At 39.5% G+C, this 115,343-nt stretch carries 105 protein-coding genes, 2 pseudogenes and 1 riboswitch (1 of these 108 cut by a window edge); of the genes and pseudogenes, 45 read left to right on the plus strand and 62 right to left on the minus strand.

The window, feature by feature from the left end; genetic code table 11:
- The 15 genes from OMU_RS12235 to OMU_RS12305 all read left to right on the plus strand — a co-directional run.
- A partial coding sequence (locus OMU_RS12235) for a transposase (protein WP_016180221.1) occupies positions 1–411 on the plus strand: 411 nt, incomplete at its 5' end.
- Between the two features lie 6 nt (positions 412–417).
- Entirely contained in the window at positions 418–1,728 is a 1,311-nt protein-coding gene (locus OMU_RS12240) for a sensor histidine kinase (RefSeq protein WP_016180222.1), read from the plus strand.
- Between the two features lie 100 nt (positions 1,729–1,828).
- Positions 1,829–3,244 carry an ethanolamine ammonia-lyase reactivating factor EutA gene (gene eutA / locus OMU_RS12245; protein WP_034877143.1) on the plus strand — a complete coding sequence of 472 codons (1,416 nt, stop codon included), beginning with the start codon at positions 1,829–1,831 and terminating at the stop codon, positions 3,242–3,244.
- Between the two features lie 16 nt (positions 3,245–3,260).
- Entirely contained in the window at positions 3,261–4,625 is a 1,365-nt protein-coding gene (locus OMU_RS12250) for an ethanolamine ammonia-lyase subunit EutB (RefSeq protein ID WP_016180224.1), read from the plus strand.
- 15 nt (positions 4,626–4,640) lie between these two features.
- Positions 4,641–5,546 carry an ethanolamine ammonia-lyase subunit EutC gene (gene eutC, locus OMU_RS12255; RefSeq protein WP_016180225.1) on the plus strand — a complete coding sequence of 302 codons (906 nt, stop codon included), beginning with the start codon at positions 4,641–4,643 and terminating at the stop codon, positions 5,544–5,546.
- 17 nt (positions 5,547–5,563) lie between these two features.
- Complete coding sequence (gene eutL / locus OMU_RS12260; RefSeq protein ID WP_016180226.1) at positions 5,564–6,217, plus strand: ethanolamine utilization microcompartment protein EutL; 654 nt, start codon at positions 5,564–5,566, stop codon at positions 6,215–6,217.
- Between the two features lie 14 nt (positions 6,218–6,231).
- The gene (locus tag OMU_RS12265) at positions 6,232–6,813 is read left to right on the plus strand and encodes a BMC domain-containing protein (protein ID WP_016180227.1); all 582 of its coding nucleotides are present in this window, start codon (positions 6,232–6,234) and stop codon (positions 6,811–6,813) included.
- On the plus strand, positions 6,804–8,270 hold the full coding sequence (locus OMU_RS12270) for an acetaldehyde dehydrogenase (acetylating) (RefSeq protein WP_016180228.1): 1,467 nt from the start codon (positions 6,804–6,806) through the stop codon (positions 8,268–8,270). Before OMU_RS12265 ends, OMU_RS12270 begins: the two co-directional genes overlap by 10 nt.
- A 42-nt stretch (positions 8,271–8,312) precedes the next feature.
- Positions 8,313–8,600, plus strand: a complete 288-nt coding sequence (locus OMU_RS12275; protein ID WP_016180229.1) for a BMC domain-containing protein — start codon at positions 8,313–8,315, stop codon at positions 8,598–8,600.
- Positions 8,601–8,702: 102 nt separating this feature from the next.
- Positions 8,703–9,329, plus strand: coding sequence for an ethanolamine utilization phosphate acetyltransferase EutD (gene eutD, locus OMU_RS12280; RefSeq protein ID WP_016180230.1), 627 nt, complete (start codon positions 8,703–8,705; stop codon positions 9,327–9,329).
- 13 nt (positions 9,330–9,342) lie between these two features.
- Positions 9,343–10,020 (plus strand): ethanolamine utilization protein, encoded by a 678-nt coding sequence (locus tag OMU_RS12285; protein ID WP_016180231.1) that lies wholly within the window; start codon positions 9,343–9,345, stop codon positions 10,018–10,020.
- Complete coding sequence (locus OMU_RS12290) at positions 9,971–10,267, plus strand: EutN/CcmL family microcompartment protein (RefSeq protein ID WP_016180232.1); 297 nt, start codon at positions 9,971–9,973, stop codon at positions 10,265–10,267. The genes OMU_RS12285 and OMU_RS12290 overlap by 50 nt, the downstream gene beginning before the upstream one ends.
- Positions 10,254–11,345 carry an ethanolamine utilization protein EutH gene (gene eutH, locus OMU_RS12295; protein ID WP_016180233.1) on the plus strand — a complete coding sequence of 364 codons (1,092 nt, stop codon included), beginning with the start codon at positions 10,254–10,256 and terminating at the stop codon, positions 11,343–11,345. The genes OMU_RS12290 and eutH overlap by 14 nt, the downstream gene beginning before the upstream one ends.
- A gap of 3 nt (positions 11,346–11,348) precedes the next feature.
- Positions 11,349–11,792 (plus strand): cupin domain-containing protein, encoded by a 444-nt coding sequence (locus tag OMU_RS12300; RefSeq protein WP_016180234.1) that lies wholly within the window; start codon positions 11,349–11,351, stop codon positions 11,790–11,792.
- 261 nt (positions 11,793–12,053) lie between these two features.
- Positions 12,054–13,070: an AI-2E family transporter gene (locus OMU_RS12305; RefSeq protein WP_016180235.1), complete on the plus strand. Its 1,017-nt coding sequence runs from the start codon at positions 12,054–12,056 to the stop codon at positions 13,068–13,070.
- 26 nt (positions 13,071–13,096) lie between these two features.
- Here OMU_RS12305 and efbA read toward each other — a convergent pair whose 3' ends face one another.
- A complete protein-coding gene (gene efbA, locus OMU_RS12310) occupies positions 13,097–14,800 on the minus strand; it encodes a fibronectin-binding protein EfbA (protein ID WP_016180236.1) in 1,704 nt (567 codons plus the stop codon).
- 81 nt (positions 14,801–14,881) lie between these two features.
- Positions 14,882–16,549 carry a phosphoenolpyruvate carboxykinase (ATP) gene (locus OMU_RS12315; protein WP_016180237.1) on the minus strand — a complete coding sequence of 556 codons (1,668 nt, stop codon included), beginning with the start codon at positions 16,547–16,549 and terminating at the stop codon, positions 14,882–14,884.
- Positions 16,550–16,724: 175 nt separating this feature from the next.
- On the opposite strand from OMU_RS12315, the gene OMU_RS12320 reads away from it, so the two are divergent.
- The 16 genes from OMU_RS12320 to OMU_RS12395 all read left to right on the plus strand — a co-directional run bounded on the left by OMU_RS12320 (position 16,725) and on the right by OMU_RS12395 (position 34,226).
- Complete coding sequence (locus OMU_RS12320; protein WP_016180238.1) at positions 16,725–17,285, plus strand: hypothetical protein; 561 nt, start codon at positions 16,725–16,727, stop codon at positions 17,283–17,285.
- 394 nt (positions 17,286–17,679) lie between these two features.
- Positions 17,680–18,693 carry a tryptophan ABC transporter substrate-binding protein gene (trpX, locus tag OMU_RS12325; protein ID WP_016180239.1) on the plus strand — a complete coding sequence of 338 codons (1,014 nt, stop codon included), beginning with the start codon at positions 17,680–17,682 and terminating at the stop codon, positions 18,691–18,693.
- A 4-nt stretch (positions 18,694–18,697) separates the two neighbouring features.
- On the plus strand, positions 18,698–19,579 hold the full coding sequence (locus OMU_RS12330; protein ID WP_016180240.1) for an ABC transporter permease: 882 nt from the start codon (positions 18,698–18,700) through the stop codon (positions 19,577–19,579).
- Positions 19,580–19,583: 4 nt separating this feature from the next.
- Positions 19,584–20,366, plus strand: a complete 783-nt coding sequence (locus tag OMU_RS12335; protein ID WP_016180241.1) for an ABC transporter ATP-binding protein — start codon at positions 19,584–19,586, stop codon at positions 20,364–20,366.
- A 535-nt stretch (positions 20,367–20,901) separates the two neighbouring features.
- The gene (aroE, locus tag OMU_RS12340) at positions 20,902–21,780 is read left to right on the plus strand and encodes a shikimate dehydrogenase (protein WP_016180242.1); all 879 of its coding nucleotides are present in this window, start codon (positions 20,902–20,904) and stop codon (positions 21,778–21,780) included.
- A 21-nt stretch (positions 21,781–21,801) separates the two neighbouring features.
- Positions 21,802–22,842 (plus strand): 3-deoxy-7-phosphoheptulonate synthase, encoded by a 1,041-nt coding sequence (aroF, locus tag OMU_RS12345; RefSeq protein WP_016180243.1) that lies wholly within the window; start codon positions 21,802–21,804, stop codon positions 22,840–22,842.
- Positions 22,843–22,858: 16 nt separating this feature from the next.
- Entirely contained in the window at positions 22,859–23,917 is a 1,059-nt protein-coding gene (gene aroB, locus OMU_RS12350; protein WP_016180244.1) for a 3-dehydroquinate synthase, read from the plus strand.
- 6 nt (positions 23,918–23,923) lie between these two features.
- On the plus strand, positions 23,924–25,084 hold the full coding sequence (aroC, locus tag OMU_RS12355; RefSeq protein ID WP_016180245.1) for a chorismate synthase: 1,161 nt from the start codon (positions 23,924–23,926) through the stop codon (positions 25,082–25,084).
- Between the two features lie 16 nt (positions 25,085–25,100).
- Positions 25,101–26,174 carry a prephenate dehydrogenase gene (locus OMU_RS12360; protein WP_016180246.1) on the plus strand — a complete coding sequence of 358 codons (1,074 nt, stop codon included), beginning with the start codon at positions 25,101–25,103 and terminating at the stop codon, positions 26,172–26,174.
- Positions 26,175–26,177: 3 nt separating this feature from the next.
- Positions 26,178–27,455: a 3-phosphoshikimate 1-carboxyvinyltransferase gene (gene aroA, locus OMU_RS12365; protein ID WP_016180247.1), complete on the plus strand. Its 1,278-nt coding sequence runs from the start codon at positions 26,178–26,180 to the stop codon at positions 27,453–27,455.
- Positions 27,456–27,553: 98 nt separating this feature from the next.
- Complete coding sequence (locus tag OMU_RS12370) at positions 27,554–28,063, plus strand: shikimate kinase (RefSeq protein WP_016180248.1); 510 nt, start codon at positions 27,554–27,556, stop codon at positions 28,061–28,063.
- Complete coding sequence (gene pheA / locus OMU_RS12375) at positions 28,063–28,911, plus strand: prephenate dehydratase (protein ID WP_016180249.1); 849 nt, start codon at positions 28,063–28,065, stop codon at positions 28,909–28,911. The genes OMU_RS12370 and pheA overlap by 1 nt, the downstream gene beginning before the upstream one ends.
- Positions 28,912–29,008: 97 nt before the next feature.
- On the plus strand, positions 29,009–30,187 hold the full coding sequence (locus OMU_RS12380; protein WP_016180250.1) for an LCP family protein: 1,179 nt from the start codon (positions 29,009–29,011) through the stop codon (positions 30,185–30,187).
- 81 nt (positions 30,188–30,268) lie between these two features.
- Positions 30,269–31,114, plus strand: a complete 846-nt coding sequence (locus OMU_RS12385; protein WP_016180251.1) for a DegV family protein — start codon at positions 30,269–30,271, stop codon at positions 31,112–31,114.
- Positions 31,115–31,488: 374 nt separating this feature from the next.
- Positions 31,489–31,968: a DUF6530 family protein gene (locus OMU_RS12390; protein WP_016180252.1), complete on the plus strand. Its 480-nt coding sequence runs from the start codon at positions 31,489–31,491 to the stop codon at positions 31,966–31,968.
- A 23-nt stretch (positions 31,969–31,991) separates the two neighbouring features.
- Complete coding sequence (locus tag OMU_RS12395; protein ID WP_016180253.1) at positions 31,992–34,226, plus strand: AAA family ATPase; 2,235 nt, start codon at positions 31,992–31,994, stop codon at positions 34,224–34,226.
- 104 nt (positions 34,227–34,330) lie between these two features.
- Here the strand turns inward: OMU_RS12395 and OMU_RS12400 are convergent, their stop codons facing one another.
- Genes OMU_RS12400 through OMU_RS12410 form a run of 3 tightly spaced genes read right to left on the minus strand, consistent with a single transcriptional unit; the run spans position 34,331 to position 36,181 of the window.
- Positions 34,331–34,870, minus strand: coding sequence for a TIGR01440 family protein (locus OMU_RS12400; RefSeq protein WP_016180254.1), 540 nt, complete (start codon positions 34,868–34,870; stop codon positions 34,331–34,333).
- Between the two features lie 22 nt (positions 34,871–34,892).
- Positions 34,893–35,387 (minus strand): ECF transporter S component, encoded by a 495-nt coding sequence (locus OMU_RS12405; protein WP_016180255.1) that lies wholly within the window; start codon positions 35,385–35,387, stop codon positions 34,893–34,895.
- Positions 35,384–36,181: a bifunctional hydroxymethylpyrimidine kinase/phosphomethylpyrimidine kinase gene (locus OMU_RS12410; protein WP_016180256.1), complete on the minus strand. Its 798-nt coding sequence runs from the start codon at positions 36,179–36,181 to the stop codon at positions 35,384–35,386. The genes OMU_RS12405 and OMU_RS12410 overlap by 4 nt, the downstream gene beginning before the upstream one ends.
- 192 nt (positions 36,182–36,373) lie before the next feature.
- Between OMU_RS12410 and OMU_RS12415 the strand changes: the two genes are divergently transcribed.
- The 4 genes from OMU_RS12415 (at position 36,374) to OMU_RS12430 (ending at position 38,879) form a co-directional block, all read left to right on the plus strand.
- Complete coding sequence (locus tag OMU_RS12415) at positions 36,374–36,997, plus strand: NAD(P)H-binding protein (protein ID WP_034877137.1); 624 nt, start codon at positions 36,374–36,376, stop codon at positions 36,995–36,997.
- Between the two features lie 160 nt (positions 36,998–37,157).
- On the plus strand, positions 37,158–37,775 hold the full coding sequence (locus OMU_RS12420) for a hypothetical protein (RefSeq protein WP_016180258.1): 618 nt from the start codon (positions 37,158–37,160) through the stop codon (positions 37,773–37,775).
- A gap of 117 nt (positions 37,776–37,892) precedes the next feature.
- Entirely contained in the window at positions 37,893–38,555 is a 663-nt protein-coding gene (locus tag OMU_RS12425; RefSeq protein WP_016180259.1) for an HAD family hydrolase, read from the plus strand.
- A 126-nt stretch (positions 38,556–38,681) separates the two neighbouring features.
- Complete coding sequence (locus OMU_RS12430; RefSeq protein WP_016180260.1) at positions 38,682–38,879, plus strand: hypothetical protein; 198 nt, start codon at positions 38,682–38,684, stop codon at positions 38,877–38,879.
- A gap of 423 nt (positions 38,880–39,302) precedes the next feature.
- On the opposite strand, the pseudogene OMU_RS23735 reads toward OMU_RS12430, so the two are convergent.
- Both OMU_RS23735 and OMU_RS24030 read right to left on the minus strand, forming a co-directional pair.
- Positions 39,303–39,863 (minus strand): annotated as a pseudogene (locus OMU_RS23735) (ankyrin repeat domain-containing protein); the annotation flags it as partial.
- Between the two features lie 12 nt (positions 39,864–39,875).
- Positions 39,876–40,079, minus strand: coding sequence for a lipoprotein (locus tag OMU_RS24030; protein ID WP_016180262.1), 204 nt, complete (start codon positions 40,077–40,079; stop codon positions 39,876–39,878).
- A gap of 292 nt (positions 40,080–40,371) precedes the next feature.
- Between OMU_RS24030 and OMU_RS12450 the strand changes: the two genes are divergently transcribed.
- Positions 40,372–42,471 (plus strand): LTA synthase family protein, encoded by a 2,100-nt coding sequence (locus tag OMU_RS12450; protein WP_016180263.1) that lies wholly within the window; start codon positions 40,372–40,374, stop codon positions 42,469–42,471.
- Positions 42,472–42,509: 38 nt separating this feature from the next.
- On the opposite strand, the gene OMU_RS12455 is transcribed toward OMU_RS12450, so the two are convergent.
- The 7 genes from OMU_RS12455 to pbp4 form a co-directional block, all read right to left on the minus strand.
- Entirely contained in the window at positions 42,510–44,396 is a 1,887-nt protein-coding gene (locus OMU_RS12455; protein ID WP_016180264.1) for an endonuclease MutS2, read from the minus strand.
- Positions 44,397–44,855: 459 nt separating this feature from the next.
- The gene (gene asnB, locus OMU_RS12460; RefSeq protein WP_016180265.1) at positions 44,856–46,736 is read right to left on the minus strand and encodes an asparagine synthase (glutamine-hydrolyzing); all 1,881 of its coding nucleotides are present in this window, start codon (positions 46,734–46,736) and stop codon (positions 44,856–44,858) included.
- Between the two features lie 337 nt (positions 46,737–47,073).
- Positions 47,074–48,105: a hypothetical protein gene (locus OMU_RS12465; RefSeq protein ID WP_016180266.1), complete on the minus strand. Its 1,032-nt coding sequence runs from the start codon at positions 48,103–48,105 to the stop codon at positions 47,074–47,076.
- The gene (locus OMU_RS12470; protein WP_016180267.1) at positions 48,106–48,954 is read right to left on the minus strand and encodes a hypothetical protein; all 849 of its coding nucleotides are present in this window, start codon (positions 48,952–48,954) and stop codon (positions 48,106–48,108) included.
- Between the two features lie 221 nt (positions 48,955–49,175).
- Positions 49,176–50,213: a DUF1002 domain-containing protein gene (locus tag OMU_RS12475; protein WP_016180268.1), complete on the minus strand. Its 1,038-nt coding sequence runs from the start codon at positions 50,211–50,213 to the stop codon at positions 49,176–49,178.
- A 201-nt stretch (positions 50,214–50,414) separates the two neighbouring features.
- Positions 50,415–50,597, minus strand: coding sequence for a hypothetical protein (locus OMU_RS12480; protein ID WP_016180269.1), 183 nt, complete (start codon positions 50,595–50,597; stop codon positions 50,415–50,417).
- 55 nt (positions 50,598–50,652) lie between these two features.
- Positions 50,653–52,680 (minus strand): penicillin-binding protein PBP4(5), encoded by a 2,028-nt coding sequence (gene pbp4, locus OMU_RS12485; protein WP_016180270.1) that lies wholly within the window; start codon positions 52,678–52,680, stop codon positions 50,653–50,655.
- Positions 52,681–52,745: 65 nt separating this feature from the next.
- Here pbp4 and OMU_RS12490 point away from each other — a divergent pair, with 65 nt between their 5' ends.
- Positions 52,746–53,288: a guanylate kinase gene (locus OMU_RS12490; protein ID WP_016180271.1), complete on the plus strand. Its 543-nt coding sequence runs from the start codon at positions 52,746–52,748 to the stop codon at positions 53,286–53,288.
- On the opposite strand, the gene OMU_RS12495 is transcribed toward OMU_RS12490, so the two are convergent.
- From OMU_RS12495 to OMU_RS12520, 6 genes are all read right to left on the minus strand, one after another.
- A complete protein-coding gene (locus OMU_RS12495; protein WP_016180272.1) occupies positions 53,268–53,927 on the minus strand; it encodes a GNAT family N-acetyltransferase in 660 nt (219 codons plus the stop codon). The two genes, OMU_RS12490 and OMU_RS12495, sit on opposite strands and share 21 nt — an antisense overlap.
- The gene (locus OMU_RS12500) at positions 53,927–54,829 is read right to left on the minus strand and encodes a sce7725 family protein (RefSeq protein ID WP_016180273.1); all 903 of its coding nucleotides are present in this window, start codon (positions 54,827–54,829) and stop codon (positions 53,927–53,929) included. The genes OMU_RS12495 and OMU_RS12500 overlap by 1 nt, the downstream gene beginning before the upstream one ends.
- 4 nt (positions 54,830–54,833) lie before the next feature.
- The gene (locus tag OMU_RS12505; RefSeq protein WP_016180274.1) at positions 54,834–55,520 is read right to left on the minus strand and encodes a hypothetical protein; all 687 of its coding nucleotides are present in this window, start codon (positions 55,518–55,520) and stop codon (positions 54,834–54,836) included.
- Positions 55,521–55,594: 74 nt separating this feature from the next.
- Positions 55,595–56,920, minus strand: a complete 1,326-nt coding sequence (locus OMU_RS12510) for a dihydrolipoyl dehydrogenase family protein (RefSeq protein ID WP_016180275.1) — start codon at positions 56,918–56,920, stop codon at positions 55,595–55,597.
- A gap of 73 nt (positions 56,921–56,993) precedes the next feature.
- Complete coding sequence (locus OMU_RS12515) at positions 56,994–57,950, minus strand: ABC transporter ATP-binding protein (RefSeq protein WP_016180276.1); 957 nt, start codon at positions 57,948–57,950, stop codon at positions 56,994–56,996.
- Complete coding sequence (locus OMU_RS12520; RefSeq protein WP_016180277.1) at positions 57,951–59,486, minus strand: ABC transporter permease/substrate-binding protein; 1,536 nt, start codon at positions 59,484–59,486, stop codon at positions 57,951–57,953. It lies immediately after the preceding gene.
- Positions 59,487–59,700: 214 nt separating this feature from the next.
- On the opposite strand from OMU_RS12520, the gene OMU_RS12525 reads away from it, so the two are divergent.
- Positions 59,701–60,267, plus strand: a complete 567-nt coding sequence (locus tag OMU_RS12525) for a hypothetical protein (protein ID WP_016180278.1) — start codon at positions 59,701–59,703, stop codon at positions 60,265–60,267.
- A 40-nt stretch (positions 60,268–60,307) separates the two neighbouring features.
- On the opposite strand, the gene OMU_RS12530 is transcribed toward OMU_RS12525, so the two are convergent.
- The 6 genes from OMU_RS12530 to OMU_RS12555 all read right to left on the minus strand — a co-directional run bounded on the left by OMU_RS12530 (position 60,308) and on the right by OMU_RS12555 (position 63,575).
- Positions 60,308–60,610 carry a YciI family protein gene (locus tag OMU_RS12530; RefSeq protein ID WP_016180279.1) on the minus strand — a complete coding sequence of 101 codons (303 nt, stop codon included), beginning with the start codon at positions 60,608–60,610 and terminating at the stop codon, positions 60,308–60,310.
- 15 nt (positions 60,611–60,625) lie between these two features.
- Entirely contained in the window at positions 60,626–60,925 is a 300-nt protein-coding gene (locus OMU_RS12535; RefSeq protein ID WP_016180280.1) for a YciI family protein, read from the minus strand.
- Positions 60,925–61,842 (minus strand): helix-turn-helix transcriptional regulator, encoded by a 918-nt coding sequence (locus OMU_RS12540; RefSeq protein ID WP_016180281.1) that lies wholly within the window; start codon positions 61,840–61,842, stop codon positions 60,925–60,927. The genes OMU_RS12535 and OMU_RS12540 overlap by 1 nt, the downstream gene beginning before the upstream one ends.
- A gap of 108 nt (positions 61,843–61,950) precedes the next feature.
- A complete protein-coding gene (locus tag OMU_RS12545; RefSeq protein WP_016180282.1) occupies positions 61,951–62,166 on the minus strand; it encodes a hypothetical protein in 216 nt (71 codons plus the stop codon).
- 71 nt (positions 62,167–62,237) lie between these two features.
- Positions 62,238–62,579 carry a metal-sulfur cluster assembly factor gene (locus tag OMU_RS12550; RefSeq protein WP_016180283.1) on the minus strand — a complete coding sequence of 114 codons (342 nt, stop codon included), beginning with the start codon at positions 62,577–62,579 and terminating at the stop codon, positions 62,238–62,240.
- Positions 62,580–62,675: 96 nt separating this feature from the next.
- Positions 62,676–63,575: a YitT family protein gene (locus OMU_RS12555; protein ID WP_048721417.1), complete on the minus strand. Its 900-nt coding sequence runs from the start codon at positions 63,573–63,575 to the stop codon at positions 62,676–62,678.
- A 213-nt stretch (positions 63,576–63,788) separates the two neighbouring features.
- On the opposite strand from OMU_RS12555, the gene OMU_RS12560 reads away from it, so the two are divergent.
- Positions 63,789–64,280: a YajQ family cyclic di-GMP-binding protein gene (locus tag OMU_RS12560; RefSeq protein ID WP_016180285.1), complete on the plus strand. Its 492-nt coding sequence runs from the start codon at positions 63,789–63,791 to the stop codon at positions 64,278–64,280.
- A gap of 243 nt (positions 64,281–64,523) precedes the next feature.
- On the opposite strand, the gene OMU_RS12565 is transcribed toward OMU_RS12560, so the two are convergent.
- Entirely contained in the window at positions 64,524–66,866 is a 2,343-nt protein-coding gene (locus OMU_RS12565; protein WP_016180286.1) for a helicase C-terminal domain-containing protein, read from the minus strand.
- Positions 66,867–67,231: 365 nt separating this feature from the next.
- Between OMU_RS12565 and OMU_RS12570 the strand changes: the two genes are divergently transcribed.
- The 5 genes and pseudogenes from OMU_RS12570 (at position 67,232) to rpsT (ending at position 72,270) form a co-directional block, all read left to right on the plus strand.
- On the plus strand, positions 67,232–67,858 hold the full coding sequence (locus tag OMU_RS12570; protein WP_016180287.1) for an MBL fold metallo-hydrolase: 627 nt from the start codon (positions 67,232–67,234) through the stop codon (positions 67,856–67,858).
- Between the two features lie 23 nt (positions 67,859–67,881).
- Positions 67,882–68,586, plus strand: coding sequence for a histidine phosphatase family protein (locus OMU_RS12575; RefSeq protein ID WP_016180288.1), 705 nt, complete (start codon positions 67,882–67,884; stop codon positions 68,584–68,586).
- A 126-nt stretch (positions 68,587–68,712) separates the two neighbouring features.
- Positions 68,713–69,546, plus strand: a complete 834-nt coding sequence (locus tag OMU_RS12580; protein WP_016180289.1) for an undecaprenyl-diphosphate phosphatase — start codon at positions 68,713–68,715, stop codon at positions 69,544–69,546.
- Positions 69,547–69,918: 372 nt separating this feature from the next.
- Positions 69,919–71,803: pseudogene (locus OMU_RS12585) on the plus strand (heavy metal translocating P-type ATPase).
- Between the two features lie 212 nt (positions 71,804–72,015).
- Entirely contained in the window at positions 72,016–72,270 is a 255-nt protein-coding gene (gene rpsT / locus OMU_RS12590) for a 30S ribosomal protein S20 (RefSeq protein WP_016180291.1), read from the plus strand.
- A gap of 267 nt (positions 72,271–72,537) precedes the next feature.
- Here rpsT and nifJ read toward each other — a convergent pair whose 3' ends face one another.
- The 24 genes from nifJ to OMU_RS12710 all read right to left on the minus strand — a co-directional run bounded on the left by nifJ (position 72,538) and on the right by OMU_RS12710 (position 99,082).
- Positions 72,538–76,071: a pyruvate:ferredoxin (flavodoxin) oxidoreductase gene (gene nifJ, locus OMU_RS12595; protein WP_016180292.1), complete on the minus strand. Its 3,534-nt coding sequence runs from the start codon at positions 76,069–76,071 to the stop codon at positions 72,538–72,540.
- A gap of 11 nt (positions 76,072–76,082) precedes the next feature.
- The gene (gene gltA / locus OMU_RS12600) at positions 76,083–77,492 is read right to left on the minus strand and encodes an NADPH-dependent glutamate synthase (protein ID WP_016180293.1); all 1,410 of its coding nucleotides are present in this window, start codon (positions 77,490–77,492) and stop codon (positions 76,083–76,085) included.
- Positions 77,485–78,321: a sulfide/dihydroorotate dehydrogenase-like FAD/NAD-binding protein gene (locus OMU_RS12605; RefSeq protein ID WP_034877130.1), complete on the minus strand. Its 837-nt coding sequence runs from the start codon at positions 78,319–78,321 to the stop codon at positions 77,485–77,487. Before OMU_RS12605 ends, gltA begins: the two co-directional genes overlap by 8 nt.
- Before the next feature lie 30 nt (positions 78,322–78,351).
- A complete protein-coding gene (locus tag OMU_RS12610; RefSeq protein ID WP_016180295.1) occupies positions 78,352–78,801 on the minus strand; it encodes a flavodoxin in 450 nt (149 codons plus the stop codon).
- A gap of 376 nt (positions 78,802–79,177) precedes the next feature.
- The gene (gene holA / locus OMU_RS12615) at positions 79,178–80,206 is read right to left on the minus strand and encodes a DNA polymerase III subunit delta (RefSeq protein WP_016180296.1); all 1,029 of its coding nucleotides are present in this window, start codon (positions 80,204–80,206) and stop codon (positions 79,178–79,180) included.
- 81 nt (positions 80,207–80,287) lie between these two features.
- Positions 80,288–82,465, minus strand: a complete 2,178-nt coding sequence (locus OMU_RS12620; RefSeq protein WP_016180297.1) for a DNA internalization-related competence protein ComEC/Rec2 — start codon at positions 82,463–82,465, stop codon at positions 80,288–80,290.
- 47 nt (positions 82,466–82,512) lie between these two features.
- The gene (locus OMU_RS12625) at positions 82,513–83,004 is read right to left on the minus strand and encodes a ComE operon protein 2 (RefSeq protein WP_016180299.1); all 492 of its coding nucleotides are present in this window, start codon (positions 83,002–83,004) and stop codon (positions 82,513–82,515) included.
- 27 nt (positions 83,005–83,031) lie between these two features.
- Positions 83,032–83,637: a helix-hairpin-helix domain-containing protein gene (locus OMU_RS12630; protein WP_016180300.1), complete on the minus strand. Its 606-nt coding sequence runs from the start codon at positions 83,635–83,637 to the stop codon at positions 83,032–83,034.
- 108 nt (positions 83,638–83,745) lie between these two features.
- A complete protein-coding gene (locus OMU_RS12635) occupies positions 83,746–84,798 on the minus strand; it encodes a SepM family pheromone-processing serine protease (protein WP_016180301.1) in 1,053 nt (350 codons plus the stop codon).
- A complete protein-coding gene (gene coaD / locus OMU_RS12640) occupies positions 84,779–85,273 on the minus strand; it encodes a pantetheine-phosphate adenylyltransferase (protein WP_016180302.1) in 495 nt (164 codons plus the stop codon). The genes OMU_RS12635 and coaD overlap by 20 nt, the downstream gene beginning before the upstream one ends.
- A 1-nt stretch (position 85,274) precedes the next feature.
- Positions 85,275–85,829: a 16S rRNA (guanine(966)-N(2))-methyltransferase RsmD gene (gene rsmD / locus OMU_RS12645; protein ID WP_016180303.1), complete on the minus strand. Its 555-nt coding sequence runs from the start codon at positions 85,827–85,829 to the stop codon at positions 85,275–85,277.
- Positions 85,830–85,952: 123 nt separating this feature from the next.
- Entirely contained in the window at positions 85,953–86,300 is a 348-nt protein-coding gene (locus OMU_RS12650) for a YlbG family protein (RefSeq protein ID WP_164872461.1), read from the minus strand.
- Positions 86,287–86,712, minus strand: a complete 426-nt coding sequence (locus OMU_RS12655; RefSeq protein ID WP_016180305.1) for a YlbF/YmcA family competence regulator — start codon at positions 86,710–86,712, stop codon at positions 86,287–86,289. Before OMU_RS12655 ends, OMU_RS12650 begins: the two co-directional genes overlap by 14 nt.
- Before the next feature lies 1 nt (position 86,713).
- A complete protein-coding gene (locus tag OMU_RS12660) occupies positions 86,714–87,820 on the minus strand; it encodes a CAP-associated domain-containing protein (RefSeq protein WP_016180306.1) in 1,107 nt (368 codons plus the stop codon).
- A gap of 26 nt (positions 87,821–87,846) precedes the next feature.
- Positions 87,847–91,269 carry a pyruvate carboxylase gene (locus OMU_RS12665; RefSeq protein ID WP_016180307.1) on the minus strand — a complete coding sequence of 1,141 codons (3,423 nt, stop codon included), beginning with the start codon at positions 91,267–91,269 and terminating at the stop codon, positions 87,847–87,849.
- A 5-nt stretch (positions 91,270–91,274) separates the two neighbouring features.
- Complete coding sequence (locus OMU_RS12670) at positions 91,275–92,465, minus strand: FtsW/RodA/SpoVE family cell cycle protein (protein ID WP_016180308.1); 1,191 nt, start codon at positions 92,463–92,465, stop codon at positions 91,275–91,277.
- A 3-nt stretch (positions 92,466–92,468) separates the two neighbouring features.
- Positions 92,469–92,771: an Fpa/YlaN family protein gene (locus tag OMU_RS12675; protein ID WP_016180309.1), complete on the minus strand. Its 303-nt coding sequence runs from the start codon at positions 92,769–92,771 to the stop codon at positions 92,469–92,471.
- 427 nt (positions 92,772–93,198) lie between these two features.
- A complete protein-coding gene (locus OMU_RS12680; RefSeq protein WP_016180310.1) occupies positions 93,199–93,876 on the minus strand; it encodes a DUF2922 family protein in 678 nt (225 codons plus the stop codon).
- A gap of 63 nt (positions 93,877–93,939) precedes the next feature.
- Positions 93,940–94,323, minus strand: coding sequence for a hypothetical protein (locus tag OMU_RS12685; protein ID WP_016180311.1), 384 nt, complete (start codon positions 94,321–94,323; stop codon positions 93,940–93,942).
- Positions 94,324–94,654: 331 nt separating this feature from the next.
- Positions 94,655–96,496, minus strand: coding sequence for a translational GTPase TypA (gene typA / locus OMU_RS12690; RefSeq protein ID WP_016180312.1), 1,842 nt, complete (start codon positions 96,494–96,496; stop codon positions 94,655–94,657).
- A 112-nt stretch (positions 96,497–96,608) separates the two neighbouring features.
- A complete protein-coding gene (locus OMU_RS12695) occupies positions 96,609–97,373 on the minus strand; it encodes an inositol monophosphatase family protein (protein WP_016180313.1) in 765 nt (254 codons plus the stop codon).
- A 10-nt stretch (positions 97,374–97,383) separates the two neighbouring features.
- On the minus strand, positions 97,384–97,653 hold the full coding sequence (locus tag OMU_RS12700) for a UPF0223 family protein (RefSeq protein WP_016180314.1): 270 nt from the start codon (positions 97,651–97,653) through the stop codon (positions 97,384–97,386).
- Positions 97,654–97,731: 78 nt separating this feature from the next.
- Positions 97,732–97,929 carry an LbetaH domain-containing protein gene (locus OMU_RS12705; RefSeq protein WP_016180315.1) on the minus strand — a complete coding sequence of 66 codons (198 nt, stop codon included), beginning with the start codon at positions 97,927–97,929 and terminating at the stop codon, positions 97,732–97,734.
- Positions 97,930–98,221: 292 nt separating this feature from the next.
- Positions 98,222–99,082, minus strand: a complete 861-nt coding sequence (locus OMU_RS12710; protein WP_016180316.1) for an Rgg/GadR/MutR family transcriptional regulator — start codon at positions 99,080–99,082, stop codon at positions 98,222–98,224.
- A 274-nt stretch (positions 99,083–99,356) separates the two neighbouring features.
- Between OMU_RS12710 and OMU_RS12715 the strand changes: the two genes are divergently transcribed.
- A complete protein-coding gene (locus tag OMU_RS12715; protein WP_016180317.1) occupies positions 99,357–99,992 on the plus strand; it encodes a GPP34 family phosphoprotein in 636 nt (211 codons plus the stop codon).
- Between the two features lie 170 nt (positions 99,993–100,162).
- Here OMU_RS12715 and lpdA read toward each other — a convergent pair whose 3' ends face one another.
- The 11 genes from lpdA to purH all read right to left on the minus strand — a co-directional run.
- The gene (gene lpdA, locus OMU_RS12720; protein ID WP_016180318.1) at positions 100,163–101,569 is read right to left on the minus strand and encodes a dihydrolipoyl dehydrogenase; all 1,407 of its coding nucleotides are present in this window, start codon (positions 101,567–101,569) and stop codon (positions 100,163–100,165) included.
- Between the two features lie 7 nt (positions 101,570–101,576).
- Positions 101,577–103,235: a dihydrolipoyllysine-residue acetyltransferase gene (locus OMU_RS12725; RefSeq protein ID WP_016180319.1), complete on the minus strand. Its 1,659-nt coding sequence runs from the start codon at positions 103,233–103,235 to the stop codon at positions 101,577–101,579.
- 77 nt (positions 103,236–103,312) lie between these two features.
- A complete protein-coding gene (locus OMU_RS12730; RefSeq protein WP_016180320.1) occupies positions 103,313–104,290 on the minus strand; it encodes an alpha-ketoacid dehydrogenase subunit beta in 978 nt (325 codons plus the stop codon).
- A 2-nt stretch (positions 104,291–104,292) separates the two neighbouring features.
- Complete coding sequence (gene pdhA / locus OMU_RS12735; RefSeq protein WP_016180321.1) at positions 104,293–105,402, minus strand: pyruvate dehydrogenase (acetyl-transferring) E1 component subunit alpha; 1,110 nt, start codon at positions 105,400–105,402, stop codon at positions 104,293–104,295.
- A 391-nt stretch (positions 105,403–105,793) separates the two neighbouring features.
- On the minus strand, positions 105,794–108,400 hold the full coding sequence (gene mgtA / locus OMU_RS12740; protein WP_016180322.1) for a magnesium-translocating P-type ATPase: 2,607 nt from the start codon (positions 108,398–108,400) through the stop codon (positions 105,794–105,796).
- 172 nt (positions 108,401–108,572) lie between these two features.
- Positions 108,573–108,738: riboswitch (M-box (ykoK) riboswitch) on the minus strand.
- A 24-nt stretch (positions 108,739–108,762) separates the two neighbouring features.
- Positions 108,763–109,506 carry a nitroreductase family protein gene (locus OMU_RS12745; protein WP_016180323.1) on the minus strand — a complete coding sequence of 248 codons (744 nt, stop codon included), beginning with the start codon at positions 109,504–109,506 and terminating at the stop codon, positions 108,763–108,765.
- Positions 109,507–110,928, minus strand: coding sequence for an aminotransferase-like domain-containing protein (locus OMU_RS12750; protein WP_016180324.1), 1,422 nt, complete (start codon positions 110,926–110,928; stop codon positions 109,507–109,509).
- A 241-nt stretch (positions 110,929–111,169) separates the two neighbouring features.
- Complete coding sequence (gene guaC, locus OMU_RS12755; protein ID WP_016180325.1) at positions 111,170–112,147, minus strand: GMP reductase; 978 nt, start codon at positions 112,145–112,147, stop codon at positions 111,170–111,172.
- A gap of 235 nt (positions 112,148–112,382) precedes the next feature.
- Complete coding sequence (locus OMU_RS12760; protein ID WP_016180326.1) at positions 112,383–112,811, minus strand: DUF3788 family protein; 429 nt, start codon at positions 112,809–112,811, stop codon at positions 112,383–112,385.
- Between the two features lie 212 nt (positions 112,812–113,023).
- On the minus strand, positions 113,024–114,274 hold the full coding sequence (purD, locus tag OMU_RS12765) for a phosphoribosylamine--glycine ligase (RefSeq protein WP_016180327.1): 1,251 nt from the start codon (positions 114,272–114,274) through the stop codon (positions 113,024–113,026).
- 15 nt (positions 114,275–114,289) lie between these two features.
- Positions 114,290–115,343 carry the 3' portion of a bifunctional phosphoribosylaminoimidazolecarboxamide formyltransferase/IMP cyclohydrolase gene (purH, locus tag OMU_RS12770; protein WP_016180328.1) on the minus strand. The gene runs 479 nt beyond the window's last position, so only the last 1,054 of its 1,533 coding nucleotides appear in the window; its start codon lies beyond the right edge, outside the window; the stop codon is at positions 114,290–114,292.

Consider the following 115,343-nt stretch of genomic DNA (forward strand, 5'->3'; position numbering starts at 1 on the left):
AATCCAAAAGAATGTGTGAACTGTCCTCTGCTAAACCAATGTACCAAAAGTAAAAATCATCAACGAGTCATCACGAGACATGTTTGGGGAGATCTGATGGATGAAGTGGAACATCTTCGCCTAACGGATCTGAATAAATCAATTTACAAAAAACGGAAACAAACGATTGAACGAATATTTGCGGATGCAAAAGAAAAGCATGGGATGCGTTGGACCAAGTATCGAGGCTTGGAAAAAGTCGCGACGCATACGATGCTAGTGTTTGCTGCAATGAATTTAAAGAAATTAGCCACCTGGCTATGGAAAGGCAAGGAGCCTTTATTTTTTTGTTCAAAATTTCGAAAGAAATCAGATAAAAAGACGTCTCAAACTCAAATTACGAGTTCGAGACGTCTTTTGTCTACAGTCTGAATCGATGTGTTCATCGATGTTTATAACGAAATGAAAAAAGAAGCATTGGTGATTTATCACAAGCGGCCAAAGACTCAAAAATCCTTATACAAACGCGATATTGTCGGCGAAGATGCCTTATTAAAAAATGAACCGGGGGCATTGAGAACCTTAGAAACGGGTCTAAACTCGGTGAAGCTCATGGCCGTCAGCCAGGAAAACATTTTAATTCAGCAATCGGTTTTTCCAATCAAAAATAACGGAAAAACGATCGGCGTGATCATCCTGGAAAAGGGGGTAGCCGAAGACGATATAAAAGAAAGCAATGAACGAATTTCTGATAGGCTTCCGTCATCAGAAACTCTAAGTCACTTAGATCAATCCTTCGTCAATCAGCTGCCTGAGGCGATACTCGTCTATGATAAGTATGGATTTTTAATTTCTAGCAATAAAGAAGCGAAGAACCTTTATCGCAGGTTAGGCTACAAAGATCGAATCAAGAATATGCACTACGATAATTTGACCCTTGATTACACAACCTTTGATTACATCATGTATCAAATCGGCCGGCAAGCTTCCAATCAAACGATTGAAAATGAAACAGCTTATTTGAGCTATTATTTTATCATTAAGAAGATCTGGATTGAAAAGGGCGGAAAATTATTAGTCATTATCCAGGATAATACCGATGTCAAAAGCAAAGAGGCCGAGATCATTTCCAAATCGGTTGTTATTAGAGAAATCCATCATCGTGTAAAGAATAATTTGCAGTCGATCGTCTCTTTATTAAGGATTCAAGAAAGAAGAACTAGCAGTTCAGAAGCCAAAAAAATTCTTCGGGAGAGCGTTTCACGGATTATGGCCATTGCGGCTTCTCACGAATTACTTTCTAAGCAGGTTGAAGATCAAGTTTCGCTGTATCAAACTCTGGAGGCAGTTGTCTTCAATTTTCGTCACATCATCCAAAGTTCGCCAGAGCGAGAAATTGACTTGACTTTAGATATTGACCAGGAGATTCAGGTTCTAAGTGATGAAATGGTCACCATCTCTTTGATTGTGAATGAATTGCTGCAAAATGTGTTCGATCATGCTTTTGACTCCCACCAATCGGGACAAGTAAGGATTATCGGCAAAAAGGAGAAGAGTTTAATCTCCATTACAGTCGAGGACAACGGGAAGGGCTTTGATCCAAAGGCGGATCACGGCGACAGTCTTGGATTAATGATCATCACTAGCTATGTAAAGGATAAATTAAAAGGCCGGATAAAAATTGAATCGGGGAGAAACGGTACAAAAGCCTGTTTCACCTTTGAAAATGACAACATTGACGTTGTTTAAAAATTAAGCAAAGACGCTTAAGAAAGTGAAAAGAAATTTTCTCTTTTTTAAGCGTCTTTTTTATGTTTTGACAGGAGGGTAGGCTTTGGGAAAAGAAAAAATGTTAACCGTTGGCATCGACTTAGGAACATCAACTACGCAGCTAGTCTTGTCGGAGCTAACGATCGAAAATTACGCATCTGCCTTCTCAGTTCCCAGAATTACGATTTCTGAGAAGAAAGTCATTTATCGCAGTGAGATTATTTTTACACCTCTGATAAATCAAAAGGAAATCGATGATGAACCCATCAAACGATTCGTGACCGAACAATACAAACAGGCAGGAATCGAAAAAGGTGATATCCAAATGGGTGCTGTCATTATTACAGGTGAGACGGCGAGAAAGACAAATGCTAGTAAAGTGTTGAAGGCACTCAGCGGTTATGCTGGAGACTTCGTAGTAGCCACTGCAGGACCGGATTTGGAAAGCATTATTGCAGGAAAAGGGGCAGGAACGGAGAAGTTATCGAAGCAATACAAAGGAACCATTGTCAACTTAGATATTGGCGGAGGAACCACAAATTTAGCAGCCTTTAGAGACGGAGATACGTTAGATACAGCTTGCTTTGATATTGGCGGTCGCTTAATCAAAATAGACCCAAAAACACAGATCATCCAATACATTTCACCAAAGCTCAAACAAATCATCAAAGAGCAAAAGCTATTGATAGAAGAAGGTCAACCAGTAGAAAAGCAAGAGTTGAAAAAGGTCGTTGCAGAGTTAGTAACTGTTCTTGAAAACAGCGTGGGAATAGGAGAAAAAAGTGTCTATTATGATTTGCTGATGACTAACCATGGTTTAAAGCTGGATTACGATCTTACCTCTCTAACATTTTCAGGCGGAGTCGCAGATTGTCTTGAAAGTCAGGAAAAGGATTGCTTCAAATATGGAGATATCGGTTTATTGTTAGGCCAGCAATTAAAAGAATCCAGATTATTTTCAGAGCTGGAGATCCTGCCTTCCGAAGAAACGATTCGAGCAACGGTCGTCGGAGCTGGTTCTCATACTGCTGAGGTGAGCGGAAGTACCATTTCCTATACAGAAAAGTTATTGCCATTAAAAAATTTACCGATTCTGAAGCTTTCGAAAAATGATGAAACACAAAACACAGAACAGATGGCGCTTCAAATTAAGGAAAAACTGAATTGGCATCGGTTGGAAGATGATTTGTCGCAAATCGTTCTAGCTATTGAAGGGAAAAAGAACCCCAGTTTTATCGAAATTCAAAGATACGCAACCGGAATTGTTAAAGGATTGAAGCCATTGATTGATGAAAAATTCCCCTTGATTGTACTTGTTAAAGAAGATATGGCTAAAGCTTTAGGGCATAGTCTCTTTGCCCAGCTGCCAAGGAGTTATCCCTTTGTCTGTCTGGATTCAATCTTAGTTGAAAACGGCGATTATATTGATATCGGAAAACCAGTGGCTGGCGGAGCCGTTCTGCCAGTGATTGTTAAAACACTAGTATTTAATTAAAAGGAGTGAAATAGAAATGATTTTGAAAACCATGCTTTTTGGTAAGACTTATCAGTTTCGAAGCGTTAAGGAAGTTCTAGCCAAAGCTAATGAAGAAAAATCCGGCGATAAGCTGGCAGGAGTAGCGGCTGAAAGCTCCGAGGAACGAATTGCTGCTAAAGTAGTTCTCGCGCAATTAACTTTAGAGGATTTATTTAATCATCCAGTTGTTGATTATGATGAAGACGAGGTAACGAGAATTATCGTTGATCAAGTCAACCTTAAGATTTTTGATTCAATTAAACACTGGACCGTGGAGGAGCTTAGGGAATGGATTCTATCTGATAAAACAGGTGACTTTGATATTAAACGAATATCCAGAGGTTTAACAGCTGAAATGATAGCAGCGGTTTGTAAATTAATGTCGAATATGGATTTGATTGTTGGTGCTAAGAAGATCAAAATCCAAAAAACTGCGAACACCACCATCGGAAAAACAGGAACATTTTCTGCTCGTCTGCAGCCGAATCATCCTACTGATAATGTGGATGGAATCATGGCTTCGGTCATGGAGGGATTGTCATACGGTGTCGGTGATGCTGTTATCGGTCTAAATCCCGTAGATGATTCAACTGAAAGTGTCGTGCGTATCCTTAATAAGTTTGAAGAATTCAGAAGTGAATGGGACATTCCGACACAGACCTGTGTGCTCGCCCATGTAACGACGCAAATGGAGGCGATTCGCCAAGGGGCTCCAACAGGACTAGTCTTCCAATCAATTGCAGGTTCAGAAAAGGGCAACACGGCCTTTGGAATTAGCGGCGGTTTAATTCAAGAGGCACGGGATTTAGTCTTACAACAGGGACAAGCAGTAGGGCCAAACGTAATGTATTTTGAAACAGGACAAGGTTCTGAGCTTTCCTCAGAAGCCAACTTTGGGGCAGATCAGGTTACGATGGAAGCTCGCTGCTATGGGTTTGCTAAAAAATATGACCCTTTTATTGTCAACACCGTTGTAGGTTTTATTGGGCCAGAATATCTTTATGACTCCAAACAGGTTATTCGAGCAGGTCTAGAAGATCACTTTATGGGCAAGCTAACAGGCATTTCAATGGGCTGTGATGTCTGCTATACCAATCACATGAAGGCTGATCAAAATGATATGGAAAATCTTACCGTCCTGCTAGCCGCAGCTGGTTGTACGTATATCATGGGAATTCCTCATGGGGATGATGTCATGCTGAATTACCAAACCACCGGCTTCCATGAAACAGCGACGATACGCGAAATGTTCAATTTAAGACCAATCAAGGAGTTTGAAGAATGGTTGGAAAAAATGGGCATTATGGAAAATGGCAAGCTGACTCAACGAGCTGGCGATGCCTCATTATTTCTTAAATAAGAGAGGGTGAAGAAAATGAACGAACAAGATATCAAGAAAATGGTGGAATCAATTTTAACCGATTTAGTGGATCAGCAAGGAAATACGGCAGTAGCAACTAAAAATGTTACGGAAGCAGCCAATGATAAAGTATCCGAAAACGTCGATGAGAATTGTAGTATCGCGGACATTACAGAAGTCGATTTAAAAAAACAACTGTTAGTGACTGAATCAAATGATGCAGATGGCTATTTGAAAATGAAATCCTTTACGCCGGCACGCATCGGCGTCGGTCGTGCGGGACAACGTTATATGACTCAATCCGTCTTGCGCTTTCGAGCAGATCATGCTGCCGCACAAGATGCAGTGTTTTCAGATGTTTCAGAGGAATTAATTAAAGAGTTGAACTTATTTCCGACTCAAACCATTTGCCAAAGTAAAGATGAGTATTTAACCAGACCAGATTATGGTCGAGTTTTCGATGAAACCAATTGCGAACTGATCAAAGACAAATGCCAAAAAGGCGCTAAATTACAAATTGTCGTTGGTGATGGCCTTAGCTCAGCGGCAATAGAAGCCAACGTCAAAGAAATTCTCCCGTCTATTAAACAAGGCTTAAAAATGTATGATCTGGATTTTGACCAAGTACTATTTGTTAAATACTGCCGCGTTCCTGCAATGGATAAAATTGCGGAATTAACCGAAGCAGAGGTTGTTTGCTTGCTTGTTGGAGAGCGGCCTGGTTTGGTAACCGCGGAATCCATGAGTGCCTATATCGCTTATCGTCCGACAGTTGGAATGCCAGAAGCACGCCGAACGGTGATTTCCAATATTCATAAAGGCGGGACTCCTGCTGTTGAAGCGGGTGCTTATATTGCCGAGCTGATCCATAAAATGTTGCAGAAAAAGAAATCCGGAATTGATTTGAAGGAAGCGGAATAGCCGAAGGAGGGAAAGAAATGAGAAATGATCGTTTAGGAGCAAACGTCCTAAGTGTAAAAATGATCGCCAATGCTGACGAGGACTTGGCAAAACAGTTTGACCTGCCAAAAGGAATGAAATCATTGGGCATCATTACTTCTGATTGCGATGATGTGACTTATGTCGCACTGGATGAAGCCACGAAGGCTGCCGAAGTCGAAGTTGTTTATGCTAAAAGTATGTACGGAGGAGCTGGAAATGCTTCAACAAAATTAGCGGGTGAAGTGATCGGGATCCTAGCTGGTCCCAGTCCAGCAGAAGTGAGCAGTGGTTTAGCCATCGCTATTCAAGTCATCGAAAATGAGGCGAGCTTTATCAGTGCCAATGATGATGATAGCATTCCATACTTTGCTCATGTGATTTCACGTTCTGGCCGTTTTCTATCCAAAGAAGCTAATGTCACTGAAGGAGAAGCGATCGCTTACTTGATCGCGCCGCCACTAGAAGCGATGCTAGGTTTAGACGCGGCTCTTAAAGCAGCAGATGTAAAAATGGGCGTCTTTTATGGACCACCATCAGAAACTAATTTCGGTGGCGCCTTGTTATCTGGTACGCAATCAGCATGTAAAGCAGCTTGTAACGCTTTTGCCCAAACCGTTCAAAATGTGGCAGCTGACCCCAAGGATTATTAAGGATGTGATACTAGATGACAGCACTAGGAATGATCGAAGTCCGCGGGTATTTAGGAGCAGTTAGTGTTGCCGATACAGCACTCAAGGCGGCCAATGTAACGTTGAATAACGCGGAAGTCATTCGAGGCGGTATAACGACCATTCAATTAACTGGCGATGTAGCGGCGGTAAATGCAGCGGTAGAGGCGGCGACACAAATGGCAAAAACTTTAAATTGCCTTCTGTCTAGTCATGTAATTGCTCGTTTAGATGAGCAAACTAAAGCTTTGATGAGGGAGCCAGAACAAACAACTTCTCAAACGAATAGTGAAGAAATACCAGAAGAAACGACTCATCAAGAAATGAATGAGAAAGAAACTGCTGAAGCAACCACTATAGAAGCAAAGATTCCCGACCAGCCCATTATCCGCGAAAATGTTGAAGATGAAGGGTTGAAGAAAAAATTAGTAGATAAAAAAGTTTCTGAGTTGCGAACGATCGCCTATAAAATGAATCTCCGATCACTGACGAAAAAGGAAATCAAATTTGCAACAAAAGAAAGCTTAATCAAGGCCATTTTAATGGAATCCGAGGGGAGTGAAAGTGATTGGGATTAATCGACAAAGATTTACAATCGATTCAAGAAGTTAGAAATTTGATCCATGAAGCCAAAAAAGCACAAAAAACACTAGCGGGCTTGTCACAGCAACAAATTGATCGTATCTGTCAGGCTATTTCTGAAGAAACCTATAACCAACGGGAAAAACTAGCGAAAATGGCTAATCAGGAAACTGGTTTTGGCATTTGGCAGGATAAAGTGATCAAAAATAGCTTCGCGTCAAAAACAGTTTATGAATATATTAAGGATCTGAGAACAGTTGGCGTAATTAAAGAAGATGTGGAAAACAGAATTACAGAGATAGCTGTACCAGTAGGCGTGATCGCCGGTTTGATTCCTTCAACCAACCCAACATCAACCGTGATTTATAAAGCCCTGATTGCTCTTAAGGCAGCCAATAGTATTATTTTTTCACCACATCCTAATGCGTTAGGATGCATCACAGAGACAGTCAAAATTATTCAAACAGTTTTAGAAAAAGAAGGAATACCAAAAGCCTGTGTATCCGTTATGACCATGCCTACCATGGAAGGAACTCATGAACTTATGGTCAATAAAGACACAAATTTGATTCTAGCAACCGGCGGAAACGCCATGGTGAAAGCGGCCTATTCTTCAGGCACGCCAGCAATTGGGGTTGGACCAGGAAATGGACCAGCCTATATCGAGCGCAGCGCTGATATCAAGCTAGCAGTCAAACGAATTATGGATTCAAAAACCTTCGACAACGGAACGATTTGTGCCTCCGAACAGTCGATTATTGTGGAGACGGCTAATGAAAAAGAGGTTCGAGCTGAATTAGTCCATCAGGGAGCATATTTTTTATCTGAGGAAGAAGCGGCAAAGCTAGCCAAATTTATTCTACGATCAAATGGAACTATGAATCCACAAATAGTCGGAAAATCTGTTCAACATATCGCCGATCTTTCAGGTTTTACTATTCCGAAGAGCTGCCGCTTAATCGTGGCCAACGAAAAACATGTCGGACCAAAATATCCATATTCCAGAGAGAAATTAGCACCGATCATCGCTTTTTATACAGTTGAAAATTGGCAAGCCGCCTGCGATCTTTCAAAAGAAATTTTGAAGGAAGAAGGCGCTGGACATACGATGGTCATTCACACCGAAAACAGGAAGGTTATTCAAGCTTTTGGCTTAGAAAAGCCCGTCTCGCGTTTATTAGTGAATACGCCAGCAGCGCTAGGCGGTATCGGCGGAACGACCAATCTAGTCCCCGCTCTCACACTAGGCTGCGGTAGCATCGGAGGAAGCTCTACCTCCGATAACATTGGTCCGCAGCATCTATTCAATTTAAGACGGGTTGCTTATGGAACCACAGAGTTAGAAGAGATTCGTAGTAATGAAACGTCGACAAATGAGGAAGCATCCCCAATAACAGCTAACGAAGAATTAATTAATACGTTAGTGTCACAAATTTTAGCACGGTTACAATAATTTGAAAAAATTTTAACAATAAACTTTTAGGAGGAAATAATAATGTCTAGTACAAACGCTTTAGGAATGATCGAAACAAGAGGATTAGTAGGTGCAGTAGAAGCAGCAGATGCTATGGTGAAGGCAGCAAACGTAACATTGATGGGCAAAGAGCAGGTTGGCGGTGGATTGGTGACAGTCATGGTTCGCGGCGATGTAGGTGCGGTAAAAGCAGCCACCGATGCAGGAGCCGCTGCGGCAGAGCGAGTAGGAGAACTACTGTCTGTTCATGTGATTCCACGTCCTCATACCGAAGTTGATGCAATTCTACCAAAAATGATTCAAGAGTAAGTCTCCTAACAAACACATGAATAATTTTACTCAAAAGCGTAGTGCCTTTCACAGCGCTTTTGAGTTCCAGTAAAAAGATTCTTGAATGAAGGAGGCTAAAATGTGAAGCAATATGATGCACTTGTCGATGAAATTGTAAAAAAAATAAAGGAAACACAACAATCGCAAATTCCGGTAGAAGCATCAGGAAGACATGTCCATCTCTCAAGAGCACATGTCGATCAGCTTTTTGGAGAAGGCTATCAGCTTACTGAGGCAAAAAAACTGTCTCAACCTGGGCAGTTTGCTTGCAAAGAGCGAGTGACCATCGCTGGACCAAAAGGAATGTTCCAAAATGTAGTAATTCTAGGACCTGAACGAAACGAATCCCAGGTGGAGGTTTCATTAACCGATGCACGAATTCTAGGAATTGATACACCGATTCGAGAAAGCGGCATGATTGAACAAACACCTGGCATCACCGTGTTAAACGGGGATCAGGTCGTTCAATTAACCAAAGGATTGATTGTTGCCAAAAGACATATCCATATGACACCAGAGGATGCAAAAAAACAACAGGTCTCAAATAAGGAAATCGTCAAGGTCAGAATAAATAGTGAGCGCTCCTTAATTTTTGATGACGTAGTAATTCGGATCAGTCCAGATTTTACTACAGCTATGCATATTGATTATGACGAGGCAAACGCTTGTGGATATCAGAAAGGTATTACGGGAGTGATAGTAAAATAGGAGATTGCCAGTAATGAAGATAAATGAAATCGAAATTATCATTGAAAAAGTAACGCGGGAAGTTCTAAAATCCGTTCGCCTTCCTACAACGGACGTAACTCTTTCAATTGCTTTGCTTCGGCAAATTGGCGAGTACCCAAAAGCAGTCATCGAAGGTTTTTCCACGAAAGTGAACTGGGTACAGACTGATGTTCCTACAGCAAGTGCCCTTCTAGTCAACTCATTATCCTTATCGCAGCTTGCAGCTGTAGCCAATCTTCAGGTGATCGATCCTACAACTGCAGCGATTCTTCAGTTTTTAATAAAGGGAAAACCAGTTTGGGTACTGGCTAGTGAAGTCGATCGCAATAAATTGAAAAATCAAGCAAGATTCGCGTTATTAAAGAAATATGATGCACTAAAAAAAGAAACCGTTCAATTTGGTTTAGACTTTGAATTTTCTATCGATAAAATCGATCAATGGATACACAAGCAAAAAAGCAAGGATAGCCCCTTCAAGCGAGGGAAATACTTAACACAAAAGGATTTAATTGAATTGACTAAAGAAACGAACTCTTTAGTCATTCCTGAAGGCAGCCGGTTGACACCTCTGGCTGAAGATTATGTTCAAGAGATGAATATTCAGATTGGGGGAGAAGCGGATGCTGCTGGGAAAAGTGACAGGAAGTTTATGGGCAACACGGAAAGATGAAAAATTAAATGGCTCTAAATTTATGCTGGTGAAAACTTGGAATATGAACTTAGAACAAGCAGAAGGACTATTAGTTGCTGCAGACAATGCAGGAGCAGGAGTTGGCGACCTCGTATTGATTACGCAGGGAATGGCAGCAAGAATTTCCGCGGAAAATGAAGGAATCCCGATAGATGCCATGATTGTTGGAGTGGTTGATTCGGTGGAGACAAATAATTCAGGGAGTGATGAGAATGAGTATAAATGAAATAATTATGTATATCATGGTTGTCTTCATGATCATTGGTGCGGTCGATCATGTAATCGGTGGGAAGTTAGGATTAGGGGAGCAGTTTGAAGAAGGAATCATGGCGATGGGGTCGCTGGCATTATCAATGGTTGGGATCATCACCTTAGCCCCCATTTTGGCAAATTTATTAAGCCCAATTGTCGTTCCTTTATACAGTATGCTTGGTGCTGATCCATCGATGTTCGCGACAACTATTTTAGCAAATGATATGGGTGGTTTTGCTTTAGCACAACAGATGGCTGTTGATCCGCAAGCGGGTCTTTTTGCAGGAACAATCTTAGGAGCCATGATGGGGCCAACGATCGTGTTCACAATTCCAGTTGCTTTAGGAATCATTGAAAAAGAAGATCAACAATTTTTAGCTACTGGTGTATTAAGCGGTATGGTAACAATTCCAATCGGGTGTTTGGCTGGTGGTCTAGCTGCGGGGATGCCTATTGGAATGATTTTAGTCAATTTGATTCCGATCGTAATTTTTGCTGTATTAATCATGATTGGTCTATGGTTTGCGCCAAAAGGGATGATCAAGGGGTTCACAATTTTTGGAAAAGGCGTGGTAGCGGCAGCGATCTTCGGATTGGTTATTGGAGCTATCCAACAATTGGTCGGTATTACCGTTATCAAAGGAATTACTCCAGTTACAGAAGGAATTGAAGTAGTTGGTGGGATCGCTTTGACTCTATCTGGAGCGTTTTGTTTAGTAGCTGTCATTACCAAAGTCTTTAGTAAACCCTTATTAAAACTGGGAGAAGCCATGGGAATGAACGAAGTGGCGGCCGCAGGTTTAGTCGCTACTTTAGCCAATAGTATCCCGATGTTCCAAATGATGAAAGATATGGATCAAAGAGGAAAAATTATCAATGTGGCATTTGCCGTTTCTGCTGCCTTCGTGCTAGGAGATCATCTTGGGTTTACAGCAGGTGTTGCTAAAGAAATGATTTTTCCAATGATGGTAGGCAAATTAGTGGCTGGCATCACTGCTATTTTTGTAGGGATGTTCATGGCAAATCGCGTGTTAGGTAAGAAGGAGGGGTAAACAATGACAGAAATGAATCAAGAAATGCTCGAAAAATTGATTCGGAAATTAGTAATGGAAAACTTGATGCCAACAAAAAATGTCGATCCAAGCGGCATTTTATCTATTAAATTACCGGAAATTGAAGTAGCGGAAGAGGATCGTTTAGACACAGGTAATCCCGCTGACATCGTTTATACAAAAGATCTAGTATCTCTTCAAGAAAGCCCTCGTTTGGGTTGTGGATTAATGGTAATGAAAGACACTACATTTGATTGGACTTTAGAATACGATGAGGTGGATTATATCATCTCTGGTCAATTAGATGTAGTTATTGATGGCAGGACAATATCTGCTAAAGCTGGCGAAATTATTTTTATCCCTAAAAGCAGCAACATAAAATTTTCAGTGACCGGAGATGCACGGTTCATCTATGTTACCTATCCCGCTGATTGGCAAAGTCAGTAGCATAAGTTATTTTTGAGACTGGTAGAAGTAATTCTACCGGTTTTTTTCATATTTCAAAAAAGACGTTAAGCAGCAGAAAAATGACGATCTAGCTATCAAATTTAATACTATTGAAAAGTATATTAGAAGCTGAAAATGAGGTTTAATGGTATAGTATTTTCAGAAGTTTTTAGAAGATAGCCTATTTAACTTTTTCGACTATCGAATAGAATGATTCTTCTAAAGGCAAATTAAACATCTATACGAATAAGAGGGTCCAATATGTATGAGAAATTTGTAAGCAATACTCGATTACGAAGATTCATAGTCTTAGCACTGGTTATCTTCATTTTATTTTTAGTCAGAGATTTTATGACACCGATCTTGTTAACGTTCATTTTCACGTTGATTTCGGTCAAAATCGTCAAATTTGTTCAACGCTATATTAAAGCTCCGACATTCTTGCTGGCGACCATTCTTTATCTGTTTGAATTGTGGCTTTTATATCTTTTAATCTCAAGATATTCAACCATTTTGATCGATCAAGTCGTCTCGACCTATAATTCAATCGTTCATTTTTATCAGCATAAAGAATTCAATTCTGACGTGGTAACGAACTTCATTTCTAGTTATTTTAAGAATCATAACTGGCAGGATAAGGTTGAAAGCGGTGCTGGAATTATTTTGGAACAATTACAAAATGTTGGTCGCTTAGCCATCGCTTTTATTGTCTCGTTTATATTGAGCTTTTTCTTCATGGTAGAAAAAGAGAAAACGATCCTATTTTCAAAGAATTTTCTGAGTAGTAATTATGCGTGGTTTTTCCAGGATTTGTTTTACTTTGCCAGAGTCTTCGTTGAAACATTCGGTGTCGTCGTAGAGGTTCAATTACTGATTGCGATCGTCAATACAATAATTACCACAGTTGGTCTAGGTCTGATTGGTTTTACGCAATTGCCGACATTAGCGATCATGATTTTCTTCTTAAGCTTAATCCCTGTTGCTGGAGTGATCTTTTCTTGTATTCCGTTAACGCTAATTGCTTATTCAACAGGAGGGATTCAGACCGTCATTTATGTATTAATTTTGATTGTGGTGGTTCATTGTATTGAGGCCTATATTTTGAATCCAAAGTTTATGTCGAGCCGGACAAAGCTACCGATTTTTTATACTTTCGTTATTTTATTAGTCAGTGAAAAATTTTTAGGTGTATGGGGATTGATCGTGGGTATTCCAATTTTCAATTTCTTCTTAGAAATCTTAGGAGTTAAAATCCGTACGAAGTTGACAAAAGACTAATCTAACAAAAAAATGGAACAGCCAAATTAGGCTGTTCCATTTTCTCGTAATTGCTCAACAACTGATTCTTCTGGTGTTACGAACAACGTTTTTTGATTTTCATAAATCACAAATCCAGGCTTAGCACCATTTGGTTTATGAACATGCTTGACTGCGACATAATCAACAGGTACTTGTGCCGATTGCCGGAATTTTGAGAAGTAGGCTGCCAATTCAGCAGCTTCCAGCAACGTTTCTTCACTAGGTGCGTCATCTTTTACTATGACATGCGAGCCAGGGATGTTTTTGGCATGCAGCCAAATATCACTTTTTCGTGCTTGCTTCAAGGTCAGTTGATCATTTTGCAGATTATTTTTCCCGACGAAGATTTCTGTGCCATCACTCGCGACAAAGCGCTCGGGTTTAGAAGGGGCCTGTTTGCGATTTTTCTTGCTGCGTTTCTTCTTTAAGTAGCCGCTGGCAATCAGCTCTTCTTTGATGACTTCAATATCCATCGGTCCAGCGATTTCTAATTGAGCTAAGACAGATTCGAGGTAGGCAATTTCATCTTTAGCTTCAGCAATTTGATCGTAAATCAATTTGACTGCATTTTTCAGCTTTTGATATTTTTGGAAGTACTTCTGTGCATTTTGATTAGGAGTTAATGCGGGATTCAATTTGATCGTTATTGGCGCATTGTCCTCATAGTAATTCTGTAATTCAATGCTTTCCGCTCCCCGTGGTACCTGTGCCATGAAGGTGGTCAGTAATTCACCATCACGACGAAATTCTTCGGCATTTTCGGAATCGCTTAACGTTTTTTCACGTTTAGCCAGTTTTGTCTGATTGCGCTTGATCTCATTTTCAACTTTGCGAATCAAGTCATTTCCTAATTGCTTCACGCGATCTTTTTCGGCTTTTTCCCCATAAAAAGCATCCAGCAAAGCGCTCAAGCTATCGTATGCGGTACTTTCTTCGAAGGTTTCAAAGTCCAACGGTGCAAAGAATTCCTTTTTATTTTTGAGTCCCAATGTCGGTGTAAGTTCGGATTGAACTGTTTCCCAAAAATCAGCCCAAACAACCATTTTTTCATTTGGTCGTTTGCCAATACGATAAGCCAATTCCTCGGCGGTGTCGCGGCCCAATCCTTGGAAATTTTGCTGCAAATATCGTCCATCCAACGTTTCGGCAGTTGAAAGAATCTTGAACACTTGCTCCTTGGTTGCGTGAAATGGATTCAGCTGCTCTTGCTTCGGCGGTTCAATATATTCGCTGCCGGGAAGGATGGAGCGGTAGGTATTCTGTGAATGCCCAATATGCTTGATGGCATCAAGAATTTTTCCTGTTTGCTTATTCAACAGGACAATCGTTGAGTGACGTCCCATAAGCTCAACGATCAGGACGATATTTTGTAAATCACCTAATTCATCACGCTTACTGAAGGTGAAGTGAACCACACGATCATTTTCGACTTGATGAATATCTTCTAAAATCGCGCCTTCTAAATGCTTCCGCAGCATCATTACAAAATTCGGCGGATTGTCTGGATTTGTATAAGCAATTTCAGTTAATTGAATTCGCGCGTAGCTTGGATGAGCTGAAAGCAGCAAGCGCCGATTCTTTCCTTGAGCTCGGATCACTAAAACAACTTCATTTTCATAAGGTTGGTGGATCTTCGATATTCTTCCAGTAACGAGCTGATCCTTTAATTCTCGTACCATCGCATGGGCAAAAACTCCATCAAAGGACATTTTTTATCCCTCATTTCTATTCATAATAGCTCTATTATAAACAAAAAAACGCCAGTGACCAAGCAAGTCACCGGCAAAAACTTAGACAGTAATAGTTTCTTTGTAATTATGAAGCTGATCCAGCAGGTATAAAAGTAATTGCTCCGCTTCATTAGGCAGGCGATCATAGCCGCCTTGATAAGTTTTCCGAGACTGAACAAAGGCTAAACGAGTTTCAAGTCGGGTCATTAAATGAATCAAATAGTGATGACTATTAAAGTCCGGCTCATGCTTTTTGACCGGTAAATAGCTGATCCCATTTAGCGGACCAAAGGGTTTAAATTCAGCGGAGCCATCAATGATTTTTTCAATACTGCCAAGGGTTTCTTCTGGCGTCACTTTCCGTCCTTTAAAGTCACCGGTATTCAAAATATAGCAATCCGTCTTTTTCTTCTGGAACAGGTCTTTGAAATCCTGATAATCTTCCTGTAAGGGATAACAGCGGAACGGATTTGCAAAGGGCTCAATGACTAATTGATCGGCAACTTCACCAACGACATTTTCTGCAGTTGAACGCTTCGTAGCCAATGTCGCCCCAAAAACCGCTGCAAGGGAAGGATCTTCGATTTTGATTACTGGCGGAAGGCTGTCATCCTTCATTATCCAAAACAGTCCGTCGACTTTTTCATCGATATGATCCACTCGATTTGGCGTTGCGTAGCGACTCTTGATGCTACGACCATTTCCATTTCGGATATCTTCAGTCACTAGCACTTTCTTATTTTCTTCATCTAAGGTCACACCAACATTTTGTGCCGTAACAATATATTTGATCTGTTCACTAGACATCGGATAATCCTGTGTTTTGTCAAAATAAGCCGGTTCTAGCGCAGTAGTCGAGCCCCTATCCTTCGAAATGACAAACGCATCGTCATGCAGAACATGAACTTCGCCTTTATTTTTTGGTTTAGCTAAAGTAATCGTTGACTTGCCTGATCCAGACAATCCAAAAGCCGCCATCGTGTATTTTTTATCTTCTAATAGATACTGTTTCATACCGCCATGACAAGCGATAAAACCATTGCGATGAGCAGTTGCCCAAGCAAGTGTCAACGTCGCTTTCTTCAGCTCGCCAAAATAGCGTAGCCCGAGAATTCCTGCACAATTATGTAATGGATCAATCACCACCACACCATCAGGAAAATCAGGATGCTCCCAGTCCGGGTCAGCAAAGATGAAGATATCTCCAGTATAGATTTCGTCCGATTGCTGATAGAAAAGGTGTTTCGCATCGCCAATTTGAAAGTTCAATAAATAGGAGTAGAGGTTCGGGCTATAATCTGCAGGAACCATCAAATGTGATTTGACTGTAAACTCTTCATCTAGACCCACGATGACTTCCCCAGAATAGAACTTCTTCGATCTTGCCTGAAAGACTGCTTCTCGTAAAAGCTCACTATAAAAATCAGCATCAATTCCTTCTTGCCCAATAATTCGACGTGCGGCTGCTGTTCGTCCAACAATCTTGCCATCATTTGTGACTAATACCTTAGCATCAGTAGGCAACTGCAATCGACTGGTGTAGGCAACATCAAGATCAGTGGTGATCGTTCCAGGACTAGACTTTGCCAACGCATAGGCATCCGTTAGGTGACGAATTCGCGTCACATTATTTCCATAAAAAGCTGTCTCGATCACACTGCGAATATTCGAAAAAAGTCGATTCTTTTTATTGATATCCTTGTGCGAAAAATGTTCAATACTGCTCATCTTAAAACCTCCCCGAAATCAATTGTTATTATTATAATAGCATTAAAATAAAACGCTAACAATCCAATATAGAACAGATTTTTTCAACTCCAATACGCAAAAAAAGCCAAAATGATCGCTGGTGGTAGCGCTCTTAAGGTAAAAATAATATAATGATAAGCAAGGAGGCGTTATTATGGAAAGATATTTAGCGATAGTTAAAGAAAAAATCCTTATTTTTTGGCGTAAATTTATTATTGTTGTATCAGAAAATGAACGCCGATCCTTATTAATTGCAGCAAGTCTTGTTGTCTTTGCAATCATTTTTTCAACTTCTGCAGCTTTCGCACAAAAGGTGATTCGACAAGACCAACTAAATGAGCTTGTATTTGATTCTTTAAAATCAGACCATCTCATTCCACTTGAATATCAAAAGGTGGATCAAAAAATAAAAGAGACCAAAGCCATATCCATTATGTTTAGCCAGCCAGACGGAACATCCTTCAACAATGTCATGACGATTCTTGATGATCCCGAACAAAAACCTATGCTAAACCGGCAATTTTATTATTATCCGATCGTCTATGATAGTGAAACGATTGCTGAAAAGTATCAGCTAGATCCGAGACAGGTAACCTTTATTTTCTTCCACAATGGCAAAGAAAAAAATCGCTTTGTGGTGGAGAGTCTAAAGGATTTAAATCATGAGTTCATTCCTGAGTTAAATCGATTGCCGATGTGGAAGCTAAAAAACTAAAATGAGATTTCGAATAAAATAAATGAGCATTTTTTAATAAAAAGAGTTGACACCTGATTTTTTTTCCGCTAAACTAACTTCAACATTAAAAAAGGAGTGACATTCATGAAACACGCAAACTTATCTAATCAATTAAATAGCTGGCAAAACTGGCGTAGATAAGTTGTATTTATGAATTCACTCATAGATACAACGTTTAGACAACTTCTAAATCTTGTATCTATGCTGGATATTTTTTCATGCTTATTCCCGCATAGAGACCATCTATGCGGTTTTTGTTTTTTTCGAGGACAACTACCGTTAAATATTTAGGTAGTTGTCCTTTACTGTTTTCTAAATCAACTAGCAAATCGAAAAATCATACATTAAAAAACAAAAATCGGAGGAATTTATCATGAAAAATAAAGGGATTATTGGATCAATCATTGCATTAGCCGTTGTATTAATCGGAGTTTTTGCATATCAAATGGGGTCACGTCAAACGGGCGCGGCAACAGATAATAAAGAAGAACTGAAAACTGTCGGAATTTTACAATTCATTAGTCATCCATCGTTAGATCAAATCAAAGACGGAGTGATCAAAGGCTTAAAAGATGAAGGCTATGAAGACGGTAAAAATATCAAAATCGAATTTTTAAACGGTCAAGGCGACCAAAGCAAATTAAACAGTATGAGTCAGCAATTATTAGAAAAAAACTCCGATGTATTAATCGGAGTTGCAACACCAGCTGCTAAAGCATTGGCAAACGCGACCAGTGATACACCGATTATTATGTCAGCCATCAGCGATCCGATCGGCGCGGGCCTCGTAACAGACCTTGAGAAGCCAGGTGGAAATATCACTGGAGTCAATAATTTAACACCGGTTGATCAGCAATTAGATATGGCGATGGAAATGTTTCCAGAGGCGAAAACAGTCGGTATGATCTATTCATCTTCAGAAGAAAATTCTAAATCACAAATTGATCGAGCGGAAAAACGCGCAACAAAAGATGGCTTAACCGTGAAGAAATATGCAATCAGCTCAAGTAACGATATCGCTCAAATCACACAGCAAGCTTGTCAAGAAACCGACTATTTATACATTCCACAAGACAACACGATCGCCAGTGCTTTTCAAACGATGATCAATGAATCAGATAAAGCGAAAAAACCAGTATTTGTATCCGTAGACAATATGGTAAAAGAAGGCGGAATTGCAACTGTGGGTCAGAATCAATTTGAGCTAGGTGTGGAATCTGGAAAAATGGCGGCAGATGTCCTAAGCGGCAAATCAAAACCCGCATCGACACCAGTCAACGTGATTGATTATGGGGATATGATTATCAACGAAGACAAAGCGAAAGAATTAGGAATCACGATTCCAGAAAAAATCAAAGAAAAAGCAGAAGTAGTTAAAGGGGAGTAGACAAATGGTTATTTCAGCAATCGGACAAGGATTTCTATGGGGGATTTTAGGATTAGGCATTTTCATGACCTATCGCATCTTAAATTTCCCAGATATGACAACAGAAGGTTCATTTCCGTTAGGCGGTGCAGTCTGTGTAACGGCAATTACAAACGGAGTATCGCCAATTTTTGCGACCCTGTTAGGAATCGTCGCTGGAATGTGCGCAGGTTTTATTACCGGCATGCTGTATACAAAAGGAAAGATCCCAGTCATTCTTGCTGGAATACTCGTTATGTCGGGATTAAACTCGGTGATGCTGTTTATTATGCAAACACCCAATCTTTCTTTATTGAAGCAACCAAAGATCCAAGATTTCTTTACGAATTTAAATCTGCCGGATCATTTTGATATCGTCCTATTAGGGCTAATCGCAATCATAATTATCGTAGGCCTGCTATTGTTTTTCTTCTTTACTGATTTCGGTCAAGCCTACATCGCGACTGGTGATAATGAAAATATGGCACGTTCAATTGGTATCAACACTGATCGCATGAAAGTCATTGGACTAACCTTATCAAATGGCGTGATCGCTTTATCAGGTGCGCTAATTGCCCAAAATGACGGTTATGCCGATATCGGTAAAGGTGTTGGTGTGATTGTTATCGGTTTGGCTTCAATCATCATCGGTGAAGTCTTATATGGAGAAGTAACTTTCATTGAACGGTTAGTTGCGATTGTTTTAGGTAGTATCATCTATCAATTATTAATTTTAGTTATCATTAAAGCTGGTTTAGATACCACCTATTTGAAGATTTTCTCATCAATCATTTTGGCACTATGCTTGATGATTCCGCGCTTAAAAGAAGCCTTGAATTTGAAGACTGGATTAGAGAAGGAGGAGTAATTGTATGAACGCTGTAGAAGTAAAAAATGCCAGCAAAACCATCAGTAATGGCATCAATGATAAACGCAAGATTTTAAATAATGTCAGCTTAACGATCGCTCCTGGGGAATTCGTTACAGTCTTGGGGGGAAATGGTGCAGGAAAGAGTACACTATTTAACAGCATTTCCGGCAGTCTGCAATTGGACAATGGAACAGTTTCGGTGATGGGCAAGGATTTAACTAAGCTTTCTGAAGAACAACGAGCGACCTCGATTGCCCGAGTCTTTCAGGACCCAAAAATGGGGACCGCTCCTCGTTTGACCGTGGCAGAAAACTTAGGTTTAGCAGAAAAACGTGGACAAAAACGCCGTTTGCGGCAACGCCAGCTGAATCAAAAGAAAGAAATGTATCGCGAACTTTGCCAACTGATCGGAAATGGGCTAGAAAATCATCTCGATACACCAACAGGCTTCCTTTCTGGCGGACAGCGTCAAGCGTTAAGTTTATTGATGGCAACAATCACAAAACCAGATTTACTATTACTAGATGAACATACAGCTGCACTTGATCCGAAAACCGCGAAGCAATTAATGCTTTTGACCGATCAACGAATCAAGGAAGAAAATCTCACCTGTTTAATGGTCACCCATAAAATGGAGGATGCATTGCATTACGGCGATCGCGTGATCGTGATGGAAAAAGGGGAGATCATTAAGGATATCAGTGGCAAAGAGAAGAAACGCATGACATTGGCGGATCTATTCCTGCTATTTGAAGAGAGTGACGCAGTAGCTGAAGTAATGTAAAAAGAGTTTTTTTACAGAAAATTAGAATAATGGGTTGACTTATTAGAAAAACAAATCTATACTAAGTTCAATCTTAAATCAGTTTGGAGCGAATTTTATGAATAAGAATAAGAGTACGCACACACAACTGAATAATTATTACTTTAGCTATTTTAGATAGGTTTGTGTTCATGGTTCATGGATGCAAACGACAACAAGTTTGTATCTATGATGGCTAAGGATTTTAAGTTCGACTTAACGCCACATAGATGAAAATCTATAGTGGCTTTTCTTTTGGTATTTTTTTGGGAGACTAGGCTCATTGTAGATTTTCTACAGTGGGCCTTTTTTGTCAGTCCAACTTTTCGCAGAATTTTGAGTTTGATGAAAATTAATAGTATCAAAAATCAATTTTCGAACAAGAAATTTAGTTGGATGATAGGCGTACGAGAATAAGTTCATTTTTCTCGGTTTTAGAAAAATGAACTTCCATAAGTCGAGCTAGCTGCGAGTCAGATCAAGCAACACAAAAAGAAAAATGAAGGAGTGAGGAAAGATGGAAAATGAAATTTCAGGAAAGACACGATTAGCCGGGCTATATGCACTGCCTGCAAGACACAGCTTTTCACCGATCATGCACACAACAGCGTTTCAAGCAACAGGGGTGGATGCAGTTTATCTAAGCTTCGATGTTCAGCCAGGAAGACTCGGCGAAAGTATTCAAGCCATTCGTGATCTTGAAATGTTGGGAGTCAATTTATCGATGCCTCACAAGATGGAAGCTGTCAAACATATGGACGAGCTTAGTCAGGCCGCTCGATTAATTGGAGCGATCAATACCATTGTAAATCAAGATGGGAAGCTGATCGGACACATTACAGACGGAATTGGCTGTATGGAAAGCCTGAAACAAAACAAAATTGACATCATCGGCAAAAGAATGACGATTCTTGGAGCTGGTGGAGCGGCGACTGCCATAATCACCCAAGCGGCGATTGATGGAGTAGCAGCCATTGATGTTTTTAACATCAAAGATGATTTCTATCAAAAAATTGAACCAAAGCTGGCAATGATCGCAGAGGAAACCAACTGTCAAATCCAACTGCACGATTTAGCGGATGAAAAGCAATTAGCTGATGCGTTAGCCACGAGCAGTTTGTTAGTCAACGCAACCAATATTGGTATGGCACCTAACATCGATCAAATGCCAATTCCAGATGAAAAAGTATTAAGAAAAGATTTGCCAGTTTTCGATGTCATCTATCATCCTGGTGAAACAAAACTTTTAAAAGCTGCGAAGGCGACTGGAGCAACTGCTGTTAATGGCTTAGGAATGCTGTTATTCCAAGGAGCTGCCGCCTTTAAATTATGGACAGGCAAGGAAATGCCAGTCGATCAAATCCAACCGTTATTGGAAAACGAAATTAAAAAATAAAAAGTGAAGGAAGTTATTATTATGATCTTAATTATTAAAAAAGGAATTCAAGAATCAGAATTATTCCCAATTTTATCTCGTATCAAAGAAGAAGGGTTAGGCGTACAAATCAATCATGGGAAAGATCGTTTAGTTCTTGGTCTTTTAGGAGATCCAAAGATTATCCAGAATGTACCATTCCAAGCCTACAGTGTAGTTGAACGTGCAGTGGCGATTTCAAATACCTACAAGATCACATCAAGAGAATTCCATCCACAAGATACAGTCGTTGACGTTGACGGAGTAAAAATTGGTGACGGCAGTTTCGTAACGATGGCTGGTCCTTGTTCTGTTGAAGGCGAAGAACAAATTATGGAAACAGCACGGATGGCAAAAGCTGGCGGAGCGAAAATTTTACGCGGCGGTGCTTACAAACCACGGACTTCTCCATACGCTTTCCAAGGATTAGGTGAAGAAGGCTTGAAGATCATGCGTAAAGCCGCTGACGCTCATGACTTGAAGGTGATTACAGAGGTGATGGATGAAGCCCATATCGATGTTGTATGTCAATACGCCGACATTATCCAAATTGGTGCTCGCAACATGCAAAACTTCCGTCTATTAGAAGCAGTTGGTAAAACTGGCAAACCAATTGGCTTGAAGCGTGGGATCTCAGGTACGATCCAAGAATGGTTAAACGCCGCTGAATACATTGCTGTTCAAGGCAATTCAAACATCATCTTCATTGAACGAGGCATTCGAACTTACGAAACAGCTACACGAAACACATTTGATCTAAGTGCTGTGCCATTGATTAAAAAATTGAGTCACTTCCCAATTATCGTTGACCCAAGTCATGGTACAGGTGTTTGGGACTTAGTTGCACCAATGGCTCGCGCCGGAGTAGCAGCTGGAGCTGATGGAATGATCGTGGAGATTCATCCAGACCCATTACACGCTTGGTCTGATGGAGAACAATCACTGAATGAGAAAAATTACCTGCAAATGATGAGTGAAGTTGAAGTTATGGTTGATGCAATGAAAAAAATCAAAGACTTAAACAAAGAAACGTCACTTATCTAATCAGGGGGAAACGTTCATGGAAATTGTTCTACCAGAAAAAACTTACGAAATTATCGTACGACGCCATGCCTTAGATTCCGTCGGTGAATGGATCGCCTCACTTTGGCAAAACAAAAAAATCGCGATTATCAGTGATGAGAATGTTTATCCCATCTACGGTGAAAAAATCTTTCAGCAGTTAACAAACTACGAGGTCTGTCACTATGCCGTACCAGCTGGTGAAAGCAGCAAATCTCTAACCATGGCTAATAATCTTTATGAATTTCTAGCCGATCAACAATTCACCCGCAGCGATGCCATCATCGCTCTGGGTGGCGGGGTAGTTGGAGATTTAGCCAGTTTCGTAGCATCCACTTATATGAGAGGAATTGCTTTTGTTCAGATCCCAACCTCGTTATTGGCGCAAGTCGATTCTAGTATTGGCGGGAAGACAGCAGTCAATTCAAGTAAAGCCAAGAATATGATCGGAACCTTTGCACAGCCGGATGGGGTCATGATCGATCCAGAGACCTTGAACTCTTTACCCGAGTTACGCGTACGTGAAGGTATCGCGGAAATCATTAAATGTGGCGCGATCAGCGACGCTTCACTATGGCAAGACCTTCAGAAACTAACAGGAGTCCAAGATCTGCTGGAGCATAGTGAAGCGATCATTTCAAAGGCGCTAAACGTGAAAAAAACCGTCGTGGAAGAGGACGAATTTGATAATGGTTCCCGACTACTGCTGAACTTTGGACATACTATCGGACACGCGATTGAAAACACTGCCGGCTATGGAAAAATTAGCCACGGTGAAGCGGTCGCGATCGGCATGGTACAAATTTCTCGAGCTGCGGAAACAAAAGGACTTTCACCGAAGGGTATCACAGATGAAATCAAGACGATGAATCAAAAATACGGGTTACCGAATGCTTATCAGCCGTGGGAAGCGGAGAAATTTTATTCCGCAATTACCCATGATAAGAAAGCCCGAGGTGATAGTTTAAACATCATCTTGCTAGATGAAATCGGTCAAGCCCGCATTCAAAAAATCAAATTAACTGAAATCAAGGACTTTTTAATAGAAGGGAAGTAGTCATTTATGCGTTACTTAACAGCTGGAGAATCTCATGGACCAGAATTAACTACAATTATTGAAGGTGTTCCAGCAGGACTAACACTTTCCGTTGAAGCCATCAATCAAGAATTAGCTCGCAGACAAGGCGGGTATGGACGCGGTGGCCGAATGAAGATCGAAAAAGATCAGGTTCGCATCACATCAGGCGTACGACATGGGAAGACATTAGGTTCACCCATCACCATGATCGTAGAAAACCGTGACTGGAAAAATTGGCAGAAAGTCATGTCGGTTGAACCAGTCGAAGAAAAAGCGGAAAAATTACGTCGAGTAGCAAAACCACGTCCAGGACACGCCGATCTCGTTGGGGGCATAAAATACCATCACAGCGACTTACGAAATGTTTTGGAACGATCATCTGCTCGTGAAACAACGATGCGAGTAGCTGTCGGCGCACTGGCGAAACAAATCTTAGCTGCTATAGATATCGAGATCGCCAGCCATGTGGCCATACTAGGTGGCATAGAAGCTACCGTACCAGAAAAAATGAGTGTATCGGAAATTCAATCCAAAACAGCTACTTCTGAAGTAAACATGGTAGACGAAACGGTTGAAGAAGCGGTCAAAGAATTAATCGATCAAACCAAAAAAGCCGGGGATACCATCGGTGGAGTTGTCGAAGTAAGGACCGACAATGTTCCCGCAGGTCTTGGCAGCTATGTCCAATGGGATCGCAAGCTTGATGGCAAGATCGCGCAAATCATGTTAAGCATTAATGCCTTTAAAGGCGTTGAGTTCGGTATTGGATTTGAAGCAGCACACCAACCAGGTTCAAAGGTTATGGATGAGATCGTTTGGAATAACGGCTACAGTCGGACAAGTAATCATCTTGGCGGGTTCGAAGGTGGGATGACCAATGGTGAACAAATCATCGTACGCGGCGTTATGAAGCCGATTCCTACACTATACAAACCATTAATGAGTGTCGATATTGACACCAAAGAACCATATAAAGCCAGCGTTGAACGTTCCGATAGCACAGCTGTTCCCGCGGCATCTGTCGTAGCAGAGCATGTGGTGGCAACCGTTCTTGCAGAAGAAATTTTAGAAAAATTCTCGTCAGATACCATTGATGAGCTGCAACAAGCAGTAGCAGAATACCGTGAAGCTATCAAAAACTTTTAAGAGAGAGGGTACGTCTATGAGAAAGAAAGTGTTCGTCTTAGGACTTGGTTTAATCGGCGCTTCACTTTGCAGAGCAATTAAAAATTCAACGATCGAGTTGTTCGGCTGGGATTATTCACCTGAAACTCGTGAAATCGCTCGTGAAGTTGAACTGGTTGATCACATTGCTTCTATTGAAAGAGCACCTGAGATGGATGTCATCATTTTAGCCGTACCCGTTCTATCTACACTGCACTATCTACATGAGTTGGCACGTTTGCCGCTAAAAGAGTCAGTGATTGTTACTGATACCGGCAGCACCAAAAATGAAGTCATGAAATTGGCGCAGAATCTGCCGTTTACTTTCATCGGCGGACATCCAATGGCAGGCTCACATAAATCAGGCGTCAAGGCAGGGAATCCGAATCTTTTTGAAGAAGCTTACTACATTTTGACACCACCTGAAGGAGCAGATGTTGATCCCTTAATGGAATTACTAGAACCGACGCGGGCAAAATTTGTTGTGATCGAACCTGATTCTCACGATGAGATCGTAGGTGTTTTGAGTCATTTACCACACATCGTGGCATCAGGTTTGGTAAAAATGAGTGATCAACTAACAGAAGAGCATCCACGAGCAACACAGCTCGCAGCTGGAGGTTTTCGTGACATTACGCGAATTGCTTCATCCGATCCGCAAATGTGGACAGATATTTTATTAACCAATCGTGAAATTTTACTAGATTTAATTACCAACTGGCAGGATGAAATGTCCAAAATCCGTGAGAGCTTAGTTCAGGAAGACCAGCCAGCAATCTACGACTTTTTTAGTCAGGCAAAGCATTCTCGCGATCATTTACCAACCAAAGACCACGGGGTCATTCCGGCATTCTACGATCTTTACATCGACATTCCAGATATCGCCGGAGCAATCGCTAAAGTAATGACTATCATAAGTGAAGCCAATATCTCTATTATCAATTTGAAAATCCAAGAAACGCGCGAAGATATTTTCGGCGTTTTAGAGCTTTCTTTTAAAAATCAAGCAGACTTGGAAAAAGGGCAGTTGTTAATTGAAGAAGCAGATTTTCGGTGTCGCAGAAGGAGCTAACAAATGAAATTATTAAAAACAAAAGCAGGTCTCACTGGAGCATTGACTATTCCAGCAGATAAATCAATTTCTCATCGCAGTATTATGTTTGGGGCAATCAGTCATGGAAAAACAATCGTTCATAATTTTTTAAGAGCAGAGGACTGTATGAGTACTATTGCAGTTTTTAAAGCATTAGGTGTAACGATTCATGATGACGGAAAAGATATTTTCATCGAAGGAAAAGGGTTCGAACATTTACAAGAGCCAAATGAAATTTTAGATGCAGGAAATTCCGGCACTACGATGCGTTTGGTTTTAGGAATTTTAGCAGGACAACCATTCACTTCAAAAATTGCAGGGGATGCGTCATTGAACCGGCGGCCAATGGAACGGGTTATGGGACCATTACGATCAATGGGGGGCAACTTGCAAGGGCAAGATGGCAGTGAATTTCCACCAATTGACATACATGGTAGTGAATTATCAGCGATCACCTATGAAATGCCGATTGCGAGCGCACAGGTAAAATCATCGATTCTCTTTGCCGCACTACAAGCAAAAGGGACGACCACTATTATTGAAAAAGAAAAATCACGCAATCATACAGAAGAAATGATCAAACAATTCGGCAGCACTATTTCAGTAGTTGATAAAACCATTACTATAGCCGGTGGACAACAATTAACCGGACAGGAAGTAACCGTTCCAGGAGACATTTCCTCAGCTGCCTTCTATCTCGTAGCGGCAAGTTTATTGCCAGATAGCAATCTGCAATTAAATCATGTAGGAATCAATCCGACCCGTACTGGTATTTTAGATGTTTTAGAAAAGATGGGCGCGAATATCAAACAAGTCGCTTTAGATAAGCAAAATCAAGCAGCGGATTTATTAATCAAGACTGCGCCACTGAAGGCAACAGAAATCAGTGGAGAAATCATTCCACGTTTGATTGATGAATTGCCAATCATTGCCCTAGCAGCAACTCAGGCAGAAGGGACAACCGTTATCCGCGACGCGCAGGAACTAAAGGTCAAGGAAACGAATCGAATTGATGCTACTGCTCAGGAGTTGAATAAATTAGGTGCAAAGATCGAAACGACTGATGATGGATTAATTATTCACGGACCAACACCTTTACATGGCGGAAATGTCGATAGTCATGGTGATCATCGAATCGGAATGATGCTCCAGATTGCCGCATTATTGACAGATGATACCGTTGAATTGAATAATCCAAAAGCGATTAACATTTCTTATCCAAACTTTTTCACAGATTTACAGTCATTGATCGAAGATTAGCAGAGGAAATGTTGGCGGTAAGGTTTATAACTGAATCGAGCATTATCAAAAAAGTTCAGTCCAACTTTTCACAGGAAAACGAAAAAGGAGAATGTTTTATGAAATCAATTGTCTTGATCGGTTTTATGGGAGCCGGAAAAACGACTGTCAGTAAAGAACTTAGTACTGCATTAAACGCTCGTTCAGTAGACATGGATGATATCTTAGTTGAACGGATCGGCCAACCCATCAGTGAATACTTTGAAGAACATGGGGAAGCTTCATTTCGTGAGCACGAAACGAAGCTTTTAAAAGAAGCGCTAAATGAAGAGACAGTCATCGCCACTGGCGGCGGCGTCATTTTACAAAAAGAAAATCAAAAAGTCTTGGCCGATAAATTAGTCGTCTATTTAAAGGCTGACGCGAATGTTCTTATAAAAAGAATTCGCGAGGACAAGGTAAACATCCGTCCCTTGGCCATAAAAAATGATGATGGCGATTTAAAACGACTGTTCTTTTCAAGAGAAAAGCTCTACGAGAAATTGGCTAAAATTACCGTAGACACTTCAGAAAAAACACCTGCGGAGATCGTTAGTGAAATCCTTCAACAAGTCGAGGTTATCTCCTAATGAAAGTTGGCTATTTAGGACCTAGAGGGTCATTTACTTATAGTGCGGCGGCAAATTTTTTCGAGGAAACGGTTTTATCTCCTTATGATTCATTGACTGCATTATTAGAAGAACAAAGAAAAGGAACCTTAGACTATTGTGTGGTTCCAATCGAGAATACAATTGAAGGTTCAGTATTACCCACGCTGGATTTGATCTTTCAGACACTGCCAACAATTCAGGCAGAAATTGTTTTACCGATCCAGCAGCAATTGATGGTGCATCCAGCCCATGCAAATACTTGGCAGGATACAGAATTAATTTGCAGTCACCAACAGGCTTTGGCACAGTCCCAAGTGTTTCTGATGAATCATTTCCCGACGGTCACTATTGAACAAATGGGATCAACTGCACAGGGGGCTCAAAAAGTCGCAGACCATCCAGAAAAACGTTACGCAGCAATTGGTTCAAGAGCAGCCGCGGAACAATTTGGATTAACAATCGTACAGGAAAACATTCAATCCATCAGCGAAAATGAAACACGGTTTTGGGTAATGGGCAATCAACCGTTGAACAGCAGTTTAGAAAAAGGAATTAACAAAGCGACGGTCTTATTTGATCTAGCTGCAGACCATCCAGGGGCACTGTATCAGTGTTTAGCGATATTTGCAGCTGAGAAGCTTAATTTGACGAAGATCGAATCGCGAACTCAAAAAACAAAATTAGGCGAGTACTTCTTTATTATTGATCTTGAAACTCCTGAACAAGAAAAGCTGCAGAAGGTCTTACGCCAATTTGAAGAGGAACATTTTACGGTAACTCTAATTGGTAATTATCCAACATATTTTCCGAATCTTAGAAAATCTTAGTAGTTAAGGTTTTCTAATTTTTTTGGTGAAAAATAAGACAAACTCTAGATGATTTGCTATTTTTATACTAATAGCAATGAAGATGAAGAGGTGCACTATGAGCCGAATGGATAAATATAAAAAAATTCATGAGGAGAGTCAAAAGGAAGAGAAAAAACCTTTTGGCTTTCGTCGTGAGATGAAGAAAGAGAAGCAAACAGAAAAAAGGGATTTTGAAGACATTAATTACGAAAAAGTAGAAGAATCTCATCAAGAGCCAGAAGAAGAATTCTATTATGAGGATCATTATCAAGAATCCAAAAAGAAGCGGCCAAATATTAAGCTTCCGGCTATCAAAAATCTGTTTAAACGAAAACCTAAAAACCCATATGAACAGAAACCTAAGAAAAAGCGCAGCTGGAAAAGAATTTTAGTGATGATTTTAGTCGCACTCTTAGGCTATTCTGTTATAGCCTTTGGTGTTGGGAATATTGCTGCCAAGACTGATTCTTCTATGCCGAAAATGGAGACGCAAGAATTTAATGGTGCAGCATCAGAAAACGGCTCAAAAAATATCCTGCTTTTAGGCAGCGATACTAGGGACAATATCAGTGGACGTTCTGATTCTATGATGGTGCTGCAGGTTGATGGTCGCGGCAAACCTAAGTTAGTTTCCTTCATGCGGGACATGTATGTTAATATCCCTGGTGTTGGTGAAAATAAACTGAACGCGGCTTACGCTTATGGCGGCGCAGATTTGGTGCGACAGACCTTGAAAGAAAACTTTGGAATTGATTGCCGCTATTATGCGATGGTCGATTTCCAAACATTTGAAAAAGGTGTTGATGCTCTTTTTCCAAGAGGCGTACAAATTGATGCTGAAAAGGATATGAGTGCGTATATTGACGAACCCATCACGAAAGGCCCACAACGAATGAATGGACACACTTTGTTGAACTACGCTCGTTTCCGAATGGATGAAGAAGGAGACTTTGGGCGTGTTCGAAGACAACAGCAGGTGATGCAATCTGTCTTCGGTCAATTAAAGAATCCACTAGTCTTATTACGCGGTCCTTATGCAGCTGGAAAGATTTGGGGATACTTATCGACAGACATGCCAAACATGTTTGTATTAGGAAATCTATTCAACTTTGCTAAAGCCGTCGGTGGAATCGAACGCTTGACTTTACCCGTTGATGGTTCATGGTCTTACATTGATACAGCGAATGCCGGTAGCGCATTAGCGGTCGATACTGCTCAAAACGCTCAAGCGGTTCAAGACTTTTTAGGGAAGTAACTGGATTTTTGATTCCCATGAATCTATGAGTGTGCTATATTATAATTATTGTAAATTTTGATTGAAACGAGGAAAACTATTATGAAATTAGCGATCGTGACAGATAGTACCGCCTATCTGAATGAACGCATACGCAATCATAAAGATTTATTTATTATTCCGATTCCGGTCATCATAGATGATCAACCTTTTGAAGAAGGGGTAGATATTGGGTATGAAGAGTTTTATCAGAAATTGAAAACCAGCAAGGATTTCCCGAAAACATCGCAGCCAGTACTTGGCGAAGTATTCGAATTGTATCGCTCAATCAAGGAGCAGGGCTACGATACTGTTATCAGTATTCATTTGTCTGAAGGTATCTCTGGTTTTGTCCGCACATTGACAGCAATCAAAGAAGATATCGATGGACTGCAGGTCATTCCATATGATTCAAAAATCACCAGTGTTCCTATGGGCTATATGGTAGAAAAAGCACTGGAGTTAGGCGATGAAGGAAAATCACTGGATGAAGTATTGGCAGCGATTGATGAGATTCGTGACACTACTAATGCTTACATTATCGTAGACGATCTAGACAACTTGGTTCGCGGAGGACGCTTGACGAACGGCGCAGCGATTATTGGTGGGTTATTAAAAATCAAACCAATCCTTACCTTTGAAGATGGCAAGATTGTTTTAGCAGAAAAAATTCGTTCATTAAAAAAAGCCTTACAACGTACGGAAGAAATCATCGAAGAACGTCGTCAGGAAAATGGTCATGATTTACGAATCTTCGTAATCCATGGAAACAATCCTGAGTTGGCTCAACAAGAATATGAAAAGCTAAGCAAAAAATATCCAGATGCGACAATTGAAATCGGAACATTTGGACCAGTAATCGGCACTCATTTAGGTGATAAAGCTATCGCTCTTGGTGTTGCGAAGTAATTATCCGTTCATTGATTATAACAAGTTTAGAAAAAATCTAACAAAAAGAAAACCGAACCGTCCTATATCTTTCCATTGCGAAGGTGTATGGCAGTCGGTTTTTTTGTAGTATTTTTCGTAGTTCCACGTAGCACAAACGAAAAACTGATATTCCCTTTAAAATCTCAATAGAACCGTTTAGTTTGATGGTACACGCAACGAAGATAAAACTCATTTTTTCGGGTTTAAAAAAATGAATGCATTAGTAGGAGTTAGTTGCAAAAACTTGTTTTATTTCGTATTCTTTTTTCATTAGTAGTTTAGTAATTTACTAAATTACTAGTGCGATTATTAGAAACTTATTCAATGAATGAAACAGACTAGGAGGAAGTTCAATGAAAATCCCTACTAACTTAAAGCATAAACCAGTTTTTCTGGTTGAAAATTATGATAAAATCGACGGACATCATGCCTGGGATAGTGACGCCAAAGGGTTAACGCTAGGCTTAGCACAATGGAACGATCGCGGCCGCGTGGATATTTCTGGAAAAGTTTGGCGTCATACTGGTGAAAAGTGGTCCCGACAATCAGAAGAATTACCCATTACGAGAATTTTGGACTTGGCAATCTTAGTAGCGCAATCAAGTATCTATTTGCAAGATGCTTATCGCTATGAGAAATTTTATGACCCTGAAAATCCTAAGGTAGAAATTATCGGCCTACAAGGAGGACGGATGGAAGTTCAAGTTGACACAGAAAATCCAAAAATAGATGAAGATATCATTTTATTCAACGATACAATGAATAAAGATGGCGATTTGATTGCACAGCGTTATCGCACCTTGAAACGTCTTTTGGATGAACTAGGCTACTAAAACAAAGGAAGAGGTGAGAAAGGATGGATCATTCTTTTGCCGTTACAAATGGACGAAAGTTTACCAAAGTAGAAGAACAGATGATTTGGCGCAAACCGGCTAGTCACAAAACGAGTCAGGAAGAAATAAGAATCGCATCAGAAATCAAAAACAATTGGCTCGATCCTGAAATGAAGATCATGAATGTGCTCCTAGAAGGAGACGCCGGATCTGGCAAAACGCAGCTGGCACGAGCTTTATCAGATGATTTGCAGCTTCCGTATACCAAAGTCACTTGTTTTGCTGATATGGACAAAACGGATGTCTTCGGTGCCTTATTGCCAGTTGTTTCAACAGATAGCGATGAAGATCAAGAATTACTGGAAGCTATATATCAAACGGATTCTTTACAAGAAGTTTTATCAGTAATTGCAACTCACTTTCAAATTGATGCGAACCAAGCAAAGGAACGTTTAAGTAAGTTAATTGAACGAATCGATCAAGCGGATAATACTACAAGTGTTGAGTATAAATTTTATCCCTCAGAAATCGTTCGGGCAATGCAAAAGGGCTATTTGCTGGAAATCCAAGAGCCAACAGTTATTCGTGACGCTTCCGTCTTGGTTGCATTGAATTCGGCTTTGGAGCCAAACGGGTTGTTGAACATACCAACTGGGATCATTCGCCGACATCCAGATTGTGTCGTTATCATCACTACCAATCGCAATTATCAGGGAAACCGCCCGCTAAACGAATCCTTGCGGGATCGGGTGCAGCATGCAGAAAAAATGGACCTGCCTACTATTGAAGTAATGATTGACCGGGCAATGGCTAAAACGAATTTTACTGACTATGATTACCTGGAAATTATGGCTAAAATCATTCGATTATTAGATGAAACAGCTAAAGCCAATGCAATCAAAGGGGTTGCTGGTATGCGTTCCTATTTCTTTTGGGTCAATAGCTTGAAGCAGGGACAAGATCCTTTGGAGAGTATTTTTCCTAAAGTCCTGTATAAGTTGACTACAGATGAGAATGAATTAAAGATATTGCAAGAGGCTTTAGAACAAAGTAGATTACTAACAGAACTTCAACAAGTAAAAAATCAGCAAAAATTAAAGCAAGGCAGAAAAATCAGCCAAGCGGAAGCCGACCAACGAAATATCGTAGAAGAGGCGGAAGAGGCGACTTTAAAAAATGAAGCGATAGAGACTGAAGGCTCTGTAGAAAACGAGGAGGAAGCAAAGCCAGAAGAAGTTGTTTCGGAAAAAGAAAAACAACCGGATTCTATAGAAATTCCTGATGAAGCTACCAGAAATGATACCGAAGCCGAAAGTACTTCCGCTTCACTTGATGAAGAAGAAAAAATCGGCTCTGCTATGTCATTAGATGAAATGGCCGAAATCGATAAAGCGAAGCGAAAAGAACTGAATCGCGAGATCCGTGAGAGCTTGAAGGAAACAATTCATGCAAAAGAAGGAACGATTCTTCATCGACCAACAATTAATGAGATAGCCATCAAAAATGGTCAAGAATTAACGCAGCAGGTGTTACCAGAAGTTGAAAGCTTAAGTCGCGTGATCAATGACCTCCTGACTAAAGAGGTAAGTAATGATTTTTCTAGTGGCAAATACTATGGAGCTCGTTTTAATCCAAGTCATGTGGCCTATGGTGATCTGCGGAATTTTGACAAGAAAAATCCACCAAGTGAAAATCCATCATTGGCATTAGCCGTCCGTGTCGACGAGTCAGGTTCGATGCTGCGAGATGACCGGATTCAAAATGCTAAATTAGCAGCTGTTGCACTAAGTTTATTTGCCGAGAAGACAAATATTCCTTTGATGCTTTATGGCGACTCTGCTGATCTTAGCCAGCGAGAAAAAACATCGATCTACTCCTATAAAGAGTTCGATGACAATTATGATTTCATAGCAGCAAAGCTGTCTACAATGAAGCCGCGTCAAAACAATCGTGATGGTGTACCTTTGCGATTATTAGCAGAAAAATTGAGTCATCAAGCAGCGGATACAAAAGTTTTATTATCCATCAGCGACGGACAACCGAAAGCATTACCGGATTATACTGGAGAAAAAGCTCGGCAAGATATCCAAAACGTGTTAGCTGACTATGAGCGAAAGGGCATTCTCTTTATTGCTTGTGCGATTGGTGAGGATAAGGAACAGCTGCGGGCTTTATATGGTGAAAATAATTTTGTTGATATTTCAGATATTTCTACCTTGCCACAACAATTACTTCAATTAATCGCCCGTTTTATTTAAAGATTAAAAAAGTCAAACACAGAGACACTTATTAATTGGAAGTGTTTCTGTGTTCGACTTTAACTTTTTAACTATTTCTCTAAAAGAAGTTCGTTCAAATCGATTTAGTAAGTCGCGCGTGGTCCGCCAATATATTTTGGACGACTGCGTAGAGCTGTTACGTGAGCGCCACCTAATTCTTTGATAGAAGGACGAACAGGAACCTGAACGTGTTTGACATGCATCCCAATCGAAGTATCACCAATATCAATTCCTGCTTGAGCAACAATATGTTCAACCTCTACTGGATCACTAAATTGTTCAAAGGCTGCTACAGAGCAAGAGCCTCCTGCATGTAACGCTGGTTTAACGGATACGATCTCCCAATCCTTTTTCTCGGCAATCTCTCGCTCGACAACAACAGCACGATTAATGTGTTCACAGCCTTGAACACCCAAATAGATCTTTTTAGGATCAAGGATCGATTTCAATGTTTCGATAACCCATTGACCAACTTCTTGACTTGAATTTTTTCCGATCCTTCCACCGACGATTTCACTAGTCGTACAGCCTAAAACAAAAACGTCACCAGCTTTAAGGTTGGCTTCTGCTAAAACATCGTTGACAATCGTTGATAAATCTTGTTGTAATTTTTCTTTTTCCATTTGAATGACTTCCTTCTATTAACTATTTATATTGAGGGTGACGTAGTACTCTTTGCAACGCGTGATAAAGAGGAATGGTCACCGCGATACCAAAAATATTTTGTACAAGATTACCTGGCAGCGAGGCTAAACCGGCTGGCCAACCAAATAGCAATGCCGTAGCTATTGCATAGCCGATAATCATGAACAAACTGGCAAACAGGAATCCAAAAAATAATCCTTTTCGATTTGGAAATTTATTATACAGATAACCTAGAATGAAACCTTGTAGTCCATGAATCACAATCGAAAAAATTGCCCATTCCGGATATCCAGAAATCAAATCGATCAAGCCTCCGCTTAACGCACCTACTAAAAATCCACCAGTCGGACCAAAAAGCATAGCTGAAGCATAAATGCCCACTTCACACAATGTCACGAATCCCTTAGTCGCAGGAATCGGAATAATGAAAAGAATTGAGAGAGTGACAGTCAGAGCCACCATCATCGCCAATTTTGTCATTTCTTTTGTTTTCATGTCATAACCTCCGATTTTACGCTATCACCGAACCAAACATTTCCCTCTCCGTTTTTTAAAAGTAGTCCATTTTTGATCCCCTGATAAACGTACTCCTTGCTATCTTCAATCGCGTTAACCAAATCTTTGCCTAAAACTAAATTCGCTGCAATAGCTGATGCAAAGGTACAACCTGCGCCATTAATCGTTACGTTGGACAATTTAGGTTTAGAAAAATACTGAAAAGTCTCGCTATTATAAAAAAGGTCCGAAGCTAAATTGCCAGAAAGACGTTGACCACCTTTAATTACAACTGATTGTGCACCAAGATCAATAATTTTTTTCGCAGCTTGCTCCATTTCCGTCGGATTAGAAATTTTCTGCTGACTTAAAAGCTCTGCCTCTTTTAAATTCGGCGTAATTACCGTAGCAAAAGGAAATAGCTCAATCAATTTTTCTCGATAGCTATCATTATATACATGATCAGTTTCTTTGAAGGCCATAACTGGATCTAAAACGATTGGACCATCAAATGAACGCAAAAAGCTTTTGACGATTTCCAGCGACTCTAATTGATGGATTAGCCCAAGCTTTATCCCATCTAATGAAAGGTTATCTTTTATTGTATTCAATTGATCGTTTAAAAGTTCAGTAGGCAAATTAGTGATTGCAAACTGTCCATTTTTAACAACCGCAATACAGGTAATCGCAGTCAAACCAAATAAATGATAGTCCTCAAATGTCTTTAAATCTGATTGCAGACCACCACCGGCTAAAGTATCCGATCCTGCAATAGTCAATATTGTCCTTGTCATAAAAAAACTCCCCAATTAAGACGTATAGATGCAAATTATTTTATAATTCAATCAATGACCTCATTATAAAGTTATACAATAAAAAAGAAACAGCCAATTGGTTGTTTCTTATCTCATCCAATTTCAAGTGCTATTATTTGTACCAGCTAGGGAAATACGTTAGCATAACTAGTGAGGAAGGGGATTATGTATATGAAAATATTTGTTGCCGGAGCTACCGGAAGAGTAGGCGAAGAACTGATCAAAAACTTAGTTGAAAAAGGACACACCGTTTACGCAGGCGCACGTCGTGATGACGCGATTGAAGCGAACGAATCTGTTACCCCGGTTCATTTAGATCTGCATGGCACGATTGATGAAATCGCCAATACATTAACTGATGCAGAAGCAGTTTATTTCGTAGCTGGTTCACGAGGAAAAGATCTATTACAAACAGATTTATTTGGCGCTGTAAAATTGATGCAAGCAGTTGAGAAAAAGGGAATTAAACGGTACATTCATTTAAGTTCGTTATTCGCTTTGCAACCAGATAAATGGAGTGGCGCATTGACTGACTATAATATTTCAAAATTCTTCTCAGACAATTGGTTGATTGATAAAACCAATTTAGAGTACACAATTTTGCAACCCGGCAGTCTAAAAGAAACTCCCGGAAGCGGAAAAATAACTACAAATATCACAGAGAAATCTGAGAATTCCATTGAAAACGTTGCTGCTGTTTTAACAGAATTACTTGAACAAGAGAATACTATTCAACAAGTCATTTTGATGGGGGATGGCGATACGCCAATAAGCGAAGCAGTAAAAGAAATATAAAGAAAATGATCCACTCGACGAGAATCCTAGTCTGAGTGGATTTCTCTTTTCTTAATTCAGTCGAGGCGAAAAATATTAAAGAATTTCTTAGTCTTTCTACTAACTTAATGATAAAATAGAGACTGCCGAACATAGAATTCCGTGATTAAGGAGTCGCCTTATGAATCTTCAACATATCCATGATCTTAGAATCGAAGAGGGGGTTCAAATGATCAGAAAAAGAAAGATTGCGAAATATTATATGAAGCAGCAAGGCTTTACTAAAAAAGAAGCGTACGATACAGCAATTAAGACACAGCCTGAATTTGCTGAAGCGCGTAATCTTTATCTTGCCTTGTTTAATGAAGCAAAACCCATATTCGCTGATCGTAATGAAAGAGAAAAGGCACTCAGAGTGTATCAGGTTTTCAGTATGATCGCTTTGATCTGCTTTGTTATCTGGTTATTTAGCAATGGTTATTTAGACGGTTCTAATGTAACAGATAATTTCCTGTTGATTGCGTTGGTAATCAATGTTGCAACTACAAGTTATTTCGATGAAAAAGTAACGGAACGAATTCATGAAAAAAAAATTAAAAAGCTTTTACGAGACAGATCTGAAGCATCAAGAAAATTGCATAAGGTAGAAGAAATCAAGCGAAATATTTTTCGAGCGGAGCATCGTGGTCTGACGTTAGTAGAAGAACGCAAAGTAGAAGACGAAAAAAATGCCGAGCCGCAATCGAAAATTATTACACTTGAAAAAATAAAGACCCTTCGAGGGAAAATCAAGAAATAGCCGACTACGTGAAGATACTACGTAATTGGCTATTTTTGTGTTTAAATCTTAAATCAATTTGCTTTTTATGAAAAGGTTTGCAATAATTCCCATTAAAGAGATTAAGGAGGCAAATGAATGATTAAGGCGATAATATTTGATATGGATGGTGTGATTGTCGATACTGAGTTTCAAGATTTTCGCATTCAACAGGAGTTCATCAAAAAAGAAAATCCATCGATCAATCAAGTAAAAACCAATTTCGACGAATTGATTGGTCAGTCTTACAATATGCTTTATGAAACGTTAAGAAAATTTATCGGCAGCAACGATTCTTTAAATGAAATTAAGCGTCGTTTTGAAGCATACAATGCCATTGCGTATGAATCAATTAACTACCAACAACTGTTCCGGAAAGAGCTTCTTCCAATTTTAAAATGGGCCAAATCAAAAGGAGTTTTGTTGGCAGTCGCATCATCTTCAACCTATGAACACATCATCGAAGTGTTGAATTCTTGTAACATCAAGAATTATTTTGACGTGATTTATAGCGGCGAATTTGTCGAAGAAAGCAAGCCAAATCCAGCGATTTATTTAAATACATTAGAAAAACTAAATGTCTCAGCAAATCAAGCGATCACCATTGAAGATTCTTATTATGGCATCAGCGCAGCAAAAGCGGCTGGTATTACCACGATCGCCTATAAGGAAATGAGAGCTGCTATTGACCAAAGTGCGGCTGATTATTTAGTTGAAGACATGACGGAAGCCTACGAGATAATTCAGACATTAAATAAATAGGAGAGAGGGAGGCAAATAAAATAGAAATAAACAATCAATTTAATATGATACACCAACTATTAATGACGGTACAAACGAACTTCATTATGGTACCTTGTACTCAAAACAGCTATAGAGGTGATTTTCATGATTGATTTTATTTCTAAAGAAGAATTTTTAAAGGCCGGATTGGATTTTACAGACCTTTTTGAGGAATCGCTATTCGAGTATTATCTAGAATTAGATGGATTAATGTATTACGATCCTAAGACAAAATATATGTACGATAAACAAGGAGTGAAAGCCTTTTATGTTGAACAGGTTTTCACTAGTGTAGAAAGATAGAGTTTTTTAAGACGCTGTAAAAAATGCAGCGTTTTTTTTATTGGATTTTTTTTGCAAATCGTTTTTCTAAATTTTTAGATCATAAAATCAATTTGGTGAGATTATTTTTCATTGATTTTATGGAATGTGAGTTTTTGATTTTATTTGATAAAATAATTAGTTGGAAAATAATAAAATACTTAAACGAACTGAATGAACGGAAAATCGGTATAAATTTTAATAGATAAATTGTAAAAATGTAAATGATAATAATATACCGTGAAAAGCTATGAAGTCATAATTTAGCTTAATTAGTGAATCAATTCAAAAGAAACTTACTATTTAACTTTGTTTAATGTATATTATGTAAACTAAAATAAAAAAATTTAAAGGAGCTGTTGTTTAGACTCCTTTATTCATTAATTATTTGTTTCTCAATTTTATCTAAGTATTTGTTTGCAGTAGCTTAGAAATATTCCCATAGCCTAGTTCATTCGCGTAATCTTTAGCAGTTTTACCATAATTATCGACAATGTTAGGATCTGCGCCATGTTTTAACAGTTCAGCAACAATATCTTGGTAAACCTGTGAACCGTCTCTTAATGCAACGGCTTCAATCAACGCTGTATATCCATAATCATTTTGATGATTGACATTCACATGACCATCATTTAAAAGGATTTTTACATTTTCTAGATGGCCTTTTTCTGCAGCCGGAATTAATGCGTTTCCACCAAAACGATTCGTAATCGTTTGATCTGGCATGCTATTAGACAACATATAAGCTAAAATCTCTGTTCTGCCTTCTGCACCTGCATACAGATATGGACTGTCCTGAATAGTATCCTGTTGATTGACATTTGCGCCTGCCTTAATCAAATTTTTGGCAATTTCCACTTGATTATTATGAACAGCAATCATTAAGGGTGTTTCTGCTTTTTCATTCATTTCGTCAATCGGATACGAGGGAGATTTAAGAATCTCTGTTACTTCATCAAGATTATTAGCTGAAACTGCCTATAGCAAACTTCCTGAAGCATAAGTCAATGTCTTCTCCTCCTTTGTTTTTTGTGTACTGGATAATTTGCTTTCCGAGTTTTTCGAAGAAGTCTTGGGTATCGATTCATCACTTGAAGAGCTACTCGTTTTTTTATTTGATGAACCAAACTGACAGCCCGTTAAAATAAATAAAAAAAGCATCATGATAATGATTTTTTTCACACTATCTCTCCTCCCGTAATTATTTTCTATATTCACAATCTGTGTTTCAGATAACTTCTCTTTCTTTTTTGCACATTATAGCATTCATGAGATAAATCATTCCTATAGAATGCTTCGATAAAAGAATCATTCTAATTCATAAATCATGTTTATTAAGATTTGCTTATGTTCTTTAAGGCAGCAAATATAAATGCTGATGTATCAAGGCATTTTACGGTACTTGGTTTGACCTTCGATTAAAAAACCGATAAACTATTTAAGGAAATGGAAAATAATGATGAGGAGCATGAAAATGTCTCGTTTAAAAAAATATAATGAGTTTATAAATACTAGAGTTGGCTTTTTCAGCCTGCTGATCGGTTTGCTTTGGCTGAAAAATATGTTTGCTTATGTGGTTGATTTTCATTTAAGTATTCAAAACCCGATGCAATTATTTATTTTATTAATCAATCCATTAAGTGTTTCGATGCTGTTAATCAGCATTGGTCTTTTTATTAAACGTTCAAAGGTCGCTTATACGACTTTATTTATCATTTATGGGATTTTGTCAATCTGGCTCTTTTCTAATGCTGTCTATTATCGTGAGTTTACTGATTTTATTACGATCAATACGATGCTTGGTGCGGGTCAAGTTTCGACTGGTTTAGGTGAAAGCGCCGTTCGTCTTTTTCGCTGGTACGATATTTTTTACATCTTAGATTTATTTGCTTTACCTGTTCTGCTTTTTAAGAAGAAAATTATCGTTGAGGAAAAACATCCGCGTTTTCGTAAAGCGGCGGCTCTTTCCGCCCTCTCCTTACTAATATGCAGCGGAAATATTTTTCTGGCTGAAATAGATCGTTCCGGACTTTTGAGTCGGCAATTTTCTCGTGAATATTTAGTTAAATACCTTGGTGTCAATGCTTTTACTGTATATGATAGTTATCAAACCTTTCAAAATAACCAAATCCGAGCAGAAGCAAGTCCAAACGATTTGAAGGAAGTTAAAAGTTATATCAGAGAACATTATGCTGAACCTAATGATTCTATGTTCGGTATTGCTAAAGGGAAAAATGTGGTCTACATTCATTTGGAAAGCTTCCAGCAATTTCTAATTGACTATCAATTAACTGATGAAAATGGTGTCAATCATACGGTGACGCCGTTTCTAAATAGTCTGTATCATGGGGAAAGCACTTATAGTTTCGATAACTTCTTCCATCAAGTGAAGGCTGGGAAAACTTCAGACGCGGAAACCCTGATGGAAAATTCTTTATTTGGATTGAATCAAGGTGCATTATTCACACAATTAGGGGATAAAAATACCTTTGAAGCAGCACCGAATATCTTAAACCAAAAAGCTGGCTATACATCTGCTGTATTCCACGGACATTCTGCGTCTTTTTGGAATCGTGATAAGACCTATAAGCATTTAGGCTTTGATTATTTCTTTGATTCTTCTTATTATGATGTGAATGATGACAATTCCTTCCAATACGGAATGCATGATAAGCCCTTCTTAAGTCAGTCGGTTCAATATTTGGAGCATTTACAGCAACCGTTTTATGCGAAGTTCATAACTGTGTCTAATCATTACCCTTATTCTAGTTTCAAGAATGACGAAGATGGATTCCCTTTGGCAACCACTAAAGACGAAACAATTAATGGTTACTTTGCCACAGCGAATTACTTGGATACCGCTCTCAAAGAATTCTTTGATTATATGAAAGCTAGTGGTCTATATGACAAATCCATTTTTGTTTTATATGGCGATCACTACGGCATCTCAAACACACGTAATAAAGAATTGGCTTCTCTGCTTGGAAAGGATTCAGATAGCTGGACCGATTTTGACAACGCTCAACTGCAACGAGTTCCGTTTATGATTCATGTTCCTGGCACGACAAACGGCGGCATTAATCACACCTACGGCGGACAGGTCGATGCTCTCCCTACTCTGCTGCATTTATTAGGGATTGATTCGAAGAAATATCTGCAGTTGGGACAGGATCTATTTTCAGCTGACCACAAACAGGTTGTCGCGTTTCGCGATGGGGATTTTGTTACACCGCAATATACTTTCTACGGCGGAAAAATGTATGACAATCAAACAGCTCAAGTAGTTGATGAACCAACACCAGAACAGGAAAAAACCTTTATTGAATTGAATCAGGCTGTTGACGAGCAATTGATCACCTCTGATAAAATCACAAACGGCGACTTGCTGAGGTATTATCAAGATAGTGGCTTGAATTCAATTGATCCAAGTTCATATGATTACCACAACCAGAAAGAACGTTTGGAAGAAATCGAACGACAAAAAGGAGCGCAGTCTTCTAGCTTGTATAGTGAGAACAATCAACGATCAACAGTTGGGCTATATAAAACGAAATCCTATCAACAATATGAGTAAAATAAAAATTCCTCCAGTTTTTTGACTGGAGGATTTTTTTAGCTTTGTTTTCTTTTTAGAGCTTCTTTTCTTAATTTGCGTTGAGCTTTCTTCGAACCGCGATCAATATCACGACGCTCCTTACGCGTATGGAAGTCTTCGAATAGATTTTCAAGCTCATAATCTGCTGGGTAAAGTTCACTAGCCCGGAACTCGAGCTTGATTCGACGCTTAGGCACTTCGACAAACTGTTCATTTAAAAAGACTGTTACATTATCCGTAAATGGAACTTCCTGATAAACAAGGGCTGATTCTTGCTGTTCTAACAAGAAAACTTTATCGCCTTTATAATAAGTTATTTCAATAGATTCAGATATCTGCTTTTTAGCTTTCTTTTTAAAGCTTTTCTTCTCAAGACTATAGTTACGATCTGTAAAATAATTCTGTGCTTTAGCGATAATCTGATCAGAGATCGCCATTTTCTTAGCAATCCACAGAGCATTACTTTCTCCCGTTTGTCCGATTAATAAACGATACTTCGGCGTCAAATGCTCAGCATCAAAATCCATAGCTGCGGTAATGAAATCCGGATGTTGTTCAGCAAAACGCTTAATCTCACCGTAATGTGTAGTAGTTATTAGAATATTCCCTTTTTGATAGAACTCTTCCATGATCGCAATCGCTAGGGCAGCGCCCTCATTCGGTTCGGTCCCGCTCCCTAATTCATCTAATAAAATCAGGCTGTTCTTATGCGTTTGTCGGAGAATTTCGGAAATATTTTGCATATGACCAGAAAAAGTACTCAAAGCATTCTCGATACTCTGTGCATCACCGATATCAACAAAGATCTGATCAAAAATGGCGATCTCTGTTCCATCTTTGGCCGGGATTTGTAAGCCAATCATCGTCATCAGCGTCATTAAAGCAACGGTTTTTAAAACGACGGTCTTCCCACCGGCGTTTGGTCCGGTGATGGTTAAGCCGCGATACTCCTCACCGATGGTTAAATCAAGCGGTACAGCTTTTTCAATCAGCGGATGGGTGGCAGATACCAAGTGAATATACCCATCAGTATTTATCTCTGGTGTTATGCCCTTTAACTCACGACTGAACTTTCCCCGAGCAAAAATATGATCAAACTCAGCAATAATTTCAATATTTTGTTGAATTAATGGTAATGCTTCAGCTAGCAAACCCGTCAAAGTTGCAAGAATTTGATAAACTTCTGACTCTTCAACAAGTTTATGATAGGTCAATTGCTCGTTCCAACGACTGACGCTGCTAGGTTCGATATAAGCAGTTGTTCCTTTACTTGAAAGCTCCACGATCGTTCCTTTGACTTGTTTCTTATAGGCGGCCTTAATAGGTACCGTAAAAATATCATTTCGTTTAGTGATGATCGCCTCTTGCATTTTCTCTTTATTTTGACGAATAAATTTCTTCAATAATTCTTGAATTTTATCTTGTGTTTCTGCAATATCTCGCCGTGCACGGCGCAGTTCACGATTGGCATCATCAACAATCCGACCATTACGGATCACCTGGTAAATTTCTGCCTCAATTTCATTGAAATCATTTAACCCTAGAGCATAACGATTCAATGTTGGAGCAATACTTTGGTTCTTCTCGAAAAATTGCTGAATCAAACGTAGACTACGTAAGAAGTCTGCATATTCTAATAATTCTTGAGGGGTTAGGACAAACCCTTTTTCTAGTTGATTGGTGATATGTTCGATGCTTTGCAGCCCCATAAATGGTACATGCAGATTGCTATCAAGTAAGTTTTTGGCTTCGGTTGTTTCTGTCAGCCTTTTTTTAACAACTGAAAGCTTAGAATGTGGCTGTGTCCCTTCTATAAGTTTCTTACCAAAACTGCTAATTGCATAGCTGCTTAGTTGTTGTTTGATTTCATTAAATTGGGTTTTTGTATATGTTTCGTTATTCATGGTCTCTTCCTTTCGATTGAAAAGACACCTATCGAGGCTTTGGGAAACTTAGCAGTAATGTCATTATGAATTTCGTATACATATGATTTTATCAGCTATGGGAGTCGGATAAACAGACACTCAGTTAGCTCACTTATAATGAATTATTTTTCCAAAAAGCGGAAAAATAATCCTATCTTCGTATGCATACGATTCCACTAGTTGCGCTAAAGTGCACGGTGGAAGTCGCAAAAAAAGCTGTGAAGATTCCTCTTCACAGCTTGAATTCGAGTTCATCAGCTTTGATAGGTATCATCTAATTTGGCATGCGAAATAAACCTGTTAAAACAGTCTTTTTTTCGCTATCAAGTTACTCCAAATTAAATAACTACACTCACCAAGACACCTCATAATTTTTGTTAAGTTTCCTTATTCCTAGTCTAACCTGACTGAATATTTTTGTCAAATCCAGTTAAACAATTACGCGATTGTGGCTGGAACTGGTTTTACGCCATCATTGATAAAGTACACTTGGTACCAAGTCAAAAATGTGTAGATTGTCCAGATTTTACGACGACCGTCTGCTGTTCCAGCGAAATTATCGTCTAGTAGTTTCACAATTTTCTCTTGATCAAAGAACTCTTTGACAAAGTCTTGCGTAAAGACATCCCGCACGATTTGATAAAATTTCTCCTCACGCAACCAATCTTTGATCGGCACTGGGAAGCCCAATTTTTCACGATTGTACCATTCCTCTGGCAAATGACGCGCGGCCGCTTGACGGAAGGCAAACTTCGTATTTTCAGCATTGATCAAATATTTGGTTGGTACAATTTCAGAGACCTTCATCATTTCTTTGTCTAGTAGTGGTACCCGAACTTCTAATGAATTAGCCATTGCCAATTTGTCAGCCTTCAAGAGAATATCTTTCGGCATCCATTGGTGCATGTCCAAGTACTGCATTTTTTTGATTTCAGACATATCTTGAACTTTTTCGTAGTGAACATCAACAATGTCTTTGATCGTTGGACTTTGTTGGTATTCAGGCTGTAAATAGTCAACTGCTTCATCTTCTTCAAAGACCTTCGCTTGACCAATAAAGAACTCTTCCGCTGGTGCTAAAGAAGTGTACAAATGCAATGCACCTTTAAAGGTTTTGCCCTTCAACCCTTTAGCGATCGAGTAACGCATGCCTTTCGGTAATTTTTTCAAACCTTCCGCTACAACCTTAACTGCTTTTGATTTCGTGTTCATTCCATAAGCCTGGTACCCAGCGAACAATTCATCAGCGCCTTCACCACTCAACGCCACCCGTACATCACGGCTAGCAAGTTCAGTTAAGAAATACAGCGGCACACATGAAGGGTTAGAATCTGGTTCATCCAAATGGTATTGGATCAACGGGAAGTATTCGAAGGCTTCATCGCCGGTAACGACACGAGAAGTATTGTTTAAATCAATTAAATCAGCCAATTTTTTGGCTTCAATCGATTCGTTATAAGACTTGTCCCCGAAACCAATCGAATAGGAATGTTCTGGGCGTAAGACAGCTGTTACGTAGCTTGAGTCCACACCAGATGACAAGAACGAACCAACTTCAACATCGGCAATTCGATGCGCTTCAACTGATTTCACCACGGTATCATCGATTAAATCAACGGTTTCTTCCAAAGTCATATTGGTTTCTTGCTCTTTCACATCCCAATATTGCTGAATGTCTAATTTGCCATCTTTGTAGATAAAATAATGGCCTTCTTTGATCCGATAAACATTTTTGAAGAAGGTTTCATCCAGTGCTGAATATTGGAAGGTCATATAAGGTTTCAAAGCTTCCTTATTTAGTTCTTTAACAAAGTTTGGATGCTGCAAGAAGCTCTTGATTTCTGAGCCGTACATAAACGTTCCATTCATTATGGTGTAATAAAGCGGCTTAATTCCAAAATGGTCACGAGCGCCAAATAATTCTTGTTTTTTCGTATCCCAGATGACGAAAGCAAACATGCCGCGAATTTTTTGTAATAAGTCAATTCCATATTCTTCATAACCATGTAATAGCACTTCAGTATCTGCATGTGTTGTAAACACATGGCCTTTTGCGATCAAATCTTCGCGAATACTTTGGTAGTTATAAATTTCTCCGTTAAAGGTGATAATTTTTGTACCGTCTTCATTTTTGATTGGCTGTGTACCGCCTTCAAGGTCAATAATACTTAAACGACGGAAACCTAAAGCAGCACCTTCATCAATAAATTGTCCAGCGCTATTAGGTCCGCGGTGAACGATTGTATCCATCATATTTTTAACAATTTGTTCTTTTTGCGTTGTATCTGAACGGTCAATAAATCCTACAATTCCACACACAATCTCTACCCTCTTTCAAACATGGTAAACTGATACTCTTTCATATCAACTTTCAAAGTATATCATAGGATTTACGGACTTTCACGAGTGAACGTGATTTCCTATAAAAAAAGCTCAAAAATTTAATTTTTTTCAAAGGGAAAAGAGCAGGGTTTTAAAATGAGTCAGATTTAGAAAGGATTCGCGAACTCGCCAGCTTTCGCTTATTGCTCAAAAGCTAAATCATGAGGCTGAACATGGATATACCTGCTTATTCATGTAAAAATTTAATCCTTTACACAAGTAAAAAACAACACGCATTTCACCAAAAGAATTTGGAGCAACACGTGTTGTTTCATTATTCAATAATAGTCAATGGTACTAAGAATGGATAACTGCCAAAAAATTCGATCAACGATTTATTTTTACGATCGGTATTTAGCTTCAAACTACTTGACTCATCCTGTAAATTCTGTTCGATTGTCACCGTCTGATTGCCGTCTAACGCGATCAGGTAACTATTTTCATCAATTTTTTTGAAGTCATAGTTTTCGTTATTCATAGTCGTGATAAAGATTCTGTCCAGCACATCAACTGGTGTCTTATGATGAAGATCTACTGTCAGATCTAGTGGCTTGCTATTATCTAAAAGATTGTCATCAAATTCGAATCCTAGCTCTTTCATATGTGCCATGACATCATTCATTTCACGACTGAACATTGAATTTTGTCCGCTAGTGTAAATATGCTTGTTATAGCAATCTCTTAATAACGTCAAAACAGCTTCATCTAAAACAGTGACTTTCATCGTTTCTGGATAAACTTGCATTAGTTTGATCTTTTCATTGCGGAATTTACCGTCAGAGGTCGGCATCATGAAACTAAAGTTGATAACATTCTCATTAGTTAAGCGATACGAAAGATTGAAATGCTTGCTTTCCCAAGTTGAAAAATCATTTGTTGAAAGGTAAAGTCCATAATTTTCTAATGGCTTAATCAACTCAAAGGTAATGTATTCCAATAAAGCGCCCTTTGCGATCGCCGAAATCGAAAACTCTTCCTTCAAATAGATTTTACGGAAGTAATCCAACAATGTCGGAAAATCTGATTCCATTAACACCTTTCGGAATTTTAAATCAGCAATTTCTTTTTCTGCATCATCGATTAAGCGAAGTAAATCCTGATAGTTTTCACTGCGATTATCATAATAATTTAGGGAAGAATCACTAACAGGTTTGTTTTGAGGCGTTGCCTTAAAGGTTTCAACGGATTCCTCGGTCGGCTCATCATCGGGGTGAAGAATTTCTTTCTCGCGAATATTCAAGCCTGGTTCTTCAGACTCGACCAGTGCATCGTAAATCTGATTGATTTTATTTTTTTCTTCAGTCATTTATTCTGCCCCCCTGTTTAAGAAATCCTTGATAAAAATTTCAAGTGCGGCATCCATTTCTTCCAAACCGCCGAACCTTTTTTTAATCAAGCGCAGCTCTTTCAATGCAATTGCTTGTTCTAGCTCGATTCTGGCAATTTTGTTCTCTAACGCAATCTTTTGTGACTCTCCAGATAGCTGATCGCCAACAAAAGGAGTCCATTCGCTTCGCTGTCTTTTTAGTTCCTTTAGCTTGTCATCGATTACTTCGATTTCTTCTTCGATTTTTTTGCGATTCATAAAGCTTTTCGTTTCTTCAAGCTCAGCCTTGAGTTTTTCCTGATGTGCAATCTTGCCATTTATCTCACGAAGCTCTGATTGAGCGGCAATTGTTTTTGCATCAAAATCATCCTGCTGGTTTTGAAGTTGCAATAGTTGTTCTTTATATTCACCATTCATGACCTTTTCCCATTGTTCACGAATCTCAGGCAATATTTTAATAGTTGGTTGTGTAGCATCGACTTGCAGCACCGACCGGTCTCGATAGTAGCTGCCAATCTGATAATTTATCAAAATCGGTGAGACGACATCTCGCATGATCATAAATGGGAACGTCCTCTGAATTTCTTGATCCAATTTGCTTGTCAAAAAATTATCGATTTCATGATTTGCGTTACTGGATTGTTGAATTGAAGCTGGCAATTCATTCCAATAGATCTGGTAAACATCGCCCATACGTTCTTCTTTCATAGCTTCTTCCAACCGTTTGATCTGCCCCATCAACCCACCTAACACATCGGAAGCAGATTCCTTCACTGAATCAAATGATGTTTCAGTTTGAAGTTCTTCCTGTTTCTCTGGAGTCTCCATCTAAGACCCTCCTTCATTTTTAATACTTAACTATATAATAAATATTACCATAATTATTATTGATACTATTCATTGTGAGAGAAAATATCTAAATATTTCCTTTAGAATCAGAAACCACTCCTCTATTTTACCCTAGCCGAGAGATAATGATAAGCATAAACTGTTGACGTACGTAAAAAAAAAGATTGTGTCAGACTTAAAAAATGACACAATCTTTTTAATTAATTTGTTAATCCGCTGAAGAAATCTTTAATTTGCTGCCATAAATTTGCAAAAAATCCTTGATTATCTTCCAATGTACCTTTGAGTGAATCACCAAACTTTCCTAGTTGATCAGAGACTTTATTGACCGTTCCTTTAAAATCATCGCTAATTTTATCTAGTTGTTGAATGGATTCCTTGTCTAATACGCCGTCAGTTGTTTGATACTGTTGTGCAAGAGCTACTAATTTGTTGACATCATCTTTCGTTACATATTGGGAAAGATTATTTTTTTCCAATGCATCATTGACAATTTTTTCAACATCTTCTTTCGTCGCCAACTCATTTTGTTTTTCCTTAAGCTCAGCCAATTCCTTTTTAATATCTACTAACGTCTGGTTCAATTGTGCCTTATAGGCTTCATCAGCCTTTTCTTTTTCGCTGTCCGACAGGTTTTGATTTTGACTTTGCTCATTGGCTTTATTGACAACCGATTGTGAAACATCAGAAGTTGTGTCTAATTCGGTCTGTGCTAATTGAGCTCTTTCAGGATCAACAGTCTCGCCATTTGACTCAAACGCTTTATACACACCTGTCAAAGCACTTTCCCCTGTCACTTTTACCACACTAGCAACTTTAACTGTCGCATCAGTAATACCCGCTGTAACTAAAGGATTTTTATATTGATCTGCGGTAATTTGCGTAATATTTTGCGGAGTTAAGATGTTGACATTGATCCCTTTTCCCTGATCTTCTCGATTCACAACCACTGAACTCAACATGACACTATCATCACCGCTGCCATAGCCTAAATATTTTACTAAATCAGCGCCAGTTGCTTTTTCCATCTTTACGCTGTCTTGATTGATTCCCAATTTATCCATCGTTTCGTTTAATTGTTGCTGATTCAAGCCTGCCCCGGCAACAAATGTTGGTTTTCCCCACCGCTCATTAATTGCTCCATCATTAGCCTCCGCGTGGACTTTAGAACTGCCGATCAATCCAGCACCTATCGAGAGTCCTATACCTGCTAATAAAATATATTTATGAAATTTCATAACAATGCCTCCTGTTTCTTGATAGTTTTATTTTAGCTGATTTACTTCTGTTTACTAACTCAGAACCCTTTTGTTTAAATAATAATTTACCAAACTAAGAATCTCTTAAGCTTTTTATCAGTCTTAAGTTGGAGGTAAACGTGGATTTTCCATGATATAGAAAAAACTTCCCAACAAAAGCTGTTGAGAAGTTTTTGAGAATTACTTTTCTTTCGTCGTAAAATGGATCTTACCTTGATCATCACGTTCCAAGTAAGTTACTTCCTTTAGGTAGCTAAAATGTAGTTCTTTGATGCTGTTATCCTCCAACATCGTCTCGTAACCTTCAAAAATTGCTCGAATGTATTGTTTGTATGCTTGCTTTTTTCGTTGTCGCTTGTTCATAAGACACCGTCCTTCTTGGTTATCTTACCAATCTACGGCTTTTCAGACAAGTATTTTATTGATATGTTTGACTTAAATAGGTCAATAACTCTTTGGATAGATCTGTTGCGGAGGTTCCTTCAGGCTTATTCTCAAGGAACTCAACCACTGAGTAATTCTGTTTCTCGGAATCAAAAGCATATAAGAAACTATTTTCTTGTCCCTTTTCATCTTGCTTTTGTTTGATTTCTGCGGTGCCTGTTTTTGCAGCTAAAGGAATATTTAGCTCAGCCAGGCTGTGGGCCGTTCCATTTTCATCACTGACCACCGCCTGCATATCAGCAGTAATCGTTTCAGCTGAGCTGGCTTTAATAACTTCTTTTTCATTCTTTGTCTCTTTGTCAGCAATCAACTTAGGATAAACCATCGTTCCTTTATTAGGAAAGACGGAATAGGCAGTGATTTGCTGGATTGGATTAAGTAATAATTGTCCTTGTCCATAGCCGGTATCCGCTAATAAGATTTCTGAGTCAAAACTGTCCTTGCTAGAAATTTGTGCTTTATTCATTGCAATCGGTAGATCCAGTTCCTTACCAAAAATAAATTTGTTTAATCCATCTCGGAAAGTTTTTTCACCCATTTTCAATGTCTCTTGCGCCATATAAATATTGTCAGAATAGACTAATGCAGTCCTTAAGTTAACTGGACTAACATCTGAGACACGCGTCACCTGATAGGAACCCCAAGAGCTATCCTTTTGCCATTTCAAACCGTTAATTGCCAGCTCCTCGTTCGGATTCAGTGTACCGGCATCCAAGCCAATCGCAGCAGTAATCGTTTTAAAGGTTGAGCCTGGCGCATACCCATTTGCGAAACGACTCATAAAGGGCTGATTTTTATCATTGCTATAAGCTTCGTACTCAGACTGACTAATACCATTCGTCATTTTATTTGGATCAAAACTTGGTGAACTTGCTGCCACTAATAGCTCACCAGTTTTTGGAGCCATCACCACACTTGAACCAGCTTGTCCGTTCAAACTGTTATAAGCGATTTGCTGAGCGCGACTGTCAATTGTTAATTTGACATTTTCACCATCTTTTTTGTCGATCTTCTGCAAGACCTTTTTCTCATTTCCTTTACTATCAGTAATAGCTAGTGATCCGCCATCTTTACCTCGTAGCTGCTTATCCAGAGCCATTTCTAATCCGCTACGACCAATCAAGCTATCGCTAGCAAGTTCACTGTTTTTCTTCATATCCTCGGCAGTCACTTTGCCTACATATCCAATTAGTTGTGCTGCTGCTTCTTTTAGAGGATACGTACGACCAGTTACTTCTTTGACTTCTAACCCTTCTGGTGTTTCCTTCGGTGCATCTGCGGTAGTTTTTAATGGTACAAAGAAATCATCTTGGACCCATCCCTGTGCTAAAGCGGAATCCACATCTTTAGCAGTAATATCTAAACTTTTAGCAATCGCCTCGATTTTAGCCGTCCGTTCTTCTCCAGAGCCAAGATTTTTGGGAACGATTCCCGATTGGTAAACTGTTCCATTCGTGGCAATACCTTGACCGCTACGATCTAAAATCTCCCCGCGAGTCGCTGGATCAACCGCGTAGTTGACCTTATCCTTTCCAGACATTCCAGGAAAAATCAAATTCGGTTTCCAATTAATCTCTTTTCCAGCATCTGTTAATGTGCCAGAGTATTTTTGGTTACTTATTTTCCCAAAGCCCGTATTCACTGATAACTTGTAGCTAAATCGATAGGTGCCGTCTTTCTTATCTACCGTCAAATCAGTCATTTTGATATTCGACGCACTGATACCAGAGAAGATTGATTGATACTTTTCGGCTACTTGTTTTTTTGAATAGCCGCTCGCCTTCACTGAATCAGCATTTAGATTTTTGGTGATATCTTGATAGTTCTCTTTTTGCAAGCTTTTAACAAAGGCCTTGACGGTTGCCTCTCCTTGTTTTTTTACTTGACTCGCTTGATAAGCGCGAACACCAAAGAAACCAGCCACCAGAAAAATTATAATTCCAACAATAATAATTGGCAGTTGTTTATTAGTTTGTTTTTTTGTACGTGTACTTCTCTCCATACAGGATTCCCTCCCTAGCTTCTTTCGTCCAGTTTCTTTATACTATAAAAAAGGACGTGTTAATTATGAATCATTGTTACCTATTCATCGGACCAAGTGGTTCAGGAAAAACCAGCTTGGCTGAAAAAGCCTTCGCTCCTGAACAAAAAGTTATTTCGTATACGACGCGCCCCCCACGTGAAGGTGAGGAACATGGTCGTGACTACTATTTTGTATCAAAAAAGAAATTCAAGCAAATGGTCAACGATGACCAATTTGCGGAATATGATGTTTATGATGAAGAATTTTACGGCATTGCTAAATCAACTTTGCGAGAAGCCCTAACTGCCGGTAATTGCTATGATCCGATAACCACAACCGGTTTTATCAATCTACATCGGATTTTTGGTGATCAAATGGTTCCTATTTGGATCAATATTTCGCAGGAAACAATGATCGCCCGTCTTGAAAAAAGAGCAACACCTAAAGAATTAGAGCGCCGTTTAGCAATTTTTCAAGAGGATGTAGAAAGTCTTGAACGATTAAAAAAATTTCCCAATCTGATTGTCATCAATGGTGAAGCTACACTAGAGGAAATGCTGCTTCAATTACGTCAAGCTCTGGATTAATTGAAATGCTTTGCGTTCTCCGTGCTCAAATGGGAAACAGATCATTCCACAATAAACAAACCCTAATTTTTTGATCAAATGCAACATTGGCTGATTAGCGGGATAGGTATCGATCCGAATGTCTTCAAAGCCTAAAAGCAAAGCCTGCTGAATGGCTAAATTTAGCAATTTTTCCCCTAATCCCAGTCCACGATAATTTTGACTGACTGCGACATGATGTAATGCTACATAAGGTCCATTACTCTGCCATGTCCCATCAATTGCTTCATAGACAGGATCTTTTTCAGCAATCAGCGCAACCGTTCCGACGATCTCACCTTTAAGAGTCAGCACATAGCTGGCTTTTTTTCGTATATCTTCGCGAATCACCCCTTCGTGAGGCTCGTGACCATTTTGCCACTGGGGTGATCCTTGATCCTTCAAATATTGTTTAGCCTGATTGATAATGGTACCAATCTCTGGAATATCCTCATAGGTGCTCAACCGAAAATCAAAATCCTGTTCCTTCAGATCGCTAGTTTTTGCTTCATTGCCAAAGGTTAAGATCGTTTCCGCATCTTTTTTACCCAGAATGCCTCCTAAGATTTCCCCCGTTTGTTTGGCTTGTCTGACAATAAAATCTTCATCTTCATATCCCATTATTTTTTCCATCCTCTCTGCCAATGATCCCCATGCTCTAAAAAGGCTCCAACCAACTCCAAATGATGTGCCAATGACCATTTCTTGATTGTCCCCAATCCGGGAAATTTTCGTGTTTCTTGGTAGTGTAGTAATTCTTTTAAACCAAGAGTCAGTAATAGCTGATCCTGATTACGAAAATACCATTCAGACAATTTTTCTAATGCTTCGAAAAATTTCCCACTTTGATCCTGCGCGGATTCATTACTATCAGATACAAAATGTTTCACTCTAAGATTAAAGTACGCATCAAAATAGCTAATATGAATGGCAATCGCGCGACTTGGACCACCTTTATCAAAATAATGACTGTCTTCAATTGTGTAATCGCTAAATCCCTTTGAATCAGGTGCTAAATAAAGATGCTCATCGCTATAAAAATCATCTATCTTTTCAGCATAATTAGCAACATTTTTTTTCGCTTGAAAAGCTTCTCTAAGCAAAATTTTATTAGGTACATCTAAAACTCTGAATCTTCCCTGATCTGGGATGACTGTCAGTGCACTGTTTGGGATGGCTAAATCTTTCACTTTACGCGAAGAATGTGCGTTAAATATATAAAGTTCAGCCTCGAAAGGAGCTTCTTTTGCCACGATTTCCGCCATTTTTACGCTGGAATCCGTACTCACTTTCCATTCAAAACGTTTTTCAGTAAAAAGCTTGGCTGTGCCTACTTGAGGATTTGTGATTAAATAGCAAACAAACTTCTTTTGATCAAACAATTCAATCGTCTTTTTTAATGTAGGTGAATCACGAACAGGTTCGATAATCGGCCGAATTTTTTTCGACCAGCGTACTTCTTTAATTAAAGTATTAACCGCAAGTAGGTCAAATTGCTTGCCACGTAAATAGGGATAATACATAGGCTCACTCCAATGGTTCAGTCGGACGACGCCGAACCTGTCTTTGCTGACGTAAAAACTCATAATCTTGCTCTAATGCCCGTAATTCTTCTTCTAAACTTTCGATGCGAGCTGCTTGCACATCTTCAATGAAGCGCTGATAGTAATTATTTTCCTGTAGGCTATCCTTTTCATCCAAGCGTCGCCGCAACTCTTTATAAAGCTGTTCTGTCGAAAAAAAGCTTGTGCCATATGACATGCGCTTCGCTTTTTGGACCTCGCGAAACAGCGAAGCCATGAACCGTTGAGTAAGAGCCGTTTCTTCAACTTGCAAGGCTCTTTTTACTGGTTTCTTTGCAACAAAGAACGTGCCATCAGCAGGAAGTTCATCCGCCTGTGTGTATGGTCGGTAAACTAAGACTCCAATCTCACTTGGAATGTCCTCTAGTACCTTCAAATACAATTCTTCCGTTAAAACAAAATAATTGTAATGCCCAACAAAAGAAAGTTTTGCCTTTGAATAAAAATCAGCTCTTGTCACCTTAAGCTCATAGCAACGCCACTCTGTAGTATTTGGTTTAAAAAAACAAGCTAGTGTATCGACAATTCCTTGATCATCCGGCATTGTGACTTCTTCAACGACGATGCCACCAAGTTCAATACAATAATAATAAAGTGCCTTCTCGATTTCTTGTGTTAATGTTGTTTTCATCTTCTCACCATGGGAACGTATTTTCGTAAACTTTAGCATAATTGTACTAAAAAAAACAGAGGTTGCCCTCTGTTTTAAATAAAATATGAAAGATCACTAGCTGGACTTGGATAGGCGAAGATAAATTTTTCAATTTCTTCATGTGTCATTTTCTTTGTTAAAGCGATCAAGAGATAATTGATGACTTCATCTGCTAATTGACTTAAACAAGTTATAGCAGCGATTTTATCTTCTTCATCATAGACAAACTTGATTTTTGCCCCTTGATCGTTGATTCGCTGATAAGTGTACCAGCTGGACAAATCCATTGTTTGTGAATGGTATTTTTCCGGATGAGCAGTAAGCTCTCTTTCGCTTATCCCTAATCTTGCAAGACGTTGATCTCCAAAAACGATCGTCGGAATCAATGGATATTTGATCGCTTCAGCGGAGTCCGCCATAGCTTTGACAACATAACCTGCTTCAAAACTTGCTACAGGAGTCAGCTTTGGTTGACTCTTCGCTACAACATCTCCGCAAGCAAAAATATTTTTTTGTGTGGTACGTAAATGATCATCAACTTTTATTCCTTTTTTATCATAAGTAACACCGGCTTTTTCTAAATTCAAAGCCTCCATGTTTGGTATTCGACCAGTGGCACCGAAAACTCTGTCAGTGATCAGTTCAAAATCTTCACCCGTGATACGATATTGCGGGTGATTCAATTCAATTGCTTTTGTATTTACATTAAAGTGAAAATGAACGCCCTCTGATTTCATATGCTCTACTAAAGCTGTCACCAGTTCTTGATCAAATTCTTTCAATGGACGATCATTGTGATGAATAATATGAACCTCTGATCCAGCAGCACTAGCAATCACGGCCAATTCGAAAGCAATATACCCTGCACCGATAAAAGCAATTTTTTCAGGTAAGTGTTCTAAAGCTAAAAAATCCGTACTGCTTTGCAGCAAGTCCTGTCCATCAATCGGCAACACGGATGGCCGTTGGCCTGTTGCAATCAAAAATTGATCAGATGCTAAAATTTTATCATTAACGATGATTTGATGAGCATCAATAAAACTGGCCTGACCTGTATAACGATCAATTTCAGCTGCATCTATGCCATCTTTAGTATTTTGCGGAACACTGTCTGTATAGCTTCGCTTAAAGGACATCAAATCTTCCCAAATGATTTTAGGTGTTTGTTCAAAGCCTTTGCCAACCATTGTCTCGATTCGTTTTTGCGCCTCTACTCCGCTCATCAGCATTTTTTTAGGGTCACAACCACGATTAGGGCAAGTACCGCCCCATAGATCCGATTCAATAATTGCTACTTTTCTTCCCTGCTCCTTGAAACCGTAAGCAGCGGAATTTCCAGCAGGACCGCTGCCAATTACAATCACATCATATTTTTCCATTGTTAGTCCTCCATATTCTCATGCCGCATACCATTTTGTTTCACTCAAACTTAAAAGGTGCCGTAATATATTATTAGCCGGCTTCTTGACTTAAATAACGGAACACATCGCTCCGATTAATGATGCCAATTATTTTGCCATTTTGCTTCATTGCAAAAGCATCATGCTCGGCTAATAGATCAAAGACTTCGCTCAAGCTGGTATTAATAGATAATGCTAATAACTCAGAGGCTGCTGTTTCTGATTTTTGATAAAAGCCACCATTATATAAGACTTCTAATGTGTGTGTATACACTTCATCCGTCGTTTCATCAAAGAATTCTTCCACAAATTGATTGGCTGGATGTTTTTGAATCTCTTCAGGTGTATCACACTGAATTAATTTTCCTTCGTGCATGACCGCGATTCGACTGCCGATCTTCATTGCTTCCTTCATATTATGAGTCACGAAGATTACGGTATTACCTAACTTTTGATGCAATTCTAATACAAGGTCTTGAAGACTTGCGCGTGAAATTGGATCAAGTGCGCTAAACGGTTCATCCATTAAGACAATGTCCGGCTCTGATGCCAGCGCACGAATGATTCCGATCCGCTGTTGTTGACCGCCTGAGAGCTCGCTTGGCATCCGATCTCTAAATTGATCAGGATCCATATCGACCTCCCTCAATAGTTGGTCAACACGTTTATTGCGTCGTTCCTTATCCCAGCCGAGCATGTCAGGAATGACTTCAATGTTTTCCTTAACGCTCATGGTAGGAAATAAAGCGATCTGCTGTAAAACATAGCCAATCTGCCAGCGTAGCTTCTGAATATTGTAATCTTTGATTCGTTTTTCTTTAAAGTAGAGATTCCCGTCGGTCGGTTCAATCAAACCATTGATCATTTTTAGCGAAGTCGTTTTTCCACTTCCTGAAGGACCAACTAAGACAAAAATTTCTCCTTTTTTCACTTGGAAGTTCAAATCCTTTAAGACAACATTGCCTTCGAACTCCTTGCTTACATCTTTAAATTCAATAATTGATTCCATTTATTTCTCCTCCCCAATGATTTTTTCTTTCACCAAGAAGTCATGGGCAACTTTAGCCGGCTGTTCCTTTTTCACATTCACTAGATAGTTCATTTCGATCATTTGATCTTCAGTAATCTTGCCTGCCAAACGATTCAAGGCTTTGACAATGTCGGGATGTTTATCAGCAAACTCCTTCTTCATCAATGCAGCACCTTGGTATGGTGGGAAAAGATGAAGATCATCCTCTAAGGTCACCAGATCATATTGCTTGATCTCACTATCCGTTGAGTATGCATCAATCACATCGACGTCACCATTATTGATTGCTTGATAACGCAGTGCAGGTTCCATACTTTGAACCGAACTTAATTTCACGCCATATTTATCTTGAATTCCACGATAACCGTCTTGACGATCAATAAATTCCAAAGTAAAGCCAGCTTTCAATTGATCTTGTTGTCCCTGCAATTGAGAAATTTTAGTGATTCCACGTTTTTCTGCTTCACTTTTCTTCATCGCTAAAGCATACGTGTTTTCATAATCCATGGGTTTTAATAAACGCATATCAAATTGCGAAGCTAGTAATTTGTTTGCTTCTTTGTACGTCTTTTCTGGTGATAAATTATCCGGCGTGCTTTTAGGAACCTTGACTAAGCTTTCTAAAACGGTACCTGTAAATTCAGGATAAATATCGATTTGATCACTTTTCACCGCGCTAAATAAGAAACTGGTTTTTCCGAAGTTGGGCTTTAATTCCACATTGATCGAGGAATCTTCATCCTTGATAACTTCCTTATACATATTGATTAAAATGTCTGGTTCAGAACCTAATTTCCCGGCAATTGTTACTGTCTCACTGCCAATTGGGTTGTTTTGAGCGAAAAAGATTCCGCCAATGCTTAAACAAATAACTCCAAGAGTGATCAGCGTTACTTTCCCGCTTCGATTTTGTAGAAAACGGATCAAGGTACTGAAAATGATGGCTAGTAAAGCGGAGCTGATGGCCCCAATTAACGTCAAGTTTGGATCGTTACGGTCGATTCCCAGCAAAATGAAAGTACCAAGGCCGCCTGCTCCAATCAAGGCTGCCAATGTTGCAGTACCGATGATTAAGACCAAGGCAGTCCGAACTCCGGAAATAATGACTGGCATCGCCATAGGTAATTCAACTCGCATCAATTTTCGCATGTGTGACATTCCGAAAGCATCAGCCGCCTCTTCAATTGATGGATCAATCTCAGCCAATCCAATATAAGTATTTTGAAAAATCGGCAATAATGCATAAACTACTAGGGCGATCAAGGCGGGAACTGTACCAATTCCAACGAAGGGAATCAGCAACCCTAGTAATGCCAATGACGGAATTGTCTGTAAAATACTAGTAATTTGTAAAACGACCTCGGCTAATTTTTTTCGTTGACTCAATAATATCGCCAACGGAATCGCGATCACTATGGCAATCAACAGAGCGCTTAAAGAGATGGCTAAATGCTCAAAGATCGCCGATAGCAGATCGTCTTTTCTTTCACTAAAGGTATTAATTAATTCATTCATAAAATATCCTTTCAAATTTATGACTTGTTCTCATTATAACTTAATCAAAAACGGAGACAAAAAGATCGGCTCGCTCAAAAAGTAGTATAATAATGATTGGAAATTATTCAGGAAATAATAGTTCTGATTAAACGAGAGAATGCCTAAGATTTGGCACAAGGAATGATGTTTAATAACTGTAACTGAATAATTTGAAAAAGAAAGAAGGAGAAAAATGAAATCAATTGATGAATTAAAACAAATTCAGCGTACAACCCAAGAAAAAACTTATTCTTATCTGAATTCTCACCATTATAATTGGTTTAAAGCAATAGATTTGAATTTATTGAATAGCGATGGCTTCACCAATTATTTTTTACGAATCAAACAAAATGAACCAGAAATTTTTGAGGAATTACAGGAAAAAGTACTGAATGCGACAATTACGAGCTTTAAACAAAATTTGTCTGATTCGGATAGTTTTGTTCTGGTGACCGCCTCCTGGGCAAATGGTTTTGTTCCTGAAAATGCTGAAGCAGCGATGCAGGACCTTGATCGTTATTTGAAACAATACACTATTCAAAAAGACCCCTTGATTGGAATCAATCAAATGAATGCAGATCTAAACCAAGTCTTGATGCAGCATCTTCCAAAAGTTCGGCGACAGGATCTGCGCTTGATTTATCGGCTGCTTTTATTAAAAGAAGCTTCGGAAAAAGACGTTCAGACTGAACTTTCGTCATTAAATGATCCTACTAAAATAAGAACTACGGCCGCTCTAAAACTTTTTCGAAGCTTCTAAAGTAAAAAGAAACGACATATGATGGTCGTTTCTTTTTTTCTTACTTTTCTGCCGAAGCTATCATCACATGCCACTGTTTTAGCTCATAGCGATAAAGTCCGCTTTGAATGACTGGGTCCGCGTCTGAAATGGCTTGCGCCTCTGCTAAATTTTCAGCTTCAAACACTACCATGGCTCCATCGATTATCTCCGTTGCCATATCGCCAAATACTCCAGCAGTTAGATAACGTCCCTTCGATAGTTGTTTTAAATAAGCTGCAGAATCTATCGCTACCTTTTCAATGACCGCGTCCTCACTATTTTTGAAGTCAATCCGAACAAATAACATCTTTCCCGATTTCATTTCATTATCCCCTTTCTATAATAAATAGTTATTTTCTTTATTGGCTGCCTGCAATCGGTGGAGCTCGTATGTAGCATAACCGTTAACAATTAAGGGTTCTTTTTGACAGATTGCTTCGGCTTCTTCATAGCTGTTTGCCTTCAGAATAAACATTCCAGCCATTCCTGGGTAACCCTTAAACGCTCCAGCTAGTTCGATTGTGCCTTCTTCATCAAGTTTTCTTAAGTTTTCGATATGCTCAGTAACTCCTGCCTTATTTAAACGGCGATATTCTTTGGTTTTCTTAATCAACATGACATATAGCCATTCCTCCATTAGTTCTCCTCCTTGTTATATTGCTGAGCAATTTTCAATGCTCGTTTTTTAACTTCTTCTCGCGCTTTTAATGGTTCAAGTATCTCTACATAAGGTCCGAATGAAAGTAAACGATGATACGTCCATTCGTTCAGTGGATACCTAACCGTCACTAAATAGCTATCATCCGAACATCGCTTCACTTCATCTTCATGAAACTCATCAAATAAACGATAAGCCATTTCTGGTAAAAATCGAAGCTTGAAAAATACGTATTCAGTATTGCAGTCAGAATGAGCTAAAGAAAAATCTTCAGGTAGTGTTCGGTCAAAATTTTGTTCTAAAACATGTATCCTTTTCATCCGGGACAATCGAAAAATTCGTATATCCTGTTTATCGTGACAATAGCCAATAATATACCAAGCATGGGACTTAAAGCTTAAACGAAGCGGTTCCACTTTTCTTTCAGATCGTTGCAAATCAGAATTGAAATAATCGAAGGCTAGAATATATTTTTGAGTAATCGCTCGACGTAATTCAGAGATCGTGATTTTCTCGTCCTCACTGCTTCCCCAATAACTAAAATCAATTTCTAGCCAGTCATCAGCTGGCGCCTGATTAAAAAGTGCACCGATTTTCGTTAGCACTTGATCCGCCTCAGGGTAATTTGATGCTTGCAAAATCTGTAGACCTTGATAAATCTGGAATTGTTCCTCGGTCGTCAAAAACGATTCATTTAAGCTGTATCCATCCATCAATGAAATACCGCCTCCTGCGCCCTTTTTCGAAATAATAGGAATGTCAGACAAGCTCAGAGTTGTAATATCACGATAAATCGTTCGCCTAGAGACACCAAAGTAATCCGCCAATTCTTTTGCAGTAACTTGTTTTCGATTAACGATGTAAAAAATCATTCGTACTAATCGTTCAATCTGCATAATGCTCCTTCCTTTCGCTTAAAACTATACTAATACTAATGAGACAATAAGCTGTCATATTAAAAATAAAAAAACAGAAAAAACACTTTCAATCATGTTTTTTCTGTTTTATTTCAATCGAATAATCTCGCGCTCAATCAGTGCAAGGGAAAGTTTTAAGGCTTTAACTCGTTCCTTTGACAGCGTAATTTGGGCTTTCACATTTTTACCTGCAGTTTGCTTTTCCTCTAATGAAATGATTGCCTGCTCAATTTTATGCAGTGTTGAAGCTAGCGACTTCTTCGCAGCCAAATAATCGGCCAATTCATAATCTTCCAAGTGCATTCGCCTCCTTAGTTCAATTATAGCAAAAAAAATCTCCTCTCAAGAAAAGAGGAGACAAATTTCTAGATATATTAACGGATGCCTAGTGCAATTCGCGCGTAACGACTCATTTTATCCGTTGTCCACGCTGGGTACCAAACAAGTTTTACTTCTACATTGGTAACTTCAGGAATCTCAGCCAATGCTGATTGGATATTGTCAGTCAGGATATCTGCTAACGGACAGCCCATAGTGGTCAAAGTCATCTTGATGACAGTATTCCCAGTCTGTTCGAAATCTACTTCATAGATTAAGCCAAGGTTAACGATATCGATACCTAACTCAGGGTCAATCACTGACTCTAAAGCAGTCAAAATAGTTTCTTTAATTTCAGCTATTTCTGCATCGGTCCATTTTTGTGTGTTCTCTTCCACCTGCTCCACTCCTTTCGAGTTTCAAGAAGTATTTTACTCTATCTTGATGCTTTTGTAAATGAGAATTGAAGCCTGTTCATTCTCATTTAAGAATTGTTACTTACTATTTTGTGACTTCTTCAATTGAAGTTGTTCATCTTGTGTTAAGAAAGTCCCGACAACCGAATCTGTAGCTACGATATTAGTGAAGGACTGAGGGTCAACATCTGCAACTACCTGCTTCAATGCATATAATTCATAACGGGTAAAAACAATCATAATCATTTCTCGTTCACTAGAACTGAACCCTCCACGTGCTTGAATGACAGTCATTCCTCGTAGAAGTTCAGTATTTAAAGCCGCCCGCATGTCAGCGCTTTTACTTGTTGTAATAAAAGCAGTCATTTTTTGGTGACTAGTATGAACATAATCGACAACCGTACTCATAGTAAAAATCGTAATGATCGTATATAAGGCGCTTTCCCAGGTGAAAAAGAAGCCTGCAACAACCACGATGACACCATTTAAAAGCATCATATAATTTCCGACAGTTCGGCCAGTCGTTTTTGATAAAAGCAATGAAACGATATCCAGTCCGCCTGTTGTAAAACCAAATTTTAACGATAATCCAGCGCCGATTCCCAACAATACACCACCAGTGATCGCATTCATCAATACATTATCCGTGACTTGACCAGTAGGAACAATCGTCGTAAAGAACGACATCGCAATCACATTGGCGAAACTTAAAATCATTGCTGACTTTCCTAATTTAATAAACCCTAAAATGAATACTGGAACATTTAGAAGAAAGATTAAAATCCCAGTATCAATGGATAAACCAACATTTGAGAGCAAATGCTCTACGATTTGGGCAATCCCAGTCATACCCGCAGAAAAAACATTTGCTGGAATTAAGAAATAATTTAGTCCAACAGCACCGGTCAGACCTGTAAATAATATGACAAGGATTTTTTTTGTTAAATCCTTTGATGTATAATTAATAACCTTCTGCATCCATGATTCCCCTTTCATTTAAAACCTCTAATAGAATAACAGGTTCTCTCATCAATAATCAATCTTTTTCCATAATAGATTGGAGAATAATTATGGCTTTCTTAGCAATTTTTGATAAACTATAAGAAATGGATTGGAATGTCCAAATGTAGGATACACGGCATTCGAATCCTTAGGAAAAATAAGCAGCTAAAGCAAACAAGGAGGATGTCTATGGCTAAAGATGCAAGCTTTGATATTGTTTCGGAACTGAATAAAGAGGAAGTCAAAAACGGTGTGCAAATTGCGCTAAAAGAATTAAAGAATCGCTTTGATTTTAAAGGTAGTCTCTTTGACATTAAGCTAGAAGGAAATCAGTTAGTCATAAAGGCTGAAGACGAATACAAAGTGGAGCAAGTCAAGGACGTACTTTTCAGCAAACTAATTAAACGCGGTGTTCCTTTGAAGAACATTCAGTTTTCTGCTTCAGAACACGCGTTAGGCGGAAATGCTCGCCAAGCAGCAGAATTAGTAAATGGAATCGATAGAGAAAGTGCTAAAAAAATCACGACAGCGATCAAAAACAGCAAAATCAAAGTAAAAGCACAAATACAAGAAGACCGACTGCGAGTGACTGGAAAAAGCCGTGATGATCTGCAACAGGTCATTGCATTAGTAAAAGATATCGAACTACCGATTGACGTACAATTCATTAATTACCGTTAAAAACGGTTGTGACAGATGGGGGCAGCTTCACGAAATTTCGACTTATTTTTCAAAGAAACTATTTCTGGAACATACCTCAACATACCGCTTATTCAGAAAAAGGAGCTGTGACAAGTCTTTTGTCACAGCTCCTTTGCCTTATTTGAAGCTAATTGCTGGTTGTTAGGGAATTGTTTGGTATTTCGTTTGCGATATTTTTATCAATGATCAAGATTGAAGAGAATAAATTTATCGCTAGAATATTTATTCCCTTTCTTGCCAAAATTCGCGTGACGCATGTTCTACCTCTGTTGCTCCGTATACTATTTTTCGATCTGACCAGCTAACTGGCAACAGCTTTTGATAGTGTGGATTGGTATAACGCTGATCGAGTAACAAAATGATTCCTTGATCTTCCATTGTTCGAATCACACGACCAGCAGCTTGAATAACCTTGTTCATACCTGGTAACTGGTACGCATAGCTAAATCCTTGATTGCGTTTCTCATCGTAGTATTCTTTGATCAATTCTTGTTCATGGTTGACTTGTGGCAGTCCTACACCGACTACCACGGTTCCAATCAAACGTTCGCCAACTAAGTCAATTCCCTCTGAAAAAATCCCGCCTAACACGCAAAATCCAATCAGCGTTCTCTCAGGCTGATCGACAAATGCGGCCAAAAAATCCTCTCTTTCCGCCTCATTCAACTTTGAACCCTGAATCTGAATCGCATATTCTGGATAAACGTCGTGGAAATAATCTGCCACCTGGTCTAAGTATTGAAAGGATGGAAAGAAAACAAGATAGTTGCCTGTTTTTGTTTTTACCAATCGTTCTATAGACGCGGCAATTTTGGGAATACTTTGAGTGCGCATTTGATAGGTCGTTTGGATACTGGCATCTACCAAGACTAAACGATTTTCATTTGGAAAAGGACTTGGCAAACGATAGGTTAAACTATCCTCACCTCCGCCTAAAACCTCTTGATAATAATCTAGAGGTGAAAAACTAGCAGAAAATAAGATACTGCTACCGACCTTCTCCATTGTTTGCTCTAAAAACCAAGAAGGATCAATACAATACTCTTTTACAATCAAATCATAGCTCTTATGTTCAACGGTTGTTTGATAGTGATCGTCGTAGAATTCGCTCATCCGCGTGAAACGGATAATTTCAAAATAGACTGGCAGCATTTTCTGCTGCGCTGGATGATCGGGGTTTTCTGCCAGCCATTCCTTGATCTGTTCTTGTAATTTAAACAAACTATTGATCAAACTTTCAGGAGCAGCCTGCTGATGGTGATAGGCCTTGCCCTCTAGCGATTGATGGATTAGTTCAAACTCATTATCAACTCTGGTAAATGCTCTGTTCAATTTTTTAAAGGATTTATCTAAGTCTTTTTGCATCTGCGCGATATTTTCCCTAGAAATACTAGCCGAGTACATTTCTTTTGAACGATTGACTAGATTATGAGCTTCATCAACTAACACTAAATTTGTTTTATTCTCTTCTTCAAAGAAACGGCGCAAATAAACCGTTGGATCGAATAGATAATTATAATCACCAATGACCAAGTCACAAAAACGACTAATATCTAATGACAATTCAAAAGGACACAGCTCATGCTTTCGGGCGTATTTTTCAATGACTGGACGTGTATATTGATCATCATTGTTTAACATATCCCAAAGGCCGTCGTTGACCCGATCATAATATCCCTTCGCGAAGGGGCAATGCTCTGGTGTACAGTTGCGTTCTGTTAAAAAACAAATCTTGTCCTTGGCCGTCAATGTGACGCTTTTTACACGAGCGTCTTTTTTCGTGATTTTCGTGACTGTTTCTTCTGCTACCTGACGGGTAATAGTTTTAGCGGTTAGATAAAAAATCCGCTCGCCTAATTCTTCACCCATCGCCTTGAATGTCGGGAAAAGAGTTGACATGGTTTTGCCAGTTCCCGTCGGTGCTTCCACATACAGTTTTTGCTGGGCATGAATCGTTTTATAGACAGCCGCGGCCAACTCTCTTTGACCTGCTCGATAGGTATCGAATGGAAATGCTAGTGACTTTAACGAGTTATTACGTGTTTCTCGCCATTGCATTTGAAAAACTAGCCAGTTCTCATATCGCTCAATCAAGTCATTGAAAAAATCTGTCAGTTCTTCAAAGCTGAAGGTCCGAAGCTGACGCGTGATCTTTTCTTCCGTTGTTTGAAAATAGGTCAAACGCGTACCGATTTCCGTTAATTCTTCTTGCTCACTATAAATATAGGCATAAACCATCGCTTGATAGAAATAGAGATCGATAATTCCCGTCTCAAGCTCTTCAAAGGGGGTTTCCGAAGTTTTAATTTCATCAATAATTATTTTATCATCTTCTAAATAGATACCATCTGCTCGTCCTTCGATTTGAACGGCAGTTTCAGCAATCTCAAGTGGCTTTTTCAACCAAACCTCTTTTTGGTAGCCTTCGCCCGCTTCTTTTTGCAATTGACGATGAATTCGGGCGCCTTCTTGAGGTGTATGATTACTGTTTTTTCCTTCATCAATACTACCGCGACGCAAGATAAATTCAACGAGTTCGCGAATCGCTATTTTTTTGACTACCATACACTTACCTCATTCTTCGTTTCTATTCAATGATTCTCAAAATCATTTTGCTGTTTCACCATAGAAGATTTTCAATCACTCGTCAAGTTTTATTGATACTTCTTTTTTATCAATCGCTTTATATGGATAGAAATGAATATTGGAAGCTCTTGATTTAAATCCATACTCGTCACTCTCATTAAAATGATTCACAAAAAACCTGATTGAAATGTCAAAATCGGTCAGAGGAGCCGCAATTTTTTTACTTTTAAGGTATAATGAAGAAGGAATTCGTGATTCTAAGTTTATTGACACTCATTTTGAGTCAGCAATAGTGAATCGAATCAAGAAATATACTTTTAGTTTTCAGGGGGAAAATAAAAATAATGATTCAAATCGAAGGTTTTGTTACTGGAATCGCGCAAGAAAATTGCTACTTGATTCATAACGAACACAATTTATTGATCGTTGATCCTGGCTCAGAGGGGGATCGCTTGATTCAAGAAGTCAAACGCATTGGAAAAACTCCGCAAGCTATTCTTTTGACGCATACGCATTATGACCATATTGGTGCGGTTGAACAGCTGCGAAATAACTATGAGATACCAGTATATGTGAGTCCACTGGAACAACAATGGCTAGGCGATCCAATCTTAAATCTTTCTGGACTTGGGCGCCATGATAATATGCCCGACCTGATCGTTCAACCAGCGGAATACGAATTTGAAATGAAGGAGTATACAATTGGCGATATGACTTTTCAGGTTGTACCGACACCAGGACATTCGATTGGCAGCGTTAGCTTCATTTTTGATGATTTCGTGGTAGTTGGTGACGCGCTGTTCAAGGGAAGCATCGGACGCACGGATCTTTATACCGGCGATATGCAGCAATTGCTCTACAGTATCAAAACATATCTCTTCACTCTTCCGCGGGAATTGCCAGCTTATCCAGGGCATGGGCCTGCAACGACGATCGGTCATGAGATCGATACGAATCCTTTCTTTAACTAATCAACTTTTTGGAGGTTTTAAATATGGCAGAAACAAATCTTTATATTGTTCGACATGGTAAAACAATGTTCAATACGTTGGCTCGAGTGCAGGGCTGGTGTGACACTCCCCTTACTCAGAGCGGGCGTGACGGCATTCACTATGTTGGTTTGGGCTTGCAAGACACGAAGTTTGAAGAAGCTTATTCCAGCGATTCGGGTCGAGCAATCGAAACCATGCGCATTCTTTTGAGCGAACATCCTGACGGAAAAGATATTCCTTATCACGTTGATCCCCGTATTCGGGAATGGTGCTTTGGTTCTTTAGAAGGTGGTTTTGATGCAGAGATGTGGGGTGTTTTACCACGAGTATTGAACTTCAAGACTGAAGATGAGCTTTTTGCAACTGAAGTAACTTTTGAGGAAATCGCCAATGCCGTTTTCGCTGCTGATACAGCAAACTGGGCAGAGCCTTATGAAAAGCTGCGTGATCGTGTATGGCAAGGTTTTGAAGATATTGCTCAACATCGGGAAAAGCAAGGTGGCGGAAATGTCCTCATCGTTTCTCATGGGTTGACGATTGCTTTCTTATTAAGCTTAATCGATTCAAAGCAGCCGGTTCGTGCAAACCTGCTTAACGGCAGTATCAATCGTTTGCGTTACGAGAATGGAGAATTCTCCATCCGCGCAATCAATGATATCAGTTATATGGAACGCGGAAAAACCATCTCAGATCAAATTGACGAATAGAAATTGGAACTGTCGATATCTTATCGGCAGTTTTTTTCTTATAAAAAGCTTAGCCTTTTTTCGATGGTCTTTTTAAAGGTGAAACGGTATACTAATGATTGTTATTAATTTGAAAGGACGTAAACTATGCTTATTGCCAATATTTTTAAAGCAATTATTCTTGGGATCGTCGAAGGGATTACCGAATGGTTGCCAATTTCTTCCACGGGTCATTTGATTTTAGCAGATGAGTTCATCAAGATGAATATGAGCGCTGCTTTTACTGAAATGTTCAATGTTGTAATTCAGTTAGGCGCTATTTTAGCTGTGGTGGTTTTATATTTCAATAAACTCAACCCCTTCTCATCTAGTAAATCGCATCAGGAAAGAAATGATACTTGGACATTATGGTTCAAAGTAATTATCGCCTGTTTGCCTGCTGCGGTGATTGGATTGCCGCTAGATGATTTTTTAGAGGCCCATTTTCACAAATTCTTACCAGTAGCGATCATGCTGATCGTTTATGGGATCGCCTTTATTGTTGTTGAAAGACACAATAAAACAAAAACACCTAAATGTACCAATTTAAATGATTTTACCTATAAAGCTGCATTGATTGTTGGAGCCTTTCAGCTGCTATCCTTGATTCCCGGAACTTCACGTTCTGGAGCAACGATTTTAGGGGCTATCATTATCGGAAGCTCACGCTTTGTAGCAACGGAATTTTCTTTCTTCTTAGGTATTCCAGTAATGTTTGGTGCTAGTGGATTAAAAATCGTCAAATTCTTGTTGAATGGAAATAGCTTTGGTATTTCAGAAATCGTTGTTTTATTAGTCGGTATGGTGACTGCCTTTGTTGTTTCGATCATTGCTATCAAATTCTTGTTGGATTATATTAAACGAAATGATTTTACCGTTTTTGGCTGGTATCGAATCGTTCTAGGAATCATCTTGATCGGCTATTGGCTGATTGCTATGTAGTATCTAAAATGAATACAAAAAAAGTTCCAGGCTTGAAACATTGAGCTTGGAACTTTTTTTGATTTATTAATTAAACATCGTATTTAATGTGAAATCATTTGCCTATTTCTATTTGCATAGTGATTTCTCAACAAGGTTAATAATACTAATTATAAATTGGAAACAAAAAGAAAATTTTCTTCACATCGTTGATATGATAGCTTTCACTAGCTTAATTACTAATGATAGTCATTCTCAAATCTAATTGATAATTACTTTCGTTCTCAATTAGCGGATTTTATTATCATTTATCTAGGCTGCTGTGTTACTATAATGGTGAGGATAGCTAGTGAATTAATTTCACAGCTTACAAATACGAAAGGAGGAAAAGTGATGAGTAAAAAAGAACGAAATGCTTTTCTCTCTACCCTTTTCTGTTTAGTTTTTTTTAATTATTGGAAAAATGCTGATTGCGCTTTCCCAATCAATCTATCCGCTCTTTTTTGTCTTGGCGATCATTAGCGGTGGTTGGAAACAGACCTATGAAGGACTCAGTGAATTAATTCATGAACGTACGTTGAATGTCGATTTATTAATGGCGTTAGCAGCAATCGGTGCCTGTTTAATTGGAAACTGGTTTGAAGGAGCGATGCTGACCTTTATCTTCTGTTTAAGCGGTGCTTTGGAGGAATACGCTACTAACAAAAGTACTAAGGAAATCACAGCTTTGATGAATGTAGCTCCAAATGAGGCGATAAAAATCGTCGATGAAAAACACATTACGATTCCTGTCGAAGAATTAGCCATTGGTGATTTTGTTTTCGTACCAAAGGGCCAAGCAATCCCGATAGACGGTCGCATGCTATCTTCTTCTTCAATTGACGAGTCAGCAATTTCGGGAGAATCTGTTCCCGTAGAAAAATCCGTAAATGATGATGCCTTCAGCGGAACGATTAATCTAGGTCAGGCTTTTACATTAGAAGTGACCAAAACCAGCGATGATACCTTGTTTGCCCAGATTCTGAAATTAGTTGAAAACGCTCAAAATGAACAAAGTGCTACTGCAACGTTCATTGAAAAAATTGAGAACGTTTATGTGAAGATCGTTCTGATCGCAGTTCCTTTAATGATTCTATTGACTCACTTTGCGCTTGGTTGGAGTTTTACAGAAAGCTTCTATCGCGGAATGGTGCTGTTAGTGGTTGCTTCACCTTGTGCTTTGGTAGCCTCTGCTACTCCGGCGACACTTGCAGCGATCTCCAATGGTGCAAAAAAAGGCATCCTGTTCAAATCCGGAAAAACCCTTGAAAAATTAGCTGAATTGCGAGCAATCTCCTTTGATAAGACGGGAACATTGACCCAAGGAAAACCAAGAGTAACAGATTACAAAACATTTTCTGATGAACCTGTCATCCCACAATTATTTTACTCGATGGAACGACAATCTACTCATCCATTAGCCGTTGCAATTACCAATTTCTTTAAGGATGAAAAAACGCTGGAACTACAGGTGGAAGAAAAGGCCGGTTTCGGGTTACAAACTACCTATCGCGGCGAGACCTGGCAATTAGGAAAACCAATGAAGAATCAGCAGCATCCCCTCGTTGAACAATGGCACAACGAAGGTAAAACAGTCGTTGTTCTTAGTAAAAATGAAGAAATCGTTGCGCTTCTGGCCTTGATGGATTTGCCTAAACCATTTACCTCTGAAGTAATCTCCTACTTTCAGGAACAAGCAGTCGAAACAGTAATGCTTACTGGTGATAATCTTGGAGCAGCGAAATATGTCGCTCAACAGTTAGGCTTAAATGATTATCACGGCGGCTGTCTCCCTGCTGATAAAACCGAGCTTGTAAAGCAGCAGCAAAAAGAATATACCATCAATGCGATGGTTGGCGATGGGATTAATGATGCCCCTGCTCTCGCCACTGCTAGTATAGGAATTGCCATGGGAGAAGGAACAGATGTGGCAATGGAAGTTTCTGACATGGTTTTAATGAAAAATGATTTGACTAAACTGATGTACAGTCATCGTTTAGCGAAGAAAATGAGACGAATCGTTCGGCAGAATATTATCTTCTCTTTATGTGTAATCGTCTTGTTAATTGCTAGTAATTTTCTTCAATTTCTCACCCTTCCTTTAGGAGTCGTGGGACATGAAGGAAGCACCATTTTAGTGATTCTAAATGGACTACGAATGCTGATGCCATTAAAGGAACCTGTCAGCTTGGATGAAACAAGATGCAGCTCTTGCCCGCTTTATAAGGCAGAACATTAGAAAGAAGCAGAATCGATTCCGATTCTGCTTCTTTTGAGCCCTGCACTTTGTAAATCATGACCAGAAACTAACATAAAACAATTTCCTTTATTTTCTGTTAAGGAAAAAAACTTGTCACGATTTTATTGCATTAAAAAGCGGCTTTATGTATAATGAGTAATGTTGAATTGTACGGTATTAACCGTATAAGACTGAATTCGGAGGTGAAATCCATGCCAAACATTGAATCTGCAATCAAACGTGTCCGCACTAGCGAAGCTGCTAACGCTAAAAACTCATCACAAATGAGCGCAATGCGTACTACTGTTAAGAAATTCGAAGAAGCTGTTGCTGCTGGCGCTGAAAATATGAACGACCTTTACAAAGAAGCTGCTAAAGCAATCGATATGGCTGAATCAAAAGGTTTGATCCACAAAAACAAAGCAAACCGTGATAAAGCACGTCTTGCTAAAAAATTAGCTAAATAATAAAAACCGATCGTTTGATCGGTTTTTTTATTTGTTCTTATAAAGATGAGGTTGTGACAGAAGTGGTCAGCTTCAAGAAATAAGAAGGAATTTCCGAAAATTGTTTCTCAAATTTTTGTGAAATTTCGGCTTATTTCCGAATGCTAGTTCTGCTTAGTGAAACTTAGCAGTAACTGTATGCGGAGCTTGCGTAGAAGAAGCTACTTCTGGAACACCGTTTATTCGGAAAAAGGAGCTATGACAAGTCTTTTGTCACAGCTCCATGCTTTATTTATTCGTTAGTTCTTCATAACTTTTCACGCGTTCTTCCATATCTTCAACTGTTTGATTCAACATCTCTGCTACTAACGTTTCATCTTTCTTTATGTTATGCAAAGCAGAGAAGCGAGTCTGACCTTCTAAGAATTCATTCATCTTGCTGAAGTCCGTTTTCTTGAAGTCGATGCGCATTGGATCTTTCCCTTTTTGTGCACGAATAGGGTCATAGCGATAAAGCGGCCAATAGCCTGATTCCACGGCTTTTTTAGATTCTTCGATTGATTTACTCATACCACCGCGGATACCGTGATTGATACAGGGTGTGTATCCGATAACCAATGAAGGTCCGGGATAAGCCTCCGCCTCTTGAATTGCTTTTAAAGCCTGTGTTGGATTGGCCTCGATCGCGATTTGCGCGACATAAACATCGCGATAAGTCATTGCAATCATCCCAAGATCCTTTTTCTTTGTCTTCTTACCGCCGGCAGCGAATTTTGCAATAGCTGCTGATGGTGTTGCTTTCGACATTTGACCACCGGTATTGGCATAAACTTCATTATCCATTACCAAAATGTTCACATCTTCGCCAGAAGCAAGAACATGGTCGATTCCGCTAAAGCCGATATCGTATGCCCAACCGTCTCCGCCAATGATCCATTGACTAGGTTTAGCAAACATTTCTCTGTCAGCTAAAATAGACTGCAACTCAGGATCTGTTTCTTCACTTAATACTGCGCCTAATTTAGCAGCACGTTGCTGACTTCCTTCGCCTTCTAACATATGATCCAGCCAGTCCTGCAGCTGTGCTTTTGTATCTTCAGAACCAAGACCTTTTGCTAAGGCTGAGGTAATTTTATTTGCTACTCGATTTCGTTTAGTTTCATTCGCCATATGCATTCCTAAGCCATATTCAGCATTGTCTTCAAATAGCGAGTTACTCCAAGCCGGACCGCGGCCGTCTTGATTAACTGTATATGGTGTCGCTGGTGCTGAACCGCCCCAGATAGAAGAACAGCCAGTCGTATTTGCGACCATCATCCGATCTCCGAACAACTGAGTCAATAGCTTCACATATGGTGTTTCACCACAGCCTGCGCACGCTCCCGAAAACTCAAGCAACGGCTGTTCGAATTGAGAACCCTTAACCGAGAATTTCTTCGCTGGATTCTCTTTTTGACGCAGAGTCATTGCGAATGCCCAATTCATCGCTTGTTCTTTTTGTTCCTCATATGATCTCATCACTAAAGCCTTTTCTTTAGCAGGACAAATTTCTACGCAAAGGCCGCAACCAGTACAGTCCTCCAAAGAAACTTGGATACGGTATTTTAAGCCGTCTTTTCCGCGCATATCACGGGTAATGAAGCCTTCAGGAGCTGCTGCCATTTCCTCATCATCAGCAAGAAATGGACGAATTGCCGCATGCGGACAGATAAAGGCGCATTCATTACACATTGTACATGCTTCAGGAATCCATTCAGGAACTTCCAAAGCAATTCCGCGTTTTTCATAAGCCGCTGTACCAGATGGCATTACGCCGCCTAGCATGCCGTTTTCGATCAGGTCATTGACAGAAAGCTGATTTCCTTCCTGACGATTGACTGGTTCAAGAATATTGCGGATGTAGGCAGGTTTGGTTTGATCACCGCCGCTAAATAGCGCCTTGCCTTCAACTTCAGCCCATTCATCTGGAATCTCGATCTTCTTCAATTCAGCGACAGTCGCATCAATCGCCTGCCAATTTCGTTCAACGATCGTCCTAGATTTCTTCCCATAGGCTGCATCTACTTCTGCCTTAAGCAGTGGCAAATAGGTCTCGTGATCCATGATATCCGTCAGCTCGAAGAAAGCTGTTGACATCACTTGATTGATCCGTCCGCCTAAGCCCGTTTTTTGAGCGATATCCATCGCGTTGATAATATAGAAATTAATTTTGTGGTCAGCTAAATAGCGTTTGAGGCGATTTGGCAATAATTGCTTGACCTTCTCTTCATCCCAAACAGTATTCAGCAAGAAGGTGCCGCCATCTTTTAAGCCCTTTAATAAATCATATTGATGGATATAAGCGCTATTGTGACAGCCGACAAAATCAGCCGCTTCTACATTGTAAGTCGAAAGGATAGGTTCTTTCCCGAAACGTAAATGAGAATTCGTCAATCCGCCTGACTTCTTCGAATCGTAAGAGAAATAGGCTTGTGCATAATAATCGGTATTGTTCCCGATAATCTTGATTGCTTGCTTATTCGCTCCAACAGTACCATCTGATCCAAGTCCCCAGAATTTCGCTTGGAAGGTGGATTTTGGTGTTAAATCTAGCACTTCGCTCATTGGCAAGGATAGATTTGTTACATCATCAATGATTCCGATGGTAAATCGTTGCTTCAGCTCAGCAGCTGGGAATAGCAAATGATTGAAAACAGCGACGATTTGATCGGGTGTCACATCTTTAGAAGCAATTCCGTAACGACCGCCGATAACGATTGGTCGATTGGTATGACGATAAAGAACACTTTGTACATCCAGCAATAAAGGTTCGCCGTCTGATCCAGGTTCTTTCGTCCGATCTAGAACCGCTACTTTTTCAACCGTTTCTGGTAATTTCTCTAATAAGTTTTCTGCTGGGAATGGACGATATAAATGAATATCCAAAAAGCCAACTTTACGACCGTTAGCATTCAAATAATCAACCGTTTGCTGAATCGTTGGTGAAGCCGATCCCATCGCGATGATCACTTCTGTTGCTTCAGGATCACCGTAATAATTCGTCAGATCATAATTCGTACCACGCAGATTGTTGATCTTGTTCATATACTTTTGCACAATCGCAGGCATTTCATCATAATAGCGATTGACCGTTTCTCTTTGTTGGAAATGAATATCGGGATTTTGAGCTGTACCCGAGACATTTGGACGATTAGGGTTCATTCCTAATCTTCTAAAATTAGCTAAAGCTTCCCAGTTCATCATCGCCTTCAAATCATCGTAGTCAATGACTTCGATTTTTTGGAGCTCATGACTTGTTCTAAATCCATCAAAAAAGTTCATGAAGGGCAGTCTGCCTTCGATACTTGCTAAGTGTGCCACTGCAGATAGATCCATAACTTCTTGGACACTGCCTTCAGCCAGCATACAAAAGCCCGTTTGACGAGCCGCCATTACATCACTGTGATCACCGAAGATACTTAATGCATTGGTAGATACTGCCCGCGCCGCTACATGGAAAACGGTCGGTAATAACTCACCAGCGATTTTAAACATGTTTGGAATCATCAACAGCAAACCTTGCGAAGCTGTATAAGTCGTGGTTAGAACTCCTGTTTTCAAGGAACCATGGACCGTTCCAGCAGCACCGGCTTCTGATTGCATTTCTACTACTTTAACTGTCTCATTGAAAATATTCTTGCGACCCTGTTCTGCCCACTCATCAACGACTTCCGCCATCGTTGAACTAGGAGTGATCGGATAGATTCCTGCAACTTCAGTAAATGCGTAGGATATATGCGCCGCTGCTGTATTTCCATCCATTGTTTTCATAGTTTTCATCATTTGCACCTCGCTTAAACCAATTGCTCCTGCTTTGTCTTTTGAATGTATTGATCAATCTCATTTGCTGCGATTTTTCCAGCACCCATTGCTAAGATAACAGTGGCTGCTCCTGTCACAATATCTCCTCCAGCGAAAACACCTGGGATCGAGGTTGCACAGGTTTCTTCATCAGCATCGATGTATCCCCATTTATTCAGTGAAAGCTCAGGGAACGTATCTAATAAAACCTTATTCGCCCCTTGTCCGATTGCTTCGATAGCAGTATCTGCTTCAATAATGAATTCACTGCCTGGAATGACGATCGGTCGCCGACGGCCAGATTCATCTGGTTCGCCTAACTCCATTTGAACACATTTGACGGCTTGTAATCGTCCATTGCCATCATCTATGTATTCGATTGGATTGCTTAACCAATGGTATTCAATTCCTTCTTCGACTGAATGGTGATACTCTTCCTCACGAGCTGGTAATTCTTCTAACGAGCGTCGATAAACAATGGATACTTTATCTGCACCTAAACGTTTTGCTGACCGTGCTGCATCCATCGCAACATTTCCGCCACCGATAACAACGACATTTTTTGATTTTTGAACAGGGGTATCGTATTCAGGAAATTGATAGCCATGCATCAAATTTACTCGAGTTAAGTATTCACTAGATGAGTAGACTCCGTTTAACGAGGTCCCTTTGATGCCTTGGAATCTTGGAGCGCCGGCTCCAACAGATAGATAACAGGCATCGAACTCATCAATGATCTCGTCCATAGTAATCGTTTTTCCTACGACGACGTTTGTTTCAATTTTTACCCCTTGTGCGACAATTCGCTCGATTTCCTGCTTAACGATTCGTTTTGGCAGCCGGAATTCTGGAATTCCGTATGTCAAAACTCCACCTGGAGCATGTAGCGCTTCATAGACAGTTACATCGTAGCCTAATTTCGCTAAATCACCAGCAGTAGTAAGTCCGGAAGGTCCTGAGCCAATCACTGCCACACGGCCCTTATCACTATTGATTTCTTTGTATTCTAATGGTTGCTCCAAGGCCCAATCTGCAACTAAACGTTCTAGCTTCCCGATGGCCACGGGCTCAAACTTCTTCGAGCGCCCTAATCGACAAACCATTTCACATTGTTTTTCCTGTGGGCAAACGCGCCCGCAGATCGCAGGTAAATTCGTATACCGACCTAGAATTTCGTAAGCCAGCGGCATATTTCCTTCTTCGATTGCTTTGATAAAACCAGGAATATCGATCATTACAGGACATCCCGTAATACAGGGAGCATTTTTACATTGCAAACAACGACTCGCCTCAAGTTGTCCTTCTTCCAAGGTATAGCCCAATGCCACTTCATCAAAGTTTTGATTGCGAATCTCAGGGGCTTGCTCCTTCATTGGCGTTTTTGTATAACTGCGTTTAGCCATTTGAACTCACCTGCTTTTCATATCTTTCGTTAGCCAGTAATTCTTCTGGACGATATTGCTGCATTCGATTGACAAACTCATCCCAATCAACTTCTTCGCCTAAAAATTCCGGCCCGTCAACACAGGCGAATTTAATCGAATTATCAACGGTTACACGACAACCGCCGCACATACCCGTTCCATCAATCATAATTGGATTTAATGAAACATAGATCGGCACCTCGTATTTTTTTGCCGTAAGCGTACAAAACTTCATCATAATACTTGGACCAATCGCCCAGGCCATCGAAATTTTTTCACGTTTGAAAACTTCTTCCATGGCATCCGTAACTAGCCCTTTTTGTCCAACTGAACCATCATCCGTCATCAGAATCAACTCGTCGGAATACTTTCCGCAATCTTCTTGAAGAATCAATAAATCCTTGTTTTTCGCTCCAAGAACTGTAATTACCCGATTGCCGGCTTCCTTTAGCCCTTTTACGATCGGGAATAATGCTGCTATCCCAACACCGCCTCCTACTAAGAGAACGGTACCATAATTCTCAATATCTGTCGCTTTTCCTAAGGGCCCTACAATATCCGTTAAAGCTTCACCAGCCATAACAGTCGCGAGCTGGGCTGTCGATTTGCCGATCACTTGAAAGATTAAGCGTACCCAACCCGCTTCTTTGTCCGTATCAACGACAGTCAGCGGAATACGCTCACCATTTTCGTCGATTCGCAAGATCACAAACTGCCCTGGTTGCGCTTTACTGGCAATTCGTGGTGCATCAACTAAAATTTCAAACTCAGTTGGTGCCAGTTCCTTGCGTTCTAATACTTTAAACAAATCCTCACTCCGTTCTTTCAATGTGATTCCTTATTCCGCTGCTTCAATCAGCGTTTTAACGAAAGCCTTCAATACTTCTTCATCATCATCGTCTGCTTCATTTTCGATTTTCACAGTTTCTGCTGCTTTTTTTGCCCCAGTTTTAGCAAAGGCTTCATCGAATGCAATCGCTGCATGACAGAAATAATCTGGATATAATTCGCTGTCTCCGCTTCCTACAACACCATAAACTTTTCCTGATAGATCTTCCTCTTGTAGTTCTTCGTGGAAGTCTTCCAAATCAAACGGGATCTCGCCATCTCCATCAGTATAGGTAGCTAGGACACAGATATCCGCATCTTCATAAAAATCTGCTTCCGCATCATCAGCGTCAACGCGTTCAACGTCAATACCGTTCGCTTCGAAAGCATCCTCCAGAATTTCAGAGATTCCTTCTGTGTTTCCTGTGTTAGTTGCATAAACGATCTTTGCTAGTGTCATTTTGTTCATCCTTCCTTCTTATCTGATTTTGGATAAATAAAGCCAATAAGATTTGGCTATTATTCCTTAAATAATGAAAGCCCTTTTTTGCATTTTGGAAAGAAACTTCAAAATAAATATTAGAAGTTTGCCACTTTAATCATAACTCAAAACCGTGAATTAATGAACATCTCATTGGGATTTTTATTCGTTATTTTTTTAATAAAACCTGTTTTTCGCTGGTTTTTTGAGTTCTCAAGACTCTAATTGAGAAAGCTTTTCATTTAGCGGTATATTTTTATTATCGACTGCTAAAAATACGCAAAAACCAGCCTGTCAAAATTGACCTGCTGGTTTAATAAATTGGATAATTATAGAATCCAATTGAGAAAAAATTCTAATTTTTGATGCGTTCTGTTGATTTTAAAATAAACAACTGAAAACTCAATTCTTTCTCAGCTTGTCCCGTTTTTACCTCATAATCATTTTCCACCAATTCATCGTACATAGACACGAGTAAATCCAAAGGAAATTTGGCTACCTGCTGCATCGCCAGCTTCACACGATAAGGATGTACACCTAAGGTCTCAGCGATATTGGCCTGCTGATAACCGATTTTTTGCAAAATTTTTGTTTGTAAGAGCAAGCGGATCTGACCAATCAAGATGGCGGTCAATTTGATAGTCTCCTCCCCCTGAAGATGGAGCTCTTCGTAGGTTTGATAGGCTTTTGCTGTATCCCCTTTTAAAATCTGTTCAGTCAGTTCAAAAATATTGTGTTCCAACGTTTTAGGTACCAAATCTTGGACCAATTGAAGGGTGATTGTTCCGCCTTCGCCTGCAAGCAATAGCAGCTTTTCAATTTCGTTCATCGCCTTTGAAAGATCAAAATCAGTTAAGCGCAAGAATAAATCAAAGGCTTCCTTTGAAATCTTTACTTGTTCATTACTAATGTAACGCTGTAAAAAATTGCGCAAATCTCTTTCTTGTAATGGTGCTGCATCAATCACCGTGGTCTTTTTCAAGGCCTTCGTGATTTTTTTGCGGGCATCCAGCTTGGGGTAGGTTGCCCAAAAAACAACGATCGAAGTATCCAGTGGCTGTTTTAAATAATCTACTAAACTATCAGTATCTTGCTCGGGAACATTGCTTTTCTTCTCACCAGTTAAAAAATAAGGCTTCTCGACAAAAATCAAACGATAATCACCAAAAAAAGGTAAAGTTTCAGCCTCGTCAATCACTGCTCCTAAGCCATTTTCTTCCATATCAAAAGACATGAAGTTCAATTCCTCTAAATCATCCTTCTTCATTCGATCTAAAAACGCCTGACGTATTTCCTGAATCAAATAATCTTCCGTCCCGGTTACAAGATAGACCGGTTTCAATGACGCATTTCTGATTTGCTGAAGGGCTTCTTGTGTATTCATGTCATTACTCCTAATTCAAACTATTGTTCTTCATATGACCTTATCGATAAACGAAAGACCTGACTATTTATGCTACCACGATTATTCCAGAAAATCTATTAGGAGTTTGATTTCTCCCCATTTTGTAATAGCGGACCAGTGATAATAAATCATCCCTTGTTGATCTGTTCGAAAAACGCGAATTTTCTGCTTGTTTAATTTTGTTAGGGTCTCTTGAGTCGGATGACCGTAACGGTTCTTTTTACCAGCAGAAATGATCGCGTATTTCGGCCGGACTTTTTCTAACAACTCTTTTCCAGTTGACGTATTGCTGCCATGATGACCAACCTTTAGAAAGTCTGTTTTCAGCTGCGGATAATTTCGAATCAGCGTTTCTTCTCCTGTGGTTTCTAAATCGCCAGTCAATAAGAAACGTTGATGATTTATTGTAAAATAAGTGACCAGTGAATCATCGTTTTCACCTGTGCTCTTTTCAGGTGAAAGTATCTGTACCTTAAGCTTATTACCGACTGTATCTCCCTTTTTCACTAAATGGATCTTAGTGCCCTTGATTGATTGAATAAGCGTCTTCAGCTCTACTTGAGAACCCTTTGCTAAGTAGAGATTTTTTACCTTAACGTTATCTATCACGTTCACCAATTCTCCCATATGATCGGCATCATTATGAGTAATTAATAAATGATCAATTTTTGTACAACCTAAAGATTTCAAAAACGGCAGCAGATTGTAATCCGAAAGGTGCTTTTGTTGACGCCTCTGCCACTTCTTTTGCCTGAATTTTAAGCGGCCCCCTGTATCAATCAAAAAGGTCTCCTGCTTGAAGGGCAGCTTGATAAAGATACTATCTCCCTGACCCACATCCACAAAAGCGACCATACCCTTTGCTGAAAAAGAGACAGAAGCTATTAGCAAGAAGGCAATCCCCAATAACCAATATGTTTTTCGCTGATATTTCAAACGATCAATTAATAAAAGAACAATCAGAATGAGAAATAAGAGGATCGTAAACGTTGGACGACCTATCGTTAGATTTGGAAAAGCTGCTAACGCTAATACTTTTTCAAGTAATCGAAAGAACTGCTCTAGTAAAAAACTTAAAAATTGCGGGATTGGCAAAAAGCAGCCCAAAAAGAGAACGATACACCCTGGTAAGATCAACCATTCGAAAAGAGGAAACAGTAGGATCGTAAATAACCCGCCGATAATTGTCCATTCACTAAAGCTATAGATCATAATCGGCAAGGCAAAAGCAGAAAATAAAACTAGCTGTTGCCATTTTTTTAGTCGCAAATCATTAAGATAGGACAGTATCAACGCAAAATATAAGCTTAGCTGTGCACCAACTGACCAAAATACTAATGGAAAACAAAGGATTAGTAAAAATAGCATAATACTCCACTGATCAAGTTTTGAAAGCTGGATTTCGAGGGTCAAACAAGCAAAAGCAATGAGAAAACTCACAACTGCCCGAATTGTACTAAAACCGCTACCAGTCAAAATGATCAATAGAAGTCCAACTGCACTCAACAAAAGAAGCCGCGTCTCTCTGACCAGCCCAGCTCTCTTCAGAAGTAAATGAACCCCGCCTAAGTAAAACTGGATATGCATCCCTGATAGCGTAAACAAATGCAAGAGTCCTGTTGTCTTGTAGGCAGAGGTATAATCAGCAAATTGAGCATCTTTATAGCCAATTATCAGTGCTTTGATATAACTAGCCAATCGCGTAGAATAACGCCGGTCAATCCTCCAAATCAAGCGTTGCCGCACATCACTGATTGAAAATCGCTGTATTTTTACAGGCTTTATTGCCTTTGCTTGCAAAACTTGAGTAAACCCAAGGCTTTGATAGTATTTTTTTGCATCAAATCCATTTAGATTTCTGGCATTGTCAAAATCTTCGGTATCGCCATTGACTATAGCCATATTAGGCAACGCTTTTCCTTGCCAAATCGCCTTCTCTGCTGGAGACTTCAAGGTATTATAAACGAAATATTTTTTCCCTTGTATTTTTCCTGTCAACTTTAGGAAATTCCCATCAACCTTTATCGAATCCGTTTGAATTTTCAAATACCCATTTGTTATCCTCTGAGGCTCATTCTCTATTTTATTTACATAATAATACGTTCGTAAACTAAGAAAAAAACTGCACAAAAAGACCATCAGCCATAGCCAACGATTTTTCATGCAGATCATTCGAATAATTAAACTACTTAATAGCAACAACAGCAATAAATGAAACTGATAAAACAAACTCGCCACTAAAATAGCGCTCAGAATCGGTAAGATTAAATAATTGCGCAGGGAGTCTATCCTTTTGGTAATGTGGCAGCATCTTCTCCTAATTGCAATTTTGTAAAGTATTTGCTTTCCAAGTGAACCTGATGTGCACTGGCACCAACTTGATTGATTAACTCGATTGCATATGGATCATTGCGATAATCCTTTAAGTAATGAATCTTTTTGATTCCAGCCTGCAGCAAAGCTTTAGTACACGCCAAACATGGAAAGTGTGTCACGTAAACCTCCGCTTGATCCGTCGCGATCCCCAATTTAGCACACTGCAATAACGCGTTCATTTCCGCATGAATCGTTCGTAAACAATGTCCGTCAACAACATAACAGCCTTCATCTATACAGTGGACATCGCCGCTGACTGAACCATTGTACCCTCCGGCAATGATTCGCTTGTCTCGCACAATAGTCGCGCCAACCTCCAAACGAGTACACGTGCTTCTTAATGATAGTAAAACGGCCTGCGCCATAAAATATTGGTCCCAAGGAATTCTTTCTGTTGTCAAATTTGTCGTCCTCTCTTTCGATCTTTCTTATATTGTAATCGAGTCCCTTAAATTTTCAAGCGTCTTTTCGCCAATTCCGGATACTTTGGTCAAATCTTCTACCGTATGAAAACTGCCATTTTCTTCACGGTATTTTATGATGTCCGCAGCACGCTTTTCACCGATTCCTGATAACTGCTGTAATTCAGCTGCGTCAGCTGTGTTGATATTGATTTTTGCTGTTTCTGAGTTTGAGCCTGTCCCACCTCCAGTTGGGCTGACTTCGTTGATTACAGGGACTTCTTCTCCGATTTTTGGCACATAAATAATTTCTTGATCTGCTAATAATTTTGAAAAATTCATTTGGTTTTGATCCGCATCCTCTGTAAATCCACCTGCCAAATCAATCGCATCCATTAAACGCATACCTTGTCTGATGCGATACATGCCAGTCTTTTTGACTGCGCCCTTAACATCAACGTACCACTCCTGACTGCTTGATTCAGTTGTTTTCCCTATGCTGCTTTCCGTTGAAAAGAGTGCTGGATCAACGGTTTCCTCCTCAGGCTCTCTAGTTAAAAAGAAAAAAACAGCAATCATTAAAACCACGGGAACCGCAAACAGATACGGATACTTCTTGAGAAAATCTTTCATAACACCCTCCTTTAAAATAAAATACGCAATTTTTCTAAAAAACGTTTATCAGACAATCTTTTTTAACAAAAAAAGTGCTGGACGCATTGTCCAACACCTTTATAATAGTTATTTCATTTTTTCTAAATAGTCTAACGCATCCTGTACCGTTTTGACCGGTACAATCTTCATATCGGTCTTTAATTCTTTAGCGGCCGCTTTGGCTTCTTCATAATTTGACTTGATACCAGGCTGCGCTTTTTTCATCTCTTTAATAATCTCATCATCTGGTGCAAAGAATACCTTGTTATTGCTGGCAGCGGCACTAGCAACTTTTTTATCGATACCACCGATTCGACCAACTTCACCTTCTGAATTGATCGTTCCGGTTCCAGCGATTTTTTTACCCTGACGTAAATCTTTATCAACGAGTTGTTCATAGATTTCCAATGTAAACATTAAACCAGCTGAAGGGCCGCCAATGTCTCCGGCATCAACTTTCACTTTCTCCTGTGAATCGATCTCTGTGTGGTCAGTCAATGTAATGCCAATTCCCGGTTTTTTATCGGTGGGAAGCTTAATCAATTTTTCTGTAGCTTCCTTTGTTTCCCCATCATGTGTGTAGGTCACCTTCATTTTCTGACCAACTTTTTGCGATTTTACATATTTCATGAAATCTTCGCTGCTGGTAAAGGTTTTTCCATCGGCCTTCGTGACCGTGTCTCCCACACTGATCTTTCCAGAAAAGTTTGAGTTCTTTTCAACACCCAGCACATAAACCCCTTTATACTTCATCTCATAAGGTTTATTTGCTAATTTTAATGCCTGCTCAATCGCAAAATTTTGAGAGGTTTCCATATTAAATTTTTGAATCTGCATATATTCATCATCGCTGGCTCCGCCAGTCAGTTCATCTGCAGAAATAATTTCATGGAATGGTTCGATCTTTGATTTGATTGCAGTAAAAACGGTGGCTCGCCGAATTCCGACAGAAGTTAAACTGAAGGAACCCTTATCTTCATCTTTTTTATCATTAACAGTAATCAATTCTTTCAGGTCGATTGTCTCTCCAGGCTCTTCGATGTAGTAAGGTATCGGTACAATCACACATGCTACTACTACTAAGGCTAAGAAAATAAGGGCTAATCGTTTGACAAGTTTATTATTTTTCACTATTCTCACGCTTCTCTTCCAACGCCTGATAAACTGCCTCAGGCAAATATTCTTTGACATCCCCATTAAATGTCCATACTTCTTTTAAAATTGACGAACTAATATGACTATATTTTGGCTCCGCCAGTAAAAAGACTGTTTCTAGTTCTTGATCAAGATGTCGATTCATCAATGCGATCTCTTTTTCATACTCATAATCCTTTATACTGCGGATTCCTCGCAATAGGAATTTTGCCCCAAGCTTTTCGGCTACAGACACGGTTAATTCGTTCTCTTGAGTGATCACACGCACATTCGGGATGTGTTTGACAGATTCCTTTACGATAGCAAGTTTTTCTTCCGAAGTAAAGTAACTCTTTTTACTTGTATTCACGAAAATGCCGATGATTAACTCATCAAATAATTTCGCACCTCGCTCAATTGTATCCATATGTCCCATTGTCAATGGATCAAAGCTACCGGGAAAAAGCGCGATTCGTTTCATCTTAATCCTCCCAATCATAGATAGTTACAGCAGTAATGCCATAATCATGGCGCTTGCGTTCTTTTAATTGACCAATCTTCTGTGGCAGTATAACATCTTTATCCGTCTCGCAAACAACTATCGCCTGATTTGTTAATAGCTCATTATCCAGCAGCATTTCAATTTGCTTCACAATTTCCTGCTTCGCGTAAGGCGGGTCTAAAAGCACCAGATCAAATCTCAAATCACCATCTGCCAATTGCTTAATGGCTTGATTTGCCGGCATTTTCATTAACTGAAAGGACGCATCACGTTTAGTCATTGAGACATTTTCACGAATAATTTCCATGGCACGATAGTTTTTTTCGACTAGAACCGCTTGTTCCATTCCGCGAGAAACTGCCTCTATTCCAAGCGAACCGCTGCCGGAGAACAGGTCTAATGCAGCACCACCGTCAAAGTAAGGACCAATCATATTAAACATTGCTCCCTTCACCTTATCTGTCGTGGGTCGTGTGTTGTTTCCCGTTAATGTTTTTAACTTCCGACCGCCAAATTCACCTGCAACTACACGCATGATCCCATGCCTCTCTTTCCTGCTAAAATATCTCTACTAATTTAATAAAGCTCAATGGAATAATCATATTATCAAAGAAAAAGATGAAAAATGTTTGAAAAAATCAGACATTTTTCACCTTACTTAGACTGTTTCTGCTAATCGAATCTTTGTATTGGCTTCTACTACATCCAACTCATCATCATCTTTCACTTGATAAGCAGCCTTCGTTCCAATCCGATCTGCAAAATTCATTTCGATATCTGGGCGATAAGACCGTTCCACTTGACGCACAAAATGCAGCGTCTGAAGTTTTTCTTCCACTTCCTCGACTGTCTCTTCATTCACATACAATACCACATATTTCATCTTTCTTGAGACAAAATGAACCAAGCCGTATCGCTTTAAAGTTTTTAATTGCTTCAAGGAATAGACCCAAACAATTATTCCTCGTCTTTTTTGCATTATAAATTCAGTATTATCCATGACAATTCCCCTTACAACTATGATTCCCTGTTTCAAAAAAAGGATTTCCAGCATCAACCTTGATCTCCGCTGAAATCGTCTGTGCGATACGTTGACCAACTTCATCTAATAATTGTTGAAGATCCGTTTCTGCTAAACGAAAGGCTGCCACTTTCTCGTTAAGATCAAGGGCACGTTTACTCAATCGAACGCTTCGCTGCAGTTGGCGGTAGTCAGGTGCATACTCCCCATAGCTTGCAATTTGTTCGAATTTATCTTTCTCTTTTTGAAAAGCCTTTTTGAGCTTTGCAACTTCTGGACTCGTGTTCATCTCTGTTCTTTTTAGCAGATAGTTTTTATAGCTTTGACTCGCTAGTATTTCCTGAATCAGCAATTGATTCTGATCCTCTAGCTGAAAGAAAGCATCATTAATAATCAACTTATTCACTATCCTTTGTTTTTTCTGGTTCCTGTAACAAGACTAGCACACTTTCTTGATTAATTGCAACGCCAAGATCCGCATCAGGTGTACGAAATACTTCATTCAAATGCTCTCGACTAATCCAATTAAACAGATTGAATAAAGGATCGACCATTGGTGAATAGAACAAGCCGCTTTGGTAGTCGATTTTTTCATGTTTAGCTAAATCCTTAAATTCAGCTGCTGATAATTCAAAAGACAAATTACTTAAATGTGCCCCTTGATCAGTCTGCCACTCTTCTAAACGCTCATTAGACAGCACTCTTTTTGGTCTTGTTAAGAAGCTTTTTAAAAGCTTTTTACTATCCTCCATTGATTGATCAGGTGCCGTTAATTTAGGCAATTTATTTAAATTGCGATACTGATTGATTGCTTCAATCGTCCGCGACTGCTTTTGTGCATTCAACACATTCCAATCAAGATTACTTTCTTGTATTCGATTTGCTAGAGGATTCCCACTGTTGATCTGATAAGGCATCAAGCGTAATAGATTTTCTAAGTCTAAGAAGACTGCACCTATCAGTTTTTCATTGTCGCTGTTGAAAAAAAGCATCGCAAACGTGTTGTTTTCAAACGCAATCAATGGACGGAAACGCATGTCATTCTCGCTCAATTCGATCGCCACAGGTTCCTCGTCATAGGTCAGAGCAAAATCTGCCGATAAATTGATTTGATCAGATAGCTGACTGCTAGTCATTCCAAACTTAAATGGTTCAATAGCCGCCTTTTTAGCCATCACTTTGATTGTACTAACTTTACCAGCTTCTACATTCACTTCCAGAATACCACGCTCAAGCTCATAATCCCGAGTCTGAAAGAAAAATCCGCTATCTTCTATCTTTGTCGGACGACCAAATTTTTGTTCAAAGGTATCAATGGGCTGAGAAATATATTGAGCATAGCCTTCTGTTTTGATTGTTTGATGCTTCAACGCCTTATGACGTACCACTTGATTTTTTTGCTCAACCGGTACTTGCTTTTGCGTAGGCGGAAAGAGGACTGGCTGTAAATAGTAACCAATCAAAACGATACATAAAATACTAAGAAAACCAATCACTCTTTTCACACAACAACGCTCCTACTTAATAATGCTTATTTTTCTTTTACTTCAATTAATAAATCGCCGGAAGAAATGCTTTCGCCCTCTTCAACGTATAAATGTGATACCTCGCCTGCAAAACGTGCATCAATGGAAGTCTCCATCTTCATCGCTTCGGTAATCAGCAATGGTTGACCCTTCTCAACATGATCGCCTTTTTTCACTAAGACCTTCAAGACCGATCCGGTCATTGTCGCGCCGATTTGTTCACGATTTGTTGGTTCAACTTTACGTTTCGTTTGGACGGCACTCTTGATTGACGCATCCTTAACAAGAATTTCACGACGTTGACCGTTTAAGTTGAAGAAGAGTGTCCGATTTCCTTCTACATCTGCTTCTCCGATTTCATCTAAACGAATAATCAGTGTTTTCCCTTTTTCAATTTGAACATTGATTGTTTCACCAAGACGCATGCCAGTAAAGAACGTCGGTGTATCTAACAACGTAACATCTGCAAATTGTCCATAGGATTTTTGATAATCCAAGAAGACCTGCGGATACATTAGATAACTTAATACATCTGTCTTACTTGGCTCAAAGCCGATTAACTCTTGTAATTCTTGCTTCACTTTTTCAAAGTTCACAGGTTCAGCAAATTTACCTGGACGTTCTTGCATTGCTGGACGTCCTTGTAAAATGATACGTTGTAGCTTTTCAGGGAAGCCGCCAACCGGCTGACCAAGCTCACCCTGGAAGAAGCTGACAACTGACTCAGGATAACTTAATTCATCTCCATGATCATAGATATCTTCTTCTGTCAGCTCGTTTTGCACCATAAATAATGCCATGTCACCAACCACTTTGGAAGACGGCGTAACTTTTACAATATCACCAAACATCAAATTAACAGTTTGGTACATTTCTTTGATCTCATCCCATTTATCGCCTAAACCGACAGCTTTAGCTTGCTGTTGCAGATTTGAGTATTGTCCACCAGGCATTTCATGATTATAAACTTCTGTTTGAGCAGCCATAATACCATTTTCAAAGCTTGCATAGTAGGGACGAACGTCTTCCCAATAATGATTGATTTGACGAACGTTCTTTAAATTTAACTCAGGCGTACGATCTCCGTATTGCAGAGCGAAATACAAACTGCTCATACTTGGCTGACTGGTTGCTCCGCTCATCGCGCTGGTTGCAACGTCAACAACATCCACTCCCGCCTTAACAGCCGCAGAAAGTGTAATAAGTCCATTTCCAGAAGTATCATGTGTATGCAGATGAATTGGTAAATCAGTTGTTTCTTTCAGCTCACTGATTAAACGGAAGGCAGCCTGTGGTTTCAATAGACCAGCCATATCCTTGATTGCAATCATATGAGCACCGATTGATTCCAATTCCTTCGCCATACCTTTATAGTAGTCAACGTTATACTTCGTACGGTTAGGATCTAGGATATCACCTGTATAACAAATCGCTGCTTCAGCGATTTTGCCCGCATCCCGAACATATTGAATGCTTTTTTCCATTTGCGGAACCCAGTTTAAGCTATCAAAGATACGGAAAACATCTATGCCGTTATGAGCCGCTTCTTTAATAAATTCTTCTAATACATTGTCTGGATAATTAGAATAGCCGACTGCATTTGAGCCACGGAACAGCATTTGCAGCAATGTATTCGGCATTGCTTTACGTAATAATTTCAGACGCTTCCAAGGATCTTCCGTCAAGAAGCGATAAGCAACGTCAAAAGTCGCCCCGCCCCACATCTCGCTTGAGAACAATTCAGGAATACCTTCTCCCGTCGCTTGAGCTACATTTAGAAGGTCATGTGTACGAACTCGCGTAGCTAATAAGCTTTGATGGGCATCTCGGAAAGTTGTATCCGTTAATAAGACAGAATCTTGTTCTTTGACCCATTTAGCAACTGCTTCTGGACCAGATTGATCCAAGATATTTTTCGCAGTAACGATTTCTCTTTTCTCAATTTTTGGCGCCCGTGGTGTTTCAAAATAGCGTTTTTCTTGTTTTTCGATTCCAGGAAACCCGTTAACTGTAATTTCAGAAATATAGCGCATCGTTTTATTTCCACGGTCACGAACGCGTGGAAACTCAAATAATTCAGGCGTATTATCAATAAAGGTCGTCTTCGCGTCACCACTTTGAAAAACAGGATGGCTAATCACATTGTGCATGAAAGGAATATTGGTCTTCACTCCACGAATCCGGAACTCAATTAAACAACGCTGCATTTTTTCGATTGCTTGATCAAAATTCAAGGCATGGGTACATACTTTTACTAATAAAGAATCAAAGTATGGCGTCACTGTTGCTCCAGCATAGGCATTTCCCACGTCTAAACGCACTCCAAAACCACCTGGTGAGCGATACGTATCAATTTTCCCAGTATCCGGCATAAAGCCATTCAAAGGATCTTCAGTCGTCACACGACATTGGATCGCCGCACCAGACATTTGGACATCCTCTTGTTTAGGCAAGCCGATTTCTTTATGCAAGTCTTTCCCTTGTGCGATCAGCAATTGCGAAGTAACGATATCCACTCCGGTAATTAATTCAGTAATCGTATGTTCAACTTGGACCCGCGGATTTACTTCAATAAAGTAGAAGTTATCGCCTTCAACTAAGAACTCAACCGTTCCAGCATTGACATAGCCAACGTGCTTCATTAATTGAACAGCCGCTTGGCAGATTTTTTCTCGCTGTTCGGTGTTCAAGGAGATACATGGTGCTACTTCGACAACCTTTTGATGACGGCGTTGTACCGAACAATCACGTTCAAATAAATGCAAAACATTTCCATGAGTATCCCCTAAAATTTGAACTTCAATATGTTTAGGATTGGCAACATATTTTTCAACGTAGATTTCATCATTCCCAAAAGCCGCTTTCGCTTCGCTTTTGGCACGATCATAGCCTTCACGAGCCTCTTTTTCATCATGAGCCACGCGCATCCCGCGACCACCGCCGCCTAGCGCTGCCTTAATCATGATCGGGTAACCATGTGATTCAGCAAATTCCAAGACGCCTTCAATCGTGTCCACCGGACCATCAGAACCAGGAATTGACGGAATTCCAGCCTCTAACGCAGCCGTTTTTGCTTTGATCTTATCGCCGAAAATATCTAAGTGATGCAACTCAGGTCCAACAAAAACAAGACCTTCTTCGCGACAACGTTTCGCGAACTCCAAGTTTTCTGAAAGGAAACCATAGCCTGGGTGAATGGCATCCACCTTTGCTTCTTTCGCTACTCGGATAATATCCTCAATATCTAGATAGGCATCAATCGGTTTTTTCCCTTTACCAACTAAATATGCCTCATCTGATTTAAAGCGATGGACCGAATATTGATCCTCCTCTGCGAAGATCGCCACCGTTTTAATGTTTAATTCGCTACACGCGCGAAAAACCCGCGTTGCAATTTCTCCTCTATTTGCTACCAATACCTTTTTCATGCACTTCACTCCTGACTTTTTAAGTATTCATACTCGATTGCAAGCTTCGTTCGTTTTTCATCCGCACTGATATTCAATGCAAATGCTACGCCCACTGACAACACGAGTAAGCTATTTCCTCCTTGACTCAAAAACGGGAACGTGATCCCAGTCAAAGGAATAATTCCCAAAATACCACCAAGATTAATAAAAACTTGTAATAACAACAAACTTCCAATTCCAATACAAATCAAAGAATTGAAAGGCTTCTTCGAACGAATTCCAACCAAGTAAATTCGTGCGATCATAAAAATCAAAATTGCTAATATAACAAAAGCGCCGATCAAACCAACTTCTTCTATTACAATAGAGAAGATAAAGTCAGTATGAGCTTCACTTAAAAAACCTTTTTTCTCAATACTATTACCAAGTCCGCGACCAAACCAGCCGCCGTTAAACATCGCATAATAACCATTGACCATTTGATGGCCGGTATCCAACTCGAATTTAAATGGATTTTTGAAGCTTTCAAATCGACTGGCAATGTATTTTAATTTCCCAGGAAGAACCTTATCACCAAAATGAGTTAAAAATTCGATGACTAGAAAACTTCCGGTAATTCCAACACCACCAATAATTAAGCTGTAAACCCAGTTGACTCCACTGGCTAATAACAAAATCAAGGCCAATAAAGTGATGATAGCTGCATTCCCCATATCGGGTTGAATAGCTACTAAAAAGATCATAGCAAAAACTAAGATCAATGGGCGTTTCATATCATTGATGAAATTGTCTTGGATCGTTTCCTGACGCTTCGATAAAATATATGAAAGATACCAAATGACCATGATCTTCAAGTATTCAGCTGGCTGCATAGTGAAGCCCCCGATATCGATCCAGCCTTTGGCCCCATTTCGTTCATCACCAAAAAAAAGAACGACGATTAGTAATATAAAGATCAAATACGTAACAAAAATGATCAGCTGCTGACTTTTCAGCACGTCTGTCTTCATCTTGTACATCAAACTAATCACAACTAAACTTAATACCCAGAAAATCCCTTGGTTCATTACCAGACTTGTCGGGTTCGCATTATTCGTAATCAATAAATAGGAAGTTGAACTATAAACAAAAATCAAACCGATCACAGTCAAAATTAAATAAGGTATCAAAATACTATAGTCTAAAAAATGACGTTTCTTTATCTTCTTAGGCAAGAGTTAAGCCTCCCAGCCGGCATCCGTCATATCTTGACGATTCTCGTACAATTCCGTATATAAACGATTCAGCTCTGCTTCCAATTCACTAAGCATCTTCTGTCCTTCTCCTCGCTTTAATATACCAACCTTTTCAGCAAAGAAGACCTGACGGGAAAAGCCATACATTTGTGTATCAACGACTTCCTCGAAGGCTTTACATTGAGAGATACAAAGGCTATTTGTTTGATTGCGAATCAACAATTTGATTCGGTCAGCATCCTCTTGTAATACTTTAATGGCAAAATCAGAAGAAATATTTTCCATTTTGCTTCCCTCCTATCTTGATTCAACATTATAACATAGAAAAATTTTAAAAAGGAAAAAAATAAGTGAGACTAAGCTTTTTCTAAACTCTTTGTTCGGATTTTGAGTTTTACACAGCCAATCTAATATTACATAAAGATTACAAACTAAAAACTTAAGCGAAAAACGCGAAAAATCAATTCTTTTTTGTTTTCCTCTTGTGAAACAAATAAGTAATATGAAACATAACAGTTTTTTATCATTTTACCCGTTCATATTTTCTTAGTAGGACTAAAAAAATTTCTCAATTATTTCTTTCGGAAGCTTGATTCTCCACGACAAATAGCCCGCTGGTTAGCAGGCTAAAAAATTCTATTTGTATGAAAAGATGCAAGTTATCATCCACCTCATACCAACGTTGGATTTTTTGATGAGCTGGACACAACGATTACTCTCGTTTACGAATTCGCTCGAGTAACCGCTTTCGTTTTTTCTTAGGTTTTGCAGGTGGAGATTCCTTGTTCACCGCAGCGACGATCGCTTCCTGTGGTGCCTCTTCCGTGCGTTTTCCGGTGACAATCAGCTTCGCTGGGACGGATTGATCGTCTGCCTCGATAGTCAATGGTTCGATTCCCGCAGGAAAACACGCATTGATCAGCATGAATGCTTGACTCTCATTCAAATCCCACGAATGGTAGCCACTTGGCAGCTCAATTGTTTGGACGAAGCGATTCGGCTGCGGCCATTCTTCGGTAATGATTAAATCCTCCGGAATCCGAATCGTTTCCGGAACTTCTCGATTATTATCAGGTGTCTTCGACTGTTTTATTGGTTCTTCCATTGTTTGGACAGCTGCTGTTTGGTCCGTTTGAGACTGTGCTGATTTTTTGGCAGCTTTTCCATCATTAAAAATGGTTCTTTCTGTTTTTTTGATAATTTTGGCATGGCGGACTTCTTGAAATAATTCAACGCCATTTTTTTCAAATAGTTTTAGTTTCGTCAATTTTGTTAATGAAGCTTTAATCTCTTCTGCTGATTTGGATAAATCAACATCCTTTATGCGCAGTCGATGGGATTTGCCATCGCTTTTGCCGAATTCTGCTGCTAATGTATAGGTTGTTTGCATATTTTTAGTCCTTTCTAGTTTCTTTCATCTCACTATTTTCTCCATTTTCTCCGCAGGTCCTCGTCATGAGCCGACCAATCCTGCTAAAGGTTCTTTAATAAATTGTGTAAACAAGGTCTTCAGCTTTTCCACAACATAGGTCTTTGCTGGAAACAATTTGATTTCTAATAAGCGCCATTCCTTCTTCTCGAAGTATTCTGTAAAAAACAGATAGTAGCGGCGCAGTGAACGATTCGAACGTGTCCGCATAAAAATGTGACGCACAAGATCGGCTAGTACAAAAGCGAAATCCGCTTCTGTTAATTCTTCTCGTACTTGAAGCGCTATCAAACATTCGAGCGCGCCATCGCCATCATTCGTTTCACGATAATACTGACTAATACGTTTTTCTAAATTCTTACGTGTTAAAGTGAATAGCTGAGACTCACTTAAGCCATAATTTTTCATTGATTTATCTCCTTTTTCAAAATAATACTTGTAACTCCTTTTTTAACCCACTAAATCCGAATCTGGTGACACCCAATCACCAACTTGAAACCGAAAACAATGCTTTTTTGTCCCTGAGCAAAACATAATCCTTTTTTGAAATTCTTTCAATATCAACTTTTTTTGAAAAATATAGAAATAATCCCACTTTAAGATGATTTATTAAGTTTTTGTTTTCAAAACACTTAAACACTAGCGTTTAGAACCTATCTATGACCATTTCGACTCTCTAAAATAACGAGTTTTTAACAAAAAAAGACCACGCTAAAAAGCGCAGCCTTCAATCATTTACTTATTCAACAGCTAATTTACGTTTCTTCGCTGCTTTTTCACGTTCAGATTTGTTTAGAATTTGTTTACGTAGACGAATCGTTTCTGGTGTGATTTCACAGTATTCATCATCATTCAAGAATTCTAAAGATTCTTCCAATGTTAAGATACGTGGCTTTTTAATGACTGACGTTTGGTCCTTCGTTGCTGAACGAACGTTTGTCATTTGTTTAGCTTTCGTGATATTTACGCCTAGGTCTTTATCACGGCTGTTTTCGCCGACGATCATACCTTCATAAATTTCAGTACCAGGTTCAACGAAGACCGTTCCGCGTTCTTCGACACTCATGATTGAGTACATCGTTGCTTTTCCGTTATCTACAGAAACTAATGCACCGTTACGACGTCCGCCGATAACGCCTTGAATCAATGGTAAATATTGATCAAAGGTATGGTTCATAATACCGTAGCCACGAGTCATTGATAAGAATTCTGTTGTAAATCCGATCAAACCGCGAGCTGGAGCCAAGAAAACCAAACGAACTTGACCATTTCCTGAATGAATCATGTCTTGCATTTCTGCTTTACGTTGACCAAGAGCTTCGATTACGCTGCCCATGTATTCTTCTGGAGTATCAATTTGAACTCGTTCAAATGGTTCGCATTTCACACCATCAACAACTCTTTCGATTACCTCTGGACGTGAAACCTGTAATTCATACCCTTCACGACGCATGTTTTCGATCAGGATTGACAAGTGCAATTCACCACGACCTGAAACAGTCCACGCATCTGGTGAATCAGTGTTTTCAACCCGCAATGAAACGTCTGTGTGTAGTTCTGACATCAAACGTTCTTCGATTTTACGAGACGTTACATATTTCCCCTCACGTCCGGCAAACGGTGAATTATTCACTAAGAAAGTCATTTGTAATGTTGGTTCATCAATATGCAAGATTGGTAATGCTTCTTGATGGTCAACAGGTGTCACTGTTTCCCCGACGAAGATATCCTCCATCCCAGAAACAGCAATCAAATCGCCAGCCTTTGCTTCTTGGACTTCTAAACGTTGCAAACCAAAGAAACCAAAGATTTTCGTTACACGGAAATTTTTAATCGAACCGTCAAGCTTCATAACCGAAACTTGGTCGCCAACCTTCATTTTTCCGCGGAAAATACGACCGATACCGATACGGCCTACATAATCATTATAATCTAGTAGAGAAACTTGGAATTGCAATGGCTCATCGCTGTTGTCAACGGGAGCAGGAATTTTTTCAATAATGGTATCGAATACAGGAGCCATTGTTGGTTCTTGTTCTTCAGGATTATCTGATAAGCTAGAAGTTCCGTTGATTGCTGAAGCATAGATTACTGGAAAATCTAATTGATCATCGTCTGCACCTAATTCGATAAATAATTCTAACACTTCATCGACAACTTCTTCAGGACGAGCAGATGGTTTATCGATTTTATTCACCACAACAATTGGTGTCAAATGTTGTTCTAACGCTTTTTTCAATACAAAACGTGTTTGCGGCATTGTGCCTTCATAAGCATCTACAACTAACAATACACCGTCAACCATTTTCATGATACGCTCTACTTCTCCACCAAAATCGGCGTGTCCAGGTGTATCCATGATGTTGATTTTGTAGTCTTTGTAGTTTACAGCTGTATTTTTCGCTAAGATCGTGATTCCACGTTCTTTTTCTAATGCATTTGAATCCATTGCCCGTTCTTGTAAGTTAACGTGGCTATCAAGGGTATCTGATTGTTTAAGCATTTCATCAACTAGTGTTGTTTTACCATGGTCGACGTGGGCGATAATTGCCACGTTGCGGATATCTTCTCTGTAATTCAATTTTAATTGCTCCTTTTCTTGTAACGCGAGACTCACTCGATTGACAATTATAACAGAAAATCATTAAGAGTGTTAGTAAAACATTTTCATTTTTTCAGAAAAAGTCTTTTTCTTAATTTTTCTCTTCATCAAACGCTTGAATTTCCTGCATCGCCGCTTGTGTAGCACCGATAAAGAACTCACGACCTTTGAAGCTTAATGGCTTTTGGTCTGCTCCGCATGTCAGCATTCCCAATAGCTCCATCATGATTTTACCCGCCGCATAATCCCATGGACTCAAAGAACTGACATAGCCGATCTGAGTTCCTTTTAAAATCGCGATAAAATCTAATCCCGCGCATCCTAAGACCCGTACTCCCATGGATTGATTCCCGATTTCCTGTGCATGATAGATATTTTTACGATACAGAGCTAGATTCATGCCAAGCAAACCTTGATTTAAGGATTTGTTCTCTGGCGCAGAAAGCTCTTCATTATTATAGAAGACTTTTCCTACCTTTGGACCGCCCCAAAAAAGCTCATCTCTCATGACATCATAGATAAAGCCTAGCTGTCCGACACCTTCTTCGTAGACCGCGATCATGATACAGAAATTTTCTTGCTGCATCACAAAGTTCAATGTTCCGTCAATCGGATCAATAACGAACACCCGGCCATGGTCGATCGGAGTCTCATCCTGACCATTTTCCTCACCTAAAATTTTTGCTTCTGGATCAAAGGCCTTGATTTTGCTGACGATAAAATCCTGCGTCTCCTTATCAACGTTCGTAACTAGATCAGTACGTCCGCTTTTTTGATCAACCTTTAAGGCATCGCCTAATCCCGCCTTAATTCTTTCTGCTGCTTCATAAATCCAGCTAATGATTTCTTGTTCCATTTTAGTCCTCCTACATCTTAAATCGTTTAGTTGTCGCAGCTTTCGCCTTTTGTAATGTTCGATATAAAGAATAACCACTGACTTCTTGGAATTCGCGCCCGATCCGCTTTTCCTCACCGATACTTTTTATAACTGTTTTGAATTTTTTATATCCAGTCAAAAAAGCTTCTGTCTCAATACCAGATTCATTCGCTGCTTCAACAAGATTCAGAAAATTGATGACTGTCACAATCTCCTCGTGTGTCCAATCCTCATCAATTGGGTAACCATAATTTGCCATTGATTCACACTCCATTCGGAAATAGTTTACCATAGAAAATCAAAAGCTTTTATTTAAAGCTTCTCTGAAACGAATTTCTTATAAAGAGATAACCTTATCTTCTTCTGCAATTTCTCTTAAAACACTCCAAGGATTTACAACCGCAATAACATTTTCTGGAATATTTTTAGTCACGACACTCCCTGAGCCGATGATCGTATTTTTACCAAACGTGACATTCGCACCTATCCAAACATTGTCTTCAATCACGACTTTTTTGGAATAGCTCCCTGTCATTCGTTCTTCTGGATGATCGCATGATATAATCGCATGATTTCCTGCACATGGTCCAAAAAGAACATCATCACCAATGTAAATCTCACCGTCATCTAATAAAATACAATTAAAAAAACGCGAAGAAACGAGCCTGATATGAATGTTTTTATCAAACTTGCAACGAAAATCGGGTTCAAAATAATTTCTCCTGATTTTGAAGCGCTGAAGCCAAGTGAATTATTCATCTTTTAACTCCATTCTTTAAAACATATTTTTGCTGAGATAATTTAACTGATATCCTTATACATCATTATTATGCTTCTTTAACCTTTGCAAGCGTTGACTGATAAAGAATATTTAGTCGATTACCGTAATTCACATAACCGCAATCTTCTACAAAAATGTCGATAATCCGTTCACATTGCCGCTGTCCTTTGGGGTTCTTCTTTTTAACCAGCAGCAAACCATAAACAAACTTCGCGTATAAATCATGGTGAATATACTTCAAATCACGATTCGGCGTTATTTTTTCCATATATTCTGAAAGAATTTTTTCCGCCTGATCCAAATAATTCTCCTCAATCAAATAACGTGTTAGATGAAGCAGAGCATCATAACGCCACTTTCGCATTTCAAAGCTGCCGTCATACTGCTTGACTAAGCGCCTGGTATAAAAATAAGCTTCCTCTGGTTTAAAAAGATCCCCGTTATAGGTAATCAAAAAGAACTCGAACTTCCCCCAGGTTTCGGTTTCCCTCAAATAGTCAGCGATCGGTGCTAAATCAACTGTATAACTAGGCAAGAATATATAATTGTAAAATCGTTTTCCAATAAGTGCAGCAAAAAGAAATCGTTCTTCGTTGGTTTGCCGATACAATTTTTCTTGATTTTCCACGAATTTTTTTAATAAAAAAGAATTTCCGGCATGATAAGCTTGATCAATCTCTTCCTCGATTTTATACAACCAAACATCCATGCTATCGTCAATTTCAAAAACAAACTCATCGAACGTTATATTTAACCGACCTAATAATTGAAGCAAATTAGAAAATCGAATATCTCCATTTTCCCGTTCGTATTTTCGTAAAAATTGCGGCGTCACGATTCCCTCGGAAGTGTTCATAATCGATTGATTTTTCTTTTCTCGAAATTCTTGAAAAAATTTTCCCGTCACTATTTTTCATCCTCCTTTGTCAGATTCGCGTCAATGAATGGATATAAAAAATTCTATTATCTAAATCATTCTCCCTTTTACCGACGCGCTAAAGCAATGAAGTTGACAATTCAGCAGCTCATAAAATTAGTTGAACGAAACTATTGTTTCTACCACCTTAGAATACCATGAAAAAACAACAAGAAAATAAAATTATCGAAAAGATTGTTTCTAAAAAGGCGGATTTTTTCACGAACAGTTATACTTTAGTCAAACGAATAAAGGAGCAAATAAAATGAACAACCTTAGTTTATCTCAACAGTATCTGCTTTTTACCATGAATCGCCAAGGAAAAATCTCTTCACTCAATTACTACGTTGGTATGTGCCTCGTTATGGCAGGTCTTCTGGATCTGCAAAAAGCGAATGTACTCGAATTAAATAATAAGGAAGTAATTCTCCTATCAAATGAGCTGCCTGAAGATTTACAATACCTCGACTGCCTTTTGGAAAAAATCACGGGACTAAAAAAGAAACGCATCGAAGCTATTGCCAATGCGTACGGTACGACATTCTTTGAAAAAGATATCAAACAATTAGTTTCCCAGATCCGTGATTCACTTATTGAAGCCGAAGAAGTGTCAATAAAAAAAGATTCGCATGCACTTGCCTATATCGCTAAAGAAGAAACAGTCGCAAAATTGGTCTTTCGTTTAGAAAACATGAATCCATTGGATCGTGACGGATTAACCTTAGCTATTTTGCTTAAAAAATCGAGCATCTTGAAGAAGTACATTGAAAAAGAAAATCGAAAAATACTTGAGGCAAAAATTAGAGAAGCCAAAAATGAGCCTGTTTCGAAACAAACCAACACAATGATCTCTCAGCTTGATTGGCTAGTGGGGGCAATGGCTACAATAACCATTGTTTAAATGAGGGAAATAAAATCAGCTTAATTATTTTATAGGTCACTTCAGACAATTCTGCTTAACAGTTTTTCCAATAATTCAGTCTAAACTTCAGGAAGAAATATAGTCTTAAATAGGCTATAAAAAAAAGTCAAAATCCTTTTTCTAAAGGATTTTGACTTTTTTTTTAACGTTTAAATGTGGATTGGTAAGCCTAATGCTAATTCTGATGCGTCCATCACGATTTCGCCTAATGATGGATGCGGATGAATCGTCAATGCGATATCTTCTGCATTCATACCAGATTCAATCGCTAAAGCAAGTTCTGAAACCATATCACTTGCTCCAACACCAGCGATTTGACCACCAATGATAACATTGTCTTCCACGGTAGTTACTAAACGAATGAAGCCTTCTGTCTTGCCTAATGACAAGGCACGACCGTTACCAGAGAATGGGAATTTGAAGGCTTTCGCTTCAAGTCCTGCTTCTTTAGCTTCTTTGATTGTCATTCCTACTGTGGCCAATTCTGGATCAGTGAATGCTACAGCAGGCATTGCTTTATAATCAACAGCTACTTTCTTGCCTGAAATGGCCTCAGCCGCAATTTTTGCTTCATAGCTTGCTTTGTGGGCTAAAGCTGCACCAGGAACGATGTCACCGATGGCATAAATACTTGGTACATTTGTGCGACCTTGTTTGTCTACCTTGATCAATCCGCGGTCAGTCATTTCGACACCTGCTTGTTCTAAGCCCATGTCGTTCGTGTTTGGACGACGGCCTACAGTTACCATCACGTAATCTGCGTCGACACTTTCTTCTTTACCATCAACTTCATAACGAACGGTTACGCTATCGCCGTTATCAACCGCTTCGCGAGCCATTGCAGAGGTGACAACTTTAATACCCTTTTCTTTAAAATCTTTCTCAACAAGCTGCACCATGTCTTTTTCGTAGGTCGGTAAAATCTGTGCCGTACCTTCGATAATCGTCACTTCAGCACCTAAATTAGCATAAGCTCCACCTAATTCGGCACCAATTACACCACCACCGATGATGACTAATTTTTCAGGTACTGCTTCTAAAGCCAACCCACCAGTAGAGTCGATCACACGTCCGCCGAATTTGAAGCCTGGAATCTCAATTGGACGAGAACCCGTCGCGACGATCGCATTGTTGAAAGAATAGGTTTGGGCTGAATCTGGATGAATCACACGCAAGTTTTTATCATCAACAAAGAAAGCTTCCCCTTCAATGATTTCTACTTTGTGTTTTTTCAACAAGAATTTAACACCTGACGTAAGCTTATTAACCACGCCATTTTCTTTCCATTCTTGGGTTTTCGCAAAGTCTAGCTTTACATTTTCACTAGTTACACCAAACATGGAGGAATCTAGTGAATCTTGATAATGATGACCAGCAGAAATCAATGCTTTTGAAGGAACACAGCCGACATTTAAACAAACGCCGCCGATGTATTCCCGCTCAATGATCGCTACCTTTTGTCCCATTTCTGCGGCACGGATGGCGGCAACATAGCCGCCAGGTCCAGCACCGATTACAACTGTATCTAATTCAATGGCAAAATCTCCAACTACCATGATTTTATCATCCTTCCATTAATAGTAATTCTGGATCAGCTAATAAACGTTTAATATTGTTCATCGCTTTTTGTGCTGTCGCCCCATCGACGATACGATGATCGAAGCTTAATGAAAGTTTCATTACACGACCAACCGCTAATTCGCCTTCATCGTTCACGATTGGTTGTTGCGCAATCGTTCCAACACCAAGAATGGCAACTTCAGGGTAGTTAATTACTGGAGTGAACCAGCCGCCGCCAACGGAACCGATATTAGAAATCGTGATTGTTCCATTACGCATGTCATCTGCAGCCAATTTTCCATCATGAGCCAAAGCAGCTTTTTCATTGATTTCATCGGCGATTTTGAACATGCCTTTTGTATCAGCATTTTTAACGTTTGGTACATACAAGCCATGATCTGTATCCGTTGCGATACCGATGTTATAGTAATTTTTATACACAATTTCTTGCGCAGCATCATCAATTGATGCATTCAAGACTGGGTATTTTTTGACTGTTGCAGTCAATGCTTTAACCACATATGGCAAGAAGGTTAATTTCGTACCATTGTCCAAAGCCACTTGTTTGAACTTCTTACGATGATCCCAAAGTTTAGACACTTCAACTTCATCATGCAAGGTTACATGTGGTGCCGTATGTTTGCTATTTACCATTGCTTTAGCAATTGCTTTACGTGTTGGTGTCATCTTCTCACGAGTTTCCATTTCGCCCATGTTAGAAGTAAATGGTTGCGCTGGTTTCTCTGCTTTTGCAGCTGGCGCACTTGAAGTTGCTGCTGCCGTATCAGTGGCTTGAGCTTCTGATTTCGCTGGTGCTGCTTGTCCTCCATCTGAAACGAATGTGTCAATATCTTCTTTGGTAATACGTCCGCCTTTACCTGTAGCAGTTACTTGTGTGATGTCGACATCCTTTTCACGTGCATATTGACGAACAGATGGCATCGCCAATACGCGCTTGTCTGGATTGCTTGCTTCAACAACTGAAGAATCCGCTTTTGCTTCTGTTTTTGCTGTCTCTGCTGGTGTAGAGGATTCACTTGAAGATGCGCTAGAATCATTGTGTCCAGGTGCATCGATTTCTACTAAGACATCCCCAACATTTGCTACTGTTCCTTCGTCTACGATGATCTTTTTGATTGTTCCTGTTACAGGTGATGGAATTTCTTCCACTGATTTATCATTTTGTACTTCTAGTAACGTGTCGTCTTCTTCGATCTTGTCCCCAGACTTCACGAACCACTTAACGATTTCGCCTTCTGCAATACCTTCACCAATATCTGGTAATTTGAATTGGTAGACTCCGCCGCCAGCATTGGAACCGTCGCTTTCAGCTTTATCGCTGTCTGCAGTTGGTTCAGCCGCCGGAGCAGCAGGTGTTTGTGATTCAGCAGCTACACCTGAATCACCTTCATTATCTTCATGTCCTGGTGCATCAATTTCAACGAGAACATCGCCAACATTTGCTACTGTTCCTTCGTCTACGATAATTTTTTTGATTGTTCCTGTTACAGGTGATGGAATTTCTTCCACTGATTTATCATTTTGTACTTCTAGTAAAGTATCATCTTCGTTAATTGTGTCGCCAGCTTTGACGAACCATTTAACGATCTCACCTTCTGCAATGCCTTCACCGATGTCGGGCAATTTAAATTGGTAAGCCATGTTTTTTCGCTCCTTATACTAATGTATTTATTTTTTCTAAGATCCGAAAAAATAAGTCTGCTGTTTGTAACGTAGGTTTAAAATTCTACGATTTCTTTTACTTTTGCTTCAATATCTGCTGCATTTGGCAACCAGATTCCTTCTGCTTGTCCGAATGGGAAAATCGTATCTGGAGCAGAAACTCGTCCGATCGGTGCTTCTAGTGAAAGAATAGCACGTTCAGAAATCTCTGAGATAACTTGTGCAGAAACACCTGCTTGTTTTTGCGCTTCTTGAACAACGACTACACGACCAGTTTTTTCAACGGACTTAATGATCGTTTCAACATCAAGTGGTGCAACAGTACGCAAATCGATGATTTCTGCATTGATGTTTTCTTTCGCTAAGTTATCTGCTGCTTTGATCGCTTCACGAACCATTGCGCCGTAAGTGATGATTGAAACATCAGAACCTTCTTTTGTAACAGCCGCTTTATCCAATGGCACTTCATAGATTCCTTCAGGAACTTCTTCACGGAATGAACGATACAATTTCATGTGTTCTAAAAAGACTACTGGGTCATTGTTACGGATTGATGCAATCAACAAACCTTTTGCATCATACGGATTTGACGGAATAACCACGCGCAAGCCTGGAGATTGAGCCATTAATCCTTCTAAATTATCGGAATGAAGCTCAGGTGTATGCACACCGCCACCAAATGGTGCCCGAATCGTGATCGGTAAGTTTCTTGTATTTCCCATACGGTAACGAGTACGAGCCATTTGTCCAACAATTTCATCCATTGCCTCGAATACGAAACCAAAGAATTGAATTTCAGGGACAGGTCGGAAGCCTTGCAAGGCTAACCCAAAAGCAAGTCCAGCAATACCAGATTCAGCTAATGGTGTATCAAAAACTTGATCTTCACCGAATTTTTCTTGAAGACCTTCAGTGGCACGGAATACGCCGCCGTTCTTACCAACGTCTTCACCGAAAATTAAAACTTCTTTATCTTTTTCAAGCATCAGAGCTAAGGCATCTGTAATTGCTTGGATCATCGTTTTTTGTGCCATGATTATTTCGACTCCTTCGCTTCATAGAATTCAATTTGTTCTTTAATGTTTTGTGGTTGCACTTCGTACATATTTTTCAAGAAATCAGACACCTTTTGTTTAGGTACGCGGTCAGCATCAGTGATGGCCTGTTTGATTTCTTCTTTTGTTGCTTCAATCACTTTTTCTTCTTGTTCTTCTGACCATAAGCCTTTTTCCGTTAAGTATTTACGGAAACGTACTAATGGATCCTTTTTCGTCCATTCGTCGTCCATTTCTTTTGAACGGTAACGTGTTGGGTCATCCCCAGATAACGTATGTGGACCGTAACGGTACGTTAATGTTTCGATTAAGACTGGACCATTGCCATTTGCTGCCCATTCACGTGCCTTTTTAGAGACATAATAAACAGCTAGAGGGTCCATTCCATCAACCTGAATACCTGGAATTCCAGCAGCGACTGCTTTTTGTGCTAACGTTTTAGCTGCTGATTGCTTTTCACGCGGTGTTGAAATCGCAAATCCATTATTTTGAATATAAAATACAGCGTTTGCATGATAGGCGCCAGCAAAGTTGATCGCTTCGTAGAAATCCCCCTGAGATGAACCACCATCGCCTGTATAGGTAAAGACAACATTTTTACTATTACGTTTCTTCAAACCTAATGCCACACCGGCAGCTTGTACATATTGAGCTCCGATAATGATTTGAGGAGGTAAAGCCTGTAAATCTGCAGGATAGTTGTTTCCGGCAACATGTCCGCGTGACCATAAGAACGCTTCCGCTAAAGGCAAGCCATGTTTAATCAATTGTGGAACATCACGATAGCCCGGTAGTAAAACGTCTTCCTTTTCAAACGCAAATTGACTGGCTAATTGGCTAGCTTCCTGGCCAGCTGTTGGTGCGAAGAATCCTAAACGTCCTTGACGATTCAATGCAGTTGAACGTTGGTCCAATACACGAGACCAAACCATTGAAGTCATCAATTCAACAAGTTCTTCATCAGATAATTCTGGAACGAGATTTTCATTAATAATCTTTCCATCTTCATCCAGTGCCTGGTACACGGGGAAATCCGCGTTTACATCTTTTAGTAAGGCTTCAAAATCAATCGTTAACTCTTTTTCTGCCATGGTGTCACACTTTCCTCTCTTAAGTAAATTAAATCTTGTTTTCAGTGCAACAGCAAATCAACCTGTATTATTGCTATTGCTCCTTCTTCTCTAAATTAGCATTTTTGTATTCAATTGACAACAAACTTGCTCAGCAATTCTGAACGAATTGAAGCGTTTCACTTTTCAACCTTGTGAAATCATCTGCAGCTTTTTTCTAATAATAACAAACATCTAGATTAGAACAGGTAAGTTTGTGATCTTGAAAAATCATAAATTTGCCATAATCCCCCTCATCATCAAGGAGAAAAAAGATTAAAATAGATGGATTAACAACACGTTTAGACCGGAATTTGTTAAGCATTTTCACAAAAAAGAAACAGAAGGACAACACAGGTCCTTCTGTTATAGTTCAGATCCATTCTTTTGCAATTTTTATATACAATACTTTTCCTAGTTGTGTTGCCAGCATGTAAGCAAGAACAATTCCTGCATACCATAGCCAATAACTATTTGGCAAATGAACAAAATCAAATTGCTCAGCTAACGGTGTTAGTACGACTAATGCTCCTACTACTACTGCCATTAATAAGCTGACAAACACCTGCGGAGCTGGACGGCTTTGGATAAAAGGAATTTTCTTTGTTCTTACCATTAAAACTACCAACGCTTGTGTGGTTAATCCAATCATGAACCAGCCTGTTTGAAATAGATTTTGCGCACCAACCGTATTCGCTCCGAATACAAACCACATGACTAAAAACGTAATGATATCAAACACAGAACTGATAGGTCCAATACACAGGGTAAATTTTAACAACCCTTTTGTTTCCCATTTTGTTGGCACCTGCAATTCTTCATCATCCACATTGTCCCATGGAATTGTTAGTTGAGCGAAATCATAAATTAAATTTTGCAATAACAATTGAAGTGATAGCATGGGTAAAAATGGTAGAAATGCACTAGCAATTAAAATCGAGAAAACATTCCCAAAATTTGAGCTGATGGTGATCTTAATGTATTTCATCATATTGCTGAATACTCGTCGTCCTTCAATCACACCATTTTCTAGAACGCCTAAGCTTTTTTCTAATAAAATAATGGAACTAGCATCCTTTGTGATGTCGGCTGCTGTATCAACCGAAATTCCGACATCTGCTTTTCTTAAAGCAGGTGCATCATTGATGCCATCACCCATAAAGCCAACAGTGTGTCCCTTATTTTGCAAAGCTTCAATGATTCGTGATTTTTGCATCGGATTTAGTTTTGCAAACAGATTTGTAGTTTCAGCTGCTTGATACAGTTCATCGTCTGACATTTCATCGATTTGATTACCTAACACATATTGATCTGCAGGGATTCCCACATCCTGACAAACTTTTTGTGCCACGATCGCATTGTCGCCTGTTAGAACTTTTACCGCTACTCCGTGCTGCTGCAAGGATTTAATTGCCGGTTTAGCTGATGCCTTGGCAGGATCAAGGAAGCCCATGAAGCCCACCAAGGTCATATCTTTTTCATCATCTGTTGAATAGATGGCTTCATCATGTGCGTCACGACGAACAGCTACTGTAATGACACGCATGCCTTGACGATTCATTTTTTCATTGACGGTTTGTAGCTGTTGGCGAATTTCTGGGGTTAACTCTAGAATCTCTCCATCAATCTCCACATATTTACAAATTGCTGCCATTTCTTCAACCGCGCCCTTAGTGATCATCAATTGATGCTCGTCTGTTTTCATCACGACAGTTAAACGGCGACGAGAAAAATCAAAGGGAATCTCATCAATTTTTTGAACCATTTGATAGGGCAAATGTCGATCTTGTTCTTCAAAATAATTGATTACGGCAATATCCATCAAATTCTTCCAGCCCGTTTGATAGGTAGAATTCATGAATGCAAGGTCTAATACTTGTTCGTTTTCATTTCCTAAAGGGTCCAAATGTTGAACCAAAACAACTCGATCTTCCGTAATTGTCCCAGTTTTATCTGTACAGAGGACATCCATTCCACCTAAATTTTGGATTGAAGCCAACTCTTTCACAATCACTTTGTGTTTCGATAATGTCAATGCTCCTTTTGCCAAGTTAGAGCTCACAATCATCGGCAACATTTCAGGCGTCAAGCCGACTGAAACTGCAATGGCGAAGAAGAAGGCACTGCTCCAATCACCCTTCGTTAAGCCGTTTATCAGAAAAACTAATGGAAAAAGAATCATAACCATCCGCAGTAATAATTTGCTGACTCTAGCTAATCCTAAATCAAATGACGTTTTCCCCCGTTTGGATGTGGCATTTTTGGCGATATCTCCGAAAAATGTTTGCTGACCCGTTTTTAAAATAATGGCTTTTCCTTGACCACTTAGCACATCCGTTCCCATAAAAACCAGATTTGTTAAGTCTAATGCTGTGGCTTCTTCCGTCAATTCCTTGTCTTTTACTAGAAATTTTTCAACAGGCATCGATTCTCCTGTTAACGACGATTGGTTAACAAAAAGGTCTTTTGTCCAAATCAATACGGCATCTGCTGGAATCATATCACCAGTTGCTAACGTCAAAATATCACCAGGGACGACTTCATCCATCGGAATTTCTTTCGTTTCTCCATTACGGGTAATTGCCGCAGTATTTTCGATCATTTCCTTTAATTCGATGCTTGCCTTTTGCGAACGGTATTCTTGAATAAAGGTAATCAGCACACTAGCCAAAATCATGATCGTCATAACAACCGCCGCTTCTATGTCATTGGTTAATAAGGAAACAATTGCTAATGCAGCTAAGACATACACGAACGGATCATTAAATGCTTGTAAAAACAGCAAAATTCCTGGTGTTGGCTTCTGTGCTGAGACTTCATTTGGACCATATTCTTCCAATCGGCTTTGTGCATCTTCTTCAGATAATCCCTGTAAAGAGGTTCTCAGGTTTAGAAAAAGATCACGATCAGATAAAATCGCTAATTTCTTTAGCTCTTGGTCTTTGTTGACTTTGCGAGCAAGAAGGCTTTTTTTGTTCATCATAATGGTTCCTCCTAAAATTCAGGACAACCGCAGTCGTCCGCGAGTAATTACTTTTCGGTCGACTATCTTCATGATCCATCTTCCTCACATCCTTTCATTTCGTTAACAGTCTAGGCGCTTTAGGACACAAATAAAGCGCGCACTCGAAAATGAGCACGCGCGAAAGTTTCATTCATGTTCATCGTCGAGCTTTAGCACTATAGGGCGTAGACAGAATCTGTCAGCTACGTTATGAATCACCTTCACGATAATCCCTGTTATACCCATTGGCGTCTCTCGACATTTTTGGGCAGTAGCCTGTGTCCGTATAGGAGCCTCACCTAACAATTAATTTAATTTTCATCCTTACTATAAGTCACTTACTTATCGGTGTCAAACGTAACACTGAAAAATTTATTGATTTTCAGAAATTCATCAACTTTTTTGTTTGGTGAACTGCTGAAATAATCTGCAAACTTTTTGCTCCATAATTTCGTTTCACGAGCCTCTGCAAATTTTTCCATCGTATCATCATACTCTTCAATCAAAGAATAATCGTAATCTTTATATGTGTCATAATGAATCACCGCTTCTTCTGGCAATCTTGGTTTTATTCGCATATCCACATTAGGCTTTCCAATACTCAAGCCTGCGACCGGCAGCACATAATCGGGCAGTTTTAATAGTTTGCTTACCTCTGCAATATCTTTGCGAATAGACCCCACAACTACAGAACCTAATCCCAATGCTTCAGTCGCAATTACTGCATTTTCCAACGCTAACGCTGTATCGGTAACAGCCGTGATCAATGGATCAAATCCTTCGTTAATTCGATAATCCATCTCATACTGCTCAGCTACCTTTTGCGTCCGTTTCAAATCCGCTACAAATACTAAAAATACTGAACTATGCAGCATATGAGAATTTCCAGGATTCATTGCCACGAGCTGCCGGCGGATCTCCGTATCCCTTACGACAATGATGCTGTACATTTGACCGTTCATCCAGCTGGGAGCTTGACGACTAGCTTGCAGAATCTTTTGCAGCTCTGCTTCTGATAATTGGTAGGTTTCATCAAAATTCCGATATGTTCTGTGCTGATTCATCACTTCTAACGCTTCCATTTAACTCCTCCTTAATTCCTTTGAAATTACAAACAACTTAGAAAAAAATTCTTGTCGTGTTTGATCCGTCATTCGAGTATAATTCACTCTCATTGCCATTGTATCATTACTAAATAAAAATGCGGGGGCAATCACTAATTTTTCTCGCAGAAAAATATCCCAATCTTTTCGGGTTAAGCGCTGATGACGCCAAGTCAGATATACATAAATGCCACCCTCGATAGACGATATATGCCAATCCTCAGCAATTGATTTTGCCTGATCAATAAAATCTTTGGCCTTCTGCTTTAAAGTAACAACTAATTCTGCTTGGTTCTGCTCGAATTGTGGATCTGTTAAGGCAGTATGTGCAATGACCTGCGGAAAAACACTGATAGAAAAATCCATCATTTGTTTGGCTTCAGATAAGCGTTGAATTAAATTTTGATCAGCCACGACCCAGCCAATTTTGATTGAAGAACCAAATATCTTTGAAAGTGAACCTAGATGAATGACTTGGTGGGGAGCAAGTTCTTTTAAAGACGGCGGCGTTTTCCCGAAATTCATCTCGCTGAACACTTCATCTTCTACGATCGGCAGCTGGTATTTAAGACTGAGTTCGATTAACTCATTTCTGCGTTTCTCCGACATCGTTGTCCCAGTTGGATTTTGAAAAGTCGGATTGAGAATAATCAGTTTGATTTTTTTAGTCAGAATCAATTGTTCCAATTTATCAATCCTCATTCCTTCCCGATCCATTTCTACGCCATAGAGTCTGACCCCGGCGCTAGCAAAAATTGGTAGGGAGTATAAAAATGAAGGATCTTCAATTGCCACACTATCTCCACTTTGGAGCATCACCTGCAATAATAAAAACATTGCTTGTTGTGCGCCTGAAGTAATTAGGACTTGATTCGAAGAGACATCGATTTTCTGCTCTAACTTGATTCGCTGACAGATTACTTGCTGCAAAGGACGATAGCCTAATGGACTTTGCTTTTTTTCTTCAAGCAATAACTCTTCCCATGTATAGGAAGGAAAACGAAAATCTGGAATCATACTTAACGGCAGTTCCCCTGAGTACAGATCAATAGCATCAGGATTCTTCAGCAATGGATAAGCTTTTTCTACAAATGGTTCCTTTGGAAGAGTCTCCTGCGTAAATAAGCTGCGCCAATCCACTCTGGGAATAGTGCTTCGTCCCCAGTTTCCTTCGTTCACAATGGTTCCGCTGCCTTGTCGCCGCAATACCCAGCCAAGACTAGCCAGTTCCTCCAATGCGTGAACAACGGTTGAACGATTCACTTGATAATATTCTGCTAGTTTGCGTTCTGCGGGTAGCTTATCCCCTGGTTGCAACGTGCCGTCTTGAATATAGGAGATAATCTGTTCGATAATTTGTTGATAGATTGGGGTCGTTTTTTTCTCCGCTAATTGCCACATACGTTTTCCTCACTTATTATTGGATGACTTAAAACTAAACCAATTATACTTTGCTGTCAAACGTACAAAAAGCTCCTGAAAGGAATTATCAAATGCATTTTGAAATACGTCAGAAAATATGAAAAAATCGGACGTTTATCCTACTATCCGTGATAGATAGTAGGATAAACGTCCGTGCATACTTTATTAACCTAATTCTTTAAAGACTATTGAAATGTTTTTAAAAGTTTTCTAAAAACCTTTAAATCGTATCGCCATTAAAGATTGAATTCTTAACCACTACATAGTCAACTTTTTGCAAGGCTTCTAAATCGTTGCCTCCAGCATAAGAAATCGACGACTGAAGATCTTGCTGCATCTCTACTAAAGTATCCTTTAAAGAACCTTTATAAGGAATCCAGATCTTTTTACCTTCCACGTTTTTCTTCTCGCCCTTTTGGAATTCAGAGGCACTGCCAAAATATTCTTTATAAACGACACCGTCTTCTACCTTGGTCTCGCCAGGAGATTCTTCATGACCGGCAAATAATGAACCAATCATAACCATTGTCGCGCCAAAACGAATTGATTTGGCAATGTCTCCATGAGTTCGAATTCCACCGTCAGCAATAATCGGTTTGCGTGCTGCCTTGGCACACCAACTCAATGCTGCTAATTGCCAGCCGCCAGTTCCAAATCCAGTCTTAATCTTAGTAATACATACTTTTCCAGGTCCGATTCCAAGCTTGGTTGCATCAGCTCCTGCATTTTCTAATTCACGAACAGCTTCAGGCGTACCAACGTTGCCAGCAATCACAAAGGTTTCCGGCAAATATTTTTTAATGTGCTTAATCATATTGATTACCGGATCAGAATGACCATGAGCAATGTCGATGGTAATATAGTCTGGATTCAACTTTTCCTCTGCCAACTGCTTCACAAAATCATATTCATATCCTTTTACCCCCACACTGATGGAAGTAAACAGGCCGCGAGACTGCATTTTCTTGATGAATGGGATTCGTTCCTCTTCATAAAAACGATGCATAATATAGAAGTACCCGTTTTCAGCCAAAAATTCCGCAATACTTTCATCAATAATCGTTTGCATATTGGCTGGTACGACAGGCATCTTGAAACTAAACTTTCCTAATTGAACGGTTGTATCACATTCTGATCGACTGTTCACAATACACTTATTAGGAATTAACTGAATATCTTCATAATCAAATACTTTCATATGGGCCTCCAATGAATAAGATCACTATCTCATTTTATTTTTTTCATACATTTCATTGCATCAAATAGGATAAAGTAATTTCCTTTTCCAAACACCTATTTTTATACTGTTCACTATGAAAAGTATGAACCATAAAAAAACATAGGGCAGTATCGCCCTATGTAATTTACAACATATCCACCTGAAAAGCAAGCTGATTTTGAAATTTATTACAAAAAACACGAACATTTAGTTTTCAAACTAAGGCATTCCTTAATTTTTTCGCTTGTAAACTAACTAAGAAGATAACGTCTTCCATTTCCTCTTCATTAGTTACTTTCATTTCGATCTGCTGCGTATTTTTTGATACATCTTCGAACTTTTCTTTGAACTCCTCCGACATCACTTTTACCATCGGTGTTAAATAGCTGATTCCAAAATCTGGAAAAGGTGTCATTACTGAGAAATAGGTTTCATGAATCTGGATGCAGCAAAGCACCCCATCATATTGCTCGATTACCAGTTTCCATCCTATTTGTTTTTGGAAAATATATTTGATCGTTGGCTCATAATGTCTCATGATTTGAGCTAATAAAATTTTTAAATACTGAGAATTGGGTAGTCCGGATAAAATCATCTGCAACTCGTGGTTCTCATCATCAGCTTTGGATCGTTTCCTTTCCATAGTCCTCGCCTCTTTCAATACGCTTTGGAATGAAAAATAATTCTAACGAATGCAATTGCCTCTATGAGTTAAATTCTTTTTATTTTTCTTCAAATTCATATATTTTTTTAACGCTTTTTTCATATTCAGTTTACCACTTTTAATTAAAGCTGTCATTTTTTTAATCCGCTACCCTTTTGAACAAAAAAAACGACCGACTGGCCGTTTTTTATTTATTTTAATGATTTTGCTCCAATATCTTTTCGGTAGAAATAACCCTCAGTCTTTGCATGATCCAAAGCTTGATAAACCTTCGTTTGTGCCGCCTCAATCGTTTCTGCTTCTGCTTCTACTAGGAGTACGCGTCCGCCTGATGCCCGTATTTCTCCTTGATCATCAACAACTCCTGCATAATAAATCGTAACCTGATCATCAAAACTTGGAGTAGGCATTCCTTTTTGATACGCATTAGGATAACCTTCAGCCGCTAGTACAACGCCGACAGATGCCTGATCACTCCAAACCAATTCTGGTTCTTGATCGTTTAAAATATCATCAATCACTTGTGCAAGATCACTGGTTAATCTTGGTAGAACCACTTGTGTTTCGGGGTCGCCAAAGCGAGCGTTGAATTCAATCACTTTCGGTCCAGCATCTGTAGCAATCAATCCTGCATATAAAATACCTGTAAATGATGTCCCGTTTTTCACCATTCCCAATGCAGCGGCCTTCAAAATTTTCTCAACAGCAGTATCGACCATTTCTGAAGGGATTTGCGGTACCGGCGAGTAGGCGCCCATTCCCCCAGTATTTGGTCCCAGGTCGTTATCATAAGCCCGTTTGTGATCCTGTGCAATGACCATTGGATAAACTTTTTCATTTTTTACAAAAGCAAGCAATGAAAATTCTTCACCAGCTAAAAATTCTTCAACAACAACTTTATCTCCGCTTTCACCAAAACGATGATCCGTCATCATTTCCTTTAAAGCCTGCAGCGCTTCATCTAATGTCATAGCAACCGTAACGCCCTTGCCCGCTGCTAATCCATCTGCTTTGATCACGATTGGCGCACCTTTTTCCTTCACGTACGCGCAAGCGGCTTCGTAGTCGGTGAACGCCTCATAATCAGCCGTAGGAATCTGATTGTCTACCATGATTTTTTTAGCAAATTCCTTTGATCCTTCGATCATTGCGGCTGCTTTATTCGGTCCGAAGATACGAAGACCCGCTGCTTGAAAATCGTCTACGATGCCATTCAATAAAGGAATCTCTGGCCCAACGAATGTCCAATCAATCTCCTGATCTTTAGCAAAAGAGATCAACTCTTCATGCTTATCCTCTGCGATATCCACTAGTTGAATACCGTCCTTCTTCATGCCTGGGTTTCCCTTAGCACAAAAAATATCCGTTACATGCGAACTCTCCAACATTTTTTTGGCGATGGCATGCTCACGACCACCGCTACCAATAATTAGTATTTTCATTGAGTCCTCCTCAAATTAGTGTCTGAAATGACGAACGCCAGTGAAGACCATCGCTACGCCATATTTATTAGCCATTGCGATCGAATCCTTGTCACGAATACTTCCACCCGGCTGAACGATTGCTTTAATTCCGTGCTGTGCAGCATATTCTACACTATCATCCATCGGGAAATACGCGTCGCTTGCTAAAACAGCGCCATCCATCCGTCCTTTTGCTTCTTCTAAAGCAATTTTGACAGAACCAACACGATTCATTTGTCCTGCACCAACACCCACTGTTTGATGTTCATTTGCTACAACAATTGCATTCGATTTTACGTGCTTAACAGCTTTCCATGCAAAAGCTAAAGCTCTCAATTCTTCCGCTGTAGGTTTGCGATCCGTTGCAACTTCCCACTCCTCAGGAATTTCTTCGACAACATCTTGATCCTGAACCAATAATCCCCCTAAAACAGATACAACTTCTGGTTGATTACTTGCTTGGTCGCTGAAATCTAAGGTCATTAGTCGTAAGTTTTTCTTACCTGACAGCACGTTAAAGGCCTCTTTGCTAAAGCTTGGAGCGATGATAATCTCTAAGAATAACTTATGCATTTCCTCTGCCGTTTCTAAATCAATTTCACGATTTGCTACCAAAATTCCTCCGAAAATGGAAGTTGGATCTGCTTCATAAGCGAATTGATAGGCTTCCGCAATTGTCCGTCCACTACCGATTCCGCATGGATTCATGTGTTTTAATGCGACAACTGTTGGCTCAGTAAATTCTCTAGCAATTCGGATCGCCGCATCTGCATCCTTAATATTATTGTATGACAGTTCTTTTCCGTGTAATTGATGGGCACTCGCAATTGAATAAGAAACAGGTAGAGCATTTTGGTAAAAAGCTGCAGTTTGATGACTATTCTCCCCATAACGCAAAGGCTGCTTCAATTCATAAGTCAATGTCATTTTTTCTGGTTCAACTTCACCCACACTCTTTGTTAAGTAATCCGCGATCAACGCGTCATAAGCTGCTGTATGACGGAAAACCTTCGCAGCTAAACGTTTGCGTGTCGCTAATGAAGTCACT

The organism is Enterococcus avium ATCC 14025, from assembly GCF_000406965.1.
Lineage (GTDB): Bacteria > Bacillota > Bacilli > Lactobacillales > Enterococcaceae > Enterococcus_A > Enterococcus_A avium.

Excerpts from the sequence above, each read along its gene's own strand:
- eutA (WP_034877143.1), top strand. The coding sequence starts at position 1,829 with ATGTTAACCGTTGGCATCGACTTAGGAACATCAACTACGCAGCTAGTC.
- OMU_RS12250 (WP_016180224.1), top strand. The coding sequence starts at position 3,261 with ATGATTTTGAAAACCATGCTTTTTGGTAAGACTTATCAGTTTCGAAGC.
- eutC (WP_016180225.1), top strand. The coding sequence starts at position 4,641 with ATGAACGAACAAGATATCAAGAAAATGGTGGAATCAATTTTAACCGAT.
- eutL (WP_016180226.1), top strand. The coding sequence starts at position 5,564 with ATGAGAAATGATCGTTTAGGAGCAAACGTCCTAAGTGTAAAAATGATC.
- OMU_RS12265 (WP_016180227.1), top strand. The coding sequence starts at position 6,232 with ATGACAGCACTAGGAATGATCGAAGTCCGCGGGTATTTAGGAGCAGTT.
- OMU_RS12275 (WP_016180229.1), top strand. The coding sequence starts at position 8,313 with ATGTCTAGTACAAACGCTTTAGGAATGATCGAAACAAGAGGATTAGTA.
- OMU_RS12285 (WP_016180231.1), top strand. The coding sequence starts at position 9,343 with ATGAAGATAAATGAAATCGAAATTATCATTGAAAAAGTAACGCGGGAA.
- OMU_RS12290 (WP_016180232.1), top strand. The coding sequence starts at position 9,971 with ATGCTGCTGGGAAAAGTGACAGGAAGTTTATGGGCAACACGGAAAGAT.
- eutH (WP_016180233.1), top strand. The coding sequence starts at position 10,254 with ATGAGTATAAATGAAATAATTATGTATATCATGGTTGTCTTCATGATC.
- OMU_RS12300 (WP_016180234.1), top strand. The coding sequence starts at position 11,349 with ATGACAGAAATGAATCAAGAAATGCTCGAAAAATTGATTCGGAAATTA.
- OMU_RS12305 (WP_016180235.1), top strand. The coding sequence starts at position 12,054 with ATGTATGAGAAATTTGTAAGCAATACTCGATTACGAAGATTCATAGTC.
- efbA (WP_016180236.1), bottom strand. The coding sequence starts at position 14,800 with ATGTCCTTTGATGGAGTTTTTGCCCATGCGATGGTACGAGAATTAAAG.
- OMU_RS12315 (WP_016180237.1), bottom strand. The coding sequence starts at position 16,549 with ATGAGCAGTATTGAACATTTTTCGCACAAGGATATCAATAAAAAGAAT.
- OMU_RS12320 (WP_016180238.1), top strand. The coding sequence starts at position 16,725 with ATGGAAAGATATTTAGCGATAGTTAAAGAAAAAATCCTTATTTTTTGG.
- trpX (WP_016180239.1), top strand. The coding sequence starts at position 17,680 with ATGAAAAATAAAGGGATTATTGGATCAATCATTGCATTAGCCGTTGTA.
- OMU_RS12330 (WP_016180240.1), top strand. The coding sequence starts at position 18,698 with ATGGTTATTTCAGCAATCGGACAAGGATTTCTATGGGGGATTTTAGGA.
- OMU_RS12335 (WP_016180241.1), top strand. The coding sequence starts at position 19,584 with ATGAACGCTGTAGAAGTAAAAAATGCCAGCAAAACCATCAGTAATGGC.
- aroE (WP_016180242.1), top strand. The coding sequence starts at position 20,902 with ATGGAAAATGAAATTTCAGGAAAGACACGATTAGCCGGGCTATATGCA.
- aroF (WP_016180243.1), top strand. The coding sequence starts at position 21,802 with ATGATCTTAATTATTAAAAAAGGAATTCAAGAATCAGAATTATTCCCA.
- aroB (WP_016180244.1), top strand. The coding sequence starts at position 22,859 with ATGGAAATTGTTCTACCAGAAAAAACTTACGAAATTATCGTACGACGC.
- aroC (WP_016180245.1), top strand. The coding sequence starts at position 23,924 with ATGCGTTACTTAACAGCTGGAGAATCTCATGGACCAGAATTAACTACA.
- OMU_RS12360 (WP_016180246.1), top strand. The coding sequence starts at position 25,101 with ATGAGAAAGAAAGTGTTCGTCTTAGGACTTGGTTTAATCGGCGCTTCA.
- aroA (WP_016180247.1), top strand. The coding sequence starts at position 26,178 with ATGAAATTATTAAAAACAAAAGCAGGTCTCACTGGAGCATTGACTATT.
- OMU_RS12370 (WP_016180248.1), top strand. The coding sequence starts at position 27,554 with ATGAAATCAATTGTCTTGATCGGTTTTATGGGAGCCGGAAAAACGACT.
- pheA (WP_016180249.1), top strand. The coding sequence starts at position 28,063 with ATGAAAGTTGGCTATTTAGGACCTAGAGGGTCATTTACTTATAGTGCG.
- OMU_RS12380 (WP_016180250.1), top strand. The coding sequence starts at position 29,009 with ATGAGCCGAATGGATAAATATAAAAAAATTCATGAGGAGAGTCAAAAG.
- OMU_RS12385 (WP_016180251.1), top strand. The coding sequence starts at position 30,269 with ATGAAATTAGCGATCGTGACAGATAGTACCGCCTATCTGAATGAACGC.
- OMU_RS12390 (WP_016180252.1), top strand. The coding sequence starts at position 31,489 with ATGAAAATCCCTACTAACTTAAAGCATAAACCAGTTTTTCTGGTTGAA.
- OMU_RS12395 (WP_016180253.1), top strand. The coding sequence starts at position 31,992 with ATGGATCATTCTTTTGCCGTTACAAATGGACGAAAGTTTACCAAAGTA.
- OMU_RS12400 (WP_016180254.1), bottom strand. The coding sequence starts at position 34,870 with ATGGAAAAAGAAAAATTACAACAAGATTTATCAACGATTGTCAACGAT.
- OMU_RS12405 (WP_016180255.1), bottom strand. The coding sequence starts at position 35,387 with ATGAAAACAAAAGAAATGACAAAATTGGCGATGATGGTGGCTCTGACT.
- OMU_RS12410 (WP_016180256.1), bottom strand. The coding sequence starts at position 36,181 with ATGACAAGGACAATATTGACTATTGCAGGATCGGATACTTTAGCCGGT.
- OMU_RS12415 (WP_034877137.1), top strand. The coding sequence starts at position 36,374 with ATGAAAATATTTGTTGCCGGAGCTACCGGAAGAGTAGGCGAAGAACTG.
- OMU_RS12420 (WP_016180258.1), top strand. The coding sequence starts at position 37,158 with ATGAATCTTCAACATATCCATGATCTTAGAATCGAAGAGGGGGTTCAA.
- OMU_RS12425 (WP_016180259.1), top strand. The coding sequence starts at position 37,893 with ATGATTAAGGCGATAATATTTGATATGGATGGTGTGATTGTCGATACT.
- OMU_RS12430 (WP_016180260.1), top strand. The coding sequence starts at position 38,682 with ATGATTGATTTTATTTCTAAAGAAGAATTTTTAAAGGCCGGATTGGAT.
- OMU_RS12450 (WP_016180263.1), top strand. The coding sequence starts at position 40,372 with ATGTCTCGTTTAAAAAAATATAATGAGTTTATAAATACTAGAGTTGGC.
- OMU_RS12455 (WP_016180264.1), bottom strand. The coding sequence starts at position 44,396 with ATGAATAACGAAACATATACAAAAACCCAATTTAATGAAATCAAACAA.
- OMU_RS12465 (WP_016180266.1), bottom strand. The coding sequence starts at position 48,105 with ATGACTGAAGAAAAAAATAAAATCAATCAGATTTACGATGCACTGGTC.
- OMU_RS12470 (WP_016180267.1), bottom strand. The coding sequence starts at position 48,954 with ATGGAGACTCCAGAGAAACAGGAAGAACTTCAAACTGAAACATCATTT.
- OMU_RS12475 (WP_016180268.1), bottom strand. The coding sequence starts at position 50,213 with ATGAAATTTCATAAATATATTTTATTAGCAGGTATAGGACTCTCGATA.
- OMU_RS12480 (WP_016180269.1), bottom strand. The coding sequence starts at position 50,597 with ATGAACAAGCGACAACGAAAAAAGCAAGCATACAAACAATACATTCGA.
- pbp4 (WP_016180270.1), bottom strand. The coding sequence starts at position 52,680 with ATGGAGAGAAGTACACGTACAAAAAAACAAACTAATAAACAACTGCCA.
- OMU_RS12490 (WP_016180271.1), top strand. The coding sequence starts at position 52,746 with ATGAATCATTGTTACCTATTCATCGGACCAAGTGGTTCAGGAAAAACC.
- OMU_RS12495 (WP_016180272.1), bottom strand. The coding sequence starts at position 53,927 with ATGGGATATGAAGATGAAGATTTTATTGTCAGACAAGCCAAACAAACG.
- OMU_RS12500 (WP_016180273.1), bottom strand. The coding sequence starts at position 54,829 with ATGTATTATCCCTATTTACGTGGCAAGCAATTTGACCTACTTGCGGTT.
- OMU_RS12505 (WP_016180274.1), bottom strand. The coding sequence starts at position 55,520 with ATGAAAACAACATTAACACAAGAAATCGAGAAGGCACTTTATTATTAT.
- OMU_RS12510 (WP_016180275.1), bottom strand. The coding sequence starts at position 56,920 with ATGGAAAAATATGATGTGATTGTAATTGGCAGCGGTCCTGCTGGAAAT.
- OMU_RS12515 (WP_016180276.1), bottom strand. The coding sequence starts at position 57,950 with ATGGAATCAATTATTGAATTTAAAGATGTAAGCAAGGAGTTCGAAGGC.
- OMU_RS12520 (WP_016180277.1), bottom strand. The coding sequence starts at position 59,486 with ATGAATGAATTAATTAATACCTTTAGTGAAAGAAAAGACGATCTGCTA.
- OMU_RS12525 (WP_016180278.1), top strand. The coding sequence starts at position 59,701 with ATGAAATCAATTGATGAATTAAAACAAATTCAGCGTACAACCCAAGAA.
- OMU_RS12530 (WP_016180279.1), bottom strand. The coding sequence starts at position 60,610 with ATGAAATCGGGAAAGATGTTATTTGTTCGGATTGACTTCAAAAATAGT.
- OMU_RS12535 (WP_016180280.1), bottom strand. The coding sequence starts at position 60,925 with ATGGAGGAATGGCTATATGTCATGTTGATTAAGAAAACCAAAGAATAT.
- OMU_RS12540 (WP_016180281.1), bottom strand. The coding sequence starts at position 61,842 with ATGCAGATTGAACGATTAGTACGAATGATTTTTTACATCGTTAATCGA.
- OMU_RS12545 (WP_016180282.1), bottom strand. The coding sequence starts at position 62,166 with ATGCACTTGGAAGATTATGAATTGGCCGATTATTTGGCTGCGAAGAAG.
- OMU_RS12555 (WP_048721417.1), bottom strand. The coding sequence starts at position 63,575 with ATGCAGAAGGTTATTAATTATACATCAAAGGATTTAACAAAAAAAATC.
- OMU_RS12560 (WP_016180285.1), top strand. The coding sequence starts at position 63,789 with ATGGCTAAAGATGCAAGCTTTGATATTGTTTCGGAACTGAATAAAGAG.
- OMU_RS12565 (WP_016180286.1), bottom strand. The coding sequence starts at position 66,866 with ATGGTAGTCAAAAAAATAGCGATTCGCGAACTCGTTGAATTTATCTTG.
- OMU_RS12570 (WP_016180287.1), top strand. The coding sequence starts at position 67,232 with ATGATTCAAATCGAAGGTTTTGTTACTGGAATCGCGCAAGAAAATTGC.
- OMU_RS12575 (WP_016180288.1), top strand. The coding sequence starts at position 67,882 with ATGGCAGAAACAAATCTTTATATTGTTCGACATGGTAAAACAATGTTC.
- OMU_RS12580 (WP_016180289.1), top strand. The coding sequence starts at position 68,713 with ATGCTTATTGCCAATATTTTTAAAGCAATTATTCTTGGGATCGTCGAA.
- rpsT (WP_016180291.1), top strand. The coding sequence starts at position 72,016 with ATGCCAAACATTGAATCTGCAATCAAACGTGTCCGCACTAGCGAAGCT.
- nifJ (WP_016180292.1), bottom strand. The coding sequence starts at position 76,071 with ATGATGAAAACTATGAAAACAATGGATGGAAATACAGCAGCGGCGCAT.
- gltA (WP_016180293.1), bottom strand. The coding sequence starts at position 77,492 with ATGGCTAAACGCAGTTATACAAAAACGCCAATGAAGGAGCAAGCCCCT.
- OMU_RS12610 (WP_016180295.1), bottom strand. The coding sequence starts at position 78,801 with ATGACACTAGCAAAGATCGTTTATGCAACTAACACAGGAAACACAGAA.
- holA (WP_016180296.1), bottom strand. The coding sequence starts at position 80,206 with ATGAATACACAAGAAGCCCTTCAGCAAATCAGAAATGCGTCATTGAAA.
- OMU_RS12630 (WP_016180300.1), bottom strand. The coding sequence starts at position 83,637 with ATGAAAGATTTTCTCAAGAAGTATCCGTATCTGTTTGCGGTTCCCGTG.
- coaD (WP_016180302.1), bottom strand. The coding sequence starts at position 85,273 with ATGAAACGAATCGCGCTTTTTCCCGGTAGCTTTGATCCATTGACAATG.
- rsmD (WP_016180303.1), bottom strand. The coding sequence starts at position 85,829 with ATGCGTGTAGTTGCAGGTGAATTTGGCGGTCGGAAGTTAAAAACATTA.
- OMU_RS12665 (WP_016180307.1), bottom strand. The coding sequence starts at position 91,269 with ATGAAAAAGGTATTGGTAGCAAATAGAGGAGAAATTGCAACGCGGGTT.
- OMU_RS12675 (WP_016180309.1), bottom strand. The coding sequence starts at position 92,771 with ATGGAAAATATTTCTTCTGATTTTGCCATTAAAGTATTACAAGAGGAT.
- OMU_RS12680 (WP_016180310.1), bottom strand. The coding sequence starts at position 93,876 with ATGCAAACAACCTATACATTAGCAGCAGAATTCGGCAAAAGCGATGGC.
- OMU_RS12685 (WP_016180311.1), bottom strand. The coding sequence starts at position 94,323 with ATGAAAAATTATGGCTTAAGTGAGTCTCAGCTATTCACTTTAACACGT.
- OMU_RS12695 (WP_016180313.1), bottom strand. The coding sequence starts at position 97,373 with ATGGAACAAGAAATCATTAGCTGGATTTATGAAGCAGCAGAAAGAATT.
- OMU_RS12700 (WP_016180314.1), bottom strand. The coding sequence starts at position 97,653 with ATGGCAAATTATGGTTACCCAATTGATGAGGATTGGACACACGAGGAG.
- OMU_RS12705 (WP_016180315.1), bottom strand. The coding sequence starts at position 97,929 with ATGACAGGGAGCTATTCCAAAAAAGTCGTGATTGAAGACAATGTTTGG.
- OMU_RS12715 (WP_016180317.1), top strand. The coding sequence starts at position 99,357 with ATGAACAACCTTAGTTTATCTCAACAGTATCTGCTTTTTACCATGAAT.
- lpdA (WP_016180318.1), bottom strand. The coding sequence starts at position 101,569 with ATGGTAGTTGGAGATTTTGCCATTGAATTAGATACAGTTGTAATCGGT.
- OMU_RS12725 (WP_016180319.1), bottom strand. The coding sequence starts at position 103,235 with ATGGCTTACCAATTTAAATTGCCCGACATCGGTGAAGGCATTGCAGAA.
- OMU_RS12730 (WP_016180320.1), bottom strand. The coding sequence starts at position 104,290 with ATGGCACAAAAAACGATGATCCAAGCAATTACAGATGCCTTAGCTCTG.
- pdhA (WP_016180321.1), bottom strand. The coding sequence starts at position 105,402 with ATGGCAGAAAAAGAGTTAACGATTGATTTTGAAGCCTTACTAAAAGAT.
- mgtA (WP_016180322.1), bottom strand. The coding sequence starts at position 108,400 with ATGAACAAAAAAAGCCTTCTTGCTCGCAAAGTCAACAAAGACCAAGAG.
- OMU_RS12745 (WP_016180323.1), bottom strand. The coding sequence starts at position 109,506 with ATGGAAGCGTTAGAAGTGATGAATCAGCACAGAACATATCGGAATTTT.
- OMU_RS12750 (WP_016180324.1), bottom strand. The coding sequence starts at position 110,928 with ATGTGGCAATTAGCGGAGAAAAAAACGACCCCAATCTATCAACAAATT.
- guaC (WP_016180325.1), bottom strand. The coding sequence starts at position 112,147 with ATGAAAGTATTTGATTATGAAGATATTCAGTTAATTCCTAATAAGTGT.
- OMU_RS12760 (WP_016180326.1), bottom strand. The coding sequence starts at position 112,811 with ATGGAAAGGAAACGATCCAAAGCTGATGATGAGAACCACGAGTTGCAG.
- purD (WP_016180327.1), bottom strand. The coding sequence starts at position 114,274 with ATGAAAATACTAATTATTGGTAGCGGTGGTCGTGAGCATGCCATCGCC.